105 protein-coding genes, 3 pseudogenes and 1 other annotated feature (1 of these 109 only partly in view) are annotated in these 115343 nt (G+C 38.4%); of the genes and pseudogenes, 80 read left to right on the plus strand and 28 right to left on the minus strand.

The features are described from left to right. Window positions 1–136: 136 nt before the first annotated feature. The 3 genes and pseudogenes from IGK01_RS01645 to IGK01_RS01655 form a co-directional block, all read left to right on the plus strand. On the plus strand, window positions 137–784 hold the full coding sequence (locus IGK01_RS01645; protein ID WP_224434919.1) for a P-loop NTPase fold protein: 648 nt from the start codon (window positions 137–139) through the stop codon (window positions 782–784). A gap of 301 nt (window positions 785–1085) precedes the next feature. Next, window positions 1086–1334, plus strand: coding sequence for a WxL domain-containing protein (locus IGK01_RS01650; protein ID WP_010736456.1), 249 nt, complete (start codon window positions 1086–1088; stop codon window positions 1332–1334). A gap of 255 nt (window positions 1335–1589) precedes the next feature. Next, window positions 1590–1760, plus strand: a pseudogene (locus IGK01_RS01655) (DUF7006 family protein); the annotation flags it as partial. A 292-nt stretch (window positions 1761–2052) separates the two neighbouring features. On the opposite strand, the gene IGK01_RS01660 reads toward IGK01_RS01655, so the two are convergent. Together IGK01_RS01660 and IGK01_RS01665 are read right to left on the minus strand one after the other, a co-directional pair. Continuing rightward, the gene (locus IGK01_RS01660) at window positions 2053–3060 is read right to left on the minus strand and encodes a PLP-dependent aminotransferase family protein (protein ID WP_438840453.1); all 1008 of its coding nucleotides are present in this window, start codon (window positions 3058–3060) and stop codon (window positions 2053–2055) included. Between the two features lie 127 nt (window positions 3061–3187). Further along, window positions 3188–3382, minus strand: a complete 195-nt coding sequence (locus IGK01_RS01665) for a GntR family transcriptional regulator (RefSeq protein WP_010736454.1) — start codon at window positions 3380–3382, stop codon at window positions 3188–3190. Window positions 3383–3792: 410 nt separating this feature from the next. Between IGK01_RS01665 and IGK01_RS01670 the strand changes: the two genes are divergently transcribed. The 8 genes from IGK01_RS01670 to IGK01_RS01705 all read left to right on the plus strand — a co-directional run bounded on the left by IGK01_RS01670 (window position 3793) and on the right by IGK01_RS01705 (window position 8939). Further along, window positions 3793–4386, plus strand: coding sequence for a hypothetical protein (locus tag IGK01_RS01670; RefSeq protein WP_228760898.1), 594 nt, complete (start codon window positions 3793–3795; stop codon window positions 4384–4386). A gap of 1058 nt (window positions 4387–5444) precedes the next feature. Beyond that, window positions 5445–5894 carry a JAB domain-containing protein gene (locus IGK01_RS01675; RefSeq protein ID WP_224434459.1) on the plus strand — a complete coding sequence of 150 codons (450 nt, stop codon included), beginning with the start codon at window positions 5445–5447 and terminating at the stop codon, window positions 5892–5894. A gap of 39 nt (window positions 5895–5933) precedes the next feature. Beyond that, on the plus strand, window positions 5934–6347 hold the full coding sequence (locus IGK01_RS01680; protein ID WP_438840454.1) for a Cas9 inhibitor AcrIIA9 family protein: 414 nt from the start codon (window positions 5934–5936) through the stop codon (window positions 6345–6347). After that, on the plus strand, window positions 6344–7663 hold the full coding sequence (locus tag IGK01_RS01685) for a PcfJ domain-containing protein (protein ID WP_438840455.1): 1320 nt from the start codon (window positions 6344–6346) through the stop codon (window positions 7661–7663). Before IGK01_RS01680 ends, IGK01_RS01685 begins: the two co-directional genes overlap by 4 nt. 139 nt (window positions 7664–7802) lie before the next feature. Beyond that, on the plus strand, window positions 7803–7967 hold the full coding sequence (locus IGK01_RS01690) for a hypothetical protein (RefSeq protein WP_194179664.1): 165 nt from the start codon (window positions 7803–7805) through the stop codon (window positions 7965–7967). Beyond that, complete coding sequence (locus IGK01_RS01695; protein WP_194179665.1) at window positions 7960–8217, plus strand: hypothetical protein; 258 nt, start codon at window positions 7960–7962, stop codon at window positions 8215–8217. Before IGK01_RS01690 ends, IGK01_RS01695 begins: the two co-directional genes overlap by 8 nt. 202 nt (window positions 8218–8419) lie before the next feature. Beyond that, window positions 8420–8674: a type II toxin-antitoxin system RelB/DinJ family antitoxin gene (locus IGK01_RS01700; protein ID WP_010736448.1), complete on the plus strand. Its 255-nt coding sequence runs from the start codon at window positions 8420–8422 to the stop codon at window positions 8672–8674. Next, window positions 8661–8939, plus strand: a complete 279-nt coding sequence (locus IGK01_RS01705) for a type II toxin-antitoxin system RelE/ParE family toxin (RefSeq protein ID WP_081308386.1) — start codon at window positions 8661–8663, stop codon at window positions 8937–8939. Before IGK01_RS01700 ends, IGK01_RS01705 begins: the two co-directional genes overlap by 14 nt. Before the next feature lie 244 nt (window positions 8940–9183). Here IGK01_RS01705 and IGK01_RS01710 read toward each other — a convergent pair whose 3' ends face one another. Next, window positions 9184–9399, minus strand: coding sequence for a DUF378 domain-containing protein (locus IGK01_RS01710; protein ID WP_066026593.1), 216 nt, complete (start codon window positions 9397–9399; stop codon window positions 9184–9186). A 316-nt stretch (window positions 9400–9715) separates the two neighbouring features. Here IGK01_RS01710 and IGK01_RS01715 point away from each other — a divergent pair, with 316 nt between their 5' ends. From IGK01_RS01715 to IGK01_RS01795, 17 genes are all read left to right on the plus strand, one after another. After that, a complete protein-coding gene (locus IGK01_RS01715) occupies window positions 9716–10825 on the plus strand; it encodes a pectate lyase family protein (protein WP_349521488.1) in 1110 nt (369 codons plus the stop codon). 487 nt (window positions 10826–11312) lie between these two features. Beyond that, window positions 11313–11669, plus strand: a complete 357-nt coding sequence (locus tag IGK01_RS01720; protein WP_153829932.1) for an LPXTG cell wall anchor domain-containing protein — start codon at window positions 11313–11315, stop codon at window positions 11667–11669. Continuing rightward, window positions 11670–12470, plus strand: a complete 801-nt coding sequence (locus IGK01_RS01725; RefSeq protein ID WP_224434465.1) for a WxL domain-containing protein — start codon at window positions 11670–11672, stop codon at window positions 12468–12470. 81 nt (window positions 12471–12551) lie between these two features. Continuing rightward, window positions 12552–13613, plus strand: a complete 1062-nt coding sequence (locus tag IGK01_RS01730) for a DUF916 and DUF3324 domain-containing protein (protein WP_438840456.1) — start codon at window positions 12552–12554, stop codon at window positions 13611–13613. Between the two features lie 15 nt (window positions 13614–13628). Further along, window positions 13629–18728: a WxL domain-containing protein gene (locus tag IGK01_RS01735; RefSeq protein ID WP_438840457.1), complete on the plus strand. Its 5100-nt coding sequence runs from the start codon at window positions 13629–13631 to the stop codon at window positions 18726–18728. Between the two features lie 73 nt (window positions 18729–18801). Beyond that, window positions 18802–19149 (plus strand): DUF7006 family protein, encoded by a 348-nt coding sequence (locus IGK01_RS01740; protein ID WP_224434467.1) that lies wholly within the window; start codon window positions 18802–18804, stop codon window positions 19147–19149. A gap of 840 nt (window positions 19150–19989) precedes the next feature. Then, the gene (locus IGK01_RS01745) at window positions 19990–20298 is read left to right on the plus strand and encodes an LPXTG cell wall anchor domain-containing protein (RefSeq protein WP_224434468.1); all 309 of its coding nucleotides are present in this window, start codon (window positions 19990–19992) and stop codon (window positions 20296–20298) included. Window positions 20299–20322: 24 nt separating this feature from the next. Next, a complete protein-coding gene (locus IGK01_RS01750; protein ID WP_224434469.1) occupies window positions 20323–21129 on the plus strand; it encodes a WxL domain-containing protein in 807 nt (268 codons plus the stop codon). Window positions 21130–21220: 91 nt separating this feature from the next. Next, window positions 21221–22261: a DUF916 and DUF3324 domain-containing protein gene (locus IGK01_RS01755; RefSeq protein WP_224434470.1), complete on the plus strand. Its 1041-nt coding sequence runs from the start codon at window positions 21221–21223 to the stop codon at window positions 22259–22261. Between the two features lie 44 nt (window positions 22262–22305). Further along, on the plus strand, window positions 22306–25314 hold the full coding sequence (locus IGK01_RS01760) for a WxL domain-containing protein (protein WP_438840458.1): 3009 nt from the start codon (window positions 22306–22308) through the stop codon (window positions 25312–25314). 62 nt (window positions 25315–25376) lie between these two features. Beyond that, the gene (locus IGK01_RS01765) at window positions 25377–26654 is read left to right on the plus strand and encodes a helix-turn-helix domain-containing protein (protein ID WP_438840459.1); all 1278 of its coding nucleotides are present in this window, start codon (window positions 25377–25379) and stop codon (window positions 26652–26654) included. A 55-nt stretch (window positions 26655–26709) separates the two neighbouring features. Then, window positions 26710–28188, plus strand: a complete 1479-nt coding sequence (locus IGK01_RS01770; RefSeq protein ID WP_438770519.1) for a helix-turn-helix domain-containing protein — start codon at window positions 26710–26712, stop codon at window positions 28186–28188. Between the two features lie 20 nt (window positions 28189–28208). Continuing rightward, window positions 28209–28346: a hypothetical protein gene (locus IGK01_RS01775; RefSeq protein ID WP_224434474.1), complete on the plus strand. Its 138-nt coding sequence runs from the start codon at window positions 28209–28211 to the stop codon at window positions 28344–28346. After that, on the plus strand, window positions 28347–28559 hold the full coding sequence (locus IGK01_RS01780) for a DUF7006 family protein (protein WP_375152654.1): 213 nt from the start codon (window positions 28347–28349) through the stop codon (window positions 28557–28559). It begins immediately after the preceding gene. Window positions 28560–28958: 399 nt separating this feature from the next. After that, window positions 28959–29696 (plus strand): trypsin-like serine peptidase, encoded by a 738-nt coding sequence (locus IGK01_RS01785; RefSeq protein ID WP_438840460.1) that lies wholly within the window; start codon window positions 28959–28961, stop codon window positions 29694–29696. 242 nt (window positions 29697–29938) lie between these two features. Next, a complete protein-coding gene (locus IGK01_RS01790) occupies window positions 29939–30139 on the plus strand; it encodes a cold-shock protein (protein WP_071868074.1) in 201 nt (66 codons plus the stop codon). A gap of 66 nt (window positions 30140–30205) precedes the next feature. Then, window positions 30206–30421 carry a DUF2187 family protein gene (locus IGK01_RS01795; protein ID WP_137071959.1) on the plus strand — a complete coding sequence of 72 codons (216 nt, stop codon included), beginning with the start codon at window positions 30206–30208 and terminating at the stop codon, window positions 30419–30421. Window positions 30422–30529: 108 nt separating this feature from the next. Here IGK01_RS01795 and IGK01_RS01800 read toward each other — a convergent pair whose 3' ends face one another. Continuing rightward, window positions 30530–31165, minus strand: coding sequence for a recombinase family protein (locus IGK01_RS01800; RefSeq protein WP_438840461.1), 636 nt, complete (start codon window positions 31163–31165; stop codon window positions 30530–30532). Between the two features lie 310 nt (window positions 31166–31475). On the opposite strand from IGK01_RS01800, the gene IGK01_RS01805 reads away from it, so the two are divergent. From IGK01_RS01805 to IGK01_RS01825, 5 genes are all read left to right on the plus strand, one after another. Further along, window positions 31476–33095, plus strand: coding sequence for a glycoside hydrolase family 13 protein (locus IGK01_RS01805; protein ID WP_010736433.1), 1620 nt, complete (start codon window positions 31476–31478; stop codon window positions 33093–33095). Window positions 33096–34144: 1049 nt separating this feature from the next. Further along, entirely contained in the window at window positions 34145–34579 is a 435-nt protein-coding gene (locus IGK01_RS01810; RefSeq protein ID WP_010736432.1) for a MarR family winged helix-turn-helix transcriptional regulator, read from the plus strand. Between the two features lie 96 nt (window positions 34580–34675). Next, complete coding sequence (locus IGK01_RS01815) at window positions 34676–35782, plus strand: NADH-dependent flavin oxidoreductase (RefSeq protein ID WP_065096976.1); 1107 nt, start codon at window positions 34676–34678, stop codon at window positions 35780–35782. Between the two features lie 16 nt (window positions 35783–35798). Further along, entirely contained in the window at window positions 35799–36476 is a 678-nt protein-coding gene (locus tag IGK01_RS01820; protein ID WP_224434477.1) for a type 1 glutamine amidotransferase domain-containing protein, read from the plus strand. A gap of 26 nt (window positions 36477–36502) precedes the next feature. Then, a complete protein-coding gene (locus IGK01_RS01825) occupies window positions 36503–37360 on the plus strand; it encodes an aldo/keto reductase (protein ID WP_224434921.1) in 858 nt (285 codons plus the stop codon). Window positions 37361–37631: 271 nt separating this feature from the next. On the opposite strand, the gene IGK01_RS01830 is transcribed toward IGK01_RS01825, so the two are convergent. Then, window positions 37632–37913 (minus strand): hypothetical protein, encoded by a 282-nt coding sequence (locus IGK01_RS01830; RefSeq protein ID WP_438840462.1) that lies wholly within the window; start codon window positions 37911–37913, stop codon window positions 37632–37634. A 470-nt stretch (window positions 37914–38383) separates the two neighbouring features. On the opposite strand from IGK01_RS01830, the gene IGK01_RS01835 reads away from it, so the two are divergent. From IGK01_RS01835 to IGK01_RS01855, 5 genes are all read left to right on the plus strand, one after another. Next, entirely contained in the window at window positions 38384–39682 is a 1299-nt protein-coding gene (locus IGK01_RS01835; protein ID WP_096081347.1) for an NAD(P)/FAD-dependent oxidoreductase, read from the plus strand. Further along, on the plus strand, window positions 39672–41132 hold the full coding sequence (locus tag IGK01_RS01840) for a helix-turn-helix domain-containing protein (protein ID WP_438840463.1): 1461 nt from the start codon (window positions 39672–39674) through the stop codon (window positions 41130–41132). The genes IGK01_RS01835 and IGK01_RS01840 overlap by 11 nt, the downstream gene beginning before the upstream one ends. Before the next feature lie 112 nt (window positions 41133–41244). Further along, window positions 41245–42741: a glycerol kinase GlpK gene (gene glpK / locus IGK01_RS01845; RefSeq protein WP_034690589.1), complete on the plus strand. Its 1497-nt coding sequence runs from the start codon at window positions 41245–41247 to the stop codon at window positions 42739–42741. A gap of 16 nt (window positions 42742–42757) precedes the next feature. After that, entirely contained in the window at window positions 42758–44581 is a 1824-nt protein-coding gene (gene glpO / locus IGK01_RS01850) for a type 1 glycerol-3-phosphate oxidase (protein WP_349520900.1), read from the plus strand. A 1-nt stretch (window position 44582) separates the two neighbouring features. After that, a complete protein-coding gene (locus IGK01_RS01855) occupies window positions 44583–45299 on the plus strand; it encodes an MIP/aquaporin family protein (protein WP_438747537.1) in 717 nt (238 codons plus the stop codon). A gap of 112 nt (window positions 45300–45411) precedes the next feature. Here the strand turns inward: IGK01_RS01855 and fucO are convergent, their stop codons facing one another. From fucO to IGK01_RS01885, 6 genes are all read right to left on the minus strand, one after another. Beyond that, window positions 45412–46563, minus strand: coding sequence for a lactaldehyde reductase (gene fucO / locus IGK01_RS01860; RefSeq protein ID WP_023519044.1), 1152 nt, complete (start codon window positions 46561–46563; stop codon window positions 45412–45414). Window positions 46564–46568: 5 nt separating this feature from the next. Beyond that, the gene (locus IGK01_RS01865) at window positions 46569–47210 is read right to left on the minus strand and encodes a sugar O-acetyltransferase (RefSeq protein ID WP_062805746.1); all 642 of its coding nucleotides are present in this window, start codon (window positions 47208–47210) and stop codon (window positions 46569–46571) included. 17 nt (window positions 47211–47227) lie between these two features. Further along, a complete protein-coding gene (gene rhaD / locus IGK01_RS01870; protein WP_349520904.1) occupies window positions 47228–48052 on the minus strand; it encodes a rhamnulose-1-phosphate aldolase in 825 nt (274 codons plus the stop codon). Window positions 48053–48425: 373 nt separating this feature from the next. After that, window positions 48426–49682: an L-rhamnose isomerase gene (gene rhaA, locus IGK01_RS01875; RefSeq protein ID WP_019722530.1), complete on the minus strand. Its 1257-nt coding sequence runs from the start codon at window positions 49680–49682 to the stop codon at window positions 48426–48428. A gap of 15 nt (window positions 49683–49697) precedes the next feature. Continuing rightward, entirely contained in the window at window positions 49698–51146 is a 1449-nt protein-coding gene (gene rhaB / locus IGK01_RS01880; protein ID WP_438840464.1) for a rhamnulokinase, read from the minus strand. Window positions 51147–51186: 40 nt separating this feature from the next. Next, the gene (locus tag IGK01_RS01885) at window positions 51187–52365 is read right to left on the minus strand and encodes an MFS transporter (protein ID WP_023519049.1); all 1179 of its coding nucleotides are present in this window, start codon (window positions 52363–52365) and stop codon (window positions 51187–51189) included. 122 nt (window positions 52366–52487) lie between these two features. On the opposite strand from IGK01_RS01885, the gene IGK01_RS01890 reads away from it, so the two are divergent. Beyond that, complete coding sequence (locus tag IGK01_RS01890) at window positions 52488–53468, plus strand: AraC family transcriptional regulator (RefSeq protein WP_224434482.1); 981 nt, start codon at window positions 52488–52490, stop codon at window positions 53466–53468. A 213-nt stretch (window positions 53469–53681) separates the two neighbouring features. Here IGK01_RS01890 and IGK01_RS01895 read toward each other — a convergent pair whose 3' ends face one another. Further along, complete coding sequence (locus tag IGK01_RS01895; protein WP_153829914.1) at window positions 53682–54059, minus strand: DUF1093 domain-containing protein; 378 nt, start codon at window positions 54057–54059, stop codon at window positions 53682–53684. Window positions 54060–54473: 414 nt separating this feature from the next. Here IGK01_RS01895 and IGK01_RS01900 point away from each other — a divergent pair, with 414 nt between their 5' ends. From IGK01_RS01900 to IGK01_RS01910, 3 genes are all read left to right on the plus strand, one after another. After that, entirely contained in the window at window positions 54474–56390 is a 1917-nt protein-coding gene (locus tag IGK01_RS01900; RefSeq protein WP_010736408.1) for an endonuclease MutS2, read from the plus strand. Window positions 56391–56513: 123 nt separating this feature from the next. Continuing rightward, window positions 56514–57065, plus strand: coding sequence for a CDP-alcohol phosphatidyltransferase family protein (locus IGK01_RS01905; RefSeq protein WP_438747549.1), 552 nt, complete (start codon window positions 56514–56516; stop codon window positions 57063–57065). Between the two features lie 374 nt (window positions 57066–57439). After that, on the plus strand, window positions 57440–57811 hold the full coding sequence (locus IGK01_RS01910; RefSeq protein WP_019723867.1) for a DUF7006 family protein: 372 nt from the start codon (window positions 57440–57442) through the stop codon (window positions 57809–57811). 266 nt (window positions 57812–58077) lie between these two features. Here the strand turns inward: IGK01_RS01910 and IGK01_RS01915 are convergent, their stop codons facing one another. Further along, complete coding sequence (locus IGK01_RS01915) at window positions 58078–59025, minus strand: LacI family DNA-binding transcriptional regulator (protein WP_438840835.1); 948 nt, start codon at window positions 59023–59025, stop codon at window positions 58078–58080. 73 nt (window positions 59026–59098) lie between these two features. On the opposite strand from IGK01_RS01915, the gene IGK01_RS01920 reads away from it, so the two are divergent. Next, entirely contained in the window at window positions 59099–59914 is an 816-nt protein-coding gene (locus IGK01_RS01920) for a Cof-type HAD-IIB family hydrolase (RefSeq protein WP_023519054.1), read from the plus strand. 166 nt (window positions 59915–60080) lie between these two features. Here IGK01_RS01920 and IGK01_RS01925 read toward each other — a convergent pair whose 3' ends face one another. Beyond that, window positions 60081–60341 (minus strand): metal-sensitive transcriptional regulator, encoded by a 261-nt coding sequence (locus tag IGK01_RS01925; RefSeq protein ID WP_224434484.1) that lies wholly within the window; start codon window positions 60339–60341, stop codon window positions 60081–60083. Window positions 60342–60512: 171 nt separating this feature from the next. On the opposite strand from IGK01_RS01925, the gene IGK01_RS01930 reads away from it, so the two are divergent. The 4 genes from IGK01_RS01930 (at window position 60513) to nagE (ending at window position 65769) form a co-directional block, all read left to right on the plus strand. Continuing rightward, window positions 60513–60824, plus strand: a complete 312-nt coding sequence (locus IGK01_RS01930; protein ID WP_010736402.1) for a rhodanese-like domain-containing protein — start codon at window positions 60513–60515, stop codon at window positions 60822–60824. Window positions 60825–60827: 3 nt separating this feature from the next. Continuing rightward, on the plus strand, window positions 60828–62483 hold the full coding sequence (locus IGK01_RS01935) for an FAD-dependent oxidoreductase (protein WP_438840465.1): 1656 nt from the start codon (window positions 60828–60830) through the stop codon (window positions 62481–62483). Window positions 62484–62721: 238 nt separating this feature from the next. Continuing rightward, window positions 62722–63504: a hypothetical protein gene (locus IGK01_RS01940; protein ID WP_224434486.1), complete on the plus strand. Its 783-nt coding sequence runs from the start codon at window positions 62722–62724 to the stop codon at window positions 63502–63504. Window positions 63505–63774: 270 nt separating this feature from the next. Then, window positions 63775–65769, plus strand: coding sequence for an N-acetylglucosamine-specific PTS transporter subunit IIBC (gene nagE, locus IGK01_RS01945; RefSeq protein ID WP_096081354.1), 1995 nt, complete (start codon window positions 63775–63777; stop codon window positions 65767–65769). A gap of 76 nt (window positions 65770–65845) precedes the next feature. Here nagE and IGK01_RS01950 read toward each other — a convergent pair whose 3' ends face one another. Beyond that, window positions 65846–66166 carry a heavy metal-binding domain-containing protein gene (locus tag IGK01_RS01950; protein ID WP_010736398.1) on the minus strand — a complete coding sequence of 107 codons (321 nt, stop codon included), beginning with the start codon at window positions 66164–66166 and terminating at the stop codon, window positions 65846–65848. A gap of 193 nt (window positions 66167–66359) precedes the next feature. On the opposite strand from IGK01_RS01950, the gene dhaM reads away from it, so the two are divergent. From dhaM to dhaL, 3 genes are read left to right on the plus strand one after another with little or no spacing between them, the layout of a single operon-like run. After that, entirely contained in the window at window positions 66360–66758 is a 399-nt protein-coding gene (dhaM, locus tag IGK01_RS01955) for a dihydroxyacetone kinase phosphoryl donor subunit DhaM (protein ID WP_438770528.1), read from the plus strand. 1 nt (window position 66759) lies between these two features. Beyond that, entirely contained in the window at window positions 66760–67743 is a 984-nt protein-coding gene (gene dhaK, locus IGK01_RS01960; protein ID WP_349520919.1) for a dihydroxyacetone kinase subunit DhaK, read from the plus strand. A gap of 14 nt (window positions 67744–67757) precedes the next feature. Next, window positions 67758–68363: a dihydroxyacetone kinase subunit DhaL gene (gene dhaL, locus IGK01_RS01965; protein ID WP_010736395.1), complete on the plus strand. Its 606-nt coding sequence runs from the start codon at window positions 67758–67760 to the stop codon at window positions 68361–68363. A 144-nt stretch (window positions 68364–68507) separates the two neighbouring features. Here the strand turns inward: dhaL and IGK01_RS01970 are convergent, their stop codons facing one another. Then, a complete protein-coding gene (locus IGK01_RS01970; protein WP_438770530.1) occupies window positions 68508–69662 on the minus strand; it encodes a hypothetical protein in 1155 nt (384 codons plus the stop codon). A gap of 294 nt (window positions 69663–69956) precedes the next feature. After that, window positions 69957–70160, plus strand: a binding site (T-box leader). Between the two features lie 96 nt (window positions 70161–70256). On the opposite strand from IGK01_RS01970, the gene tyrS reads away from it, so the two are divergent. From tyrS to tyrP, 3 genes are all read left to right on the plus strand, one after another. After that, entirely contained in the window at window positions 70257–71513 is a 1257-nt protein-coding gene (gene tyrS, locus IGK01_RS01975) for a tyrosine--tRNA ligase (protein ID WP_438840466.1), read from the plus strand. Window positions 71514–71803: 290 nt separating this feature from the next. Then, window positions 71804–73678: a tyrosine decarboxylase gene (tdc, locus tag IGK01_RS01980; protein ID WP_010736392.1), complete on the plus strand. Its 1875-nt coding sequence runs from the start codon at window positions 71804–71806 to the stop codon at window positions 73676–73678. A 244-nt stretch (window positions 73679–73922) separates the two neighbouring features. Then, window positions 73923–75341, plus strand: coding sequence for a tyrosine-tyramine antiporter (gene tyrP / locus IGK01_RS01985; protein ID WP_062805731.1), 1419 nt, complete (start codon window positions 73923–73925; stop codon window positions 75339–75341). Window positions 75342–75857: 516 nt separating this feature from the next. Here tyrP and IGK01_RS01990 read toward each other — a convergent pair. From IGK01_RS01990 to IGK01_RS02005, 4 genes are all read right to left on the minus strand, one after another. Beyond that, the gene (locus IGK01_RS01990; RefSeq protein WP_023519060.1) at window positions 75858–76874 is read right to left on the minus strand and encodes a LacI family DNA-binding transcriptional regulator; all 1017 of its coding nucleotides are present in this window, start codon (window positions 76872–76874) and stop codon (window positions 75858–75860) included. Window positions 76875–76938: 64 nt separating this feature from the next. Beyond that, window positions 76939–77949 carry an aldose epimerase family protein gene (locus tag IGK01_RS01995; RefSeq protein WP_224434492.1) on the minus strand — a complete coding sequence of 337 codons (1011 nt, stop codon included), beginning with the start codon at window positions 77947–77949 and terminating at the stop codon, window positions 76939–76941. Further along, window positions 77942–78607, minus strand: coding sequence for a beta-phosphoglucomutase (pgmB, locus tag IGK01_RS02000; RefSeq protein WP_224434493.1), 666 nt, complete (start codon window positions 78605–78607; stop codon window positions 77942–77944). Before pgmB ends, IGK01_RS01995 begins: the two co-directional genes overlap by 8 nt. Next, window positions 78600–80894: a glycoside hydrolase family 65 protein gene (locus tag IGK01_RS02005; protein ID WP_438840467.1), complete on the minus strand. Its 2295-nt coding sequence runs from the start codon at window positions 80892–80894 to the stop codon at window positions 78600–78602. Before IGK01_RS02005 ends, pgmB begins: the two co-directional genes overlap by 8 nt. A gap of 284 nt (window positions 80895–81178) precedes the next feature. Between IGK01_RS02005 and IGK01_RS02010 the strand changes: the two genes are divergently transcribed. Both IGK01_RS02010 and IGK01_RS02015 read left to right on the plus strand, forming a co-directional pair. Beyond that, window positions 81179–83341 (plus strand): PTS transporter subunit IIBC, encoded by a 2163-nt coding sequence (locus tag IGK01_RS02010; RefSeq protein ID WP_071866599.1) that lies wholly within the window; start codon window positions 81179–81181, stop codon window positions 83339–83341. Window positions 83342–83469: 128 nt separating this feature from the next. Then, window positions 83470–84300, plus strand: coding sequence for an endonuclease/exonuclease/phosphatase family protein (locus IGK01_RS02015; protein WP_010736384.1), 831 nt, complete (start codon window positions 83470–83472; stop codon window positions 84298–84300). A gap of 293 nt (window positions 84301–84593) precedes the next feature. Here IGK01_RS02015 and IGK01_RS02020 read toward each other — a convergent pair whose 3' ends face one another. Continuing rightward, window positions 84594–86273 (minus strand): hypothetical protein, encoded by a 1680-nt coding sequence (locus IGK01_RS02020; RefSeq protein WP_023519064.1) that lies wholly within the window; start codon window positions 86271–86273, stop codon window positions 84594–84596. A gap of 264 nt (window positions 86274–86537) precedes the next feature. After that, window positions 86538–87071 (minus strand): phenolic acid decarboxylase, encoded by a 534-nt coding sequence (locus IGK01_RS02025; protein WP_023519065.1) that lies wholly within the window; start codon window positions 87069–87071, stop codon window positions 86538–86540. Between the two features lie 103 nt (window positions 87072–87174). On the opposite strand from IGK01_RS02025, the gene IGK01_RS02030 reads away from it, so the two are divergent. Then, window positions 87175–87723 carry a PadR family transcriptional regulator gene (locus IGK01_RS02030; protein WP_010736381.1) on the plus strand — a complete coding sequence of 183 codons (549 nt, stop codon included), beginning with the start codon at window positions 87175–87177 and terminating at the stop codon, window positions 87721–87723. 188 nt (window positions 87724–87911) lie between these two features. On the opposite strand, the gene IGK01_RS02035 is transcribed toward IGK01_RS02030, so the two are convergent. Beyond that, window positions 87912–88379: a MerR family transcriptional regulator gene (locus IGK01_RS02035; RefSeq protein WP_010736380.1), complete on the minus strand. Its 468-nt coding sequence runs from the start codon at window positions 88377–88379 to the stop codon at window positions 87912–87914. A 134-nt stretch (window positions 88380–88513) separates the two neighbouring features. On the opposite strand from IGK01_RS02035, the gene IGK01_RS02040 reads away from it, so the two are divergent. The 4 genes and pseudogenes from IGK01_RS02040 (at window position 88514) to IGK01_RS02055 (ending at window position 91424) form a co-directional block, all read left to right on the plus strand. Continuing rightward, window positions 88514–89986, plus strand: coding sequence for an MDR family MFS transporter (locus tag IGK01_RS02040; protein WP_438840468.1), 1473 nt, complete (start codon window positions 88514–88516; stop codon window positions 89984–89986). Further along, entirely contained in the window at window positions 89983–90690 is a 708-nt protein-coding gene (locus tag IGK01_RS02045) for a DUF4811 domain-containing protein (RefSeq protein ID WP_438840469.1), read from the plus strand. The genes IGK01_RS02040 and IGK01_RS02045 overlap by 4 nt, the downstream gene beginning before the upstream one ends. Window positions 90691–90876: 186 nt before the next feature. Continuing rightward, window positions 90877–91069, plus strand: a pseudogene (mazE, locus tag IGK01_RS02050) (type II toxin-antitoxin system PemI/MazE family antitoxin). Then, window positions 91059–91424 carry a type II toxin-antitoxin system PemK/MazF family toxin gene (locus IGK01_RS02055; RefSeq protein WP_010736376.1) on the plus strand — a complete coding sequence of 122 codons (366 nt, stop codon included), beginning with the start codon at window positions 91059–91061 and terminating at the stop codon, window positions 91422–91424. Before mazE ends, IGK01_RS02055 begins: the two are co-directional and overlap by 11 nt. A 184-nt stretch (window positions 91425–91608) precedes the next feature. Here the strand turns inward: IGK01_RS02055 and IGK01_RS02060 are convergent, their stop codons facing one another. After that, window positions 91609–93945: an ABC transporter ATP-binding protein/permease gene (locus tag IGK01_RS02060; RefSeq protein ID WP_438840470.1), complete on the minus strand. Its 2337-nt coding sequence runs from the start codon at window positions 93943–93945 to the stop codon at window positions 91609–91611. A 145-nt stretch (window positions 93946–94090) separates the two neighbouring features. On the opposite strand from IGK01_RS02060, the gene IGK01_RS02065 reads away from it, so the two are divergent. The 12 genes from IGK01_RS02065 (at window position 94091) to IGK01_RS02120 (ending at window position 103629) form a co-directional block, all read left to right on the plus strand. Then, the gene (locus IGK01_RS02065) at window positions 94091–94759 is read left to right on the plus strand and encodes a response regulator transcription factor (RefSeq protein ID WP_010736374.1); all 669 of its coding nucleotides are present in this window, start codon (window positions 94091–94093) and stop codon (window positions 94757–94759) included. Next, window positions 94759–95823, plus strand: a complete 1065-nt coding sequence (locus IGK01_RS02070; RefSeq protein ID WP_010736373.1) for a HAMP domain-containing sensor histidine kinase — start codon at window positions 94759–94761, stop codon at window positions 95821–95823. Before IGK01_RS02065 ends, IGK01_RS02070 begins: the two co-directional genes overlap by 1 nt. 200 nt (window positions 95824–96023) lie before the next feature. After that, a complete protein-coding gene (locus IGK01_RS02075; protein WP_062805720.1) occupies window positions 96024–96350 on the plus strand; it encodes a hypothetical protein in 327 nt (108 codons plus the stop codon). Window positions 96351–96710: 360 nt separating this feature from the next. Beyond that, a complete protein-coding gene (locus IGK01_RS02080; protein WP_010736371.1) occupies window positions 96711–97028 on the plus strand; it encodes a PadR family transcriptional regulator in 318 nt (105 codons plus the stop codon). Then, entirely contained in the window at window positions 97021–97635 is a 615-nt protein-coding gene (locus tag IGK01_RS02085) for a DUF1700 domain-containing protein (protein WP_010736370.1), read from the plus strand. The genes IGK01_RS02080 and IGK01_RS02085 overlap by 8 nt, the downstream gene beginning before the upstream one ends. A gap of 3 nt (window positions 97636–97638) precedes the next feature. Then, window positions 97639–98502, plus strand: coding sequence for a DUF4097 family beta strand repeat-containing protein (locus IGK01_RS02090; RefSeq protein WP_023519070.1), 864 nt, complete (start codon window positions 97639–97641; stop codon window positions 98500–98502). A gap of 195 nt (window positions 98503–98697) precedes the next feature. After that, a complete protein-coding gene (locus tag IGK01_RS02095) occupies window positions 98698–99189 on the plus strand; it encodes a DUF5348 domain-containing protein (protein ID WP_010736368.1) in 492 nt (163 codons plus the stop codon). A gap of 25 nt (window positions 99190–99214) precedes the next feature. After that, window positions 99215–100084, plus strand: a complete 870-nt coding sequence (locus tag IGK01_RS02100; RefSeq protein WP_023519071.1) for an SPFH domain-containing protein — start codon at window positions 99215–99217, stop codon at window positions 100082–100084. Between the two features lie 213 nt (window positions 100085–100297). Further along, window positions 100298–100675 (plus strand): YxeA family protein, encoded by a 378-nt coding sequence (locus IGK01_RS02105; protein WP_019722992.1) that lies wholly within the window; start codon window positions 100298–100300, stop codon window positions 100673–100675. Continuing rightward, window positions 100668–101420: an ABC transporter ATP-binding protein gene (locus IGK01_RS02110; RefSeq protein ID WP_438747567.1), complete on the plus strand. Its 753-nt coding sequence runs from the start codon at window positions 100668–100670 to the stop codon at window positions 101418–101420. The genes IGK01_RS02105 and IGK01_RS02110 overlap by 8 nt, the downstream gene beginning before the upstream one ends. Window positions 101421–101434: 14 nt before the next feature. Next, a complete protein-coding gene (locus tag IGK01_RS02115) occupies window positions 101435–103249 on the plus strand; it encodes an FtsX-like permease family protein (protein WP_438747568.1) in 1815 nt (604 codons plus the stop codon). 209 nt (window positions 103250–103458) lie between these two features. Then, window positions 103459–103629, plus strand: coding sequence for a DUF2087 domain-containing protein (locus IGK01_RS02120; protein WP_349520945.1), 171 nt, complete (start codon window positions 103459–103461; stop codon window positions 103627–103629). Window positions 103630–103700: 71 nt separating this feature from the next. On the opposite strand, the gene IGK01_RS02125 is transcribed toward IGK01_RS02120, so the two are convergent. Together IGK01_RS02125 and IGK01_RS02130 are read right to left on the minus strand one after the other, a co-directional pair. Next, window positions 103701–104207: a MurR/RpiR family transcriptional regulator gene (locus IGK01_RS02125; protein ID WP_023519074.1), complete on the minus strand. Its 507-nt coding sequence runs from the start codon at window positions 104205–104207 to the stop codon at window positions 103701–103703. Window positions 104208–104255: 48 nt separating this feature from the next. Continuing rightward, window positions 104256–104468, minus strand: a pseudogene (locus IGK01_RS02130) (MurR/RpiR family transcriptional regulator); the annotation flags it as partial. A 657-nt stretch (window positions 104469–105125) separates the two neighbouring features. On the opposite strand from IGK01_RS02130, the gene IGK01_RS02135 reads away from it, so the two are divergent. The 6 genes from IGK01_RS02135 to IGK01_RS02160 all read left to right on the plus strand — a co-directional run bounded on the left by IGK01_RS02135 (window position 105126) and on the right by IGK01_RS02160 (window position 109909). Beyond that, window positions 105126–106715 (plus strand): alpha-glucoside-specific PTS transporter subunit IIBC, encoded by a 1590-nt coding sequence (locus IGK01_RS02135; RefSeq protein ID WP_349520947.1) that lies wholly within the window; start codon window positions 105126–105128, stop codon window positions 106713–106715. A 13-nt stretch (window positions 106716–106728) separates the two neighbouring features. Continuing rightward, entirely contained in the window at window positions 106729–108060 is a 1332-nt protein-coding gene (locus IGK01_RS02140) for a 6-phospho-alpha-glucosidase (protein WP_062805714.1), read from the plus strand. 68 nt (window positions 108061–108128) lie between these two features. Next, window positions 108129–109295, plus strand: coding sequence for an MFS transporter (locus IGK01_RS02145; protein ID WP_438840471.1), 1167 nt, complete (start codon window positions 108129–108131; stop codon window positions 109293–109295). A 79-nt stretch (window positions 109296–109374) separates the two neighbouring features. Next, entirely contained in the window at window positions 109375–109650 is a 276-nt protein-coding gene (locus IGK01_RS02150) for an AbrB/MazE/SpoVT family DNA-binding domain-containing protein (RefSeq protein ID WP_349520951.1), read from the plus strand. Then, window positions 109644–109772, plus strand: a complete 129-nt coding sequence (locus IGK01_RS02155; protein ID WP_010736358.1) for a hypothetical protein — start codon at window positions 109644–109646, stop codon at window positions 109770–109772. Before IGK01_RS02150 ends, IGK01_RS02155 begins: the two co-directional genes overlap by 7 nt. Then, a complete protein-coding gene (locus IGK01_RS02160) occupies window positions 109730–109909 on the plus strand; it encodes a hypothetical protein (RefSeq protein ID WP_438723958.1) in 180 nt (59 codons plus the stop codon). The genes IGK01_RS02155 and IGK01_RS02160 overlap by 43 nt, the downstream gene beginning before the upstream one ends. A gap of 206 nt (window positions 109910–110115) precedes the next feature. Here IGK01_RS02160 and IGK01_RS02165 read toward each other — a convergent pair whose 3' ends face one another. Then, complete coding sequence (locus IGK01_RS02165; RefSeq protein ID WP_438840472.1) at window positions 110116–112251, minus strand: glucosaminidase domain-containing protein; 2136 nt, start codon at window positions 112249–112251, stop codon at window positions 110116–110118. Between the two features lie 399 nt (window positions 112252–112650). After that, window positions 112651–113679 (minus strand): ribose utilization transcriptional repressor RbsR, encoded by a 1029-nt coding sequence (rbsR, locus tag IGK01_RS02170; protein WP_023519081.1) that lies wholly within the window; start codon window positions 113677–113679, stop codon window positions 112651–112653. A gap of 559 nt (window positions 113680–114238) precedes the next feature. Between rbsR and IGK01_RS02175 the strand changes: the two genes are divergently transcribed. Both IGK01_RS02175 and IGK01_RS02180 read left to right on the plus strand, forming a co-directional pair. Next, window positions 114239–114940 (plus strand): ABC transporter ATP-binding protein, encoded by a 702-nt coding sequence (locus tag IGK01_RS02175; RefSeq protein WP_010736355.1) that lies wholly within the window; start codon window positions 114239–114241, stop codon window positions 114938–114940. Between the two features lie 11 nt (window positions 114941–114951). Next, window positions 114952–115343, plus strand: the beginning of a protein-coding gene (locus tag IGK01_RS02180) for an ABC transporter permease (protein ID WP_010736354.1). Its footprint extends 2320 nt past the window's final position; only the first 392 of its 2712 coding nucleotides appear in the window; its start codon is at window positions 114952–114954; its stop codon lies beyond the right edge, outside the window.

Here is a 115343-nt window from a genome sequence, read left to right on the forward strand (position 1 = left end):
ACAAACTATGTTGGGCTATAGAAACTAAAGTATCAGTTAGAATTGCTGTTAATTTTGATAAAATGTTTGTTGGAATATAACATGAAAAGGAAGGGAGGTAAGGGACATAGAAAAAATCGAGTTAGAAACAATTGATATCACAGAATCAGCAAAGAAGTTTTCCAAATTAACTAAAGAGAAAAAAACATTATTTTTAAATGGACCATGGGGATCTGGAAAGACCGAATTTCTAAATAAAGTGGGAAGTGAAGCAACCGGAAAAAAATTTATATACTTGAATTTATGGGAGTTAAAGGATGAGAGAACGGTCATTCATATAGGATTTAGCCAATTATTTTCTGGTTGTTATATATTTACTAGATTTCTTTTTATACTGAGTGTAGCTATATCAATTTTAGCAACTCCAGCTATTAAATTAGGATTAGAAGAAGTATTCCTGGGCTTTATTATAAAAATAGCCGGAAGTATAGCTTTAGTAGTAGCAGTTGGCCAGTTCTTAAAAGTCAAATCAGATCAATTATTTTATTCCATATTAAAATTTCATAGAATAGATATATTTCTTCAAGATAAAGTATTAGTTGTAGATGATTTTGATCGTGTGTCTGTAGATACACAAAAAGAAACATATAAATTATTCAATATATTGCATAATCGATTGCCAATAATTTTTGTGGGTGATATTAATAAAATAGCTATGAATGGAGACAATTATTTGCAAAAAATTATTGATAAAAGAATCGATTTACCCTATGTATTACATTCTCGAGATATATGGGCCAATTAATTTGGTGGGATAGAAGAAAAATTTAATCTTAGTTTACCAGAGGGGTTAATAGAATTATTCGTTCACGAAAATAGAAACCTACGCGATAGGTTACAATTCAATGATTATCTAAATCAGGAGTTATTATTAAACGCTAAAAAAGATCGTGTGCAATGTGCCCAACAATTAGTGGTAATATACATGTATTTATTTCATTATAGCAAATACTCTTTGTTATTAAGGAATAGGCAGCTTTCGCCTAAAAAAGATTATCTCGAAAGAGTTTTTTAGTGAACTGCTACAAGATAATGATGACTCTCCCGTGTCATTTGCTAAAAGTAGAGAGATATATTTTATATCAGAACCTGTACAAAGAATCTTACCAAATACAAGAAAAATATTACTACAAGCAGAAGGAGAATCTGGGACAGGGACGTGGATCTATCGGTTTGGTGATGCAGAAACAGCAAAAGAAAGTGTAGCACTCAATGTACCAAAAGGAGCGAATCCAGAAGCAACTACTTATTCGACCAAGTTGACGTGGGAATTAAGTAGTGTGCCTGACAATTAGAAAAGCATTCCATTTTCTCTCCTCTTACTATAAATTTACACACTTTGATAAATCAAAAAATTGCTATCCAGAATGATGATCTAAATACTGCAGCTAGATCCATAAAAATAAAGACAAAGGGAAAGGAGAATGTAAGATGAAACCACTCTAACAAAGGATGAATATCTACGCCAGTTTCAAGAAAGAATGTCACATGATAAAAAAGAAAACGAAGAACTGAATACGTATTTAACACAATAGTTCGAGGAACTCAATCAATTGATAAGCACGATTTCACCAGACAATTTTTGGGAAAATCTCCCTAAAATTATAGGGATTGATGCGAAACTAACACTAATGGCAGAAATAATTTGTTACGACTATAGTAAATTGCCAATAAAAGAGATTCTGCGGCTTGTGGAAACGGACTACCGTACGTATTTTTAGGAACTTTGTGGCAATGATCTGAGTGCAAACAATAAATATTCGATGGTATTTAATATAGTATAAATTTCTAAGAAAAGGAAACACTTAAGAACTATTTAGGTGTTTCTTTTGTCTACAGTATGTGAAAAGATAATTTCTTATTTTTTAGTATAGATATTAATAAAGATTCTATAGTGTTTAATTAAAATTTATTTGTTACTAACCAAACTATAGTTTATAGAAACGAACACTAATTAAAGCATATTTTATTTTTGATTATAAACGATACCTTATTGTATATATAAGTTACCTGTTAAATATAGAATTTTTGTTTTTTTGTAGCTCTACTACTATTTTGCCCAGTTTTTTTTATACCATAATCTATGTCACTGAAGGTAACTTTTGAAATACTTAAGCGAATTAAATTAGTTTCTTGAAATTTTGGTATAAAGCAATTATCTAAACTATTAACTAAGATTTTATTTTGTTTCAGAACATCAGCCAGTTCTCTAGAGGAGATATTATCTGGTAATTTTAAAGAGAAATAAAAACCAGTATCTGGAATGTAGGGATACATATTAGGAGGAAAATACTTATAACAGCACCTTCTCACTTCTTTCATTTTTAAATAATATAATTTTTTCATTTTAGTTAGATGTTGTACTAATATCCCATCTTCAAACTGATTAGCAATGATTTCAAGAGATAAAGAGGGCGTAGAAAAATCTCTACAAAATTTATAGTATCGAAAATCTTTGATTAGATCCTTTGGCAAAATAACTGTAGCAACACGTAATCCAGGAAATAAAATTTTTGAAAAACTTTTTACGTAAATAATTTTTCCATGGGGATTAAAAGTAAATATTGGATCAGATTTACTGTTAAGATCTAAGTCACCAAGAAAGTCATCCTCTAAGATATAAACATCATATTTATCAGATAATTCTGCAATTTTTTGTTTTGTTTTATTAGAATAAGAATGTCCTAAAGGATTATGAAATCTAGACATAATATAGAATAATTTAATGTCATTATTCTTAAAGATATCTTCTAATTCATCTAGATCAATATTATAGTTTTTTACAGAAATACCAATAACATCACTATTTGAAAGTTTAGCGGAGCATAAGGCTCCATAGTAGGAAGGTTGTTCAACTAAAATTTTTGTTTTTTTGTTCGGAAAAGGCATATTGATCAAAATATCAATTGCTTGCTGTGATCCAGTCGTAAATATTAGCCGATCTTTAGTTGTGAAAACTTGATGGTTAGATAAATCATCTAATACATATCGTTTTAGTCTGTCTGTCGTATTCTTATTCACATATGAGGATAGATCAATTTCCTTTATAGAAAGATAAAATTTTTGGAAGATAATATAGAATTTTCTGGTTCTGCAGATAAAAAATCAATTATCTCTGTAGTATTTTTATATTTATTTGTTGGCTTAGCTAAAAAATATCCTTTTTTCGGAATTGAGTAGATAATTTCTTTTTTTCCAGTTCTTCTAGTACTTTGATAATTGTGTTTTTGCTACAAGAATAGAGAGAAGCTAAATTTCTAATAGAAAGTAGTTTTTCTCCAGGTTGCATATTATTTTGTTCTATGTTTATTTGTATTTTTTTTTCTAATTTTTTATATAGCATGGCTAATTCCTCCACTCTGTATGGGTACAGTTAATAAAAATAGGCATTTACCAAAAAAGAACACTGACATATTATTTGTACATAACGTAAAATAATTCAAATTTATAATAGGTTAGTTTAGTATTCAGTAAATTTAAATATTTAACAAATAAAAGAGAGAGGAGATCAAAATATTTTTTATTGTAGCATAATTTATGCTTTTTCTATTTGTAATACTAAATTATAGATTGCTTTATTTGCAATTTATAATTTAAGCTAAGGAATTTATATAAAGTTGATAATATTTACAGTTCATTAATTATTACAAAGATTATATGAGAAAATAATACCGTGAAACGAGAGGATTATGATCAAATTGTTACGAAACGGAAGCATAGCTGGAATTCTAGCTTATACTTTATGGGGAATACTTGGGGTATTTACGTTACTTTTTTCTGACAAAAAAGGGTCATAACTCGATAGGTGGAATTTATAGTTTTCCCAAAGTACCTGAATACAATTTGAACCACCATATTGAAGTTACTAACTATCTCATTGAATCCATGGACTTGGCAAAGAAAAAGTCAACGTTTATACTGGCTCAATCGGAACGTAGGCAGATGTATGAGAAGAAGGATATGTCTAAAGCAAAAAAAGGAACACTGTTTCATGTTTCAGATTATGTTTTACGATTCGAAAACCAGATGGCAGAAGTTAGTAACTGGCATTTTGAAATTGAGCTAACACTTAAATCACAGAATCGATATACGAAAGCAATTTTTCCAAAGTATCTTCGGTTGCTTACACAAAAAAGAAATGCCCAATTGATTTATGTCACACCAAGCAATATAATTTATAACTCCTTAGATATGTTTAAAGAATATTTTATGCTCAAGAAACAAGACGAAGAGCTGAAATCAATCGATGCTTCTGCTTTTGATCGTCTTCATATTGTATCGAGTAAAGAGTTCAATGGAGTATTGAAAAAAATGTTAGAAGAAAATGATTTTATAAATGAGCGTTAAACTAATTTAAAGGATAAGTTTTTTTGTTGCCCCGACACTCCGACCACCACCACCGTTTACGGGGCAACAAAAAAAGGAAAGCAAGCTTTCCGGTTTTGGCATTTATGTAGTTTTTTTAGCAGTATCATGGTATAATCAGTATGTAAAGAGGAGTTGCGCTAACAACTCCCCTTAGCAGCACCGTTTAAGACGGTGACCGATTTAAATATATTTCAAAGAAAAATAATCGTCTACCGGCTAAAGCGGACGGTTATTTTTTTTTGTCTTTGTTATTGCTGATCGTCAGAACTAATGTAGCGAATGCTAACGCAAACATTAGAGCTTCGTAAACAGACAAGCTTATTCCTTTCTAGGGATAAAGCCACAAATCAACATAGGCGTCACCCCATTTCTATTGGGACTAGCCACCGTCACAAACCTTACTGCATAAACTATTATACCATAAAAACCAGTCTAAATGCTTAATTCTAAGGCATTTGGATTGGTTTTTTGTTTGTCAATTGGACGTATTTCTTCCTTCGCTCTGTCTGTCGTCGCTACGGAAGAAGGCGTTTATTTTCGCTAGGAAGGCAAAAGAAGAAAGCGAAAGTTCAAAAGAAAAGAGAAGCGGAACCTCATTGCAAGCAATGATTTCCGCAAGAAGTAAGATTCCGCATGCGGAATCTTTTTTTTATTTTTAAAAATGTCAGGGCGATGGGCCTTTATTTCACCTTCTCGCTGTTGTTTTGTCTCATGTCGATCTGAAGCCGCTGCTATCGGATTGGCGAGAGTGCTTATACACCTTCCGCATTCAGAAAAAAAGGGGCGGAAAAACTTTTAAGAAGCCCACTTAAAACTTTTCCCTACAGCACTCCCTTTTTTTCTGCCTGCTACAGGTGTAGGGCATAAGCACGCCGAGGATAACAGTTGTGAAGAAATGGAACGAAGTTTAATCAAAGAAAGGAGCGAAATCTAACGATCTGAAAATTGAAATTTTTTAAAACCTTTTTGCCTCAGAAAAACGTTAAAAAAAAATGTATGTTGAAAACCCAAAACCTTAAAAGAAATGAGCTGAATTTATGGAAAAAGTCTACGAAATCGCCAAAATTAAGCAAGAATGTCGTGTTTATGAAGAATTTCCACCTTTAAAGATTACCTCGTCTTATTCAATTGCAAAGTGGTTACAAGATGAAATTGGCTATGACACACAAGAAAATTTAGTGCTGTTATGTTTAGATACCAAGAATAATATTAACAGTTACTCAATCGTCCATAAGGGAACGTTAAACTATACTACTTGTCACCCAAGAGATATCTTTCAACGTGCGTTACTATCGAATGCTTGTCGAATTTTAATCGCTCATAACCACCCCTCGAACAAGCCGAATCCAAGCAAGGAAGATGATATTGTGACTGAAAATATTGAATCGTGCGGAAAAATGTTAAATATCGAGCTTTTAGACCATATCATTGTTGGACAAAATACTTACTACTCGTATCGAGAAAATAATCGGATAGGTGCTTTCTAGTTTATGGAAAGCACCACACAATAAGAAAGGAGAATAGAAATGAATGAATTAATGGAAAAGGCACATGCCAAGATGATGGAAGAAATGAGTGAGGAACGACCAAGGTCGGAAGATATCCTACACAATTGGTTGTGCCAACAGGTACAAGTAGATAATGAGCTTTTAGAGGGGATTCTAAAGGAAGGGAAAAGTATTAGAAAGGCAATGCAGTACTGTTACTCGCATGCAATGAAGCAAGCAATTGGAGGGTGCGCACTAATTGTCCATGATGATGTTTTTCAATGGGTAACAGATTACTTTAAGAGTGAAGAAATTGAAATAAAGCAACCTAATATGAGCGTAACGAATCCATTAGTAACAGTAGGTAAGCAATGCGAAAACGTAAACCATGTTCAAAAAAATAAAACAAAATCAACGGAAGGAGAGCAATTAAGTTTGCTAGATTTTCTATGAAAAAAATGAAAAATGCGAATGACTATGCTAAAGATTGTTTGAAACAACCAAAGGCATTCTTTGAATGGTGTTATCAACAATTTACAACGTACGTATGGAAAAACAAACGAGAAACGATTATCGCTTCGACTAGAAAACATAGTAACACGTACGAGAAACGACTGGCGAAAAATTCAAGATTGACATTTTTTGATAAGTGCCAATATTTCATAATTATCTTGTCATCGACCAAAAGAATTGAGATACAAACCTATGAAGTTTACTCTTTTTTTGAAGAAGGGAAGCAAATGTTTAAATATCATCTTTTTAACTTAGAGAGATTAGCAGAGAACAAGCACTTGAAGGTATGCAGAGAATCAAACGAGCATTACTGTTTTGGTAAGAAAGCGGTCACTGGGATGTTTAACTATTATGTTCCAGAGGTTTATCCTAATGGTTGGATAGAGAAGCTAGGTAGAAGTTCAGAGCTAAAATATCTTGACTTGAGAGGCGTGCAACCAGAACAATTAACCCACATTTACAAATACAGAGAAAGAATTGAATTTGCTCAAAAAATAGGGGCAAAACAGCTTGCACAGGATATTATGAACAAAATATACCTGATAGATATGCGTGTAATGACAAAAAATTGGCTAAGAAAGTTCAAGAAGTTTTTTCAAAAATCTTCTCGTGGATATGCCGACTTCTTGTTAAAAAAAGAAACGGAAACACGAGGCATTCAAATGATTTTAGGTATTGAAAAATATGTATCCAGATATGACATCAATGATTTTTTTGAAAACAATCACTTAATGAAGTTACAAGCGTATTTATTAATGCAAGAGGTACGTTTTAGTATGTATCGAGATTATCTGAATATGTTGAACGACGAAGGAATCAAGGTGAATAATCAAAACAAGTATCCTGATGATTTTGAAGAAGCACATGATAAATTAGTAGATATTATAAATGCTAGAAAAACAGAAAATGAAAAAAAGAAGTTTGTAACACGAGCCCAAAATTTAGCTTATATGGAGCGACAAGTCGGCAATATCTTGTTCATACTACCTAAATCTGTAGAAGATATAAGACGAGAAGGAAAAGAGCTAAAGCATTGTGTAGCTAGTTACATTGACAGGCACGCAAAGGGAGAAACCACCATTTTATTTGCAAGAAAGATTGATAATCCAAGCAAACCATACTTTACATTAGAATTTAAGGACGGAAAAATTGTACAAGTTCAAAGTACTAGGAATAGAGTACCTGTTCCAGAAGAACTGAGGGAGGCAATAAGTATTTGGGAAAAAGAACTTAGAAAAAAGAAGTATGTAGCATAGAAACAAGGACTATCTTAAGTACGAATTAAGATAGTCCCATAACGTTTCTGATTTGCATAAGATAAGTATAACACTAAGATTATAGTTACTCAAGAACCAGCTTATGAAGCTTGAAGAAAACCGAAATGGAGGAGAATTAATGTATACGATCAAATCAGCAAAAGAAAAGTATCTTGTATTTAAAAATGAAAAGAAGATTGCGGAGTTTCTAACACGAAAAGAAGCGGAAAGTTATTTAGATACGTTGACTGCCTATTCTGAAAAAATTAGTTTTGAGTCAAAGGGAAATATTATTCATGACTAAAATTTTAGGTGAAATTCACTCAAACAAACCGAAATATTTATCTTTGAGTCAATTAGTCGATTTATTGGTAAAGCAACGCGTCTTAGATAAGGAAGTTGCTCGTGCATTGATGACTAATCATAGCTATCGATCAAATGCCTTGGAAGAAGAAGGATTACCTACCAGCTTATTATTTGATTTGGTAAAACTGACTGGACGAAAACTAAAAGTATATCCGAGTAAAGACAATACAATCTACTGGTTAGAGTAGATTTATATATATTCCGAAAAGTTATAAAATGATTATTACAATAATTTCTGTAATCTTCAGCAGAAAACGATTATTAGCCCCAACTGCTATTTAGCTAGATTAGTCGTTTATTAATATTTGAGATAATCAATCACAAAAACGCACATCGTGTGTACGTTGTACGTACAATGTGTTATAATAATAACTAAAGGAGGGGTTAAATATGTCCAGATTAAGTATAAGAATTGATGATGAGCTAAAAGAACAAGCAAAAGAAGTTTATGAAGAAATCGGTATGGACTTATCAACTGCAGTCATTGTTTTTTTGAAACAAAGTGTGCGTGAGCGTAAAATACCTTTTCAGCCTGGTAACGAACCTAGGGAAGATATAATAGCCCGATATGAAGCAGAAAACGGTATTACTACTAGAGCAGCTTCCATAGATGACATGATGGAGAAATTGCATGCTGACGATTGAATTTACACCAAGCTTTAAACGAGATTATAAAAGAATGATGAAAAAACATTATTCTGAAATAGAATATAAAAAAGTAATTGAATTGTTGGTTAACATGGAACAAGAGATACTGAGAACCAAATATAGAGACCATGCACTGCAAGGGAATTGGAAAGGCTATAGAGAACTGCATATACAGCCAGATTGGCTACTTGTTTACAAAGTAGATAATAAAAAACTAATACTTACATTGGTTAGAACAGGTAGCCATGATAAAATTTTATAAATAAATGAAGAAAAGGTCAGAAACTTAAAGTTTTTGACCTTTAATTATTGTTTCTATTTACTGGTACTTCAGTAACTCACCTAAATATATAAGTAACCTGCTGAAAGAACTATGAAATAAGCAAGTAAAAAGGATCAAAAACTTAAGATGTTTGATCCTTTTTTATATTTCAATATGTAAAACAGATGGTCACAAACGAAAAAAACTTCCCAGTAACGGGAAGGATCATGAAAATAACAGCTTTTTAATATGTTTCGTCAATTTTTTTAGTAATCATTGGGAAGAATTTCATACAGTAGATTGCACAAATGCCTACGACGATATAAATGATTTTTGCAAAGATAGTTGTTGAACCACCAGCAATCATAGCAACTAAATCAAGCTCGAACAAGCCGACTAACAGCCAGTTCAGCCCTCCCACAATCAATAAAGTTAATGCAATAGCATCTAAAGTTTTCATTAGAATTCTCCTTTCTTAATTTGTTATAATAATTATGTACTAAAAAAAGAAACATTGCTTATATAACGCTCAGTAATTTTAGTAAACTACGCAAAAAGATGAAAACAAGGAAATGTATCACAGATAATGTATTTAAAAATACTATCAAACTTATAAAACGTTAGATTACAAATTTTAAGAGTAAAATCAGCTGAAAATCTAAAAATATAATACAATGTGGTTTTTTAGATGATAGATTATCAATATAAAGCAATAACATGTATAATTGTAGTTAGAATATCGATTGAGTTCTAAAAAATAAAAATAGGAGAACAGTATGCGAAAACTAATTATATTGTGCTTGTTGTTTTTTGGTGGTATAGCTTCGAGTATTGAAGCAGCAGAAATCCCTACAAATAGCTTTGGGTTTGCTGGCTATAGTACAGGAACAGTAGGTGGACAAGATGGTCGTCAAATTTTTGTTGATACGGCACATGATTTTCGGGAAGCTGTACGCGGCAATCAACCAGCGACGATTTATGTGAAAAGCAAAATTGATTTAACAGATTTATTTGTCTCTTCTCCAGGAGTAATAGTGGATGTGGGTTCAAACAAATCAATTATTGGTACCAGCCATCATGCAGAAATTACTGGTGGTGGTTTAAGAGTTCGTGGGCAAGAGCAAGTGATTATTAGAAATTTGAAATTAACCAATGCGCTATCTTTTGATGAAGGTGAGTATCCGGATGGTAGTGGAGGTATACAAACAAACGTGCAAAGTCGTTTGAATCCTGGTGATTTTACTGAAATCGATGCAATTACTATTGAGAATAGTCAGTATATTTGGATTGATCATAATTATTTTTCAGATGAACCTTGGACTGCAACTGAGGTACCTACTGGGAGCAATAGACATGATGGATTAATCGACATCAAACGAGGTTCGAATTGGATCACCGTTTCAAATAATATTTTTACCAATCACAATAAAACGATTTTGGTGGGTCATTCTGATTCAAATGGAGCGCAAGATATGGATAAATTAAAAGTTACATTTGCTTATAATTGGTTCAAGGGAACTGAACAAAGAAATCCTCGGGTTCGTTTTGGGGAAGTTCACGTTCTAAATAACCTTTATACGGATATTTCCAGCTATGGAATCGGTGTTGGTGTCAGCGCACAAGTCATTGCTGAAGAGAACACCTTTATTAATACGCGCCGATCTTGGGGGCACCCAGATGGCCCTCCTTCACCAATGGGATACCTATTGAATAAAAATAATCTTTTGATCAATAGTAGTTATGATCAAGATCAAACTGGAAAATACCAAGAAGTACCTTCATATGGTATCAATTGGAATCCGTCCGACTACTATAGGCTATCCTCAATTCCTGTAAATGAAGTTGAAGTATATGTGAAGGAGAATGCTGGACAATATACTGAGTAAGTCATGTATAACATACCTTAAGATGTGTTATTATTTCGAGTTAGTTAAAAGTTCACATAATTAGTAAGATTTAGATGTTTAACAGTAGTCCAACAGGGTATAGCCTATAGAACTTCTAATAATCATCCAATGAGTCTAGTTGAATTTACTTTTGAATGTAAAATAGGCCTTTATCAAAAATATTATTTTGCGTTTTAACCATGATGGTAAAAAGGAAAAACAATTTTTTCGCTTCCCTATGAAAAAATTGTTTTTTTTAAAAATATATATTCTGTTATTATTACTGAAGTAAGAGATTTATAAAAACTTTAATCTTTGCGTATTAATTCTCGAAAACCTTCGTTTTTAAGAATGGTAATATGTTATTTATCTTCTTTAATATGAAACCTAATTTAATCACTTTTTCAAGACATCTGATGCAATCGGATGTCTTTTTTTTCGTCTCCTTAAAAACGAAGAGTTTCGAGAAAAATCAAGGAGGAGGGACATGATTAGGAAGAAACAACTCATTTTGACGGGCATACTGCTGTTCCTCTTTTTCTTTTCACTGCCTTCAGTGAGTGCGAAAGAAGTTCAACAAGTAGAAACCGAAGGATCAATTAGTTTTACTGGCACTTACGTGCCAATCGGGACACCAGATCCTACACCACCTGAAAGCATCAAAGAACCACCAATCACTGAAACTGCCAAACCAGAAAGCGCATTGCCCAAGACCAATACGACCACCAATCATTGGTTGATCGGGCTAGGATTCATAATTCTTAGTTTGGTTTTCTTTATCTGGAAAAAAAGAAACAATCATATACAGAAAATAAAACTAAAAAATGAAAGTAGGACTTATTAAATGAAATTAATCCGTTTAGCTACAATTGCTGTACTATCAACCACTGCATTAGCAGTAGGGGCTTCTACTGTTTTTGCCGATGAAGTTCAGAAAGTGACAACCGAAGGTCAGATCGAATTTCGCCCCGCTGGTGAAGAGGATGGGGACCTAGAAGTCATCAATCCTGAACCCGGTCCAGATGTCGAAATCGAACCAGAGGTACCAGGAACGACCGGCCCATTGTCCATTGTGAAAGCTGCGACAATGAATTTTGGGACACAAATTATTTCGAATCAAGATCAAACATACAGTATGGTGGCTGAAATGCAGAAACTAACAAATCCAGTCACAGATGGGCCAACACATGTTCCTTATGTCAGCTTCGCACAGGTCCAAGACTTACGAGGAAACAATGATGGCTGGGATCTAAAACTAAGTTTAAGTGCATTTGAATCCGGCACCCAAAATAAAACATTGACGGGAGCAGAAATCGAATTGGTAGGTTCACGTATTCAATACGAAGGGTCAAATGCTGCCAATGCTCCAGTGGCACATGCGGCCGGATTGAAACTGATCCCTAACGATGCGGCGCAATCTGTGATGACCGCAGAAAAAGGCAAAGGTGCGGGTGCTTCTTCCGTTGTTTGGGGAAATCAAGCGGAATTGAATGCTCAATTTTTGGATCCTACAAAAGAGGTAGTCGAAAACAACGCGATTCGCTTATCGATCCCAGGCTCAACTGCCAAAGATGCGACAACCTATAAGTCAACTCTGACATGGGAATTGACTATTACTCCAGAAAATCCACCAGTAGGTGTATAAGCCTTCTAACTAGATGAATTGACTCTCAACAGCGTTGCAGCTATTTGTAGCGCTGTTTTTTTAAAAGGAAGGAAGCATGCGATGAATAAACAAGTACGATTGAAGCTATTGAACAACGGGATTGGCTGGCTATTGATGCTCTTGGCACTAGTCATACTTTTCGTTCCCGTGATCGGCCATGCCGAAGAAGGTACATTAAATTTTTATGTGACGCCAGAATTTCCAGAGAGCCAGGTCGAGAGATCGAGTAGTTATTTTGACTTGAATCTGGCTGCTGGGGAAACCGAAAGGTTGTCATTAAAACTACAAAACGCCAGTAGCGAACCCATACAAGTTCAGATTACTCCCCACACAGCCTATACGAATGTCCATGGGGTGGTTGAATATGGCAAAGATGCAGAGGAACCTGATCCAACGTTATCTTACTCAGTGGATGCGTTGATTGAGACTTCTGAAGTGATTGACTTAGCAGGCAATGAGACTAAAACAGTTGAGGTGGCATTACGTATGCCGGCGGATTCTTTTGAGGGATTTCTAGCCGGCGGTCTACGCATCGCAGAAGTCAAAGATGAACAAGAAACAGCCACAAGTGAAGAAGAGGGTGTGGCGATCCAAAATGAGTTTGCTTACGTCGTGGGCCTCGTGGTCAGTAATACGCGCAATTCGGTTCAGCCGGATTTAGAATTGCATGATGTGTTTGCGGATCAATTGAACTATCGTAATGTGATCAGTGTGAACCTACAAAACTTTACACCTGCTTTTGTGAATCAACTGGCTGTCGAAGCGACGGTTCAACGTGCAGGAGAAGACGAGATTCTCTACACAGCGAATGAAGAAATGATGCAGATGGCACCAAACTCAAATTTTAATTTTCCAATCTCGTTAGAAGGGGATCGTTTCCAAGCCGGTGACTATGTGTTAAAACTAAAAGCCACTTCAGGAGAAGAAGAATGGTCGTGGGAACGGGAGTTTACGATTGAAGCTGATGAAGCCCGCAGATTTAACCGAGAAGACGTCACGATTGATACGAGCATCAACTGGTGGATGATTGGGACGATGATTCTAATTCTGCTTTTACTAGCCTTAGTTATTTATCTGATGGTTCAGAAGAAGAAGGTGCGTGAAAATGAATCAGAGAAGTAGAAAGGAGTGCGTTTGATGACGATGACCTGGAGAAAAACGAAGGTGCTTCTAAGTGTGACTTTAGTAGTTCTGCACGTACTCTTCTTGCCGGTAAGCATGATTTATGCAGAAACGGTTGAGGCACCCGCACATGAGACAGAAGAAGATCTTGAACCATTGGAACTTCCGAGAATAAAAAATTTTTTAGAAGAGGGAGAAATAAGGGAACCTCGCTTTTTCTTTACACAATCGCGTATGCAAGGAATGATAGAAGAACCAATCAAAGTGACTTTCTTTTCTGACCAAGAAGTGTCAGAAGCGCGAGTCACCTTACCTAATGAAGCGAAACTACTAAAAGAGAAGTTGCCAGCGGGGCTTACTGCAAAACAAGGAGCGCACTCTCATGAATGGATAATCCAGACCGGGCGTGTACGAAATGCCTTTGTCTTTCCAGTAGTATTTGACTCAATAGGAAACTATGAAGTCGCGGTGGAAAATGTGGCCGCGACTATTGAGGTGCAAGAACAAGAAGAGACGAGTGGGGAAGTCCCGGTCGAAGAAACAGAACCGTCCGATGAGAATTTTGTAGGACAAGAGGAGCTGAAAGAAGAAAATGGAATAGAAGGAGGGCAAGTTAATGAACAACCGACAGAAGAAGTTCGTGAGCCTGTGGTAGAAGCCCCGCAGGAGCAACAAATAGATGCGGAGTCAGAGGTGATTGAACCGACAGTCTTTGATGGAAAGACGGAAGAAGTCACTACGATGGCACAATTCAGAGCAGCCGTTGCCAATCCTGATATTGGGATCATTTCCGTTCAAGCCAATCTGACGGAAGCTACAGCAAATGTACTAACTGTGGATCGTCCGTTACTTATCCAAGGAAACGGCTATACCTTAACATTTGGCATAAATGGCTTTTATTTTCAACTAGCAGAAGTAGTGGAACCAAGTGCTTTTCGAATTGAAAATACAAGACTTACAAAAGTTGGTACAACACCATTGATCAACGCAACGGTAGAAAGCAGTAAAAATTGGACTGTTGAATTAGAAAATATTACCGAGGTGAATGCGAATACCATGCGATTAGCTTCTCTTCCTGAAGGAAATATTCATTTTACAGGTGGCGTATCAAACTTCACACGCACAACTTCTGCACAAACTTTCATCGTAGCAAAAGAAGTCTTAGCAACAAATCAAGCAGAGGTAACTATTAGTCGAGGGAATGCGACGGTCTTGTTTTCTTCTGCTACAGTAGCGGATCCAAAGATGACGGTAGAACAAGGTGCCACAGTTACGATCACAACTACTGCTGGGAATGCCAATACGATTGATCTAAGAGGAGAAAATCCAGAAATAGCCGTTCAAAATGGACATTTGTCAGTAGGTACAATAGGGCCAGCTACTGCAACTACACCAACAAATACAACTAATAATACGATCGTCCTTTCCGGTGTATCTCCTAAGTTTAATTTGGATCAAGAAAGTACATTCTCTCTTCGAACGACATTATCAAAAAGAGGAATATATCTTGCTGGAAACAATTCGCAACTTACGGTAAATAACTCGGAATTTTCTGTAACTTCTGCGACCGCAGAAGCAATTCGGTCAGAAGGGCAGAACGGGATTTTAACAATAGTAAACTCTAATATGAATTTAACGACAACAACTGGGAGAGCGATGAGAGTAAACGGAAAAATTAATATACTAAGGTCAAACCTTTCCACTAACTCTACAACAGGACTGCCTATATCTACGGATAATGCCAATGGAGAAATCGTTATTGATGAGAGTCAACTGAATTTAACCATGAGTAGTTCTAACAACGGTATCCTATTAAGCGGTACAGACTCATTATTAAAAATATCAAACAACAGTGAAGTGAAGTTAACCAGTGGAAGTGGAACAGCCCGAAATATATTATTTAATGGAGCACGTTCAAAGATGATTATTGAAAATCAATCCAAATTAATTTTGAACACAAGTGGACCGACAAGTGATGCAACTGATACAGCTAATAATGCCATCCAATTTATAGGAGAATCATCAGAACTAACAGTGAGCAATCAATCTATTTTAGATGTTAACGTAACGGCAGGGGCGAAGAGAGGTGTCTTCTTCCAAGCAAGTAATGGGTTATTTCAAGTGCTAGACAACTCTGAGCTAAATATTAAAGGTTTAACGGGACAAGCAGTACGTTTAAACGGTAGTAATTCAAATTATATATCCTCAGAATCAAAAAATACTATCGAGACAACAACAGCTCAAGCATTAAGGGTGTCCGGGAAAATTGAATTAATAAAAACCAATTTATCTTCAAACTCTACAACTGGGGTACCTCTATACACAGATAACGCTAACGGAGAAATCATTATTGATGAGAGCCAACTGAATTTAGCCATGAGTAGTTCTAATAATGGAATTCGATTAAATGCTGAAGATTCCCTATTAAATATAAAAAACAACAGTGAAGTGAAGTTAACCAGTGGAAGTGGAACAGCCCGAAATATATTATTTAATGGAGCACGTTCAAAGATGATTATTGAAAATCAATCCAAATTAATTTTGAACACAAGTGGACCGACAAGTGCTGCAACTGATACAGCTAATAATGCCATCCAATTCGTAGGAGAATCATCAGAACTAACAGTGAGGAATCAATCTATTTTAGATGTTAATGTGATAGCAGGTGCGAAGAGAGGAGTTTTCTTCCAAAATTCGAGTAATAAATTTAATATTGATGAGGAATCAGAGGCTAAAATTAATACAGAACAAGCAAATTCACTGCATATGCAGGGGGCTAATCAAAAAACAACTATTTCCGGTAAATCTTCGCTAATTCTAAAAAGTAATTGGAATGTTCATGGCAGCACTAGCGAGCATAGCCAAAGATCTAGTTTGTATGTAGGGATGAATGGAGTCAGTAACTCTATAATAGAAGTTGATGAGCAATCAAGCATATTAACAGAATCTAATCTGTCTAGTTCTATTGTCTTGGAAGGAAGAGTTAATAGCTTTTACGTTAAAAATAAAAGTGAAATTAATTTGTATTCTGGGTCTACTACTTCAATCAGTACAGGGGCATTTGCTACACTTAGATTTTTAAATTCAGGCGATAGCTTGTTCAAAATTGAAAACAGTATGTTTTCGATTTTGAAGAGTGGAGGTTCTGCCCCAGGAATTCGTATGCTAGGAGATAAAAATTCCATAGAGGTGGTTGATGGTGGTATTTTTCAGGTGAAAAATCCAGGTAATGGAACCCCTAGTGATGGAAATACACAAGGTGGAAATCAAGGAGTCCATTTAACATCTGGAAATGATACGTCTTTTTCAGTAACAGATCCGGGGTCACAAGTTACTATTTTAGCTGAAAATGGACCAGCTATAGATCTATCTGGAACGGGGAAAGTAAAAAATAGCAATGGTGGTTATTTTGAAGCAGTGGGCAGAACTGCGACTGCTTCTGGTGGAGTATTTAGAGCAGGTGTGCTAGATGTAGAATTTGACAATCCTTTATTTATGGACTTCAGAAATAATCGATCTGGAGGAGGAAATCTATTTAATGTCGCAAGCGGATCTAGTTTAAAGGCATCAAATAGTGATCTAGCAGTCTGGAAAAATGGGTCAAACTTAGACGGTGATCCAGATTTAAATTTTCCAACTTTAGATTTTTCTTTCTCTGGGACAAATTTCAATACTTTAGGAGCCACTAGTCAACCAGACGTATTAAATACTGGGACTTTTGGTACCACAGGATTGACAACATATTCTAGATTAAGTTCAAATAATGCCCGGTGGGCAATTGCAGATGAACTCAGGGTCCCAACAAATGCCGATAAAAAGATTCATGGACATATCAGCATTCCAGTTGGATTAGAAGAAAGCCGTTCTGCTTGGGAGGGGGAAGCTACAGTCATTGTAGAAGTTGAACGTGCTAATGGAACGAAAACAGAACATACTGCTAAAACTGTGGGACACTCAAATGAAGAACCAGGCATCAGTATCTATGGCGAAGAGCCACGTGCTGGATTATTTGAAGTAGAGTTAGAAGAGTACCTACAAAAAGGAGATAAGGTCAAAATTAAAGACGTTCGCTTGACTTCTGGAGAGTTAACACAAGGATATGAAAATATTATCTTAACAGATACAGTAGAAGTCTTTCCCATCATTCCGCCAACACCAGCCAAGTTTTCTTCTTCTGTGGTTTCAAATGATAGTACAGCGATTAAAGGATTCACGGAAAATAAAGAAGTAACGGTTACTGCTACCCATAATGGAGAACCAATAAATACAGAAAATGTGGTTGTTGAAAATGATGGTACCTTCACATTAGACTTGAGTGATCTGTCATTACGAGAAGACGATAAAATTCAAGTGTTCTTAAGGGACCGTGAGGGTTCTGCTGCAGCTGCAGGGGTTATGAATCCGCCACTAACGAATGATGAACAAGGGAATATCAATCCAACATCACCGCTTTCTTTTCGTGATAAATTGTTTGATGAAGCAACGGTTTTAATGGTCCAGGACCTGCGACCTGTTTCACCTGTGGATCCATTAGATCCAGAAACAGAAATCAATCCAGAAAACAAACCACAGCTTCCTGAAGATCAGGGAAGGTTAAGTATTGATTTTGTCTCACAGTTACAATTTGGTACGCAAGGCATTTCAGTAACTGATCAAACCTATTATGCGCAACCGCAGCGATTATTGAATGAAGATGGGACGGTCAATGAGACAGAAGAACGGCCAAACTATGTTCAAATCAGCGATCGGCGACCAGAAAATGATCGCAATGGCTGGCAGCTTGCTGTGACACAAAATAATCCATTTACCTCAACCAATAATCGAGAATTGAACGGGGCGCGTTTGCGCCTGACAAACCAGCAACTGGCGACCGCCCAAGGCGGCAGTGCACCGGAATTCCAACAAACCAATCCATTGGCACTGGTTCCAGGAAACCGACGGATTCTGTTAATGGCCCAAGGAACGGAAGGGACTGGTACCTGGATCTATCGGTTTGGCGATCAAGAAACGGCTAATAAAAGTGTGGCTTTAGATGTGCCAAAAGGCGCAAACCCTGAATCCACTCGCTATGAAACAACCTTGACGTGGGAACTTAGCGCCGTTCCTGACAATTAAAAATAGGAACAGAGCGTAAGATTTTTCCTCTTTTACACTTAGAACGGATGAAGACGAGAAAGGAGCGGGTAGCATGGAAATACCTCTAATGAAGGACGAATATATGCGTCAGTTTCAAGACACCGTGACACAAGCTAAAAGAGAGACCAGGGAACTGGAGGAGTATCTGGTGCAACAATTCGAACGACTGAATCAATTGACGAGTGAGGTCTCGCCAGACAACTTTTGGGAGACACTTCCTGAAGTCCTGGGTATCGATGCAAAACTAACACTCATTGCAGAACTGATTCGGTATGACGATTTTTCGACGCAAGAGATTCTGCGACTCGTTGAAACAGATTATCGCACGTACCTTAAAGAACTTTGTGGTAATGAGTTAAGTGCGGAGACCAATCACTCACTAGTATTTCATGTCGTATAGAGTGAGCCTAGCATTAGGTCATTGTAAAAAAGTGTTCAGAAAATTATTTTCTGGACACTCTTTTTTATAAGTTTTGTTTGGACGACTTCATTATGTTTTGTGTCAATGAATCATTGTTCTAATTAAATTGTTTTCTGGATAATCTTTTTGAATGCACATAATTAAAAAATTATTTTTTCTCGAAACTCATCAAAAAAGAAACTGTTCAGTTAAGCGACATATTCGCTGTTTTTCAAAATAATTCTTCTGAAGAGTCAGAAACTTAAAAGTTTTTGATCCTTTTTTGATTCCTCATTTCAAAGCTCTTCTAGTTGCTCAATTAATTAGGTCAAAAAGTTATTATCTTTTTGGGACAACAGAGTATACCCTGTTGGACTTTCTATTTCGCTTTTAAACACTTAAATTAGAAAATGACATCGAAGTTGAGCAAGAAAAATAAAAGATAAGAATCAAAAAACTTAAATATTTTTGATCCTTACCTTTTATTTTTTTTTTGAGCACTAATTATTTTCTCCCATTCATTCTGATGAATCAATGATTTCATTTGTTTTTTTGGGTTATTTTCTAGATATGCATAACGAGGTGAAAATTGTGATTTTCAACCTTATATAAATTGTTATAAGATAATGAATATAAGGAAGGCTAAAGGTTAAGCCTTGTTTATTCACTAAAACGTATTAGAAACCATCGTTTTTGGGTGTACAGCAAAATAGACATCTGAACTTGTCAGATGTCTAAAGTAATGTTGTTAAATTGGCGTTTCGATGACTTAGCATACATAAGTATTCGTTATTCTAAAAAACGATAGTTTTTGAGATAGATGTTAAAGGAGGAGGGAAGATGCGAAAAACTATTGGTCTTATGATTGGTCTAATGTCCCTAATAATAGCGATACAATTTCCCCTGCAGGTGTATGGTACACAGGTCCAATCCGTCGAGTCAGAAGGATCTATTGGGTTTACAGGAACTTATGAACCAATCGGTCCACCAGATCCACCTCCCAGCACCAGCACACAAAAGCCAGGAGGAACTTTGCCAAAAACCAATATGACCGGTAGCTCACTTGGGCTATGGATTGGAAGTTTCTTAGTGGCAGGTGTTTTATTAGTCGTAGGGAATAAAAAAAGAAAAGAAACACAAGAAAATTAATTAAAAGAAAGCAGGAATTTAAGTATGAAATTTATTCGTTTAGCAACTGTAGCCGCATTATCAACCACGATTTTCGCAGGAGGTGTACAGGCTTTCGCTGAAGAGGGAAACCAAGAGTCAAAAGAAGTACGTAAAACAACAACGACCGGTCAGGTCACCTTCACTCCAAATATTGAAGACACAGTAGTAGAACCTGATCCTGAAGGTCCAGATGTGACGATCCCACCAATTCCTGGTACGGGACCACTAACGATTGCAACAGTTCCAACAATGAACTTTGGAACGAAAGTTATCTCAACTGCTGATGAACATTACAACATGATTGCGGAAATGCAACAGAAAGCCGGAACAACAGGCGAGGAAAATATGATTCCTTATGTCAGTATGGCACAAGTTCAAGACACCCGCGGAACGAATGAAGGATGGGAACTGAGCGTGAGTTTAAGTGAATTTCAAGCAAAAACAGATACCCTAAATAGTGTGTTAAAAGGCGCCAAAATTACGTTATTCGATCCTTCCCTTCGTTACAGTGTGAATGATGCAAATCAGGAACCGACGATTCACACAAGTGGTTTAGAGTTGATTCCAAGTGAAGAGGCCGTGCCGGTCATGACAGCTGCTAACCAAAAGGGTGGCGGAACTTCTTCCGTTGTTTGGGGAGATCATGATGCGCTCGCAAAACAAGTAGAAGATGGGGTAGATGTCGTTGAAAATAAGGCGATCCAATTGTTTGTTCCTGGCTCGACTGCCAAAGATGCAGTAACGTATACCTCTACATTGACATGGGAATTAGAACTAACACCAGATAATGAGGAACCTAATGCGGTTTAAGAAGTAAAACATTCCTATTTCCATGTTCCATTAGTCACTGGCAGCGTTACAGATTTCTGTGACGCTGCTTTTTTAGAAAGGATTATGACAAATGATACACAAACAAACGATACAAAAAAGTCTATGGTTGCTTATAGCGCTCTTCTTTTTCTTGCCACGGGCGGTCCAGGCCGAAGAAGCGAGTTTAAATACGTATGTTACCCCTCTTTTTCCAGAGAGCCAAGTGGATGAAAGTAAAGGATACTATGAGTTATTACTCCCTCCTGGACAAAAAGAGACTTTGCGACTAGAAGTCGGAAATTCCAGTTCAGAACCAATCAACGTTCAGGTGACACCGCATACAGCTTATACTAATACTTTGGGGAATGTCGAGTATGGCAAAGATGTTGAAGAAGCGGATCCATCCTTAATCCACTCCTTGGATGAGCTGATGACTCCTTCGGAGGTCATTGCTTTAGCTGGAAATGAAACAAAGGTTATAGAAATTCCTCTGCAAATGCCTAAAGACGCCTTTGAAGGGTATTTAGCCGGCGGTTTAAGGATCACCGAAGTAAAAGAAGAGGAAGATAGCGATGCCCCAGGAGGAGAAGGCGTAGCTATCAAGAATGAGTTTGCCCATGTGGTTGGTGTGGTCGTTAGTAATACTCGAGACTCGGTGCAACCGGAGTTGGAACTATTAGATGTGTTTGCAGATCAATTGAACTACCGCAATGTGATCAGCGCCACGTTACAAAACTTTACGCCCACTTTTGTCAATCAATTGGCGGTGGAAGCGACCGTAAAACGAGTAGGGGAGAACGAGGTTCTCTATAAGGCGGAGAAAGAAATGATGCAGATGGCCCCAAATTCTAATTTCAACTTCCCGATTTCTTTAGAAGGCGACCGTTTTCGAGGTGGGAACTATGTCCTAGAATTAACAGCTACATCGGGAGAGAATGAATGGTCATGGACGCGTGAATTTACGATTGAAGCCGAAGAAGCCCGCAAGTTAAATCGAGAAGACGTAATGATTGATTCTGGTGTCAATTGGTGGATGATCGGTTCGATTATTTTGCTTATTTTAATGCTTGGACTTGTGCTTTACCTGATGTGGCAAAAGAAAAAAGCACGTGAAAGCGAAAAAGAAGTATAAGTATACAAATTTTCCTCGCATAGAGATAGAAAGGAAATATCGTAATGAAAAATAAACTCTGCTATCTTTTGAGTGTTATTAGTATAGGATTACTATTTATTCAAGTGCTCATTTTTCCAGTTGCATCCGTCAGTTTATCTTCAGTAAATGCAATCGATATTCAAGAAAATCAACCCGAACTAGATGGCTTTAGTGAAGAAGTTCTACCTAATATTCCCAAGTTGAAGGAAATTGAAGATTTACCTCTTTCTTTTTCAACTATTGATTCAACTATTGTAGGCAAAGCTGGAGAAAATATCATTCTCTCATTTCATGCAAATAAAAAAATAAATGAAGCAACCGTAAAATTGCCTGAAGAAGCTAGGATTGTTGAAGAAGATATGCCAGTAGGCGTTACGATCGAAGAATCCAAGGAAGCAAATTACTGGGTGATTCATTCTGAAAAAATGCAAGAAACATTCACTTTTCCGGTGGTATTCGAAGAAGAAGGAAGTTATGAAGCCGCAATCGATGAAGCAAAAGTACAAATTTATATACAGTCGATGGAAACAATATCACCGGATGAACAAGGAGAAACTAATGTAGATAAAGATGAATCAACTGAAGCCGAAGAAAGTAAAGAAAATAAAGACACAGCTACAGGTGATCAAGTTGAAATTGACAAGGCTGTTTCCTATATTTCTCCTGAAGAAGGAGTAGCTGAGGTAACTAACTGGACAGACTTTGGACAGGCTTTAGGTACGCCTTCTATCACGACAATAGAAGTGACAAAAGACTTTGAAGTTCCAACAAACTCCACTGTACCGGGTTTTATTACTGGCGTAGGTTCTAATCCATCAGGAGGTGCACAATTTGTTTATTTAACACCTGCAAATAGTTCGAGAAAATTAGTAGTGAATGGGAATGGACATCATATAGATTTTGGCTCAGTGTCACTTGTTCCGATGGGGGCTACCCATAATGCACAATCACCTTGGGATATCACTTTTAACGATGCGACTATTTACTCAGGTAACTGGTGGGGATTTTGGTCAGTTCAACAGGGACTCTCGTTGGCTCAGCAACAGATCTCCAGAATAGCGTTGAAAGATGTGTCTGTTGTGGGAAATCAAATGCTTGCACCGTATTATACCCATGTAGATCTGTATGGTAAAATTGATAACCATGTAGTAGCAAGCTATAGTTCACCTTTTAGAACGAACTTTGCTGTGAATACTCCCAATTCTATAAATATTGAGTCACGCAGTTTAACAATTAAAGAAGATGCTGTTGTCAATTTTTCTACTTTAAACTCTGGTAATGTCGTAATTGGCGTAGGTAACCAGTCAGGTAGTCTTACACTTGAAAAAAATGCTACCTTCAACCTAGAATCAAACGGTACATTAGCCAGTGCGAATGCGAATGCGCAGACTGGATCCAGCATTGATATTGCAAATGGAAATTTGATAATGGATGAAGGATCAACAATCAATATTGATACGACTCGGAATTTTGCAGCACTAACTTTGCGTAGCACTACCTCTACTTTAGAGGTTAATGATGGGGCAAAATTCAATATTGAATCTACGAATCACAGTTTCACAGGTAATGGATTTAATCGCAACTTAGTTTCTATGAATGCGGGAAGTTCGCTTTTAGTGGGATCAGATGCTGAACTTAATATAAATGCTGAAGGTCGAGGAAGTGCATCTTCTAGCATCATTTATGTCGCAGGTGCTGCTAACTTTAAAATTGCTAAAGATGGATCTATGGACATAAAAAGTGACAGTAATTCAATCAATCAAAATTTACTATTTTTTGCTTCGGCAAATTCAATATTTGAATTTTCTGATGCAAAAAAGGTTAATTTAGAACGGACAAACCAGATCTCAGGTTCTGTAACTAATGGACTGATTAATATCACAGGAAGTACAGGGCAATTGGATATTGATGTCCAGTCTGTCAAACAATGGAATAGAGATAATTTTACAGAAGAGCCAGATTATTTTTGGACTCCCATCTTTAATTTAATTCTTCGTTACAATACGATAAATCCAACAATCACGAATGTTTCTTCTATCTTTCAAGAGACGATGACTAGCTTCAATGAAGGTTTCACTACACGTAACGTTCAGAGAATACTCTTTGAAAAAATACCCGATGTTGAAGTAAACATAGATCCTTTGACAGAGGATCCGATGGAAGTAAATTCTTATACTATTACCGGCAAGGCTTCTCCGCACAGTGTAATACGGTTCTCTGGTGACCCAGCAATACCAGATGGTGAAATTCAATCACCAAATTTTTCAGAAACCGATAAATATCATGTGACTGCTGATGAAAATGGAGACTATTTATATGAGTTACCTAAAGATTCACTATTCACTGAAGGAAACGAAGTGACGGCTTATGCCTATCTAAACGGAAAATCTGCTACCGCAAGTACGGTTGTTGAAAAATCGAGAAGACCACCTAATCCTAAGGATCCGATGAATCCAGAAATAGAAGTCGATCCAGAGAATAAACCTGAGCTCGAAGAAGACCAAGGCTTGTTAAGCATAGATTTTGCTTCTCGATTCACATTTGGCCAACAAGCAATCTCTACGCGAACGAAGCGGTATTATGCGCAACCGCAACGCTTGTTAAATCCGGATGGAACCGTCAATGAGGCTGAAGAGCGACCAAACTATATCCAGATCAGTGATCGACGGCCAGAAGAGGAACGTCACGGCTGGCAATTAGCAGTTACGCAAAACAGTCAATTTACGGATCTACAGGAAAATGAACTAAGAGGGGCACGTTTGTCTTTCACTAACCAACAATTGGAGTCTATTCACGGAAGTGATGAACCGATGTTGTATAATCAAGACGGTGTTACCTTAATTCCAGGAGAAAAGACTAAACTTCTGACCGCGCTCAATGGCCAAGGAGCAGGTACCTGGATCTATCGGTTTGGTGACGGTGAAAGTGCAAGCGAAAGCGTGGCACTTGAAGTCCCTCCAACCGCGAATCCAAGAGCAAGCACCTATGAAACAACACTCACCTGGGAACTAAGTGTAGTTCCCGATAATTAGTCACAAGAAAGAAAAGGGCTGCGGCTCTTTTCTTTTTCTTCATAGAAAGGACAGAAAAAAATATGCACATTTTATTTGATCATTTAGTCATGGCAGATAAGACTAAACGTTGGCTGCTCTTATTGGCGACGTTAGAAGAAGAGGAACATGTTACCGCACAAACCTTAGCTAAACAGACTGGGTTTGGGCGACGGACGATTATTGAGGATATAAAGGCGATCAAGGACTATTTTGGTGAGCGGATCCATTTGATCGGCGATGAGAAGGGCTATCACTTTTCCTTTCTGAACCCTAAAGAGTATTATGAGAAGAAACAAGCGTTACTAAATGAAGAGAAACTTTTTCTCTTTGTGGATCAGTTGGCTGCGGGAAAGTGTTTAGACAATCAACAGTGGATGGCGTATCTTGATGTGTCGAGTGCAAGCTTCCAACGGATGAAACGGCAGCTTCAAACGTTATTAACGACCTATTATGGGATAAAAATTGAATCTAAAACCAATCAATTATGGGGAGAAGAAGCGGGGATTCGCCAATTCCTTTATGATTTTTATTTCACCTTACCATTGTATCCTAGGTTTCTTTCAGAGCATATTCAGGACCTACATCAGGAGAAAGTGGCGATTCAAGACGGACCTTGGTACCTAGATCAAACCTTGTTTAATCAATGGCTGAAACTAGCTAAGCAACGAGTCGACCAAGGACATTGCTTACAAGAGCAAGTGGCACATAAACAAGCCCAAACAACTCTAATCCAGGCTTTGGATCAACAGGTGAGTGTGGTTCTGCCAGGACCAGAAAAAGCTGCGTTGTTTCTTCTCACGTTAGATGAGAGTCAATTTTTGAACCCTTTGACACAACAGGCATTTACCCGCACATTTTCACCTGCGAGTGAGTATGAGTTACCGATGCATAAGACCGAAGGACTGACTTATGGTTTTTTCGAAACACTCCTTTTTTTAATGGAGGCCTTTTTCCAGCTACCTACACTTGAAGCACCAGAACAAGTGCCATATGCAAACAGTGAGAAACCGTCTCCTTTAGAAGTACTCATGAAACGTTTTTTAGCTGAGCAGAAAAAATATAGCCAGACGATTTATGTTTCCTATCAGCTAGTAGGACCACGTGCTTTGACACGATGGATCAAACAGGAAGTTGAAACGATTTTAAAAAAATCTGGCTTACAGGTGGTGGAAGCTGCCCAAATGAATCCACTTGGACTAGTACGTCATGTACAAATCGTGAATCAACCACAAGCTAGAAACGCTCGTGAAACGATTGAACTTCCCTATGTACCTAGCAAGGAGAAAATCGATGAAGTGCTCTCTGCATTTTCTGAGTAAAGATGAGTGAACGAGCATAAGAGGGAAATATTTGAAAAAGTGAGGGGGAAAAAAATTGCGTGAGTTTCAGATGGCGTTTATTACAAGCGCAGAGGTCAAGCGATGGATGCAGGTGTTAAGTGTGATGGAACAAGAACGGCGTTTTACGATTGGAGAGCTGAGTGAACGACTGGCTATTTCACAACGTACCTTGATAAAAGATATTCAAGCATTCAAAAACCATTTTGGCACAAGCATCGAATTACGTTCGAATTATAGTGGGTATTATTTTGAAGAACGAAATCGTAGGGACTACCAAGAGAAAAAAGAACAACTGTTGGAAAACGAAGTGTTATTTGAAATCGTGGGAAATGTTTTTTGGGGAAAAGATTTTACAGTGGCTGACTTGGCTCACCAGCACAGTTATGCAGAGAGTACTTTACGAAGGTTTTTATCAAGAATCCGACCGGTATTAGCTGAGTATGAGTTAACGTTGGCTTTTAACCCAGTCAATTTTTTAGGGGAAGAAGCCAATATCCGAAAGTTCTTTTTTGATTTTTATTATAGCAGTGAACAAACTCCGTATACAATCCGTCCGCCAGAAGACTTACATACGTTGGTCTTGAACGAACTGTCTGGCAAATTGGGAAAGTATGAATTGGGTACGGGAATCACGATTTCAGCCTTTTATTACCAGCTTTATATCGCAATGGTCCGAGTTCATCAAAACCATTTTATGTCCTTACCTGAATGGGTAAAAGTAAGCATTTATCAGGAAAAAGATTTTCAGTTGCTTTATTCTTTACAAGAAAGAATCAAAGATGAATACGAGATCTATCTATCAAAGGAAGAATTCGCTTGGATCCATTTATCGATTATTTCCAAACGGACGATCCATCGTGTGGACCAAGAACAAACTTTTAACCAACGATTCAACCGCTGGAAGGATCTTCAGTTCATCGTGTCAGATTATCTTTCTGATCCTTTCTTTGAACAATGGGATACGGATACTTTAGAACCGTTTATGACCTCTTTTTTCATTTCGCGCTTGATGAATGAAGCAGTGAGTCCAGTGTTGAACAAAGAGCTAGAAGAAATCCATTGGATAGTAAAGAAAAGCGATAAACAGATTTATGAAGCCCATAAACAATTTCTCTTAAAACATGCCCGAGTACTCAGTTTTTCTGCCCGATATTTTGAAGATATCGTGGTGAGTTTTACGGCATATATGAACTTATTGTTCCACTATTACCAACCGGTCAAAAAAGTTTTATTTTTATTAGAAGGTGACTATTTAGTGGTTCAATCCATCCGAATGCAGGCACGTGTACTATTAGGGGAATATCATAAGCTATTGTTTATGCCGCTTCAGGAATTGACGCCGGAACATTTAAATGATGCACACGTTGATTTGATTGTAACGAACTATCGACCGTACCTTTTGGATTACGCTCTTGACACGGATTATGTTCTTATGGGCAGTATTCCTACGGCGCAAGATTGGGCAAGAGTCAAGCATCAATTGAATCCACTGATCGATCATGAAACATTTTAAAAGAAGGAAGGAAAAAAACAATGCCTACATTTTTTACAAAAGAAGCGTATTTGGAGGGCTTTCAAAGTACCTTTGAAGAGGCAGAAAAACGAGCAAGTGAAGACCTAAAGGTCTATTTAAACACCCAGATCCAACGATTGGAGACCTTAGTAAGTTAGATCTGTCAGGAGAATTTTTGGGAACTATTGCCGGAGATCTTAGGAATCGATGCCAAGATGAGTCTAGTAGCAGATCTGATCGACTTTGATCACTGTTCAGATGTGGAAATCCTTCGAATCGTCGAAAGTGACTATCTCATCTACTTCAAAGAACTATGTGGGTACAAACGCAGTATGGACCCCAAACATTCCATGATTTTCAATGTGGTATGATGGATTGATTGCTTGTGGATTATATTCAAGAACTGGAAAAGCTGACTTAGATGAGGGTGAAGTGAATGGTTGTTTCTTCAAGACTCGTTTTTCAAATTTTTTTAATTTTGTAATATCAGTACCTAATATTTTCCTTTTGTTGAAAAATATAAAGCATTCTCAATGGCTATATTGATTATCGAAAACTATACGAAATCCTTACACAAAAAAATAGACGAAATATTACTCTATTTTATGTACTTTATTTCACAATATGTTATATATAAAATATAGGAGGATATTATTAGTTAAAAGTTGAAGCCTATATTATTTAAGGGAGATAAAAACTAAAACAGTTGCTTAGTATATTTGATCGGAAAAGATAGTAATTATAAAATATTTTTAAAGGAGAAAGTAGTTATGCAGAATAGAAAGTTTAGAATGTGGAACCTTTTGTTAATCCTATTTTTTATAAACTTTATCAGTTTAAGTCCTATTGTAAGAGCAGACGAAACCAATTTGCATATAAAAGCGATACTACCTAATAATGATAGAACCCAAATAACAGATACTTCAGTGGAACCTTATCAGTCAGTATGTTTTATTTATGTGAATAATGCTACTCAAGGATCTGGTGTGGTAGTAGGGAAAAATGCTATCCTGACTAACAGACACGTTGCAAATGCTGCAAATAATGGAGATCCCACTAATATAAAAGTAAATGCAGCTCGAGTTTCTAATACTGAGTATAAAGGAACATTCTATGGAGAAGAAATCAAATATAGTCCAGATGGACAAGATTTAGCTATCGTTTATTTAAAACCTAATACAGAGGGACAGAATATCGGTGACGTTGTAACTCCAGCTAAATATATAAATAATCCCACTACTACAGTTGGAACACCTATCAGAGTTATTGGTTATCCAGGAGATAAACCATGGGCTACCATGTGGGAGAGCAAAGGCGTATCTACGACTGAAACAACGAATCGAATTTATTACAATGCTAGTACTTTTAGCGGGAATTCAGGATCACCAGTGTTCAATAATCAAAATGAAGTAATCGGAATTCATTTTGGTGCTGTTAGTGGTGAAAATATGGCCGTTCGCTTTAAACCAAGTATTTATGAATTCATTAGAGAAAATGTTGAACCTTAAAAAAATGTGATAAAAATATTTATTTACAAGATATTTTTTAAAGAGCCTATTCATTTTTTATTTCCAGAGCGTACAGAAAATGACCAAATTTTTATAAAATTAGTATACCACCCAGTTGTATGGTATACTGAATATAGTGATATACTTTGAAACGTATTAAGAGTGCTATGCTTCCATTTATACTTTATCAAATATTTATTGCAACAAAACGCATACGTAGTGATGCACAAGGAGGAAATAGTATGAATAATGGTACAGTAAAATGGTTTAATGCAGATAAAGGTTTTGGTTTTATCACCGGAGAGAATGGCCAAGATGTCTTTGCTCATTTTTCTGCGATTCAAGCAGATGGCTACAAGTCTCTTGATGAAGGTCAAGCAGTCACCTTTGATACTGAAGAAGGTCAACGTGGCATGCAAGCCGTTAACATTTGCACAGCATAAATGATTTGTTCAACCGTCTCAATTGCTTGAGACGGTTTTTTTAATACTTAAAAAGGGGAGATTATTATGAGTTTTGGAAAGTGGAAACCAATAGAATCATCTATCGAAGGCTTGGCTTTTAAAGAAAATCAACAGGTGTCATTTAAACATAACAAGAAACAAGTCATCGGAACCATCGTAACTCTGCTAAATAATTCGGCAGTTGTCACTTTAAGCATGGACAAAGTAACCGCTACTTCAGAAAAAACGGTGATCAATTACAAAAATTTAGTAGCTATCTGAATTAAGTGCTACCCGTTAAAAAAGGTACTATTAAATTCACCACAGCACTTCCTGATTTGAATAACTTAAATGCGTAGGCTCTTACTTTGGTAAGAGTTTTTTAATTGGTCAATGATTATTTATCTTTATATAGGCATTCTTATTGTTGATTTCATTTTTAATTCTATAAACTGTTTGTCTAGTAATATTGTAGTCTTTTGCAATCTTAGAAATAGCAACGCCATTCTCAAGATCCTCAACGATGCTTTTATAAACAAGGCGACGTTGGGGATCTTTTGTATCTGCGCTATATAACTTAGGACGTCCTTTGTAAACACCATTCGCTTTTGCAATCTTAATTCCTTGTGCCTGGCGTCGTTTGGATTCTTTACGTTCCTGTTCGGCAATCATGGCCAATATTTGAATGATTAAGTCTTTAATGAATTTATCCAGGAGTGGATCTCCAATTGCTTGCGCCATGATAGGTAGACTAGTAATGATCAGTCGGATGTTATTATTTTTTAGGTAATTAACTGAAGCAATAATTTCATCATAATCTCTCCCTAATCGATCAATTGCTTCTACAATAAAAGTATCTTGTTCACGTACAAAATCTAAAGCCTTTTGAAAAATTGGCCGTTCTGAAATTGTGGCTCCAGATTGTTTTTCAATAAAAATTTTTTCCGCTCCGAATTGTTTCATTTCTTCCATTTGCCGTTGTTCATTTTGATCAAGAGAAGAGACTCTAATATATGCAACTTTCAATTTTTTACCTACTTTCTCGAATTATTTAAAATACACCCTAATCATACATTGGAAATTGAGATTTTTCAATAATCGGCTAGTGTCTATTTAGGGTACACTCTAAACGGACATGTTGATAGCAAATTCTACTTATTTCAATCGATGGTTTCTGTTTTCAGGCATACTCCATGAATTGAAACTTTCCCCACGCTCTTTTTTATTTCTAAACCCCAGATTTTAATGTTATCGGTAACATGTTTGTACCTGTTTACTCTTGTTTTTGTAAGCGTTACAATTCTTTAAGAATAGGACAAAACAAATGGAGGATCATATGGAGAAAAAATGGTGGCACCAATCAGTGGTATATCAAGTGTATCCACGTAGTTTTCAAGATACGAATGGAGATGGAATCGGTGATTTAAGAGGGATTATTTCAAGATTAGATTATTTAACCTATCTAGGAATCGATACGATCTGGCTTTCCCCAGTCTATGAATCCCCAAATGATGATAATGGTTATGACATCAGCGATTATGAAGCAATCATGGCTGAGTTTGGGACGATGGCTGAAATGGGCGAACTGATTGAGGAAGCGAAGAAATCAGGCATCAAAATCATTTTGGATTTAGTCGTCAATCACACTTCTGATGAACATCCATGGTTTATCGAATCACGAAAAAGCAAAGACAATCCATATCGAGATTATTATATCTGGCGTGATCCAGTAAATGGTGATGTGCCTAATACATTACGTTCGATTTTTAGTGGACCTGCTTGGGAATTTGATGATGCGACTGGTCAATATTATTTGCATCTATACAGCAAGAAACAACCCGATTTGAATTGGGAGAATGAGCTAGTCAGACAAGAAGTCTATGACATGATGAATTTTTGGATCGATAAAGGAATTGGCGGGTTCCGCATGGATGTCATCGATACGATCGGCAAACTACCCGATCAAGAAATCACCAATAATGGACCTCGGCTTCACGAATACCTACAAGAAATGAATCAAGCAACCTTTGGCGACAAAGATTTGATGACGGTAGGTGAAACTTGGGGCGCAACGACAGAAATCGCGAAGCTTTATTCAGACCCTAAAAGAAATGAACTATCCATGATCTTCCAATTTGAACATATGAGTTTGGACCAACAAGAAGGTAAGGATAAATGGGATCTAAAAGCTTTAGATGTTTCTGAACTGAAAAAAGTTTTGTCAAAATGGCAGACAGCGTTAGGTGATGAAGGTTGGAACAGTTTGTTTTGGAATAATCATGATTTACCGAGAATTGTTTCACGTTGGGGGAATGATCAGGAATATCGTGTAGAAAGTGCAAAAATGTTTGCTATTTTACTACACATGATGAAAGGGACTCCTTATATTTATCAAGGGGAAGAACTAGGCATGACAAATGCGCCAATCCGGGACATCTCAGAAGCAAAAGATATCGAAACGATCAATATGTATCACGAACGACTTGCAGCTGGCTATCATAAAGAAGATATCTTGCAGTCTATCAATGCCAAAGGACGTGACAATGCACGTACACCAATGCAGTGGGATGAAACAGCACATGGTGGATTTACGACAGGAATGCCCTGGCTATCCGTCAATCCAAACTACAAAACCATCAACGCGGAACAAGCAGTCGCAGATTCCTCTTCGATTTTCTATACGTACAAACGCTTGATCGAGTTACGCAAACACAATGAGATCATCGTTTGGGGAGAATATGAATTGTTGACAGAAACGCCAGTTGAGGTCTTTGCTTATTATCGTACACTAAATGAAGAACGTTGGTTGATCGTCTGTAACTTATCCGAGCAAACACATGAATGGACTATTCCGCAAGAAGCAACGGAACTAATCATTGCCAACTATGATCGAGAAGTACCTGTAGGAGAAATCGAATTACGTCCTTATGAAGCATTTGTAGTGAAAATTGGGTGATGAGTGATAGAATTGCTCAGCTCCGAGAAATAAGTGTGAAGTATCGGAAATTTTTCTTTTCATTTTTTATATTTCACACTTATTTCTGGAACACCGTTCATTTGGTTTTAGGTGTGCAAGCTACCTAATGTCTCGAGCCTAGTGTTGTATTTTTTTTAGGCTTGGAGATATTGAATAAAAAGCTATGTTCTCTTCTTTATGATCAGTCAATGAAATCAAATGATAAAGCCTATGTTAACAAGAGATATAAGATGAAATTTATCAGGTTTATGATTATTGGTGCACGCTTGTATGTACGTTATACTTAGCAATAAAGAAGGGCGTGAATAGAGATGGAAACGAAGGCTCGTAATCATTTATATAGCTTGATTAGGCATGCTGTGGCAGACAATTAACCGGTTGAAATCATCCATTCTAAAAGTGAAGAGGAAAGTGTAGTAATCATAAGTAAATCAGATTGGAATGCAATTCAGGAAACGCTCTATTTACAAAATACAGGGGTGCTCAATCAGATTAAGCAATACGAAGAGGAAGAAACGGAAGAGTTAGATGAGATTGATTGGGATACATTATAGAAATTAAAAAAATTACGAAAAAGATCTTACTAAACTTAAAGGAGCTGAGTTACATAAGCAGTTTGATGAATGACTCAAGGTCATTCGAAAGAATCCTTTTCAGTCACTGGCACCGTATGAAAAAACTAGTAGGAATTCGTATTACTCAATAAGAATCAACATTAAGCATAGACTAGTTTATAGTGTGGATATTTTGAGGGAAATAGTAACCATCCTTTCCGTCTGATCTCATTATGAGCGTGGGTTGTTTTTAAATGCGTGAACTGAATTGCTCATTGCATGCTATATGAATGTTTAGATACGACAATGGGGATTTGTCCTTAGTTGTTTTACACCTTCTAAAAACGAATAGATGCTTCTACATATCATTGTATTTTTATAGATGATCATTTGAACTACATATGAATGCTATTCTCCTCTTTGACAAATCAACTAAATCATACTATGATATGTACGCTAACAGGAGGTGTAAAAATGGGGAAATCAATTGAACGTTCGTTAGAAGAATGTCTTTTTTTTAGTGTGAAGAAGCTCGATCGAGTATTGAATAAATTAGCTGATGAAGCTTTCAAGAAAACGGGACTTGCACCTACTTATGGATTTATCTTACTGATTTTGAAAGAAAAAAACGGTATTCCTCAAAAAGATATCGCGCAGATGTTGTATTCAGCGCCTTCAACGATTGCACGTTTTGTAGAAAAGTTAGAATATAAAGGCTATGTCAAAACGGTTACAGAAGGACGGTTATCTTTGGTATTTTTAACTGATGAAGGTCGTGAATTTGTCAAAGAGATCGACAGTAGTTGGGATGAGTTGCACCACGCATATAAAGTTGTTTTAGGTGCTGCCGAGAGCGAGCGGCTTTCTCAAGAGCTGAATGAAGCGACCAATAAATTACAAAAAAAATAAAATTTTTTAAACATAACAGTTGCATGTACAACTAATCGTATGGTTAAATAAATACGAGAAAAAATAAGTGACATTCGTCATATTGGAGGAAGAAGAATGGCAAAATTCAATGAATCAATCACATTTCCATCAGGTAGTGAGCTGAAAAATCGGTTGATGCTATCACCAATGACTACAGAACTTAGCTTTTTTAATGGGGTAATCACAAAAGACGAGATCGAATACTATGCACAACGCTCAAAAGGATTAGGAGCTGTGATAACTGGTGCAGCAAATGTGCAAGACATCGGTAAAGGTTGGCCAGGGGAATTGAGTATCGCCCATGATGAAATGCTTCCTCGTCTAAGCGAGTTAGCACAAGCCATTCAAGGCGAAGGCGCCAAGGCAATCGTGCAGATCTTCCATGGCGGTCGTATGACAAGCCGTGCGACATTATCAGGAGAACAAACAGTATCTGCTAGTGCGATTCCGGCAGAACGTCCAGATGCCGAAACACCTCGGGCATTAAGTGATGAAGAAGTTAGTGAAACGATCCAAGCATTTGGAGAAGCAACACGCAGAGCCATTGAAGCAGGATTTGACGGAGTAGAATTACATGGTGCGAATACTTACTTGATCCAACAATTCTTTTCTCCTCATTCGAACCGTAGAGAAGACCAATGGGGTGGTTCTTTAGAGAAACGTTATCATTTTATTGAAGAATTATTGAAATCTGTCTTCCAAGCAGTTGAAACACACGCAACCAAACCATTTATTGTTGGCTATCGTTTTTCACCAGAAGAATTTGAAACACCAGGTATCCGTTTTGAAGAAACGATTTGGTTGATGGAACAATTACGTGAAACGAAATTAGACTATCTGCATGTTTCATTGAACACATATGATCGTGTGGCTCGTTCTGAGACCTACAACGAAAAATCAATTCTTGAATATGTCCACGAAGCGATTCAAGGGAAAATCCCGTTAGTAGGTGTCGGGAATGTCCGTAACCGCAAAGATGTCGAGTCTGTGTTAGCTCATGCGGAACTTGTAGCAGTAGGTCAACAAATGTTGGTAGATCCTGAATGGGCAGTCAAATTATTAGAAGGTCGAGATGCTGAATTTGTGACGAAACCTTTTTCTGAAGCATACAAAGACTTGTATTTACCAAGTCCGTTGTATAATTTTCTTGATCAACGCTATGGATCAACCATCAATATCTAAGAGAGAAGCTGAAAAAATGAAAGTTTTGATTGTTTTGACAAATGTAGAAAAATACGACAATATCGAGCGTCCAACAGGTTTATGGTTAAGTGAATTGACTCATTTTTATGATGTATTAGTCAAAAACAAGATCGAAGCTGATTTTGTTAGCCCGAATGGCGGATACGTACCATTGGAACCAAAAAGTATATTAGATATGGACCAAGTGGATTGGACCTATTACCAAGATGAAGACTTTCGTAATCGTGCGTTAGGGCAAACGTTACGTCCGGATGAAGTGGACCCAACAGAGTATACAGCGATTTATTATGCCGGTGGACATGGAACGATGTGGGATTTCCCCGGATCAGAAAGATTAGCAGAGATTGGTTCTGCGATCTACAAAAATAATGGGATCGTATCAGCGGTTTGTCATGGTGTCGTAGGCTTATTACCTGTCGTTGATGAAAACGGACAGTCCATTTTAGCTGGACGTAAAGTGACTGGCTTTAGTAATGAAGAAGAGGAATTAAATGGAACAACGAATAACGTACCATTCCTAACCGAAGATTCATTGAAGGAAAAAGGGGCCGATTATCAGGCAGGGAAAGCTTTTACTGAAGTTGTTCATGCAGATGGGCGTTTATTAACAGGACAAAACCCACAGTCTGCACATTTATTAGGAGAAAAAGTCGTTGCTGAATTGACGAAATAACGTGGAGTTTGGAGAGGAAATCAATGATGGAAACACGGACCTTGAACAACGGATTGACAATTCCTGTACTTGGATTTGGTGTCTTTCAAATCTGGGATCAAGAAGAATGTGAGCAAGTCGTTTTAGAAGCGCTGAATGCTGGCTATCGCCTGATTGATACTGCGGCTGTTTATTACAATGAAGAAGCCGTTGGTCGGGCAATCAAAAAAAGTGGGATTCCAAGAGAAGAGATCACTATTACAACCAAGTTATGGGTCACTGATGCTTCTTACGAGGGCGCATACAAAGCGTACGAACGTTCTTTACAAAAATTAGGGGTAGACTATATTGATATTTTCTTGATCCATCAGCCTTACAATGATTATTATGGCGCATGGCGTGTCATGGAAGAACTCTATGATGCAGGAAAAGTAAAGGCAATCGGAGTCTCTAATTTTTCAACCGGTCGTTTGACTGATTTGATTTTGAATCATCGGATCAAGCCAGTGATCAACCAAATCGAACAACATCCATACCGTCAACAAAAACAACAAAGAGAAACAGCCACTCATTTTGACGTCGTGACTGAAGCGTGGAGTCCCTTCAACCAAGGAAAAGATGGGATTTTTGATGAACCAGTTTTAAAGGAATTAGCTGAAAAATACCAAAAAACTGTCCCACAAATCATCCTACGTTGGCAAACACAACTAGGGATTATCACAATTCCTAAGTCTGTCCATGTGGATCGTATAAAGCAAAATATCGCCATTTTTGATTTCCGATTATCAGAAGAAGAATTGACTTTGATCGAACAGCTCGATCAAGCACCAGAGTCAACCGGACCTCGTGAACATCGAACATTAGTTGAAAACCTGCATAATATCTCCATCAATCAAGCGAATTAATAATCGATGTGCTGATGTGTAAAAAAAGAGAGCATAGAAGCTTGTAGTGTTTCTAAAAAGTAGTTCTTTAATATTTAGTGCTAGTAGAAAACAGTCTTGTTTTCTACTAGCACTTTTTTTGTTGAAAAACTTAGACAATTGGGATCATATCATTCTCCAAACAATTGGATAGGATCGAAGTATCAATCAAGATAGATTGGTGTGTGATTTTAAAGTATAAGGGTGGTACATTTAGTTTTTTCTTTTCTAATCAACCAGCTTTTCTAGCTATCTAATTGATTTGCATGATGATGACTTTGGTGGCAATAAAGGTATCGCCAACTTGTTGACCATAAAGATTGACGGATTTTTCAAGCTGTAAGTCTGCTCTTGAGACTTCAACGATTCGAGAGTTTTGAGTTTGTGCATCATAAATAACGAATGTAATCTCAATCTCACTGGTAATAGTAAAGCTTAATTTTTCGTCAGAGGAAACGGCCATGTCATAGGATTCTTCATCTTCATTTTTTTTATAAAATTTTGTGATCTCTAGTTCAAATTGATCACCATTCATAGACACAAGAATCCCAGGCTCATCTGCTTGATCAAGTAAATCATTGGCACAATCAAAATCTGTTTACTCGTTGTTGTTTTGCTCATCATCGCCACTTTGACTCGTTTCGATTTGTTTTTGTGGGGGAGTGATTTGTGCATTGTGGAGGGCGTTGTCATTGTTCACCTCTGTTTGGGGCATTGGCTATAAAATTTAAAGCTAAGATCAGAAAGCGTGGCATAAGTCAGGCAGTGTATACGCACAAAAACACAAGGGACATTCGAAAACCAACAAATTTCGAGTGCTCCTTGTGTTTTTATCTTCGATGTTTCAACTAATTTTTTCGTTCTTCTAGTTCAATAGCGTGGCTTAGTGAAAGGGATTATCTGATTATTTCCAGCGAGCGTCCACCACGATACCCTTTACTGATTGAAACGTTTTCTAAGAAATGATACTCTAAGGATAATAGATGAAAAAGAGGAGAATAACATATGAGGATCGTAATCGTCGGTGGCTCATTTGCGGGCATTCAGACAGCTATTTCTTTGCGCAACGACTGTCCAGAAAGTGAGATAATCATTATTGAGAAGCAAGCGCGGATAGGTTTTATCCCGAATAGTGTCAATTTGATTTTAAAAGGGGAATTTCATGAAGAAGCCCATCATTATTGGATCAATAAAGAGCAATTGACTCAAGAACATCAGATAGCAGTACGGGTAGAAACAGAAGTGACTGCGCTAAACAACGATAAAAACCAAATCCAATTAAATGATGGGGAAATATTGTCTTTCGATTTTCTTGTGATTGCGACAGGCTCACAACAACGCTTCCGTTTTAGTACACAAGAAAACGACACGATTTGGACAATCAAAGATCCTAAAACTTCGCAACAATTCCAACAACGTATTGGAAATGCAAAAAAAATCGCAGTGGTCGGTGCAGGGCAAGTTGGCTTGGAACTCATCGAAGGATTAGCGAACCTGGGAAAAGAACTTCATCTGTACGAAAGCCAATCGACAGTTTTATTCCGATATTTTGATCCAGAGATGATCAAGCCGTTGTATCGCGAGCTGAACAATCGAGGTATTCGATATTTCTTAAATGAACAAGTACAAGAAATCATTGAAGCAGAACAAACAAAGATCTTCACGGAAAAAAGAAGTGAGACGTATGATTTAGTCTTGTTAGCAAATTACACCCGACCAGATAATCAATTATGGGAAGAATCCTTGCGATTGAATGATGATGGGACGATCTGGGTAAATGACTACCTGCAAACATCCCAGGAAAATATTTATGCTATTGGCGATGCCATCCAAGTAACCTATCGACCAACGCAAGAAAAGATGTACGTGTCTTTAGTCAACAATGCGATTCGAACGGCGAAGATCGCCAGTAAAAATATCAGTGGGCAACAAAAGAAGGATTTAGGTACGTATCGTCCAATCGGTAATCACTGGTTCGGACATTATTTTGGGAGTGTCGGTTTAACAGAAAGCGAAAGTATCTTTTATGCTGGGGAAATCAACACACAATATTTAACCACCAGAGCTTCTGCTGCGAATCAGGAGTTGATCCAAATAAAAGTGCTATTGACGGAAGAAGGAAAACTGATTGGCGCGCAATGTCATAGCCAAGCAGTTATTTTCTATCTTTTAGACCGACTGACTTTAGCAGTTGAGGAAGGATGGACACTCGCAGACCTGGAAGCGCGCGAATTCTTCTTTCAACCAGAGTATCGAGCGCCAACAGCTCTTGTAAAGGTGGTTGATTCTTTCGATGAAGATTGAAGAATTTTTAGAAAAAAAAGAGCAAATCCAAATTGAGATTTTACGAATGCTTGTATTAGAAGGTGGTTCCGCTTCAATCAATGAGTTGCGCTCCTCTGTGAAATTATCAAAATCTGCCTTCGACCAATATATCGAAGACCTTGAATTGATCGGTCGTATGATGAAAACAAAGATTTCTGTCCGAAAAAATGAATTTCAAGTCGTCCTTGAATTAGATGAGCATACGAGTTTAGAAAAAATCATGCTTTTTTTGGTACAACAAAGCGTGAAATATCAGATCTTGACGTATCTTCTTGAACACCAACAAGCTTCAAGTGTTCGTTTGGCAACAGCTTTTACGATCAGTGAATCCTCTGTCTTTAGAAAAACCAAAGAATTGAATCAGCTATTGAAAGAGTTCTCTCTACAGATAAAGAATGGACAAATCCAAGGAGAAGAGCTCCAGATCCGTTATTTTTATTATTCCTTATTTCAATTTTTCCCAGAGTCACAAAGACCACAGTATTTACAAGATACTCCAGATAAGCGTCCGTTGATAGTAGGATTGGCGCATGTGTTGAATACAACTTTTCCCCCACAATCATCGACAAAAATTGCGACATGGATCGGTATTACACGGAAAAGGTTACTGTCAGATAAGATGAAGTTTTCTAGTACAAAAGAGAAAAAAGAAATATACCAAGAGGATCAACTGTACCAGACCATCCATCCGGTGATTTCCTTATATCTTAGTCGAACAGCAGCTGATGTTACGGCGTATGAGTCGATGATGTTTTATAGTTTTCTCGTTACTTTCTCGGTACTGGAGGAAGAGACATTTTATCAATACGAGTTGACTCGTAGCAAAAAGTTACCTACAGCGGTGTTGGATACGTATATTCGAGAAACCATGCTGTGGCATTATCGACCAAGGCGTCTAAAAATCAAGGAAGAGAAAACAATTGGGTATCACTTGGCACAAATCAATAATGAGTTATACTTTTTTTCTGGCTATTTAACCATCTATGATCCGCCACACTTACTCATCCAACAACAACGGATGTTGGGTGATTCGTTGACTCAATTACTTGAACGATTGAAAAAAACGACAGTCGAACAGCTTCCTATGAAAAAATTGACCAATCAAGTTTTGGATAATCTGATGAGTCAATACGCGAATATTTTGATGATGATCGATTTCTATATTGAAAAATCTGTGGTTATTGGCATTGATCTACAATCATTACCGATCTATCGGGTTGCTTTCCAACAGTTCTTGATTCGAGAGTTAAAGGGGATCAGCGGGATCGTGATCGAAGAAGTCCAACCAGAAAAAAGTTATGATTTTGTGATCACCTTCAATCAGGATAAAAAAGGTCAAGAGTACTATTATCTATCGGAGTTTGCTTCAAGTTATGATATTTTAAGGTTAAAGCAAAAAATCGAGCAAGAAAAAAAAGCCAAAAATTAAAAAACTGTCAAAAAAAAAGTGAATTGCTATTTTTTTGGCAGTTTCTACTCCTTAAATAGGTGTACCATAAAAGTAGTTAAAGAAAGCGTTTGCAAAAATGGAGGAGATTATAATGACAGAATCAACGTATATCATGGCGATTGACCAAGGGACAACAAGCTCACGAGCGATTATCTTTGATAAAAAAGGAAGACACATCGGTAGTTCGCAAAAGGAATTCACACAATATTTTCCCCGGGAAAGCTGGGTAGAACATGATGCGAATGAAATCTGGAACTCTGTACAATCAGTTATCGCAGGTGCGTTTATTGAATCTGGTATCAAGCCAACACAAATCGCCGGTATTGGTATCACGAATCAACGTGAAACAACAGTGATTTGGGAAAAAGATACAGGACGTCCGATTTATCATGCTGTAGTTTGGCAATCGCGTCAATCAGCTGGTATTGCTAACAAATTAAAAGAAGACGGACACCAAGAGTTTTTCCATGAAAAAACTGGTTTAGTCATTGATGCGTATTTCTCTGCTACTAAGATTCGCTGGATCTTAGACCATGTAGAAGGTGCACAAGAGCGAGCAGAAAAAGGCGAGTTGATGTTTGGAACGATCGATTCTTGGCTTGTTTGGAAATTGACAGATGGGCAAGCACATGTAACCGATTACTCGAATGCGAGTCGTACAATGTTGTTCAATATCCATGAATTGGATTGGGATCAAGAAATCTTAGATCTACTGAATATTCCACGAGTGATGTTACCGAAAGTAACCTCAAATTCAGAGGTTTACGGTTATACACAAGGGTACCACTTCTATGGTAGTGAAGCACCGATTTCTGGGATGGCAGGAGACCAACAAGCGGCCTTATTCGGTCAAATGGCTTTTGAGCCAGGAATGGTCAAAAATACGTATGGTACAGGTTCATTTATTGTGATGAACACAGGTGAAAAACCACAATTATCTAAAAACAATCTGTTGACGACGATTGGTTACGGAATAAATGGAAAGGTTTACTATGCGCTAGAAGGGAGTATCTTCGTTGCCGGTTCTTCCATCCAATGGTTGCGTGACGGTCTGCAAATGCTACAAAAAGCGAGTGATTCAGAAGATGCAGCGAAACGTTCAACTAGTGATGACGAAGTTTACGTTGTACCTGCTTTTGTTGGACTTGGCGCTCCTTACTGGGATCAAGCAGCACGTGGTTCTATGTTTGGTCTTACTCGAGGAACAACGAAAGAGGATATCATCAAGGCGACATTACAATCCATTGCCTACCAAGTTCGAGATATCATCGATACGATGCAAGATGATACCGGCATCCAGATTCCTGTGTTAAAAGTTGATGGAGGTGCAGCCAATAATGAATACTTGATGCAGTTCCAAACAGATATCTTGAATGTACCGATCCAACGTGCCGGTAACTTGGAGACCACTGCATTAGGTGCTGCCTTTCTTGCAGGATTAGCAGTTGGTTACTGGAAAGATACGGATGAAATTCGTGAGTTTTATGAAGCTGGTAAAATCTTCGAGGCGGAAATGCCAGAAGAGCGTAGAGAAAAACTTTACACTGGTTGGAAAAAAGCAGTGAAAGCAACTCAAGCATTTGAGTAAAGGGAGGGAACACAAGATGTTTTCAAAAAAAACAAGACAAGATAACATTGACCACATGAAACAAGAAGAATTAGATCTTTTGATTATTGGGGGCGGAATCACTGGTGCAGGTGTAGCAATCCAAGCAGCTGCTTCAGGTATTAAAACCGGTTTGATCGAAATGCAGGATTTTGCAGAAGGAACTTCTTCACGCTCAACCAAGTTAGTTCATGGGGGGATTCGTTACCTAAAAACGTTTGACGTTGAAGTGGTCGCAGATACAGTAGGCGAACGTGCAGTGGTACAACAAGTGGCACCGCATATCCCTAAACCAGATCCGATGTTATTGCCGATTTATGAAGGAGAAGGCGCAACGACATTCAATATGTTTTCTGTAAAAGTAGCGATGGATCTTTATGATAAATTAGCAAAAGTAACTGGAACGAAGTATGAAAACTATACGTTGACACCTGAAGAAGTTCTTGAACGTGAGCCGTTTCTTAAAAAAGATGGCTTAACAGGTGCCGGTGTTTACTTGGATTTCCGGAATAATGATTCCCGTTTAGTGATCGATAATATCAAAAAAGCGGCAGAAGACGGAGCATATCTGGTCAGCAAAATGAAAGCTACCGGTTTTATCTATGAAGGTGACCAGATCATCGGAGTCAAAGCGCGTGATTTGTTAAGTGATGAAGTCATTGAGATCCGAGCAAAAGTAGTGATCAACACAAGTGGACCATGGGTGGACAAGATCCGTAACCTGAACTTCAAGCGTGCGATCTCACCAAAAATGCGTCCGACAAAAGGCGTCCATTTAGTAGTAGACGCGAAGAAACTGCCTGTGCCACAGCCTACTTATTTCGATACAGGAAAACAAGATGGTCGGATGGTCTTTGCGATTCCTCGTGAAAACAAAACGTATTTTGGGACAACAGATACCGATTACCAAGGCGATTTTACAGACCCTCAAGTAACACAGGAAGATGTGGATTACTTACTAGACGTGATCAATCATCGTTATCCAGAAGCAAATATCACTTTGGCTGATATCGAATCAAGTTGGGCAGGATTACGTCCGTTATTGATCGGCAATGCTGGTTCTGACTACAACGGTGGTGATAACGGTTCGATCTCTGATAAAAGTTTCCGTAAAGTCGTTGATACGGTGACGGATTACAAAGAAAGCAAGGTATCACGAGTAGAAGTCGAAGATGTGTTGAATCATTTAGAAAGTAGTCGTGATGAAAAAGCACCATCCACTGTTTCTCGCGGTAGTTCATTAGAACGTGAACCAGATGGACTAGTTACTTTATCTGGTGGTAAAATCACCGATTATCGCAAAATGGCAGAAGGCGCGATGAAATTGATCCGTCAACTGTTACAAGAAGAGTATGGTGTAACTATAAAAGAGATTGATTCCAAGACTTATTCGATCTCAGGCGGCGATTTTGATCCGACGAAACAAGAAGAAATGGTCGAAGAATATACAAAAATCGGTGTGGAAGCAGGTCTTGATGAAAAAGATGCTGCATATATCGCAGATTTCTATGGAACAAATGCGAAACACATCTTTGAATTAGCAAAAGAAATGAATCCTTATCCAGGATTGACTTTGGCAGAATCTGCGCGTCTGCGTTACGGATTAGAAAACGAAATGGTCTTAGTTCCAGGTGACTATTTGATTCGCCGTACCAACCATCTACTTTTTGAAAGAGATCAGTTAGATGCCATCAAACAACCGATCATTGATGCGATTGCTGCATACTTTGAATGGACAGACGAAGAAAAAGAACGTGAAACACAACATTTAGAGCAACTGATCGCTGAGTCAGACTTACGTGACCTGAAAGGAGAAAAATAAAATGAATGCAGACATGACCCAAATCATGGGGGAATTTATTGGAACGATGATTTTGATCCTTTTAGGGGACGGCGTATGTGCAGCAGTGAATTTAAACAAAAGTAAAGCGCAAGCCTCCGGTTGGATCGTCATTGCATTTGGTTGGGCAATGGCTGTTACGATGGCAGTATTTATTTCAGGATTCATGGGACCCGCTCATTTAAATCCTGCGGTGACACTTGGGATGGCAATGACAGGGGCAATCGGTTGGAATTTGGTTTTCCCATTCATCATCGCGCAATTACTAGGTGCAATCGTCGGTGCGGTACTTGTTTGGTTATCTTATTTGCCACATTGGTCAGCAACAAAGGATCAAGGGGCAATCTTAGGAACCTTTGCGACTGGACCAGCCATCCGCAACTATCCTGCTAACTTTATTACAGAGTTGATCGGTACGTTCGTTTTAGTCTTAGGACTATTGGCATTTGGCCAAACAGAATTTGCGGGTGGAATAAATGTCTTTGCTGTTGGAGGATTGATTTTAGCTATCGGGTTATCACTAGGTGGTTCAACAGGATATGCGATCAATCCAGCTCGTGATCTAGGTCCACGTATCGCTCATGCGATTTTACCAATCGCTAATAAAGGTGGTTCTGACTGGGGTTATTCATGGGTACCGATTGCAGGACCAATGGTTGGTGCAATCGTCGCAGTAGGTATGTACACGTTGATGGTTTAATGAAATAAATTTTCTATATTAAAATAAATGGTTCTCTTGGTCGTTATTCACAAACCAAGAGAACCATTTTTAATTGATCAGTCAAGTCGTAACAACAAGAGAGTCGATAAACTTACATCAAGCTTTGATAGATGTCAATGATCTCTGACACGTTCGTTTCTCTTGGATTTCCTGGGGTACAGACATCATTGAACGCATCTTCAGCAATTTTTGCAATATCCGCTTCTTTGACACCTAGTTCGGAGATCGTCGCAGGGATGCCAACTTTCTTCGATAAAGCGTCAATCGCTTCACAAGCGGCATCACGAATATCTTGGATGGAACGAGATTCTGCGTCTTTGATGTTCAGTGCCTTCGCGATTTCTCGATATTTATTGCCTGTAAACTCTTTATTGTATTTCATGACCGTTGGTAATAAGGCAGCGCAAGCGACACCGTGGGGGATGTCATACCATGCGGATAATGGATGAGCCATTCCATGCACAAGACCTAAACCAACATTTGAAAAACCCATTCCTGCAAGGTACTGTCCTAAAGCCATATCTTCTCGACCTTTTGGATCACCATTCACGGAATCGGCTAAACTACGACCGATGATCTCAATGGCTTTGAGATGGAACATATCACTCATTTCCCATGAACCTTTCGTGATCAATCCCTCGATAGCATGAGTCATCGCATCCATCCCAGTTGCCGCACACAAGGCTTTCGGCATGCCCATCATCAAATCACTGTCAACAAAGGCAACGATTGGAATATCATGAGGATCAACACATACAAATTTACGAGAACGCTCTTTGTCAGTGATCACATAGTTGATCGTGACTTCAGCGGCCGTACCAGAAGTCGTCGGAACAGCTAAGATCGGCAAGCTTGGATGTTTTGTATCTGCCACACCTTCTAGACTACGGACATCAGAAAACTCTGGATTCGTTACGATGATTCCAATGGCTTTGGCTGTGTCGATCGGCGAACCTCCGCCAATTGCCAGGATCACATCCGCTTTTGCTTCTTGAACGAAAGTCACGCCCTCTTTGACATTCTCGATCGTTGGATTAGGTACGATACCGTCGTAGATTTCATAAGCAATCTCTGCCTCATCTAATAAGGTGGTGACTTTTGCTACGACACCGATTTTATGCAGCTCTTTATCGGTGATCACCACTGCTTTTTTGAAATTTCTGGCATGAAATTCCGTTGGGATAGCTGCAATAGCCCCTTTTCCATGATAGGATGTTTCATTTAAAATCATTCGATTTGCCATTTGGTTTACTCTCCTTTAGGTAGGTCGGTTTCAGAAATTATATATTCTGATGGATAACGCAGTTTTTTGAAATAATAGGTGCGATCCTTTTTATTGAATGTTCGCACCACATGACAAGGATTTCCTACTGCTAAAGAATTAGCTGGGATATCCTTCGTGACGACACTTCCAGCTCCAATCACTACATGATCACCGATTGTCACCCCGGGCAGTATGGATGTATTTGCACCGATCCAGACGTTGTCGCCGATCGTAACAGGCGCCCCAAATTCTGCTTGGTACTCTTGACGTAAAACAGGATCTAAGGCATGGCCGGCTGTGTAGATCCCCACATTTGGAGCAAGTAAGACATCCTTACCAATCGTGATCGGAGCAACATCAAGTAACGTGCAATTATTATTGGCTAAAAAGTTTTCTCCAACGGTGATGTTGATTCCATAGTCGCAATGAAAGGGTTGTTCAACAAAGAGTTTGTCCCCAGTTTGCTTGAACATTTTTTTGATCAATTGCTGACGCTCAGATAATTTTCGAGGATGGATATGATTGAATTCATAAAGGAGATCTCTCGTGACCAAACGAAGCTGCAATAATTCTTCATCTTGACGATAGACCTCACCAGCAATCATTTTTTCGACATTGGATTTCATTTTGCACCTCACGATTGTTAATCGTTCAAATAGCCAGCACGTGGGACAACCCTAAACGCATCAGCCAGTAATTTCAAATTGTCATCTTCTAACGTTTGTTTGATGCCACCTTGGGACATGACGATCGTATAGACTTGGGCAGCTTTTTCAGCTGTTTCGATCAAACCAAATGTTTCATCCATATCTTTTCCAGAACCATAGATTCCATGTTGTGGCCAAACGACTAAACGGGTTTCTTTCATTTTTGCAGCAGTTGCTTCGCCGATTTCATTCGAACCGGGAACTAACCATGGAATGACCGAGATGCCTTCTGGGAAGACAACTAAGCACTCTGTACACATTTGCCATAATGTACGAGTCAATTCGCGTTCAGAAAGTGGATGGCTAAAAGTCATGGCTAACAAGTGTGTTGCGTGACAATGCATGACGATGCGGTTATCTGGATCGACACTTAATCGAGCGATATGGCTCATGAAATGACTTGGTAACTCAGAAGTCGGAACAGCATCAGGGCTTAATCCCCATAAAATGTCGATCGCATGACCATCTCCGGTCACACGGATCAATCCAAGATTTTCTTCTGGCTCTGCCTGTACATTTTTAAAATATTTTCCAGACCCTGTCACTAAGAAATACCTTCCGGCTAATTGTTGGGCATCAAATGGCAACGGCAGTGTTCGTAAAACTTTCGTAGGATCGATAAAAGGTAAGACTTGTGCTTCTTCTAATAAGTAGGTGATATTCCCACCATTACGTTCATCCCATCCTAGGCGGTACATATTGGTTGTTGCTTGAATCATCTCTTGTACAAATGGAGCAGTGAGCATCGCTGATTTTTTCACGAGTGAGACCTCTTTTCTTTTTCTGATGAATAGAAAGAACATGTAGTATGTGGTTATTTTGTAAATCAACAGAAAGAACCTCAAAATCAGTTAGACGGATTCTCGAAGGCTTCTGTTGATAGGTGAAGGGCTTTTTTTACAACTTGATAGTTAGTGTTCATGAAGCAACACTTCGGTCATAAGCCAGAAAAATCAAAAATGAACCAGCCATTTTCGATTTTCTATCTTACTGCTCAGGCCAGAACGCTTCTTTCACAACCTGTGATAAACGGTGTTCGAAAGCCAGCTCCTTCAATATTAAGTCAAAAATCGAAAAAATATGAGGAACTATTTTCTCGATTTCCGTCTTAATACTCGGAGCTAAACGGCTTTCTCACAACCTCTTACTTTGTACGTCTTTTTCGTATTGTAGGACTTCTTGGTACCAGTCCATGCCTACTGGGACGTTGTTGATTTCACAGAAGTAATTCCAAACGTCGGCGTATGGGAAGTCTTTTAATTCTTCAGTGAAGGCTAAGCGTTTGGTGAAGTCGAAGTTTAGTTCGGCTTCTTTTAATTCTTCGATTGGTTCAAGCATGGCTTTTAACAATGCCTTTTGCGTATTTCTTGTGCCGATTGCCCATGCGGCGATCCGGTTGATGGTTGCGTCAAAGAAATCGAGTCCGATCGCTGTTTTTTCAAGTAAATGATTGCGGACTAATTCTTTGCCGATTTCTTGTAATTCATCATCCATGATCACAACATGGTCTGAATCCCAACGCACAGGACGAGAGACGTGGAGCATGATCCCTTTTGAGAATAAGGCTAAAGACGAAAGTTTATTGGAGATGACTTCAGTTGGATGGAAGTGTCCTGCGTCTAGGCAGATCAATTTGTTACGTGTCAATCCATAGCCCATATAAAATTCGTGTGAACCTACTGTGTAAGCTTCGGCACCAAGTCCAAATAGTTTGGATTCTACGGCATCTTGTGTATATTCTTCGTTGAGTTCTTCTGAGAAAATCTCATCTAAAGATTCCATCAACCGTTGGCGTGGAGATAGGCGGTCGATTGGATTGTCTTTCATTCCATCAGGCATCCAAAAATTATCGATACATGTTTGTCCGATTTCTTTTCCCATATACTCGGCGATTTTACGAGCACGTTTCCCATGTTCGATCCAGTAATCCCGTACTTCTTTGTCTGGATGAGCAAGTGTCAAGCCATCTTTCATCATTGGGTGAGAGAAGAAGGTTGGGTTGAAATCAAGACCGATGCCTTGTTCTTTTGCCCATGCGACCCATTTCTCGAAATGTTTTGGTTCGATCTCATTTAAATCGACCGGTTCGTCTGTATCTAGATACATGGCATGTAAATTCAACTTATGATTCCCAGGAATCAATGAGAAAGCTTTTTCTAAATCTTGGCGTAATTGGTCCGGCGTATGTGCGGCTCCAGGATAGTTTCCTGTAGCCATGATGCCACCTGTTAATTCTCCATCTGGTGTCAAGAAACCTTTGACATCATCGCCTTGCCAACAGTGCATCGAAATCTTCACTTCTGCGAGTTTCTGCAAGACCTCCTCAGTATCGACACCGATACTCGCATATTTTGCTTTGGCTTCTTCATAACGTTCTTTGACATTCATCATATTGAATCTCTCCTTTTATATTAAAAATTCTTTATATCTAGCAAGTGCTTGTGTCATTTCCTCGGTATGTCGAGGGTGAAAAGTGGCTAATGAAACAGAATCTCTGATCGCTTCACGCGCCAGTTGCAACGTACCGTAGCCGTTCGTTGCAATCATTTGGACCATTAGATTGCCAATAGCGGTCGCTTCATCTGGTCCTGCTTCGACTTCGATATTGCAAATATCGGCTGTCAGCTGATTAAGGAAGGTATTATTTGAACCTCCACCGACGATGTGTAAATGATGAAATTCTATTCCGGTGATCCGTGCTAAGTTCTCTAGTTCGACAGCGTAGCATAGAGCTAAATTGTCATAGATACAGCGAGCCAGCTGACTAGGGGTTTGAGGGATAGATTGGTTTGTTTCTTTACAATAATCTTGTAATTCTTGAATCATATTTTGGGGATTCAAGAAACGTGGGTCGTTGACATTGATCAATTGTTGGAAAGGCGCTTCCTGTTCTGCCAGTTCTGCCAATTCAGCAAAACTATAGGCACCATCTTGCAAACGAGCAACTTCTTGGATCAACCACATACCCATGATATTTTTTAAGAAGCGAATGGTTCCTTGCACACCCCATTCATTTGTAAAGTTAGCTTCAAATGCTTCTTTTGTTGAAATGCCTTCAGGAATCTCTACACCCATCAACGACCAAGTGCCTGAACTGATGTATGCCCAATCTTTGCCAGTCGCGGGTGTGCCGACAACTGCTGAAGCAGTGTCGTGAGAAGCAATCGTGATAAAGGTCGCTTTTGGCAGATCATAGGTCGGAAATTGGGCAGTTTGTAATTCGCCTAGAATCTGTCCAGGCTCGGTGATTCGTGGGAAAAGCGAAGCGTCGATGCCTAGAACAGCTAAAATATCTGAGTCCCATTTCCGAGTTTCTAAGTTCAGAAGCTGCATAGTAGACGCATTAGTCTTTTCGGTGACTGCTTCTCCAGTGAAGAGGTAACCGAGTAGATCAGGCATCAATAACAAACGATGGGCATTTATTAACGTTTCTTTTTCTTCAACAAGTAATTGAAACACCGTGTTGAATGGTTGCATTTGGATACCTGTTTTTTGGTAAAGTTCATCTAGTGGCATGTTTTGTTCAAATTGTGGGATGGCTTCTTTCGTTCGCTCATCACGATAGCTCGTCGGGGCGTCGATCAAATGACCATCAACATCAAGCAAGCTATAATCGACACCCCAAGTATCGATGCCGACATAACATTCTGCGATACCTTGTTGCTTGGCTTTTTCCAAACCTTTTAAGATTTCAGTGACTAGATGTGTGAGCGGCCACTTTGCGACACCATCGATTTTTTCAAATCCATTTTTGAAGCGATGGACTTCCTGTAAGTCAAAACGGCCTAATTCATTAAGATTGGCATGGATCAAACGACCACTTGAAGCGCCAATATCGATAGCAAGATAATTCATCAAAATTCCTCCAATTTGTTTTTACTTGAATCAATGAAAACTAGACTTCATTTGGGAGTGGCTTCTTTTTAAAAGTAAGGAGAAGAAAAAGAATACCTAAAACGGTCATCAAAATGCAGCCATTGATAAAAATATTTTGTAAAGCATCAGAACCGATACCGAATCTTTCTAAAAGTCGATGTCCATAGGGTGAAACAAAGTTACCGATATTTGCTAGAACGAGAATAAAGGAAGTGGTGCTTGCTTTTGCTACTTGCGGAACTGAACGAGTAGCATCATTGAAGATGTAAGGAACGAACAGAGCAAAGGCGATACCGTTCAGTGCAGCCCCAACACCGATCATAAATAAATGATTGGCTGTCAAGATGAGGAATAAGCTTGCTGCCATGATGAAAAAAGAAATAGGCAACGTCCATCGTTTCAATCCTTTGTAAATCAACCCGAATAAGAAACCAGCAACCATGTTAGCAATCTGCATAAAAGAAAGAAGCGTTCCGGCATCTGATTCTGTTCCTAGATTTTCAGTCACGATGAAGGTCGAAAGCTTAACGACAACGATCATGTAGAAAATACAGAGAAAGAAGATCAAAATGCCATACATGAGAGTAGTCGGACGGAGTGTTCCTTTTTGTGCTGTTTCTTTTTTAAAGGTGGAGTTTTGTTTTTTCTTTGGCGGTTCAGGGACGAAAGCCATAAATAAGAAAATGATCGGAATGGTGATCAAGTAAACTAAGAATGCTTTTTGCCAGCCAAAAGTGAGGAGACGTCCGGCAGTGAAGGTCATGACTGCAGCTCCTAAACCTTGAAAGGCGGATTGGAAGCCAATCAAGGTGGCAGCTTCTTCGCCTTCAAAAAATTCGCTGATCATACTGACTGCCAACGAGTTGAAGAGACCAAAGCCCGCACCTAATGCTGCGCGGGAGATCATCAATAAATAGAAGTTGGCAGTGAAGACAGGTAACACGCCAGCAACTCCAGCAAGCAACAACCCAAGTAAGACAGTTTGTTTCTGTCCGATGGCTTTGGCAATCAAACTACTCAAAGCAATAAAAATCACAACAGTTAGTTGAGGAATGGTCATCAGTAGTTCGACGGATGAAGCCGATTGATCATTGAAGTAGCCTAACATCATCGGTAAAGCGGATGCGATAGCAGTATTTGACGTTAAAACTAAGGAAATGGATAACAGCGACAGTTTCATCAACCAAGTCTTTCTCATAGCTTGTTCCTCCAGATGAAGATGTATTTGTTGCACTCATCATATCTTGTAACCCTTTTCACAACAATGTCAGTATGTTACTATATTGGTGTCAAATTTACATATCAAGGGGGAGTAAAACGATGAATCCGTTTGTACAAAAGATCTTTCTGCCGTATACACCCGAAGAGTTAGAACAGCGAAAGACGGGGCAATGGATCAAGGAATTTGAAGGAGAAAACTTAGACGAACAAGACCAGCAATTCAAATTAGACGATCACCATCTTTTTCAAGAAAATAATATTTTGATTCGCCAACATCGACGCTTCGCTCATTATCCACTACATTCCCACCATTTTTTAGAATTCAATTATATGTATTGCGGTACTTCAGAACAGATCGTCAACGGTCTGCCAATCACTTTGAAAGAAGGACAATTATTACTTTTAGATACAAATAGTCGCCATGAACTGATGCCTTTGGGTGAACATGATATTTTGCTGAATTTCTTATTCAAAACGAATGATATCAATATCAATCTTCTGAAAAAAATCGATCATCGCAGTGGGGGATTGACCTATAATTTTTTAATGAACGCCATTTTAGAACCTGGCTATAATGAGACCCATCTTTTGTTACACTTATCAAAAGAACCAGAGATCCAAGTCACCTTGGATCAAATGATCCTCGAATATTTTTCAAAAAAACATCTAGGAAATGAAATCATGAATGCTTTTTCACAAGTGTTATTTTTACAGCTTTCTAGAGTCTATCACTCCCAATTAGCAAAAATATACAAAAAAGATGGACAAAGCAACTTAATGATCAAAATTCTGCAACGGATCGAAAGTGACTATCGAACATTGAACCTAAAAACATTGGCAGATGAGTTAGGGTATAATCCAAATTATCTGTCTAATTTGATCAAACAACAGACTGGGAAATCCTTCAAACAATTGATTACGAACCAACGCTTACATGAAGCACAGGATCTAATTTTAGCTACCCGCTTCTCGATTGAGGAGATTGCGGCCAATGTAGGTTTTTCCAATAAGACACATTTTTACAAAAAATATCGAGAATATTTTGGGGATACGCCAATCGCCATTCGCAAACAACGTTGAGGACGTGGGCGATACATAAAAAAAACAACTGCGAAGGGAGTGAGACATTAGTTCTCCCCCCACCTATAACCGAATAAACGGCGGGAACAGAAGTAACCTCTTCGAAAAATAAGGCGCCATCCACAAAAATTTGAAAAACAATTTTCGTGGATGGCGCCTTATTTCTCGAGGCTGAACACTTCTGTCCCGACCTCAGATCGCAGTTGTTTTTTGTTAATTCAAAGCAGTTAGAACATTATTTGGTACTTGATTTTCATTGATCGTCGTTGGTCCAGAGGTTACTCGTTTTTGGCTGACCTCTGCTTTGACATAACTATTAGGTTCTAACGGTGTTGGATTTTCTGAGGCGATCGTATAAGGTAATTTGATCGTTTTGCCATCCTTAGTAACAAAGGATAATTCATAGTCATACGCTTTCCAATCCCACATTTTTTCTCCGCTATCATTTCGTGCATCTGTCAAAGGTGGAACCTTTTCCGGTACTTTTGCGTAGGCAACTTGGCTATTGTAGGTTTGATCATAATATTGATAACCTTTGTAGCCACCAAACAATAACAATAAGAGAGCAATTGCTCCAATCAATTTTTTCATCATATCCATCCTTTTATGTTTCTTGATATATCCAATTATCGCCGATTGATACAGTGTTTGAAAATCGAAAAACGTGACAATTTTGAAATATTATTAAAATAATACCATTCAGACTCGTTCAGTATCTGTTTGACATTCTGGCAACCGCTTGCTATAGTAAAAAAGAAAAATAAATAAAACCTAGATGAACGAGGTATTTTGATGAGTGTAGTAGGTATCTAATCGAGTAAGTTGAATAACCAATAAAGCAGTAGGCTTATTTGGTGTGCTTATAGATGGTACCTGTCTGAAACATTTCTTGTAATCAAATCAAGGGGAGGACATGTCTTATTTTAGCTGTGTCCTGCCCTTTTATTCTATTTTAGGTCTTTATTTATTTTGGGGACAGGTATCTCTTCAAGAAAAGGAGAGAATATGAATCATACAATCAAACAATTACAATTTGAACAAATCAGAAAAGAAGTGATTGCCCGAGCAATCGGAGATCACACGAAAGAACGTCTGGCAGAAATGTCAATCCCGACAAATCTTCAGACCGTAGAAACAAGACAAACAGAAACGAAAGAAGCCCGTACGATTTTAGAAAGTAGCCAGCACGTGCCCTTTATGGGGCTAACACGAATTGTGGCATTAACTGACCAAGTGAAAAAAGGCTTGATCTTAACCCCCGCTGAATTGATTGAATACGCTGATTTTTTGAGAAGCAGTCGAATGATCACTCGCTTCTTTGAAAAAAACCAATATCAAACGCCATTACTGTATGCGTACAGTAAAAATCTACCGGATCTTCAAGCGGTGGAGGACTTAGTTTATGAACAAATCAAGAACCAACAAGTCGCAGATGAAGCATCAAAAAATCTACGTAAAGTACGAAAACAAATCCAAACGGTAGAAAAAGAAATCCAAGATCGTTTGCTAAAATTCTTGCGTCATCCTGGGAATAAAGAAATGATCCAAGAAGCGATGATCGTTCAAAAAGGGGAACACGCAACGATCCCTATCAAAGCGAGTTATAAAAATAAAGTAGCCGGAACGATCATTGAACAGTCGAATAAAGGTACGACGGTATTCATCGAACCAACAGCAGTCGCTAAAGCAAGCGCACAACATCAATTATTGAAAGCAGAGGAAATTGCTGAAGAATATCAGATTCTAGCAAGTTTGACTGGGGCATTAGCTGAAAATGAACAGGCAATCGATCAAATCATCGAAACGGTCACCGTTTTCGATATTATTTTCGCACGTGGGAAATACAGTAGAGAGATCAATGGCATCACACCTATCATCAATAAATCAGAACGCATCCATCTGAAACAAGCGAGACATCCACTGTTATCAGAAAAAGCTGTGCCCTTAGATTTTGATTTGGGTGCAGAATATCGTGGATTAGTGATCACAGGTGCAAATGCTGGTGGGAAAACAGTTGTTTTGAAAACAGTCGGATTGCTGACGTTGATGGCAATGTTTGGTCTGCAAGTACCAGCAAAAGATGGGACAGAGCTTGCCGTGTTCGACGAAGTTTTTGTCGATGTCGGCGATCAACAAGATTTAGCGAATGCATTGAGTACTTTTTCTGGGCATATGCAAAATATCGCACAGATTTTGAATAAAGTGGGTAGAAATACCCTAGTTTTACTTGATGAGATCGGTAGTGGAACAGAACCAACGGAAGGGGCAGCTTTAGCAATCGCCATCATGTCTGCAATGTATGAGAAAGGTGCGCTGATGGTTGCAACGACCCATTACGGCGAAATCAAAGAGTTTGCGGAACGACATGAAGATTTTGTGCCGGCAGCAATGGCTTTTGACCGAGAAGCCTTGCAACCAAAGTATCAATTACAGGTAGGAAAAACAGGGGAAAGCCAAGCATTGTGGATCGCTAAAAAAATGCAAATGTCAGAGGACTTGATCCAACAAGCTCAGCAGTATCTTTCTACGAAAGACTATTCAAGTGAAAAACGCTTATTCAAACAACAAGTGAAGACGCAAGAAGTCAAGAACGAAGAAAAGGTTTTATTTTCAAAAGGGGATCGGGTATATGCCACCCAATACAAAAAAGAAGCATTAGTCTTTGAAGACACTGGCGAAGAGACGATCGTGATTTTTGTCGATAACCAAAAAGAAACGGTCCTTCGACAGCGTGTCCTTTTAAAAATGAGAGCAGAAGAACTTTATCCTGTAGGCTATGAGATCGATCAGCTATTTACAGATTTTAAAACGAGAAAATGGGAACGAGATATTGAACGAGGTTCAAAAAAAGCCCACAAAAAATTATTAAAAGAAACCCGTCAGCGTCAGGCTGCACGAAATGGAAACTCCGAAAAAACATAATAACAGATTCACAATGGCATACGAAGGATTGGAAGAGCTCGCAATAAAAAACCGACAATTAATTGGTTCCACGTGGAAAGTACGGTAAAATAGATGAAATGACATTTTGGGAGTTGTTAAGTAATGAATGGAGCATCTGATTGGCGAAAAGAAATTCGCACGATTCCGAATCTACTATCGATTATAAGAATTCTTTTATTGCCTTTTTATTTGTATTTTATGAGTAAGCAAGCTTTCTATCTGGCTGGATCGATCATCCTCTTTTCAGGAGTCACAGACTTTTTAGATGGATACATCGCCCGAAGATTCAATCAGATCACAGAACTTGGAAAAGTTCTTGATCCAATCGGTGATAAGTTGACCCAATTGGTCTTAATCATCTCCATGGCATGGGAACGTCCGTATATCTGGCTCGTTTTAGCTTTATTTATTGTGAAAGAAGCATTTATGCTGATTGCTGGGATCGTTGCTTTGCGTAAACAGGTCAAATTAGATGGAGCAAAGTGGTATGGTAAATGGGCGACAGCTGTGATTTATGTAGGGATGCTCCTGTTATTGCTTTTCCCAACGATTCCTGAAGGATGGGTCATGGTGATATTTGCAATCATTACCTACAGTTTGGCTCAGTCCTTTGTTTTATATGCTTTGGAGTATCGTAAACTACTGAAGCGCTAGGTAGTTTGGTGTATCTTATTGTTGTAACAGCGAATGAGAAGAGTACCGTTGCAATTTAAGTGAAGAATTTATCGAAAATCAATCGAAGTCAAAACTGGCTGAGATTGATTTTTTTTTAGTTTAAGATAAAAAAAATCAACTGAATGCAAAAAAATAGCTGGTAATATGCCGAAGCATAGACGTAGCAATGATTCAAGAGTAAATATTTCAAGGAGTTAGGCAATATGTGAAGTTGAAATTACACAGAGAAGACTATATGATTTTATTATAATCTATTCGAGAAACAGGTAGTTCACAAAAAATAAGGTCGATTCAATCAGTCATATGTACATATTTTAGGTTTTACTATCAATCATCAGAAGGAGAGGTAATTTATGAATTTATCGAATATTCAATCTAGTGAAGAATACTTAAAACATTATAGAGAATTTATGGAAAACTGTTTTTCCATCAACTATCCACTTTTAGCTTCTTTTTACAAAGAACTTCATCATCGTTTTTTAGAGGTCGTCTCTCAAAAGGACGGACCTGTGTTTGAACAATTACAAGAGCTGTTGGGGATCGATGCACAGCTACAGATACTTTACGAAATGGCGGAATGTATCGAATCGTTGAAATTAGAAATGAATGAAGAGAAAATCATTGAAATGATCAAGAGAGATAGCTTTTCTTTTTATAGAGAACGGATAGGGTTAACGAAGAAAGATCCTATTCCGCGCGGATTGATCTATCTGAGTGAAAAATAGCCAGTCAATCTTACAGCTATTTCTCTATCAAGGGAAAAGATTCGACATAGTTTTTAATACACATAATCAGCGACTGTTTGTTTAGTAGAACATCTCTTTTGTCCTATTCTTGTGATAATTATCATGTATTCTAGTATGGATTGGATTTTAATATACAGAAAAGCTGTGACCTAAGTGTTCAGCCCTGAGAAATAAGCGTGAAACCCAGAAAATTCCTCTTGGAATTTTTGAGGTCTCACGCTTATTTCTGAAGGAGCTACTTCACATTATCGCCAAATAATTACTGGATCTTCTGCTTGCACGATCCTGTCACTCTGGGATAAGAGAAAATCTACTGCGGAGGCGCCGATTTTTTTAGGGGAGAAATCAATAGTTGAAAAGGCTAATATCTCACTATATGGTAGATTTCCTTCACCTATGACAGTGAAATCTTTTTTATGAATGAATCCTGCCTGTTTCATTCCTGAAATTACACCGGCTGCTGTATCATCGCCATTGACATAGATTACCTCTGGAATAGAGGCGTGAGTTGTGATCTCTATTGCGAACGCATAGCCATCTGCATAGGTTTCTATACCAGTGAAATAGTTTTTTCCTTCAATCGCTTTTCCAAAATACATTTCATAAGCAGTCAATTTGTTTTTTGTGGTCTGGCTTTGTGAGGCACTGCGTTTAGTAGTAAAGATGACCCTGGAAATACCACGGGTATGCAGGGTAAGAAACAATTGATCATACACTTTTTTTCGATCTGGATAAATCATGGCAAGGTCGTCATTGTCCATCTTTTCAGTTGAGACGATTTTTCCTTTGAAGCGAAGAGGTTCAAGTAGTTCATCAATTTTTGTTCGTGACGTCAGAATAAGACCGTCGATCATTTTTTGCTCTAGTAATGTGTAATAGTGACTCTCCGTCTCCTTTTCATAATAAGTAGGAAGTAATAATACTTGATACCCTTTACTTTTTGCCTGATACAAGATACTGTCCACCAACTGATTATAACAAGAACTGTTGTTAGGCAAGGTAACACCTAAAGTATAGGTTTCTCCTTTACTCAATTTTACAGCATTGCCGTTCACCACATAGTTCGTCTCTTCAATAACGGATTGGACTTTTTTTCGTAAATCATCGGATACGTAACGGTCATTATTTATCACTCTGGAAACGGTAGATTTGGATACTCCTGACATTTTTGCGATCTCTCGAATCGTAACGATGGGATTTTCCTCCTTTTCTCTTGACTTGGGACGCGTCCCAGTAGGTATACTTTTTCTGAAAGGTGGTAATGGAATGACAATCAAAATGATCGCTGTAGATATGGATGGTACATTTTTGAATGATCAAAAGAAATACAATGAAGAACGCTTTAAGAAACTTTTTGACTTACTACAGGAAAAAGAAATAAAGTTTGTTGTAGCAAGTGGAAATCAATATTTCCAGTTGCGTTCATTCTTCCCTGATCTTTATAAAAGTATAGCATTCGTAGCAGAAAATGGGGCAAATATTTTAATTGGTGAAGACCATGTGTACAATGCAGAATTACGTCCTGAAAAAATCGTTCAGACATTAGATGTATTGGAAGAGTTAGCGCCCATGAACTTGATCTTATGTGGGAAACAGAGTGCCTATCTCTCTAATACGGTTTCTAAGGAATTGTTTGAACGTGCAAGTTTTTACTACCCGAAGCTTGAAAAGGTAGAAGACCTGTATACGTTAGCTAAGGGAGAAGAAACGATTTTCAAGTTTGCTTTATCCTTCAATGAGCAAGAAGTGGCAGAAAAACTAACTGCCTTAAAGCATTCTTTAGGAGAGGGATTGATACCGGTCTCTAGTGGTCATGGAGATATCGATTTGATCATCCCTGGTGTCCACAAACTAAACGGGTTACGCTTGTTAGGCAAAAAATGGGGAATCAACGAGGATGAGATTGCTACGTTTGGCGATAGCGGGAATGACTTTGAAATGATCCAACAGATCAAGCACAGTTTTGCTATGGAAAATGGACAGCCCAAGATCAAAGAAGCAGCTACGACGATTATCGGATCAAATAATACAGAGGCTGTACTCGATACGATCCAAGCAATTGTAGAAGGGAAATATACGTAACTTAGTGGTGGCAAATTACCGAAACATTGAGCTATAAGAAATAAGGCATCATCCACGAAAATTGTTTTTCAAATTTTTGTGGATGATGCCTTATTTTTCAAAGAGGTTCCATTTGTTTCCGCCGTTTATTCGGTTTTAAGTAGTGCGAGATAGAAACTTGCTGCGTTTATTTTTTGATGATCATATTGATGGCTTGTTCCATTTTTTTTGCTTGTTCCTCCACACTGTTTTCTGGATGCTCCAAGCAGTTTTTTAAATTTTCGGCAACGATCATCCCCATGACACGATCAATACTCGAACGAACAGCGCTTAATTGTGTAATGATATCCATGCACTCTTTTTCCTCGTTAATCATTTTTTGGATACCACGAATTTGTCCTTCTGTACGTCTCAAGCGATTTAGAATTGTTTTGTTGTCAATAGTCATCATAGAACCTCCCACTCTTTTTTTGTAAATAATACCCTATATAGGTATTATTTGCAAATGAAAACTGCAACTTTTTGAAATTAAAAGTTTTAATGGTTGACATAATCACATTTATCGTGTTGAATATACCCCAGTAGGTATATTTTTCTAAAAAAAGAGGAGAGAATGAAAATGGGATTATTTCAACTTAGTCAATCAATAACAGTAAAGGATTTGCAAGATAAATTAAAAGAAAACATCCAATTGATCGATGTTAGAACACCGTCTGAATACCGAGGTGGGCATATTAAGCAAGCGGAAAATATTCCTTTACACCGTATTAGTACGTATAATGGGGATAAACAAGCACCAGTATACGTTATTTGTCAGTCAGGAATGCGTAGTAAGCAAGCGACGAAAGAATTAAAAAATCTTGGTTATCAGGCAATCAATATTCGTGGCGGGATGAATCAATGGTTTGGGGAAAAGATTGGAGGAAGATAAAAAATGAAATTTGTGATAATTGGCGGTGTTGCTGGAGGGATGTCTGCGGCCACTCGTTTAAGACGACTGCAAGAAGATGCAGAAATCGTTGTTTTTGAAAAAGGGCCCAATGTTTCTTTTGCTAATTGTGGCCTTCCTTACTATCTTTCTGGTGAAATCGATGAAAGAGAAAAGCTCTTGATCCAAACACCTGAAAGTTTAGCTGCACGCTTTCGTCTGGACGTTCGAGTGGAGCATGAAGTCACAGCGATTTTTCCAGAAACAAAAGAAGTGGAAGTTTCTCATGGAGAGGAATCCCGCAAAGAAACGTATGATGCCCTTTTGCTTTCTCCAGGAGCTAAACCCTTTATACCTGAGATCACAGGCTTGTCTGAGGCAAAAAATGTATTTACTTTGAGAAATGTTCCAGATGTTGATGCTATCATGGAAAAATTAGAGGAACAACCTCGTAAAGCGGTAGTTATTGGCGCCGGTTTTATTGGGATCGAAGTAGCAGAAAATCTAAAAAAGCGTGGATTGGATGTAACGATCGTCGAACGGACTCCGCAAGTCGTACCGACGTTGGATGAAGAGATGGCTTCTTTTGTACAAAAAGAATTAGAAAATAATGATGTTCAAGTTTTAACAAATTGTGTTGTTACTAGTTTTGAAGAACAAGGAAACATGCTTCGTCTAGAAAATGGCGAAATGTTAGAGTCAGATTTGACGATTCTTTCGGTGGGAGTCCAACCAGATAGTCGCTTAGCTGAGATGGCAGGTTTAACGTTGGGATTACGTGGCGGTATCGTTGTGGATGAGCATTATCAAACAAGTGATTCGGCAATCTTTGCAGTAGGAGATGCGATTGTCGTGAAACATCAAATCACGAAGGAACCTGCATTGATTTCTTTAGCTTCGCCTGCGAATCGACAAGGACGACAAGCTGCTGATAACATGGCTGGGCGGCCACGCCTGAATCAAGGCAGCCTTGGAACGGCTATTGTTCGAGCATTTGGTCAGACAGCTGCCTCCACAGGTATCACTGAACGACAAGCAAAAAAAGCAGGTTTATCTTTTCAAGTCCTCCATGCTTCAGGTAAAGATCATGCTGGCTATTACCCTGGTGCAACGGACTTGTTGTTGAAATTGATCTTCCATCCGGAAACTGGGGAAATCTATGGAGCTCAAGGAATCGGTCAAAAAGGGATAGATAAACGAATCGATATTCTTGCGACAGCCATTAAAGGGCATTTGACAGTCTTCGACCTGCCAGAGTTAGAACTGACTTATGCACCGCCTTTTGGTTCAGCGAAAGATCCAGTAAATATGCTAGGCTATATTGCGATGAATGTCATCGAAGGATTGAGTGAGATGATACAGTGGCATGAATTGCCAGAAGAATTAGCACATGGGAAACAATTGCTTGATGTTCGGAATAAAGAAGAGTGGCAGAATGGTTATTTCCCAGAGGCCATTCATATTCCTTTATCTGAATTACGTCAACGATTGGACGAATTGGATAAAGAGCAAGAATATATCGTCAGTTGTCATAGTGGATTACGTAGCTACTTAGCAGAAAGAATCTTGAAACAAGCGGGATTCACTGTGAAAAATTTAGATGGCGCTTTTTCTCTGTACCAAGCCGTCAGACCAGATGAATTATGCTATCCTCGAGGGTAGAACTTGAGGGTGTGACCGACGAGCTTTGTAAGGGAAGTAGTAAGCTTGGATGATCGTTTTTCTATTTTTAGAACTTGGCGCTTTTTTAGGCTATTTTTTTGAAGGATAGGAGCTGACGAATGACAAAACTCCAACCTTTCATCGATACAACTAGACAGAATACGTCAATTGTTTATAGGCGATTCCTCAGTTTTTTTCTATAATGAACAACTAGTGAAAATGAAAGGGGATGGCAGAGATGCACAAAATGAAAAAAGTACTTTTTGCTGCACTGATCGCCAGCAGTTTCTTTCTTTGTCAGACAGTCAGGGCAGATTCAAGTCAGCCACCATCAGAAACCAGTGAGTCACAGATCCAGGAGAGTCAGGAGCCACTAGACTCGTCACATACACCTCCTAACGAAGCTGATCCATCAGATTCGACTCGCTGGGAGAAGTTGGAGCAACAACGTAAAGAATTGGAAGATACGTTGGAACAAGCGAAACAACAACTTATCGAAAAACAAAAGGAAATCGATCAAACAGTGAACGATTTAGCAAATCAAGCAGTGAGTGATCGCGATGAGTTAGCTGAGAAAATAGCTGAAGAGCGAGAAAAAGCCGAATTAGCAAAACAAAAAATAGCATCTGCGACCCAACGGGCAACCGAAGTACAAACGGAATTGCAAGATTTAGCAACGTCTACGGTTGCGTCAGTGGATCAGACACAAGCGGATATTCAAGCAGCTCGTACGGAAATCCATGAAAAAGCAGCAGAAGCTCAAGCGACAATGGCCGATTTCGAAGTAAGAAAAGCGGATTTGTCTGCCAGTATCGAAAGAATCAAGGCGACCTTACATTCCGCCGGAAAACGGTCGGTAGAAGCGGGGACAGTTACTAAAACAGAAACAAAAGTAGTGGAAGAACAACCCGCGAAGACATTACCAAAAACGGACGATCGCCGGTCAATTTATTTGTCAGTGATCGGTAGCTTGTGCTTGCTGGTTGTTTTTGTCGGTGCTGTGTATCAAAAAAGAGTTTGAGTGTGATATCTCAAACTCTTTTTTTGTTGTTTGAAAATAACGGATTGATTATTGGTATATATTTATTTTAAAAAATAAATGGTCGGATAATAGATTTTTCCGTTCGTTTTCGTTGCTTTTACTGGTTTTTTAAATGTATTCAATCAATGCTTCCTATTTTTTTGGATAAATGGTATACTCGTTTTATTGTTTTTAGATATTTTCTAGAAAATTTACAAAAATAACGATAAACGCTCTTTCACGAGCGGAGAGAAAATAGGAGTGGAAAGAATGAAAGCATATATGCAACGAATGGGTCGCTCATTGATGTTGCCAGTAGCAGTCTTACCAGCGGCTTCTTTACTGGTTGGTCTTGCGAATTGGTTCGTAGGAGTAGGCATCAGTAATGCGGGAACGACCTTCTTAATGAATGCGGGGCTAGCGATTCTTAACCATCTTGCCTTATTGTTTGCGGTGGGTTTGGCATTGGGAATGTCAAAAGACAAAGATGGATCAGCTGCTTTGGCAGGATTGGTCGCTTACTTGATCCCTCAAACCGTTTTATCTGCGGATTCAGTACAAGGATTATTGCATCTGGGAGATCTCACTGAAGTCAATCCGGCTTTCAATACAATGGATAACAATGTATTTGTTGGAATCGTGGCAGGATTAGTCGCTGCTGCGATGTATAATCGGTTTAGCCAAGTGAAATTACCTATGGCCTTATCATTTTTTAGTGGGAAACGCTTAGTTCCGATCATGTCTGCCTTGAGCATGTTGGTTATTTCTGCGATATTATTATTTATTTGGCCAACTGTTTATGATGTACTGGTTTCCTTTGGGAAGGGGATTTCTCAATTAGGGTTTGTCGGTGCAGGACTATACGGTTTCTTCAATCGTTTATTGATTCCAACAGGCTTACATCATGCACTGAATTCTGTTTTTTGGTTCGATGTGGCAGGTATCAATGATATTGGAAACTTTTTAGCTGGACAACAAGCGTTAGATAGTGGAAAAGCAATAATTGGACAAACCGGTATGTATCAAGCTGGGTTTTTCCCAGTCATGATGTTCGGTTTACCTGCTGGGGCCTTTGCTATTTATCAAAGTGCACGTCCAGAAAAGAAAAAACAAGTCGCTTCTTTGATGCTAGCAGCCGGTTTTGCTGCGTTCTTTACAGGTGTGACTGAACCATTAGAATTTTCATTTATGTTTGTGGCGTGGCCGTTGTATGTTATCCATGCCATTTTTACAGGAATTTCATTAGCAATCAGTGCCTTTTTCCATTGGACAGCTGGTTTTGCTTTTAGCGCTGGTTTTGTGGATTACTTTTTGTCGTTGCAGAATCCAGTCGCCAATCAACCATTGATGTTGCTCGTTCAAGGAGTATTTTTTGCAGCTATCTATTATTTTGGCTTCCGCTTTGCCATCAACAAGTTCAATTTGATGACACCAGGAAGAGAAACAGAAATTGGCGAAGAGACACCTGATATTGCTACGGGAACTAATGAATTTAGCCAACTAGCTGCGGTGATCTATGATGCACTAGGTGGAAAAGAAAATGTAAAAGCAATCGATAATTGTACGACACGCTTGCGTCTACAGGTAAAAGACACAGCAAAAGTAAATCAAGAAGCGATTAAACAAACTGGTGTCCCAGGGGTAAAAGTAATTGATCAAACAAATATTCAAGTCATTGTAGGCACACAGGTCCAATTTGTAGCAGACGAAATGACGAAACTCCAACAAGGTAGTAAGGTAGCGCAAGAGACCGCTCAATCAATTTCTCACCAAGATGTGCCGGTTTCTGCTTCAAAGACAAGTAAGGAAACATTTGAACTCTATGCACCGGCGCTCGGTAAAATCATTCCGATCACTGAAGTCGGCGATCCTGTTTTTGCAGAAAAAATGATGGGTGATGGCTATGCAGTCCTGCCGGAAGCAAAAGAAATATTTGCACCAATCAGTGGAACGATCACTAGTATATTTCCAACGAAACATGCACTGGGGATCGAAACAGATAATGGGCTTGAAGTGTTGGTGCATATGGGAATCAACACGGTTGATTTACAAGGAGAACCCTTCACTCTTTATGTCAAACAAGCACAACGAGTAGAACGAGGTCAATTATTGGCAGTTGTTGACTTAGCGATGCTAGAAAAAGCAGGCAAACAAACAGATATGATCGTTGTATTTACAAATAGTGAGAAAGTTGAAAGTCTAACCATTGAAAAAAGACCGCTGGTTGAGGCGAATGAGGTGATTGGACAAGTCCAGTCATTGTGAAGCGTGTGTGAGTAAAAAACGAGTGGAGGCCCTAGAAATTTGGCGGGTCTTCACTCGTTTATTTGTTTTGATTTTATTAAACCAATCGAACAGCCGTCCCGCTACAAGTGACCATCAACATCCCATTATCTGAACCTAAGACTTCATAATCCATCTTCATCCCGATGATCGCATTTGCGCCAAGTGCTTCTGCGCGTTGCGCCATTTCAGCTAATGCTTCTTCTCTTGCTGTCAATAATTCCCCTTCATAACTTTTTGAGCGTCCGCCAAAAACGTTACGAATCCCTGCACCTAAATCTTTTAAGACGTTGATTCCCGTAATGACTTCACCAAAAACAATTCCCTCATAAGACTCAATGACTTGATGTTCTACGCTATTTGTTGTTGTAATGATCATTTTGATCACTCCTTTCTTTAAGGAAAGTATAGCAAATATCTCTTTTTAGTCCTATCTTTATCTTCACATAAATAAAAAAACTATCGTTCATTATATCGCATTATTTCCATTACCCATAGGAGTTGATATATACTTAATACAGTATAAAGAAAACCCTTACAAAAAGGGTGCTAAACTGAAGGAGGGGAATTCGTTGAAGAAAAGTATCTTATTGCTTTCTCATAGTAAGAAGGTCACAGACGGCATCAAAGAGATGATTGAACAAATGCAACAAACCGATGACGTAGAAGTATTATCACTTGGCGGAATCGAAGAGGGAGAACTCGGTTCTGATCCGATGAAGATCGTTGATGCCGTCAATCAATCAGCCGATTCAGCTGCTTATTTTGTCTTTGCTGATCTTGGTAGCGCAGTGATGAATTCAGAATTGGCAAAAGATTTATTGGAGGAAGCCCAACAAAAAAACTACTACTTGGTGGATGCCCCCTTAGTAGAAGGAGCCTTTGCAGCTACTATTACAGCAGGGACAACCGACAATATCGAACAAATCATAGAAGAAGCACGACAAGCAGGGAAGAAAGGGTGGATGTAAATTGAAAAAAATCATGAACGAACCTGGGGATATCGTAGAAGAAATGCTAGAAGGGATCGTAAAGAGTTATCCAGAGCTAGTACATCGTGTAGAAGATTCTCGTGTAATTGCGAAAAATCAGTTGAACGAACAAGTCGGGTTAGTTTCTGGAGGTGGTAGTGGACATGAACCAGCTCACGCAGGTTTTGTTGGAGATGGTATGTTAAGTGCAGCAGTTTTGGGGGATGTTTTTACCTCACCGACACCTGATCAAATCCAACTAGCGATCAAAGAAGCGGACCAAGGACAAGGTGTGTTATTGATCATCAAAAACTATACTGGAGATCTATTGAATTTTGAAATGGCAAAAGAGTTAGCTGCTATGGATGAAATTGACGTCGAAGAAGTAGTGGTCGATGATGACATCGCGGTAGAAAACAGCACGTATACGGCAGGGAAGCGTGGCGTAGCGGGGACTATTCTTGTCCATAAGATTTTAGGAGATGCTGCCAAAAATGGCGCGAGCTTGACTCAACTGAAGGAATTAGGAGAGCGAGTGGTTGCTGCGACCAAAACAATTGGTGTCGCATTACGGGCTGCGACTGTCCCAGAAGTAGGGAAGCCTGGCTTTGACCTAAATGAAGACGAAATCGAATACGGTGTAGGGATTCATGGCGAACCAGGTTATCGTCGAGAAAAACTGCAACCCTCTAAATTGTTAGCGAAAGAGTTAGTCACGAAAATTTTGAGTGAATATACTGAAAAACCAAAAGAAGTCGGTGTCTTAGTGAATGGGATGGGTGGTACACCATTGATGGAACAATTTGTATTCATGAATGATGTGTTGACGTTGTTGAATGAAGAACAGGTGGATGTTACTTTCCATAAAGTCGGTGATTTGATGACTTCATTGGATATGCAGGGACTATCATTAACAATGGTTGACTTAACAGAAACCACTTGGAAAGAAGCTTTAACAAGTCACGTAGAAACGATTGCATGGTAAAGGATGATGAAAAAATGAAGTTGACGGTAAAAGAGATCCAAGCTTGGCTTAACCGCTTTGCTGAAGAGATCAAAGAGAAAAAAGCGTACCTAAGTGATTTAGATACCCCCATTGGCGATGGGGATCATGGGAATAATATGGGAAGAGGTGTGACAGCCTATGAAGCAGCTTTTCAACAGGAGGCACCTGACACTATCAGTGATACCTTCAAGATGTTTTCTATGGCAATGATTTCCAAAGTAGGAGGCGCCTCGGGTCCTCTTTACGGTTCTGCGTTTATGAATTTGATGAAAGCAACAAAAGGAGTAGAGCAGATCGATTCACAAGAACAATTAGGTGAGTTCATCCGTGAAGGAGCGAACGGCATCCAAGCAAGAGGAAAAGCGGAACAAGAAGATAAAACCATGTTAGATGTTTGGTTCCCTGTAGCTGAAGCACTAACCGCAGGGAATCTTACGAAAGAAGTAATTGAGCAGGCAAAAGAACACACAGCAGGATTAGTCGCGAAAAAAGGACGTGCTTCTTATTTAGGTGAACGTTCAATCGGACATATTGATCCTGGTGCGGCATCTAGTGCCATCTTGTTTACTACGTTATTAGAAATAATCGACGAAATATAAAAAAAGTTGGATAGAAGGATCTAACCTCGATAAATCAGGCGCCATCCACAGTGGTTTTAACCTTATGTGGATGACGCCTTTTTTAAAACCATTATTTTTTGGTCCGTCCTTTATCCTGTTTAAGGTGAGACAAGTGGTTGTTTGTTAGATATTCCCAATGCCACCGCCCAATTCTGGACGATTGATTTCATCAACCACTGAGACTGTTACCGTTTTTTCGACTCTTGGATCTTCTGTTACGCCAAATGTCACGGCAAATTCGCCAGTTTTGTTTGCTTCAATCGAGGAATGCTTCACGTAAACATTTGCCTTTTGCCCAAGGAGAGTCACGGCATTTGCGCCGGTTGCTTGGATCAGTGAGAGGTCATCCGTTTGACCTAACTGGACAGTTGCATCGAATGCTTGCAAAAAGAATCTGGAAGGAACGTAGTTATCCGAAGTGACGGTAAGATTGACAGTTTTAGTAAATAAACTTGAGTCTCCTTTGAGACCGAATGTAACAGTGTAATTTCCTGGCTCAAACTTGATTGTGGAGTGTTTGATTTCTACAGGCAAGGAATGTCCTAAAATATCAGTTGACTTGGCATCAGTCATGATGATCAACGTTTGTTCGTCCAATTGGTCGATCGAGACAGTAGCATCCGATGCGTCGACAAAGTAAAGATTTTCTTGCTCGTTCCCTGCGTCATTAGTAACTGTGACTTGGACTGTCTTACGGATCTTTGGTTCTTCTTTGATCCCTAAAACGATTTGATACGTACCAGGGGTATCATTCACTACATTTGATTTCTTGATCACAACATCTACTGGAGAGCCGCCAGAAGTCAGCGCTTGCGCATTTGTTGCTTGAAGGGTAGCTGCTTCATCTACTTGCCCCACCGGAACCGTTGCATCCTCAGCAGTTAATTGATAAATACCATAAGTCGGACAGTCTTCAAGTTTATCGACGACAGTGACTGTGATCTCTTTTTCTACTGAAGACATGATGGTCGTGCCGATCGTTGCTTGATAGATGCCTGGAGTGTCTTGTACATTGGCTGACTTGATGATCGGAGGGACTTCTACGCCAATTGAATTTGTGATGCGGGCATGAGAGGCTGTTAAAATATTCTCGTTAGACGTTTCGCCAACTTCCAATACAACATTTGACCCACTAATGGCAAAGGCGCCAATGAAGTCAGTTTCGCCAGCTGTTGGATGTATTTCCTCAGCGCCGACAGGTTGAGAGACATTCAAGCATGAGACTGCACATAAAATCGCACTAGCAGATAAAGCAATTTTCAAAATCATCGATTTCATTTTTTATTCCTTCTTTCTAAAATAATTTTTAATACCTATAACAATATAACAGCTGTTTGAGTTATTAACGTAACGACAATTATGTAATTAAAGAAAAAATGGTGCGTGCAATAAGAAGAACATTTTTCAACAGATTGAGCAATGGAATCAATAAAGGCTTCTTCAATTCAATCGATTTCCGCTTAGTTCAAGATTAAAAAACGATGTTATTTTTTGTCGTTCGAATGATCAAGAAAAATTTTTTTGTTGACAAAAAAAACAGTGCGTTCTAAGATAGGAGATAGATGAATAAGGAATTAGACGATGAATAAAACGAAGTAGTGGATAAAGCCAATGTTTCAGAAAGCTAGTGGTTGCTGTGAACTAGTACATGCTTTAGCGCGAATTACATTTTAGGAGTCTATGGCATGAAGCCACGCGACAGCGTTAAATGTTAGAGAGATATGTTTGGAAAACAAACATATAATTTGGGTGGTACCGCGAATTTTCGTCCCTTGACTTGATTGTCAAGGGATTTTTTTGTTGTCTGCCCGGTAATAAATGACATGCTGGCAGGGACCTGCTTTCATAAAAAAAGATATGGAGGGAAATGTTATGAATATTATTGATGAATTAACTTGGCGTGATGCCATTAACCAACAAACCAACGAAGAAAGACTTCGCGAGCTTGTTGAAGAAAAGAGTATCTCGCTTTACTGTGGTGTCGATCCAACAGGAGATTCGATGCATATTGGGCATTTGATCCCGTTCATGATGATGAAAAGATTCCAATTAGCAGGGCATCATCCATACATCCTGATTGGTGGAGGAACTGGAACGATCGGTGATCCAAGTGGACGGACAAGCGAACGTGTTTTACAAACGATGGAACAAGTCCAACATAATGTGGATGCATTATCGAACCAAATGCGCAAACTTTTTGGGAAAGATGCCAATATTACATTTGTGAACAACTATGACTGGTTATCAAATATTTCTTTATTAGAATTTTTAAGAGACTACGGAAAAAACTTCAACATCAATACGATGTTAGCGAAAGATATCGTGGCAAGTCGTTTGGAAGTCGGAATTTCATTTACCGAATTTACTTACCAAATCTTGCAATCGATCGACTTCTTGCACTTACACAGAACATACGATGTGCAATTACAGATCGGTGGAGCTGACCAATGGGGAAACATCACTGCTGGTTTAGATCTGATCCGTAAATTGGAAGGACCAGAAGCGGAAGCCTTTGGGTTGACGATCCCATTAATGCTAAAAGCAGATGGAACAAAGTTCGGAAAAACTGCCGGTGGTGCAATCTGGCTAGACCCTGAAAAAACATCCCCTTACGAATTCTACCAATTCTGGTTGAATCAAGATGATCGGGATGTTGTGAAATACTTGAAATTCTTTACTTTCTTATCACAAGAAGAAATCAATGAATTAGCGAAAAAAGTGGAGACAGAACCTGAAAAACGTGAAGCACAACGCCGTTTGGCAGAAGAAGTGACACGTTTTGTCCACAGCGAAGAAGACTTACAAGAAGCGCAAAAAATCACAGCTGCATTGTTCTCTGGAAATATCAAAGAACTAAATGCGTCAGAAATCGAACAAGGCTTTGGAAACATGCCGAATGTAGAGATTTCAAGTATCCCTGAAAATATCGTGGAACTACTTGTTTCCACAAAAATCGAGTCATCAAAACGTCAAGCGCGTGAAGATGTGTCGAACGGAGCTATAAGTATTAACGGTGATCGCGTAACCGATTTAAATTTTGTCATTGATCCAGCTACAGAATTTGATGGTAAATTCGTAGTGATCAGAAAAGGGAAAAAACGCTACTTTTTGGCCAAAGTAGTTGATTAGAATTTAGTAATTTTTTACCTTGTAAAAGGTCTATTCCATTACAAAATTCCAATTTTTGAAACTTATCCTAATAGTTACGCCGGTTGTCGTTAATACAATCATGAGGAGAGAATTTACATTTGTAAATTCCCTCCTTTTTTTAATTTTTATCAATTGTACCAACAATTCAAACAATTAAAAACATTAAAATGAAATGAGAAAAATAGGAAAAGTGATATTTACAGAAATAAAAAACAGGTGTAATCTAAGCCTCGACAAAATTTAAAAAATTATTTTAGGAGGGTTTCTAAATGGAATCAAAGGTAAATGATTTAAATTTGAATGCACTATTCATTGGAGACAAAGCAGAGAATGGCCAAATCTATAAAGCTTTGTTAAATGAATTAGTGGACGAGCACTTAGGATGGCGTCAAAATTATATGCCACAAGATATGCCGATCATTACGCCGGAAGAAAAAAGCAGTGAAAGCTTCGCGCACACGATCAATAAAACAAAAGACGTGTTAGCTGAAATCTCTACGCGGATGCGTACACACTCTGTCCCATGGCATAATGCAGGTCGTTATTGGGGTCATATGAACTCTGAAACATTGATGCCATCATTATTAGCCTATAATTTTGCGATGCTATGGAATGGAAATAACGTCGCATATGAATCTTCTCCAGCAACAAGTCAAATGGAAGAAGAAGTCGGAATGGAATTTGCTACATTGATGGGGTACAAAAATGGCTGGGGCCATATCGTTGCAGATGGCTCATTAGCAAATTTAGAAGGTCTTTGGTATGCGCGCAACATCAAATCATTGCCACTTGCAATGAAAGAAGTGGCACCTGAATTGGTTTCAGGTCAAACAGATTGGGAATTGATGAATCTTTCAACTCGGGAAATCATTGATCTGTTAGATCAAGTGCCAGAAAAAATCGATGAGATCAAAGCACATTCTGCACGCAGTGGAAAACATCTTCAACAATTAGGTAAATGGTTAGTCCCACAAACAAAACACTATTCATGGTTGAAAGCAGCAGACATCATTGGTGTCGGACTAGATCAAGTGATTCCAGTGCCTGTGGATCACAACTACCGCATGGACATCAAGGAACTTGAAACAATCATTCGTGAATTGGCTGCTGAACAAACACCGGTTTTAGGTGTCGTTGGTGTCGTTGGTTCTACTGAAGAAGGGGCAATCGATGAAATCGATAAAATCGTTGAATTACGTCGCAAGCTAGAAAAAGAAGGCATTTATTTCTACCTACACGTAGATGCAGCTTATGGTGGTTACGGACGTGCGATCTTCCTTGATGAGAACAATGAATTCATCCCATTTGATCAATTAAAAGAAGTACACGCAAAACATCATGTCTTCACAGAAAATAAAGATTACCTTTTAGAAGAAGTACACCGTGCATATCAAGCAATTGAAGAAGCAGAATCAGTGACGATTGATCCACATAAAATGGGCTATGTTCCTTACTCTGCTGGAGGTATCGTGATCCAAGACATTCGTATGCGTGATGTGATCTCTTACTTTGCAACCTATGTATTTGAAAAAGGAGCAGATATCCCAGCATTGCTTGGTGCCTATATTTTGGAAGGATCAAAAGCCGGAGCAACTGCCGCAAGTGTTTGGGCAGCGCATCACGTACTACCGCTTAATGTGACTGGTTATGGTAAATTGATGGGAGCATCGATTGAAGGCGCACATCGTTTCTTCCACTTCTTGAACAATTTAACCTTCAAAGTGGGCGATAAAGAAATCGAAGTTCATCCATTGACTTATCCAGATTTCAATATGGTTGATTATGTATTCAAAGAAAAAGGGAATGACGATCTGGTAGCGATGAATCAGTTGAACCATGATGTGTATGACTATTCTTCTTATGTCAAAGGAAGCATCTATGGCAATGAATTCTTGACATCTCATACAGACTTTGCAATTCCAGATTATGGCAATAGCCCACTTCAATTTGTAAAACAATTAGGATTTACAGAGGAAGAATGGGAACGTGCTGGAAAAGTCACAGTCTTACGTGCCAGTGTCATGACGCCGTATATGAATAAAGCAGAACATTTTGAAGAATATGCAGAAAAAATCAAAGCAGCGCTTCAAAGTAAATTAGAAAAAATCTATGCAGATCAGTTAGTGGCAAACGAAACAAAATAAACGTAAATATTATGATGAGTGAAGAGAAAGCAAGTAGAATGAGCGCTCATTTCTCGTTCGAAACGAATAAAGAATGAGCCTCCTTTCTCTTATCAAATCTTTCATGTTGGAGTGCCTTTGAAGCTTGATGATCCAAGCAAAAAATACTCAAAGCACAAGTTGACCATACGTTTGCTTTTATTTGCTGTTAATGAAAAGTTTCAAAGACACGCCTATTTATTTCTTAATAAGGAGAGTGTCAAAATTGAGTAAAGCTCAAGTAAGTAAAATGGGGCTAGGGACATTCATTGGTTTGACCATGGCGCTATGTGCCACTGTTCGTAGTATCCCAACATTGTCAGCTGTTGGTTGGACATTGATTTTTTACACGATTTTTGCCGTCTTGTTTTTTGCTGGACCCATTTCAATGATTTCTGGTGAATTATCAACGATGCTGCCGCAAGAAGGAGGCCCGCAACTTTGGGTCAAAACAGCTCTAGGTAGTAAATGGGGATTTGTCGTTGCATGGTTGCTTTGGGTGCAAATGTTCCCAGGAATGGTCATGGTCGCTTCTACCTTAGGTCCATTGTTAGGGAATACGTTTGGGAACGCCGCTCTTGGCAACAATCACTACTTCGTTTTAGGGTGTATCTTGGTCATTTACTGGATCATCACCTTGCTCAACTTGAAGTTTGACATGGCGAAAGTTGGTGGGAATATTGGTGTTTGGTTGGGTGTTTATATTCCTGTGGTGATCATGTTTGTTTTGGGGATATTAGCGTTTTTCAAAGTGGGACTTGTTTCAAACGGCTATTTGGGGGATTTTTCATGGTCGAAAGCATTGCCTGATCTACAACACAGTGATTCATTGAAATATTTGGCAGGGATCACATTTATTTTTGTGGGAATCGAAATGAGCTCAGTGTATATGCCTCGTTTGAAAGATGCAACGAAGAACTATACTAAAGGGGTCTTTATTGCATTGATCGGACTAGTTTTATTGAATGTCATCAACGCCTTGTTTGTTGCAAATGTCGTACCAGAAGGAAGAATGGAATTGGCAAACATCACACAACCAGTATTGATCTATTGTGATATTTTAGGATTGCCAACGATCATCGGTAATATCTTCAGCTTTATGGTCTTTATTGGTGTGTTATTACAATTGTCTGCTTGGGTAACTGGACCTTCTAAAACGATCATCCAAGTAGCACGTGAAGGATTCTTGCCACCAAAATTTGGCTTCCATAAAGAAAATGAATATGGTGTTTCAAGAAATGTGGTATTGACGCAATCAGTAGTTATTTCCCTCTTTGCGTTACTTTATGGCGTCATGGATGATGTAAGTGCGGTCTTTCTTACATTGACGAATGCAACAACAGTGATTTATTGCATCGTATATCTCTTGATCGCCATATCTTTAGTGAAAATGAGAAATAGCCATCCAGAATTGCCTCGTCCTTATCGAATCGGTAAAAAAGGAAATGGCTTTGCGTGGCTGGTTAGCTGTATGCTGATGTTGGCAATTATCGCCGTTGTTGTTTCAACGTTAGGAACTTCAACATTAGCGGATGCATTGCTTGTTGCGGTCATCGCAATCGTGATGTTCGTTATTCCGCTGATCATCAATCGCGTGAAGAAAGCAACTTGGTTGACTGAAGTTGAAGCAGACTTAAAAGAATAGTGGGGGGACTCCCTCTTAGAGAATATAAAACAACGAGGTTGTGACAGAAGTGTTCAGCTCCGAGAAATAAGCGTGAAACCCCGAAAATTGTTCTTCAAATTTTTGGGGTTTCACGCTTATTTCTGAAGGAGTTACTTCTGGAACACCGTTTATTCGGTTCTAGGGGATGCAAGATAACTCATATCCTGGGCTCGTTGTTTTTCTTAAAAAATCAAGAGCAAAAAATAGAGCCGTCTCAACTTTTGGCGAAGTAGACGTGCTCTAATGCTCTATCGATGCTATCTGCTTTGAACGGACTACATGGGGCATGTTAATGCATGCCTCTTTAACCACATTTTAAGAGATTTTTAGAAAGAATAGAAGAGATTTCTTTTTTTGCTTATTTCTAGTTAAATACAAATGTGGACTTATCGTTAGTGGATCAGTTGATTACTAGTAAAATAAATAGCAAAGTATCTTTTGTCCGAAGACAAGATGCTTTGCTATTTTTGTTTGATTTGCCTAGGAATGGATGCCCTATTCTTCTTTCAATGGAACGACCGTTTCGCGTTTGATCAAACGATGGGGGATCACTAAACGTACACCATTGCTAACTTCTTCATGGATCAGTTCTTGTAATTTTTGCATCGCGACTCGACCTAACTCAGAGATATCGATGTCGATACTTGTTAAGTAAGGATGCATCAATGTAGAAAAAATCGAGTTATTGAAGCTGATCATCGAAAGGGTTTCCGGGATGATATAGCCATACATTTGGGCGAGTTGCATCGTGCGTAAAGCAAAAATATCATCGATAACAACTAGCGCTGTCGCTTCAGCTTTTTTTAAGATCGTGTCAAAATCCAAGTAATCTTCAGCCTGTTCCAAGGTCACACTTGGATGGGCGTTCAGTCCTGCTAACATCATCGCTTTTTGATAACCGAAATAGCGTTCAAAGTATAAACTTTCATGTGTTGTATTGGTCACGAAAAGAATATTTTTATGGCCATTATCGATCAAAAATTCGGTGGCTTGCTTTCCTAACAGTTGATTGTCGTTATCAATGTAGATGATTTCGTTCTCATGATGGTATGGTTGTCCGATCAGTGTGAACGGAATCTGTTGTTCATAAAGATAATCGATGACTGGATCGTCACTATCGGAGTAGACTAGGATAAAACCATCAACTTGTTTTTGTAAATGCATCCGCTGAACGTTCTCTAATAAGACGTCGAAACTTTTTGCGGTAGCAATAGCTGTTGTCACACCGTGATGTCGTGCTTCTTCGTTGATTGCTTCCATGATTTCTAAATAAAACGGGTTGCCAAGACGCTCTTTGGAATCGAGTGGTGGAAGAATGACACCTACAGCGCTTGATACACGTTTACCAAGATTTCTCGCTGTGATATTGGGGACATATCCTAGTTCATCCATGATTTTTCGTACTTTCTTTTTCGTTGTTTCGGAAATACTTGGATGGTCGTTGATCACGCGAGAAACAGTAGATGTCGCTACGCCTGCTTTTTTTGCAACATCTTTCACTGTAATTGCCATAAGTTAAATCACCTTTCTTTTTCATCGTCCATCGTCTTGTTGAAACCAAGTTAAATAAAACTGGTTAAGTGAATGTACTAAATTCATAAGTTGTTTGGCTGACACGTTCTTGTCCAGGGCGTAGCGTAATCGAGCCAAACTCCGGGAAATGAACGATATCTGGTATTTCTTGTGGTTCGATCGCTAAGCCAAAATGAGAATGCATGTTTTGACCGTTGATCTGTAAATCTGCATCGAACCCAGTTGTAGAAAATAATACCATACTTTTGTTCGTAGTTGCTATATTCATTTGGCGACCGGAAGCTTCTTCTGATAAAGTTAAGCTATTTTTGGTGAGTTTAGGCGTATTTAATAAAAAAACGTCATCAAGACCTGAAGGATACTTGGATAAAATCTCTGTCAGTGTATTTGGTTCTTGAAAATTGATGGGTAAGTCCGCTTTGTCTAGTGTTTCCCCTGTAGGTAATTTGTCATGATTCAAAAGTAACAAGCTATCTAATTGAATCTGGAGTTGATGGGAATCAATATCACGTTTTCCATTTCCAGATAGATTGAAATAGGCATGGTTTGTCGGGTTGCAAATCGTTTCTACTACACTGTTAGCTTTAGTGATCATCACTAGTCTATTTCCTTCTAATTGATAGGTCACAGTCGCGGTGATTGGTCCAGGATAACCTGAAAATGTATCTTTTAAATAAAAGACGACACCCACTGCTTGAGGTGATTTGAATACTTCTACCTCCCAAAACTGAAAGGACCAGCCGTTTGTTCCGCCGTGGATATGATGGTTGCCATTATTTTTTTCTAGTTGGTGAGGGCCCCATTCACCATTTCTGATCCTACCTGCCACTGGACCAACCGTTGCACCGAAAAAACTATAATCAGATAAAACATCTTGAAGATTGTCGTAAGAGAGTAAGATATTTTCCATTTGTCCAAATCTATCTGCTGTGAATATTTGATGCAAGCGAGCGCCATAATTGAGAAGAACGACTTCTAGCTCGTCGTTCTTCAATGTGATTTTTTTTAGATTTGTTTGTTTGATGGGGAGGACAGAGATGCTTGGTTCAGACATCTTTGCGCCAAACGTGTTGTAGATAGTCGAGTGTTAACGAAGACGTATCAGCGACGATCGGAATGTCCTCCCCAAGATCTTCCTTGCGTCCAACTCCTACAGGATAAGCACCACTTGCGATGATCGCTTGGATGCCTGCTTTTGCATCTTCAATACCTAAACAATCAGTCGCCTCGAATCCGATTTCTTTGGCTGCTAATAAAAAGATATCAGGGGCGGGTTTGCCACTTGCTACTTTGCTAGGATCAGCAATCGCATCAAAGTAATCTGTTAGTTGCATTTTATCTAGTAATAATGGTCCGTTTTTACTAGCAGAAGCCAAGGCGATCTTGATGCCAGCTTTCTTTAATTCTGTTAATAAAGGAACAATACCCGGAAATACGTCTGTTGGCGTGATTTCTTGGATCATTTCTAGATAATACTCATTTTTACGTTTAGCTAAAGCAGCGAATTCTTCGTTTGAAAAGACATTTTCTTTCTTGCCATAAGCAAGAAGCAATGTTAATGAATCTTCTCGGTTGACTCCTTTTAATTGTTCGTTGAAATTTCGGTCGATTGAAATCCCGATTTCTTCACCAAGTTTTTTCCAGGCGCGATAATGGAATTCTGCTGTGTCGGTGATGACACCGTCTAAATCAAATAGGACACCTTTAAACATGTGCATCGTCCTTTCTTAATGGAATCGTCAATTGATCTGTTAGCTCTTGTGCTTGTCCATACACAGTCAATTCCAGTGCCTCACCATTCAGTAATGTAAAGGTGACTTGTTCATCAGAAACAGCGATGAAAATCAAGCGACCCCGGTAATTGATATGGAAAGAATAGGCATTCCATGTGTTTGGTAAAAATGGTGCAAAAGATAATTCGCCATGGGCGGTTTTCATTTGTGCAAAACCTTGAACGATCGCTAGCCAACTACCTGTCATTGACGTGATGTGCAAACCATCTTCCGTATCATTGTTATAGTTATCCAAATCTAAGCGAGCAGTACGTTGGTACATTTCGACCGCTTTTTCTTCCAAGCCAAGTTCAGCAGCTAAAATCGCGTGGATACTTGGAGAAAGAGAAGATTCGTGAACGGTCATCGGCTCATAGAAATCAAAGTTCCGCTGTTTTTCTTCTTTGGTAAATTCTTCATTGAAGAAATAGATGCCTTGTAACACATCCGCTTGTTTAATGAAGCAAGAACGCAAGATCTTATCCCAAGACCATTTTTGGTTCAATGGCAATTCGCTAAGTGGTAAATCCGAAACTGGCATCAAATCTTTGTCTAGGAATGTATCATGTTGGACAAAAATTCCTTGTTCCTCATCGATCGGGTAGTACATGTTTTCGACAATATCTGCCCATTTTGCTAATTCTTCTTCGCTGATTTCAATTGTTGTTTCTTCTTTGAACGCTAAATAATTTTCACGAGTATAACGAAGGACCCAAGCAGCAATCGTGTTCGTGTACCAATTGTTATTGATATTGTTTTCGTATTCATTTGGACCAGTCACGCCGTGGATCATATACTTGTTTTGACGTTTGGAGTAATGGACACGATCCGCCCAGAAACGAGCAATCTCAGCCAATACTTCAAGTCCTTCATTTTTCAGATAAGAGGTATCGCCGGTATAATTTGTATAATTGTAGATCGCGTAAGCAATCGCACCGTTACGATGGATCTCTTCAAAGGTGATTTCCCACTCATTGTGGCACTCGACACCTGTAAAGGTCACCATTGGATAAAGCGCGCCTTTCAATCCTTGTTGTTGGGCATTGTGGATGGCTTGTGGTAACTGATTGTGACGGTATTTCAATAAATTTTTTGTGACTTCTGGGTCAGCTAATGCTAGATATAATGGCACGGCGTAAGCTTCTGTGTCCCAGTATGTCGCACCACCGTATTTTTCGCCAGTGAAGCCTTTTGGTCCAATGTTCAACCGTTCGTCTTCTCCGTAATAAGTAGAGAACAATTGGAAAAGATTGAAACGGATGCCTTGTTGCGCTTCATCGTCGCCTTCGATCACTACGTCAGCCAATTCCCAACGTTTTGCCCAAGCAGTCGTTTGTTCTTTTTTGGCTTCATCATAATGAGTAGTTAACTGATCAAATTCATCCATAAGTGTTGCCACTTGTTGTGCTTCAGGGATATCACGACTTGTCAAAACCAAGACTTCTTTATCCACGACCACAGGATCATTTGGTGTTAGATCATACGAGAATACACCTTGTAACGCTAATGTTTGTTCTTCAAATATAGGTGTTGTTTCTTTGCCGTTGATAAAATGACGCATGCCTGCAGTGACGGTGAATTGCTCAATGTCAAATGCATTAGGAATGGTCTTCGTTGTCAAATAACCGATCGAGTCTTTTGTGCCACGGTCGGTCTGATTCCAGAAATGCTCATCGTAGTTACTATCTTCATTTTGGACATTTCCATCCAGTTTCGAAACAAATTTTACAGTGGCAGAGCCGGCTATCAATTCAACCTTTACACGAATATAAGCCGCTTCGCTTTTAACAATACTCAAGAAACGTTCAAATGAGAAACGGACTTTATTGGTAGCTGTCGTAATCGTAAACTGACGAGACAAGACCCCGTTTCTCATATCTAATTCCCAAGAGAAATTTTCTGGATCTAGTGAAGCTAAGTCAATCAATTGGTCGTTGATGTAAATATCCATTGCAATAAAGTTGACTGCATTGATGACTTTTCCAAAGTATTCAGGATAGCCGTTTTTCCACCAACCTACACGAGTTTTGTCAGGGTACCAGATACCGGCTAAATAAGTGCCTTGGTGATGATCGCCAGAGTACGTTTCTTCGAAGTTTCCACGCATTCCCATGTAGCCGTTCCCAATACTTGTCAATGACTCTTGTAAACGTAAGTTTTCTTTATCTAATGTTGTCGTGCTGATTTTCCAAGGGTCGATCTGGAATAAGCGTTTGATTTGTTTCATGATTCTCCTCCTAAATGTTTCATTTCTTAGGTTTATAATAAACGCAACCGGTTGCGTCAGTCAATAGTAAACTGATAAATACTCAATCTTTTTTATTGGCGAACACTTCGCAAGAGGATAGAAAGCATCATTGCCCTAATATTTCTTTATAGTTCTTATTATATTAGCTGTATCATACTTTTGGATAAAAAAATAAATAAAATAAAAATAAAGCATTTACAAAAAAAGGAATTACCTCTATAATACGGATTAACGAAACCGATTGCGTAAAGGAGAGATAGAAATTGAAGAAAATGTTTAGTTTTGATTTTTGGCAGAAATTTGGAAAGGCTTTAATGGTCGTTGTAGCAGTTATGCCAGCTGCTGGTTTAATGATCAGTATCGGGAAATCGATCCCATTGATCAACCCGAACATGGCAGCACTTGTCACTACGGGTGGCGTTCTTGAAAGTATTGGTTGGGCAATTATTGGGAACTTGCATTTATTATTTGCATTAGCGATAGGTGGTAGTTGGGCAAAAGAACGAGCAGGTGGTGCATTCGCTGCCGGAATCTCGTTTGTTTTGATCAATCGGATCACAGGAGCAATCTTCGGGGTCACAACAGAGATGTTAGCAAACGAAGACGCCTTCACACATACGTTGTTCGGTACACGAATCATGGTGAAAGGATTCTTTACGAGTGTCTTAGAAGCTCCTGCATTGAACATGGGGGTATTCGTAGGGATCATCGCTGGGTTCGTCGGTGCGATGGCTTATAACAAATACTATAACTACCGTAAATTACCAGATGCACTTTCTTTCTTTAATGGGAAACGATTTGTTCCTTTTGTAGTGATTCTTTGGTCAACGATCGTAGCTCTTATTTTGGCAGCAGTTTGGCCAGCTATTCAAGCAGGAATCAACAACTTTGGTTTATGGATTGCACAATCGCAAGATAGCGCACCAATTTTAGCACCATTTTTATATGGAACATTAGAACGGTTATTACTACCTTTTGGTTTACACCACATGTTGACGATTCCAATCAACTATACGCAATTAGGTGGAACATATGAGATTTTATCTGGCGCACAAGCCGGTACACAAGTATTTGGTCAAGATCCACTATGGTTAGCTTGGGCAACTGACTTAGTGAACCTGCGAGGTGCAGGAGACATGGCACAGTATGAATTCGTCTTGAACAATTGGACACCGGCACGTTTCAAAGTCGGTCAAATGATTGGTTCTTCTGGTATTTTGATGGGGATGGCGCTTGCGATGTATCGCAATGTCGATCCAGACAAAAAAGCAAAATACAAATCCATGTATTTCTCAGCTGCTTTAGCTGTCTTTTTAACAGGGGTAACAGAACCACTAGAATTTATGTTTATGTTTGCGGCAGTTCCACTGTATGCAATCTATGCAGTGATCCAAGGAGCAGCTTTTGCGATGGCGGATATCTTACCGTTGCGTGTCCACTCCTTCGGGAATATCGAATTATTGACGCGAACACCATTAGGGATCAAAGCAGGACTTGGCGGCGATTTGATCAACTTCGTCATCTGTGTCATTCTCTTTGGCGTAGTCACTTATTTCTTAGCAAACTTCTTGATCAAGAAATTCAACTTTGCGACACCAGGACGTAACGGGAACTATGATAGTGACAGTGAAGAAACAACCACTGGCACGACAACAGGAGCGGCGGATCAACAAATTATCCAAATCATCCATTTATTAGGTGGAAAAGAAAATATCAAAGACGTGGATGCTTGTATGACGCGTTTACGTGTAACAGTGGCAGATCGAGGTAGAGTTGGTTCAGAAGACGCGTGGAAACGTGCTGGCGCAATGGGCTTGATCGTCAAAGACAATGGTGTCCAAGCAGTTTATGGGCCAAAAGCAGATGTGTTAAAATCAGATATTGAAGATTTGTTGCAATCAGGCGCAGATATTCCTGAACCACAAATCAAAGAAGTCGTGATGGAAAAAGAAACAGCGACAGCAGCATTAGGGATCGAAAAAGAATTGTACGCAGTAGCCAAAGGAGAAGTGATTGCTTTAGCAGCGGTCAATGATCCAGTATTCTCACAAAAAATGATGGGTGACGGTTTTGCAGTCATTCCTGAAACAGATACGATCACTGCTCCAGTAGCGGGTAAAATCGTTAGCGTATTCCCAACGAAACACGCCATCGGGATGGAAACAGCTGAAGGCGCAGAAGTACTGATCCACATGGGAATCGATACTGTCCAAATGGCGCAACCCGCATTTGAAGTATCTGTGAAAGAAGGACAAGAAGTCACACCAGGCATGCCGATTGCACGCATGGATCTTGCAAAAGTCAAAGAACAAGGAAAAGATACAACGATCATGGTTGTTTTCACGGATGATAAAGTGAAAGAAATTGCGATCACTACACTTGGTTCTGTTGAAATGGGTACAGAAATCGGAAAAATCAAGCTATAATAAATAAAAGAAGTGATCAGAGATTGTGACGAAAAAGCGAGACGATTGAGGAGAGATTTCTTCAATAATCAGCGCTGACGTAACAGTCTCTGATTTTTATGTAAAAATAGAAAAGAGGTTCCAAAAAAATGAAAATAATGACGTTGAATACACATAGTTGGTTGGAAGAAGAACCAGTAACTAAACTACAAGACCTTGCAGACAAGATTTTAACTGAGCGCTATGATGTCATTGCTTTGCAAGAGGTCAATCAACTGATTGAAACAAAGATCGTAAATGAACAAGAGCTAGTCGGTTTTTGTCCAGTAACGAATCAGACCCCAATCCACAAAGATAATTTCGCTTATTGCTTGATCCGACGACTGGCAGAAGCAGGAGAATCCTATTTTTGGAGTTGGGAAATGAGTCATATTGGTTATGACAAGTATGAAGAAGGAAACGCTATTTTATCAAAGGCTCCTTTGGATAGTCGGGCATACATAGTGTCTGAAACAAAAGAAAAAGAAAACTACCGTACCCGCATGGTCCTTGTTGCCAAAACAGTTATTGACAATCAACCAATCGTTGTCGCAAGCTGTCATTTCTCTTGGTGGTCAGATATAGAAACGGGCTTTGCCTACGAGTGGCAATTCTTACAGAAAGAACTCCTAACTTATCAAATACCTTGCTTGTTGATGGGTGATTTTAATAATCCAGTAGGTGAGGAAGGGTATCGCTTAGTTAATGAAGATAACCAATTGAACATCAAAGATTCATATGTTTTAGCCGAACAAAAATCTGAAGAAGCCACGATCGAGAAAAAAATCGATGGCTGGGAAAACAATACAGAAGCACTGCGAATCGACTATATTTTCGTTCCGACTGAGAGTAAAGTCAGTACGTATACGCGCGTCTTTGATGGGACGAATGGCCCGGTCGTTAGTGATCATTTTGGAGTGTCTGTAGAAATGGATCTATAAGATAGGTGCTTTTTGCCGTAGTTGGATTCACTCAAATAAGTTTGATGAGGAGAAAGATTGGATTGATCAAGATAAAGCGAACGAATAAGAGCTGACAAGTCATAGGATTTTTCATACCCACTTACTTACGTTTCATATAACGATTAACCAAGAGAATGTCTGCTGAGAAAGGATAAATTATCTACTCTCAAATTTTTAAGAATAAGCGAGGCTATGACAGTCAATCTGTCATAGCCTCGCTTATTCTTATACATATATGATAGATGTTACGTATAATCTAAAAAAATGATAGCCTAGCTGATTTTCACATTTTTTTCTTTTCTAAAATTAAACTTTTGTGAAAGATAGATGCCTAAAAAGGATAGCCAACCGGCAATAGTCGCAGCAACAACGAAGTAGAAATAGACGGGAAGGTCGTAATAGAGAATGATCTCGTTGATGCCATTATGCTGTTTGACGATCGGTGTACCGATATCGGTCAATTCAAAATCCGTCAATTTCTGTCCATTTTGCATCAAGACGGTTCGATCATACACGATAACTGGCACATGAACAGTCGGTTCACCGGTATTTTTCCATTTGATACTCAACCGACCATCAGGATGTGATTTGATGAATGTTGTTTCATTTTCCAGGATTTCTTCATTGTATCGATCGTATTTATTTGCCTTTGTTTGTTTATAGATCGGCAAATAATCTGGCGTAGTTTTCTGGAAAACAAATAAACTTTTGGACATATCACGACTGTAGAAAGTTTTTCTTGCTTCATCAGGTGTATCGAACAAATACGTATGACGACTGACGAAGGTTTCATCTTCCCATTTATTGAGGTGACGGTATAAGTTTTGGATGGTCTGAACAGAACTGATCAGGATCAGTAAGGTCGCAGCTATCCGTAACCAGGTTTTGTTTTCCCAACGATTGGCGACGATTGCAAAGTAAAGTAAGAAAAGCAAGGTAAATGGGACAAAGAAACGAAATGGAAACTGAATCAAGCTAATAAATGGCACTTCGTTTTCAACTAATGTATTCCAAGGGATCAGGCTGGTTGAAAGTAAGAAGAACACAACACTTGTGCGTAACAAAAGTTTTGGAAACAGTTCTTCTCTTTTTCGGAACAATAAGAAACATAAAAATCCAGCAAATAAAACGACAGGTAGGATTTTCGGATAATTCAACCAGTAACTTCCCTCAAGATTGATTGATTTCTCTGTCATGCGTCGATTGACGAAAGGTGGAAGAATCTCATTCCCACTGTAAACCATCGCCATACCTACCCAGATGTTTGCCGTTAGGATAAAGTAAAGCAAAATTGATTTCCCTAATTGTAAAAGAGCTTTTCCCTTGTTGGTTTGTGTGAAGAAATAATACCCATAAAAAGGAATATACATCAATACTAGCATCACAGAAGATAGCAGATGGATCTGCGTCATCAATGCAATCGCTGCAGTTACTTTAAGTACAGGGAATTTTTTATGCACGATGAAATCAACGAGCGGGATCATACATAAAGGATAAAATACTGTTCCCCAGCTCGTAAAACCTTGATTAACAGCCCAATATTGGATCGAATAGGTCGTCATGAACAGGACTGAAACCGGTACACTTACCCATTCACGTACTTTTACATAACGCAACAAAGTCAACATGGACCAACCTGCGATAAGGAAGAGGATAAAATTCGATAAAATCTGGTAATGATACCAACTTCTAGCAACGAGTACGATCAACCCTTGAAAGTATGAGAATAAGGGACCGTAGATTGCATTGACGATCCGACCGCTTTGTTGAAAGCCATACATCGATGGGAAGTAGTGTAAGTCTCCGTGAATAATTTGTTGGGCTGCATCATAAAAACGATTGTAATGAAATGGCGCATCAGCCCCGATGATCAATTTGTGTGATAATATATTTGGCAATACGAAAATAATTGCGAAAATAAAAATCAAAAAATATGGTCTATATTTTTTCAACTGTTTGGCTCCTTTTCATATAATAACTAAACTTATCATAAAGGTTAATGAAAAGAGAGGCAAGGAATTAGAAAAAAATTGAAAATAACATGAAATTATTTATGTAAATCATAAAGAAATCAATTGGAAAAGTTAAATGACCACATTTATTTACAATAAAATAAAGGGTAGAAACAAAAGCCTCCGTTTATAATGATCAAAAAGCCACTGGTCTTCATCAATTGAAGGAGTGGCTTTTGATTTTATACGAGTGAGGTAGAGTGATTATTTATTGATACGACGGTAGTTTTCATCGAAGTAACGACCTTCACGAATGTCTTTTGGCATTCCTTCATAAGGTTCTTCGCTAATTACATCTTCATTATCAACACCCGCATCACCCATATAAGTAATTGTCGCAAATTCTGGAACGACTAGTTTTGGATATGTTTCATATTTTTCACGAGCAGCTTCCATTTCCGCAATATGTTCGTTTTGGAAAGTGACAGTGATCTCTGGATGTTCTTCGACCCATTTAGGGAAGAAAATCGTGCCATGGAGTTTTTTCTCATTTGGCATAAAGTCTAAAGCAACGTCTGTACCAGTTGGTTCAGTCCAAGTGATTTTAAAAACACCATCTGTTAATTTTACAATATCTGCTTCTTGATCTTTGACCCAACGCCCTTTGACCATTCCGCCATGAATACGATAGTCAACGGTGTGGTCATTTTTTGCATACCATTCATATTCCCAACCATTATCATACGTATAGATAAAGTGAGTTCCAATAAAATCTTCTAAGTTTTTGAATTGTTTCATGTAAAACATCTCCCTTTAAATTAAAACATGTAATAATTTACATGTTTTTGATTACGTGATTATGATAGAATGATTTTGAGAGAATGTCAAGGAGGAAATTTTGATGGCTAGAAAAAATACATTACGCTATATATTACTGGGATTACTGAGCAAAAAAAATCAAACGGGGTATGAATTGAATCAAGCATTCAAAAATGAAATCGGTGAATTCTGGCAGGCAAAGCATAGTCAGATCTATCCTGAACTGGCCAAAATGGAAGAACTAGGAATCATCAAACATGAAGTAGGAATCACTGGAGTCAAGCTAGAAAAGAAAATTTATCAGCTGACTGAAGAAGGGCGTGTTTTGTTAAACGAATGGATCCATACCTCGCCAAATGAACTTCCAGTCAATCGAGACGAATTTGTCTTGAAACTTTATTTTGTGAAAGATATCAATGATCCAACATGGATTGAGATTCTTGAACAGCAAAAGGAGCTTCATGAAGAAAAAAGACAGCATTTATTCGCCCGACAACAAGTGATTTTCCCGACAGAAAAAGACCAACATGAAAATTATGGCCATTATCTGATCTTGTCTCACGCAATCAATCGAGAAACCGAATATATCAATTGGTTGACACAAGTATTGGAACAAGAAATAAGAAAATAAATGGAAAGTTTATGACAAACAACTTAAAAAGGCGACAACCACAAAAATTTGAAAAACAATTTTCGTGGATGGCGCCTTATTTCTCGAGGCTGAACACTTCTGTCTAGACCTCGTGGTGGCTTTTTTATTTAACTGTAGCAAGTCGGCTACAAGTTCTAATGGAGTAAAAAAAAAACTGCGATCTTTTCTTATTTTTCCAGTACTTTTTTAGGATCGATCGTTTCATCTGCTGGAAGGATCTTATAAGATAGTTCATCCGTTTCTTCGTCATGAATAATACATAGCTGTTCCAGATCATTGAAGTCGCCAATTAAAAGGAGTGTATAACGTTCATCAATCAATTGGATGTCTTTGATGGACTTTGAGAAAACTTTTCGGACATGGTGCATTTTGTTTAAACGTTCCTGAGCTTTTTCAGCGGCTTTGGTCAACGTGTACCCTTCATCTAAAAATTTCTTGATGATCTCAACTTTGACCACTGTCGGTAATCGGTATTTTCTTGAACAATTCGCGTCAGCAGTAACGGATTGGATAAAGCCTTTTTGTTCCCAGTATCTCAATTGTCGTGGTGAAACTCCGACGATCTCACTCAATTCACTAATGCCTACTAATAAATGGTCATTTTCCAATAATTGTTTAAGTGAAGCTCCCACCATTCGTCACACTCCTTTGTTGGTCGTTCCCTTAATTATACTTTTGTTGACTATCATGTCAAGTAGGTTGACAAAAGTTAAAAATAGGAATAAAGTATCTTAGTGGTTTCAGAAAACATTCAGAAAGAAGGAGAAATATGAGTAAGAATCAACCCGTAGATATTTACGGAAAACCATATAATCGTACACTATTAGTTGTCGTGTTATTGATTGGGACATTTTGTACGGTCTTGAATCAGACCTTATTGACAACTGCTTTTCCAGCATTGATGAAAGCTTTTGATATTTCAGCTTCTGATGTGCAATGGTTGACAACAGGCTTTTTACTAGTGAACGGGATCATGATTCCGATTACTGCTTGGTTGATCAATAAATTTAGTTCTAGAAAATTATATCTGTCAGCTATGACGATTTTTTTGATTGGAACGATTACCTGTTTTACTGCTCCTAACTTTAGTACGCTACTGATTGGACGTTTGATCCAAGCGTGTGGTGTAGGGGTATCTATGCCATTATTGCAAAATATCATGCTATCGATCTTCCCACCAGAAAAAAGAGGTTCTGCTATGGGAATGTCTGGGATCGTTATCGGATTAGCCCCAGCATTAGGCCCAACACTATCTGGTTATATCATTGATAACTATCATTGGCGCGATTTATTTGGAATGGTTATTCCCATCGTCGTTCTTGTTTTAGTACTTGCGTTCTTTTTGATGAAGAGTGTGATTCCTTTATCCAATCCAAGTATCGATATTTTCTCTGCCATTCTTTCAACAATTGGATTTGGTAGTTTGCTATACGGATTTTCAAGCGTAGGAGACGCCGGTTGGGGAAGTACGAAAGTAATCAGCTTCTTGATCGTTGGTGTGATTTTCATCGCCGCATTTGCTTGGCGTCAATTACATTTAGAACATCCATTCTTAGAGTTGCGCGTTTTTAAATCACCAACCTTTACGATTGCAGCGATTTTAGCTGGCGTAACGAATATGGCGATGGTCGGTGCGGAAATGGTTGTGCCATTGTATATTCAAAATATTCGTGGAGAATCGGCATTCCACTCTGGCTTGATGTTGCTTCCTGGTGCATTGATCATGGGTGCCATGATGCCGATCACTGGTGCGATTTTTGATAAACACGGGGCAAAACGTCTTGCGATTGTTGGGATGTTCATCCTAACAGCAGCTACAGCACCTTTTGCCTTCTTGACTGAAACGACACCTGTTTTGTATATCGTCATTCTTTATGCGATCCGAATGTTTGGGATCTCGATGGTCATGATGCCGGTGACAACATCAGGAATGAATGCTTTACCTAACAACTTGATCAGCCACGGAACAGCAGTGAACAATACCTTCCGCCAAATTGCAAGTTCAATCGGAACTGCGATTTTGATCAGTGTGTTGACAAATGTTACGAAAGACAATCTACCAACGGATGCTGTGTTGAAAAGTACACCTTTAGCCTATAAAGATCAAGCAATCAACGCGACTTTATCTGGTTACCATGCAGCCTTCTTTGTCGCAATCATATTCGGCTTGATCGGCTTTGCGATTGCTTTCTTCTTAAAAAGAAAAGAACCAGTAGTGATGGAAGTGGGGGATAACGCATGATTATTTTCGTATTGATTGCCAGTGTCATTGCCTTTGCTTTGACGAATGTGTTTGCCAAAAAAATGTGGCAAACATTTCTTTCACTCGTCTTTGGCTTACTGTTTGTTCTCTCGTTAGGACTGATCGTAGGAAATATCACGAATCATTTTGGGATGGAAGAAGTGACAGAAACAAAAACGACTCCGCTCGTTTCCAGTGCGGATCAGTCAGATGTAAATATGTTGCTTTATCAGTCACTAGGAGATGGGACAGAAAAAGTCTACTTATATCGAACAGATGACAAGCAAAAAGAACCAAAAGCTACTGGCACAAAAAATGAAACAAATAAGGTTCAACAAACGGATGGCAAAGCAGAAAAAGTCAGTGAAACAACTTATTGGGTTTATAAAAATGACCAATACAAATTCTGGTTCAACTTAGCGGATAATAACCATGAATATGAACGCCGGGTCAATACGTTCAAACTTCCGAATGATTGGATCGAATTAAGTACTGACCAAGCTTCTGAGTTGGCAAAACGTGTCGAAGAACAAAAAAGCACGATGGAAGCCGATGCACAAAAATTTGTCAAAGAAGGCTTGATGAAAGCCATTGCCCAAAATCCAGCGATGTCTCAAGAAGAACAACAACAAGTATCAAAAGACTTAGCGACAGCTTATCAAAAACAAGCATTGGCAAAATTAATCGCAGAAGTGAAGAAGTAAATAGTTTAATAATATGATAAAAATAGTGGATGAAGTATTCGACAACATACTTTATCCACTATTTTTTTATGTAAGTAGGAATGAAGAAAAATTAGATTTTTACGTATTTAGAGAGTAGAGGATAGAAAGTTCGTAAAAGAAAGGAGGAATGACTTATGATTTCAACAAAAACAAGGGAATTCCCTTGTGATTACACTTCCTGCAAAGTTAGGCATTAAAGAAGGTGAAGAATTTAATATTATAAAAAAAGAAAATGGCACGGTTGCTTTAATTCCAAAAGTTGAAGATTTTTTTTGAATCTGCTAAAGAAGGCGAATTTTATTTACCAGAATTAGGGGTTGATTATATGCCACATGGAGGAGAACTAGATGAGCTATAAGCCACGTCAACGAGATATCGTTCTTTTTTACTTTGAACCGTCAAAAGGTTATGAAGTTAAGAAGAGACGACCGGCTTTAATTATGAGTAAGGATGCGTACAATTTAGCAACGAATTTAATTATCGTATGCCCAATTACTACAAGTGATAAAAATAGACCATTTCTTGTGCCTATTCAAAGCGATAAGTTCAAGCTAGATGAAGTAAAGAGAAGCAAAGTAAATACGCTTCAAGTATTCTCTCTTGACTATACCGAAAAAGCTAAAAGAAATGTTAAATACATTGATACATTAGAGGAAGAAGCTTTTTTTGATATTGCACAAAGATTTCTTAAAAATTTTTCTTTCCCTATTTAGAGATCGGGTGGTTGAGAATCAATTTATCTTAGGAAGAATCAACTTATTTCATTTGATATGTAGATATATAGGCCATTTTTAGAAACCGCGAGCTACATAGTACGAACAAAAGAATAAAGCAAAAACACAGTTGGTTTTGACAAGTGATATCAAAACCAACTGTGTTTTTTTCTATTATATTTTACTATTCTGCTCTTAAAGCAATCGCTGCATCTTTCTTCGCTGCCATACGAGCTGGGATGTGTCCGCCTAACATCGTTAAGATCGTTGATACAACAATCAAAATCAAGGCGTGTACAGGATTTAGTTGAGCAACATTTTCTAAATCAGTCATATTGTACAAGAGACTATTGATTGGGAAAGTCGCTAGCCAAGCAATCAAGACCCCTAGTAAACCAGAAGAAATCCCTAAGATACAAGTCTCTGCATCGAATACCCGCGTGATATCTTTCTTACGCGCACCTAATGCTTTCAAGACACCGATTTCCTTCGTCCGTTCGATCACAGAAGTATAAGTGATGATGCTGATCATGATCATACTTGTTACAAGTGAAATACCAGCAAAAGCAATCAGGACATACGTGATGGCATCCATCAATCCACCAGTCAATTCGGTCATTGTTCCAGCTAAATCAGAATAGATGATTTTATCTTCATCTGATTTTCCTTTGTTGAATTCATCTAAATAGTTTAGAATCTCTTCTTTATCGCCAAAATTATTTGGATAGATCATGATGCTTGAAGGTAAGCTGTCTCCACCTAAATAGCTGATCAGCGTTTGTTTTGCTGAGTCATCTACTTTTTCGGTCGTCAATACGTTCATATCGCTGTCTTTTTGCGCTTGAACGATTTCAGAATTTTTGTTTTCACTGACGATTTCTGTTGTCAATTGGTCGCTGTAAGCAATACCCGGAGATAACAGATTCATCGTAGAAGAAGATTTGACCCGTAGAATACCAGAAATCTTAACCTCTCTGGAGGCATCTTCGTACATCGCTTGGTAATCTGTATTAGGAATGAAGTTTCCTGTCGGTAATTTTGTATAGTACGTATCATTGTTCACTAATTTGAAAGTTGTTCCGACGATCTTGTCAAAATCAAGCGTTTCGCCGTCTTTCACATCAAAGCCTAAATTTTTCAACGCATTGATGTTGGTATTGTTATTACCATCCACGATCAATACGACATCATTTGCAGAGGTCGGATAACTACCAGAAAGTAATGAGTAATTTGATTCTAAGAAATTGTCTTTTTGGTCGTCTAGTTGTGTTGGGAAACTAGAAACACCTACGCCAGTCATGGAAGACATCGCACTTGAGAAGGACAGTGATTCAGTATCTGGGTTTTGATTCGAAAAGCTAACAGGCTGTACTTTGCCGTCAACATCTCTTAATAAATTGATACCAGTCGTGCGGGTAAAACCAATATTATTACTTAAATCAGGATCGATACTCGTTACATAATCAACATATTCTTGGTCAATATTATTCGTATGTTGTGCACGGTCTTCATCGCTGATTTTTGCGGTAACAGTTTTTGTATCTGGATATTCGGCTGTGTTGGAACTCAAGCCATCCGATTCAGAAGGAGGACTAGTGGTGACTTTGGAAATCGTAATTGGAAAACGAGCCATCGTTTCTGACTGTGTTTGATCAATTTGTTTTTGGAATCCTGTAGATAGGGCTAATACGATCGCAATCCCAATAATCCCGATACTTGAAGCAAAGGAAGTCAAAAATGTCCGGCCTTTTTTTGTGCGAATATTATTGAAAGATAATTTTAATGCGGTCCAAAAGCTCATCTTTGTCCGACGTAGATTAAATTGATCATCTTTTGGACGTTCGATATGTGGATTAGAATCAGAAACGATTTTTCCATCTGAGAACTCAATGATCCGATCGGCATATTCATGTGCCAACTCAGGGTTATGTGTGACCATGATCACTAGTTTCTCATTGGATAGTTCTTCAATCAACTTCATGATTTGGACACTTGTTTCTGTGTCTAAAGCACCGGTTGGCTCATCACATAAAAGGATGTCAGGGTCATTGGCTAAAGCACGTGCAATTGCGACACGTTGCATTTGTCCACCAGATAATTGATTGGGTTTTTTGTGCATGTGGTCGGTCAATCCAACACGACGCAATGATTCCTCCGCTTTTTTCCGTTTTTCATCTTTAGAGACACCACTTAATGTCATGCCAAGTTCAACATTTTCAATGATTCCTAAATGCCCGATCAAGTTATAACTTTGGAAAACAAAACCGATGGAATTATTACGATAAGCATCCCAATCGCTGTCTTTAAAATCTTTTGTGGACTTCCCGTTGATGACCATATCGCCAGAGTCATAATTATCCAAGCCGCCGATCACGTTCAACATGGTTGTTTTACCAGATCCACTTGGGCCTAAAATGGCTACAAATTCTTTTTTTCTAAAAGCGACGGATACGCCGTCTAATGCTTTTGTCGTTGTTTCACCAACTTTATAATATTTCTTTATCTCTTTTAATTGTAACATTGTCACCCTTCTTTCCGTTTGAAATATTCGTTATACTAATAAGTATAACAGAACAACGAACGTAGTATAATGAATGAATGTTAACTGAATATGAACAATCAGAAAAAAAACTGAAATTTTTCAAATAATTACATGAGGAGAAATGATGAATCGAATATTACTAGTAGAAGATGATGAGCGTTTGCAACAACTTTATCAATCCGTTTTAGAACGCGCTGGTTTTTTGGTTTTCGCAGTCGCAAATGGGACCGAAGCTTTGAAGCAATTAGAGAGTACTCAAGTGGATGTGATCATCACAGATATTATGATGCCTGTGATGGATGGGTATGAACTGTTGGAAACTTTACGAAGCAGTCGCGTAGAAACACCTGTGTTGATCATCACAGCGAAAGCAGATTTTGAAGATAAAAAGAAGGGGTTTCAACTGGGAACGGATGACTATATGACGAAACCAGTAGATGTCAATGAAATGGTGTTGCGGGTAGAGGCCTTGTTACGGCGAGCGAAAATCAATCATAGCCATCAATTGAACATTGGACAAACTAGCTTGAACCAAGAAACATATGAAGTGATCAAGCAGGATCAAGCCATCTTACTTCCACAAAAAGAATTTCAATTATTGTACAAACTACTTTCTTATCCAAATAAGATTTTTACACGACAACAATTAATGGATGATATATGGGGGTTGGATACCAATACGGAAGAACGGACGATTGATGTGCATATCAAACGATTACGCACGCGTTTTATTGAAAATGATGATTTTCAGATCATAACAGTTCGTGGCTTAGGCTATAAGGCGGTGATTTGATGCGTAAAAAAATCTTTTCACAATTATGGATTTATTTTGCTTGCATTGTGTTTATTTCCATTTTAGTTACTTTGTTGTGTTTCTTAGGTTTTATTTTCTTGCTGTCACACAAAACAGTCCCTGCTTCAGAGCAACAAGCGACATGGTTTCCTTTAGTCGTTTTTGCAGGATTTAGTATGATGGTGGGCACAGGGATCTCGATCTTTGTCGGTCGGCGGATCTTGCTGCCGATCAGTGATTTACGAACCAATATGAGCAAAGTAGCAACTGGCGATTTTTCGATTCGGATGGATGAGCAACAAAAAGTCGAAGAGGTGCAGCAACTATATAAAGATTTCAACGTGATGGTCCAAGAATTGAGTAGTATCGAAACGTTACGAAATGACTTTGTTTCCAATGTTTCTCATGAATTTAAGACGCCTCTTGCCACGATCCAAGGATACGTCCAGTTATTGCAGGCGCCTAACATTTCAGAAGAAGAAAAGCAGGTTTTCTTGCAACGGATCATTGAGAGCATCACTCAGCTTTCGCAATTGACAGAGAACACACTGAAATTGAATAAATTAGAAAATCAGCGAATCAAATTAGAAAAGCGCCCTTTTCGTTTAGATGAACAGATTCGTGAAGTGATTGTTTTTTTACAACCTAAATGGGAGCAAGAACACCTTCAACTGGAGATCGATCTGGAAAGTGTCAACTTTGTCGGTAATGAAGAATTTCTATATCAAGTCTGGCTGAATCTCATGGACAATGCCATCAAGTACAATCAACCACAAGGGAAAATCAAGATTCGCCTAACACAAAATGCCACTCAAGTAATCGTTGAAGTGACAGATTCTGGCGTGGGAATGGATCAAGAAACACAAGCACGACTCTTTGAGAAATTTTATCAAGGGGAATCCAGCCGTCAATTTTCTGGGAACGGGCTGGGCTTATCACTAGTCAAAAAAATCGTTGAGTTGCATCATGGAAAAATCAGTTATAACAGTATCTCAAAAGTAGGTACGACTGTCATCATTCAATTAGACAAAGAAAACACGTCGCTAACTTATCCGGTGGAATAAGATCCAGGGAAATGAACAGTTAATGATCTATAGGAGCAATAAACCAACAAAAACAAAGAAAAAAACGCCACTTCTGATTTAATCGTTCTAAGGTGTATTTTTCAAGTAATATAAAGATGGAAAAGTGTACGAAGTCATGTCGTACATAAGAGAGTATTCGTATATTTTTCTAATAACCGTTATTGGAGGAATGATAGAAAATGAAAAAACAAGTAGTTTTATTGCTCGGACTTTTGACGTTAAGTGTTGGACTGAGCGGAGCCAATCCCATAGCCATTGCAGAGGAAACAACTCATTCTCATGGTACTCCCACAGTATTATTGAAACAGGATTCGGTCTTAAGTACACTTGTGGCAAGTTCAAGTGCAGAGGATGAAAAACAAACCGATCGTGGTATCGGTTATTATTGGAAATGCCATACATGCGGGTATAATAGTGAGTGGCATCTATTTGCTAGTACAGCTGTTTCTGCTGCCAATAAACATGCACAGCAATACAATCATGTCACCTCTGTTTATCCAAATTAGCAACTGACTATTTTAGAATGGAGTGGAACAAAAGATGAATGAAACGTGGTTGAGTAGGAATAAAAAAGAAGTGATCCGTTTCTCTCTTGCCGTTTTTCTAGGTTTTGTATTAAGTTTTATCGTGTTTACTTTGTTGTAGGTAAGAGGATAATAAGAAAGTATTCAAAAGGAACAAAGACCAGAAATCATTACGGTCTTTGTTCCTTTTTTGTAAGCAGAATTTTTATGATACTTAGCGTTGTTTTCGCGAATATTGAAGTAATTAGTGGGTATGATTGTGAATTTTACTTGCAAACAATATTATACGTGATATAATATTGGTAAATATAAAATATTGCAAACTATAAAGAAGGTGAAGTAATGCATATCCAAGTCCCAACAGTTTTACTCGATGGTACGGTTTTAGCAGCTTTAAGCAGAGAAGACATGTACGGTTACGCATTAACGAAGATCGTCCAAGAAAGTTTATCTGTCAGTGAATCAACGATGTATCCTGTTTTACGCAGATTAAAAAAAGAAGAATACTTAGAAACATACGACGAACCATTCGAAGGTAGAAATCGCCGATATTACCGCTTAACTCCGAAAGGACGTCAACATTTAGAAGAAATCATTGATAAATGGATCGTGTTTCGAGATTCCTTAAACCGATTACTGGAGGAGAATACGAATGAATGAATATTTAGATGATGTGTTGGACGAACTTCAAGAAATACCTGAAGATGATCGCTTTGATATTATTCAGTATTATGAAGAATACTTCTTGGATTCTGGCAAAACAGTAGAAGAAGTCGTGGATGAATATGGCTCACCAAAGCAATTTGCCCTGAAACTGAAAATCAATTATTACTCGGAACAAGACGACGATGAATCAGAATACAGCCAAAGTCCTAAACGGAAAATCCGTTTGATTTGGATGATCGTCATTGGGTTGTGTGCATCACCTTTATTGATTCCTTTAGCATTAGCGTTTATTCTAGCGATTTTTGGTATTCTGCTTGGCTTAATTGGCGTGATCATTGGAATCTATGTCGTATGTATCAGTATTTTAGGAGCAGGTTTATTTTCGATCATTTCAGGTGTTGCTGTCTTGCAACAATCGATTGCTAGTGGGCTGTTCTTTGTAGGACTAGGGTTACTTGCCACAGGAGGTGCTGTCTTCTTTGCACCATTACTGTTAAAAGGAACTAAATGGTTATTCCAAATGATGATGAACTTTGTCAAGTGGGTAGGACGCCGGTTTATTACGAAACGAGCGATCCATACGACGAATAGTGGGGTGTAAAAAATGAAATTAAAATATATCTTGGGGATAGGTTTAGGACTGATGATCATCGGTGGCTTGACGGCAGGATTAAGTTATGCCTCTGGTGCCCAAACGAGTCTGACTTGGGAAGGTGGTCCAAGAATAATAGAAATGACTCGTGAAACAAAAGATTTTTCGTCTGAAAAAATTGAAAAAATCGTTGTACGAGCAGATCACCAAAATATCATGATCCAACGAGGCGTGAACTTTGAGGTTGAAACGTCTCATGACAAAACGCAAAAACCAAAAATCAATCTGGAAGATCACACATTGGATATTTCAGCTGATGGTCAAACACCGGCAGTGATGATCAATATGACAGACACACGTTCGATGTTGAAGATCACGATCCCTAAAACCATTTTCTTAAAAGAATTAGTGATTGAAGGGAAAAACAATGAATTGTTTTTAGATGAATTCAGTAGTAAGAAAATCAACTTGAATTTAGCAAATACTTGGACGTCGATCAATGAAGTAAGTGGGGAACTTCTTACTGTTGAAAATCAAATGGGCTCACTAGATTTACAGGAGTTTTCGATAGATAAAGTCAAATTAGCTACAAGTGATGGCAGTATCATTTTTAACGATAACGAAAAATCAATCAAAGGCGAAGTCACACTTCATAATAGTAGTATTGATTTTTATAACAACCAAGAGCAAGGATTAGCTGTGACATTAGAAGGGGATTCTTATATCAACAAAAATTATGAATCTTTGACAACCAAGACGTACAATCAAGGAAACAAAGATCTCAAAGTAACTGCTCATAATAGTCAAGTGAACTTGACGAATGAAGATTATGACGAGCCTCCGATGGATGATGAAGATTACGGCGAGTATGATTAATCGTTGAACAGTCAAGACTGTCTTTTTCTAAATAACGAATAAATAGTTGAAGAAGCGTATAATTCTTTATGGAATAAGGAATTATACGCTTTTTTATTTATTTTACATGAAATATCATCGCCTATCATTCAATAATATAGTAGAATAAGGAAAGGGAAAAACGTACATATATGGGGAAAATAGGGTGAATATTGAATGAAAACAGAGGAAATCAAGCGGGAAGAATTGAAAAGTGAATTAGGGAAATTGCATCATTTTTTAACAGAACTGAGTACCAAGTATTATGATACAGACAAAGAAAGGGTAACGATCCAATATCCAAATAATTCCGAAGGTCGACAACTTGAACAAGTGTACAACGAAATGTTCAAACATCTACTGAAAGTGAAAAAAGAATTAGATTATTATTCACTGCCAATCATCGATACGGGTATTTTAAAATACGATCAAACAAGTGAGCGATTTGTCTTCAAGTCGGTTCGTGAGAATCTTGAATTATCCGCCGGTATGGACCTAGAGATCTTAGTAGAAGACTATTTTACTGAAACAAAACAGTGGGTCCGTACACGATTAGAATATTTGCCAGAAGCATCAGGTGGCGTACACGAAAACGGTTGGTATATCACGGAAGACAAAGAATTGGAACTAGAAGGAGCCATGGCAAGGATTCGTAAAAAAACAGAATAGAACCAAGAAAATTAGGAGTGAGTAAATGAAAGAAAAAAAGGCTTTCACTATCAATGGCTATATAGGGCTATTTATTATTCTTCTAATGTTTGTCGTAGGAATCTTATTATTTTTCATAGGGGTTGCTCGATTTTTAGTTGGATTTTCAATTGTTGGGATTTTCTTGTGGTTGCTCGTTTTCTTAGCAATCAGCGGACTGACAGTAGTCAGCCCCAACCAAGCAAAGGCAATCGTCTTTTTTGGGCAATACATCGGAACGATTCGTGAGAGCGGTTTTTTCTTAACGATTCCTTTTGCACAAAAAATCAACTTGTCGTTAAAAGTTCGAAACTTCAATAGTTCGCTGTTGAAGGTCAATGACTTAGATGGAAATCCAATCGAGATTTCCGCTGTCGTCGTTTTTAAAGTAGTAGATACAGCTAAGGCGCTTTTTGATGTAGCAAACTATCATCAATTTGTTGAAATCCAAAGTGAAACCGCCATTCGTCATATCGCCAGTCAATATCCATATGATACATTCAACGAGGATGATCTTACTTTACGTGGAAATACCACTGCGATTTCAGATGAATTGGCAAAGGAATTACAAGAACGTTTATCGGTGGCGGGGGTCGAAGTTTTAGAGACGAGATTGAATCACTTGGCTTATGCAACAGAAATTGCCAGCGCGATGTTACAACGGCAACAAGCCAAAGCCATTTTATCTGCCCGTCAAACCATTGTTGAAGGCGCAGTGACGATGACACAAATGGCTCTGGAACAAATCGAAGCAGGTCAGGATATCACCTTTACCGATGATCGAAAGATCCAGTTGATCAACAATCTACTTGTATCGATCATTACTGATAAAGGCACACAACCAGTGATCAATACAGGTAATAACAAAGAAAAATAGCTGAATGAGGAAAGCATTCGTCAGTGGAATGCTTTCTCCAACGAATATCGGTTTGAATCAATAAAAAGGAATTTGGAGTGGCTTACACCTCCAGATTCTTTTTTTTTATGGGACATATGACAATAATGAAAGAGTTTTGATAGTAAAAAGAAAGGAATTTTCACGGATACTTGACTATACTTAATTTATCAGAACAGGAAAGAAGGAGTCACAATGAAAAAATTATTGATTGGGTTGGGAGCATTTATCATCATCGCTTTTGGTGGCTACCGTTTAGCAGATCATTTGATCATGGGTGGTGAAAGCTACTATGTTCAAATCACAACGGATGGTGAGAAACAGGTGGATCACGCTGACGGTGGACAAGAAATCATCAGTTATCGTTATGAACTACCTGGGTTTAATAAAGAAGGTAAAGAAAAAACAATGGACTTCAATGGTTTTCAAGAACGACCATTAAGAAAAGATGCATTTTTGAAAGTGACTTGGAATAAAAATAAAGGCGTGACGTCTTATGAGGAAGTACAGGCAAAAGACATTCCATCAGCAGCACAAGAAAAATTAAGTAAAGGAACGGTCAATAATGGATAAAATCGTAGAAATCAAGAACGTAACAAAAGTTTACGGAAAAAGTAATGAGAAACAGACACAAGCATTGAACGGTATCAGTTTTAGTGTGGAAAAAGGCGAATTCATTGGTATCATGGGGGCTTCTGGATCAGGTAAATCAACCTTATTGAATATCTTATCAACATTAGATAAACCAACAAGTGGCACGATCCATATCAACCAAGCAGATGTCACGAAGTTGAAAGGAAATCAGTTAGCCGATTTTCGAGCAAAAGAAATCGGCTTTATCTTCCAAGATTTCAATCTTTTAGAGAACTTGACTGCACAAGAAAATATTGCAGTTCCGCTTTCTTTACAAGGCGTGAAACCAAAAGAAATCAAGAAAAAAGTCAATGCGGTGGCTGAACGTTTGTCAATCACTCATATCTTGGACAGCTATCCAGCGAAAATCTCAGGTGGACAAAAACAACGGGTAGCAGCAGCCCGGGCACTAGTTACGCAACCAACGATTCTATTAGGGGATGAACCAACTGGTGCGTTGGATTCAAAAAGTGCGAAAGACCTATTAGATACGATGGAAGAATTGAATACAAATGATAAGGTTTCGATTCTGTTGGTGACACATGATGCTTTTTCAGCAAGTTACTGTCAACGAATCTTATTTATTAAAGATGGCGTGATCCATCAGGAAGTTAAACGCGGAGAACAAAGTCGTTCAGACTTTTATCGTCAAATATTAACGATTCTAGGTAATCTAGAACAGTAAGGGGGAAACTGAACATGCTTTGGAAATTATCACTTACTGGGATCAAGAGTCGGTTAAGAGACTATATTGTTCTATTTTCCGGTTTAGTCATGGCTTCAGCCATCTTTTATATGTTCGAGTCAATGGCCAGCAACACCGATTTTTTGAACAATAATTCCACTTTAGCGATGACAGTCTTTATCTTTCGCTTTGGGTCGGTATTATTGGGGATCATCACATTTGTTTACATTCTTTATGCCAACTCATTTTTGATGACGATGCGACAAAAAGATTATGCGATGTTTATGATGCTAGGAGCAAAAGGCCGGAAAATTGCCCAAATGATTTTCTCTGAGACCTTGATAGTAGGAACAGTTGCTACTTTGGTTGGTTCAGCGCTAGGTATTGGTTTAACAAGCGTCGTCCATCGACTATTGGTTGCCCAGTTAAATATTAAAATTACTCATTTTACACCGTTCAATATGAATGGATTATTGATTACTTTGCTGTTTTTCATCGTACTATTCTTATTAGCAGCGTTTGTCAATGCATTCTCGATTGTCAAAAAACCAATTTTGACTTTACTACGTGCGGATCAAACACCTGCGCAGATGAAACAACATAAATTCTTGTTTTTCCTTGAAGTAGTTTTAGGAATCATTTTTATCGGTGTCGGTTATTATATGATGGCAAATATCGGAACCTATCAGTTGATGGGAATCGCCGTCGCGTTAGTTACAATCGTTTTAGGAACGTACTTTATTTTCCATTCGGTCATCATTTTCTTCCTTAAACTATTGAAGAAAACAGAAAATCTTTCGATGAAAAAACTGAACAACTTTACGTTATCACAGTTAAGCTTCCGTATTCGTGAATACACACAAATGCTTTCAATGGTTGCGATGTTACTCGCATTAGCTTTAGGTGCATTAACAGTCGGTCTAGGCTTTAAAAACCAGATCACTCAGTTGACGAATGAAGTATCGAATTATGATCTAGTATTGAATCAATCAGAATTGATCGATCAATCTAAAGTGGCGAAACTTTCACCAACGATCAACGCGGTCTATCAACAAAAAGAAGACGAAAAAACAGTGTACTATAACTATAGTGAGTTTGAACAAAATCCATTTTTGATCATGGAAAATCAAACACCTAACACTGGGGAAAGAAACGTCAAAACGAAAAAAGTAACCGCAGAAGAATTAGCGACAAACTTAAACTATCAAGATGAGTTGCGCTATTACGAATTGCCAGAACAACGAGAAAAAGAAATCAAATTACTGCCAGCAGAAGAATTTGCTCAATTAAATCTTCCACAAACCAGTATGCAACTGATCCAAGCAAAAGATTTCCATGAGAGTATTGAACAAATTGGTGATCTGGTAGCAGAAAACAATAAAAATAATGAATCATTAAAAGATGGAATGTTTAGTTTCACGCAAAAATATGATGCGTACCAAATGATCAATGGTATGTTCTCAGGATTTGAATTCATGGGCTTCTTTTTAGGGATCGCCTTCTTGACAATGTTAGCAAGTTGCTTGATGTTCAAGATCCTCTCAGGTAGCAAGAGTGATGTCGTTCGTTACGAGATGCTCGGTAAGATCGGTGCTCGTCAAGCATTGTTAAAACAATCGATTCGTCGAGAAATCGGTATTCTCTTCTTAGCACCAGGGATTCTAGGAGCCATCCATGTATTATTTGGACTTCAAATGTTTACTGTTTTGATGAATGATCCATATCACAACTTATGGATACCATTTACAATATTCTTTGTTCTCTACTTTATCTACTATGTTGTAACTACTTGGCTGTACACAGGCATCGTTTTGAACAAAAAAGAATAAGTTGAGCTTGATAAAGAGCGAGAAGATGGTTTGTAGAAAAAACTCCTTCTCGCTTTTTCTGTTGCCTTCGATAAAATTTGCTTGAAGCATGATCAAATAGAGAAAAGATTACTGGATACGATGGAAGGATATCGGTTATGAGTGAACTGGCTAGATTTTTCAAAGATGGGCAACTGCAATAAACCCCTAGAAAAGAAAAAAATAAACGTTTGATCTTTGATCATCTTTATTCAAAGTTTGAATTTGATAAAGATTACTTAGAGAGGGAAGTCAACGCTATTCTAAAAAGTATTTATCTGGATCATGCGATATTACGGCCCTACCTCGGCGATTACCGTTACCTTGATCGAGTAAAGGACGGTTCGATCAAAAGGCAGTGAGAGAGACAGAACCCAATACATAAAAAGCGCATCTCTTTAAAAGCCAAATTGGCACGAAAGAGATGCGTCTTTTAGGAACTTTTATTTGTTTGTTTTTGCCAAGCATCATATTTCAACAAAAAATATTCGATCACGAAAAAAAGTGTTGAAGTTGTTTCAAAAGGTGTAAGGATATCTTCTTGATCTTGTAGTTCTGGATTCAAGAAGAAAATCGTTTCATCACAAAGTTTTGAGACAGTTGAGTTCCTAAGTTTTGTGATACCAATTGTCTGGATATTTCGTTGCTTCAGTTGCTTCGCTAATTTGACGACTTCAGGAGACTCACCATTTAGCGTGATCAACAGAACTAAGTCTTCTGGCTGAATGATTTGGTAAAACTGTTTGTTGATCGAAACGGCACCGAAGTCATAGAGTATCAATCCGTTGTGTACGAAAAGCAATTTCATATAACTTGAAACTAGCGTTTGTATATCACCTGATCCATAGATGAAAATCCGATTCGCATTAGCCATCATTGTACATAGATCAGTGAAATCTTTTTTCTTGAGGTTCTCAATTGTTTGGATATGATTTTCCAAGATTTCCTCCTCAAACTCGGATAGACGCACATTTTCCTGTGTAAGTTCATTTTTTAGATGATATTTGAATTCTGAGAAACCATCAAACCCTAATTTTTGGCAAAACCGCATGATTGTTGTGCGAGAAACGTTGCATTGTTTCGCCAGTTCGTTAATAGACATTGTTAAAGAATTTTTTTTGTGATTTGTGATATAGGACCAGATAAGAAAATCATTTTCAGTCAACCTTGACTGAAACGTCGTAATTCGGTCTTGTAACATCTGTTTTCATCATTGCCAAAAATCTATAAATCGTTAGAACTCATCATTAAAGTTTTCAGAACCATGTTTCTACTACGCTTGTTTGGTCATCTGTGAATATGGATCTGACGAATAGTGGTTATTTTTTTGATGGATCGATTGAATGTTCGATTCTAATTTATAGATATTACAGGTTTTGACAAATCAGTTTCCCCCTTTTTCATTTGATATTTTTGAGAGAGTTCACGCTGTAATCGACGGAAACGTTTCTCAATCTTGTTAGTTTTATTGCTATTTTCATAGACCTTGCAAGGTGATACAACTGCTAAATCTTTGTTACCTAACTCAATAACCAATTCTTTATCAGTCAATTGTTGTTTGGTAGACTGCCTTCACTCACCCTTTGGTTTACTTGGAGGATTTTCCAATTACGTGTGTCCTTCTTGTTCTCACCTCACTATTAAGATACGCCTTCATGTACCGTTTATTTGATTAACTACTACCGGACCTCTGGTTTTATTCTCGAAGATAGGATGTGACGATTCACAAATTTTGTGACAAAAACCTTTTTCCTGTGAGGAGTTTTTAAATCATCTTAAAGTGTTTCAGGAATCCATTTTAATAGTAAACTAAGAATCGGTAAAGCGCTTACTAAAAAATATGAAGGACTAAAAAACTATGATGAAAAAAATTCAAAGATTTGGTGGAGCAATGTTAGCACCTGTCATGCTATTTTCTTTTTTTGGTATCGTTATTGGTTTTTCTTTACTTCTTTCCAATCAAACGATCATGGGAGATATTGCTGCGCCTGATACACTCTGGTATAAGTTCTGGAATGTTGTAGCAGCCGGTGGCTGGACACCATTTTTTCAATTACCGCTTTTATTTGTGGTCGGATTACCAATCAGTTTAGCTAAAAAATATGCAGCTCGAGCAACGATGGAAGCATTAGTGACCTATATTGCTTTCAATTATTTCGTCAATGCAATTTTAACGTTATGGCCAAATACTTTCGCCGTGGATCTATCTCAAGGAACAGCCGTTGGTTCTGGGTTAACATCGATTGCTGGAATCATTACTTTAGATACGGGCATGATCGGAGCATTGTTGATCTCAGGTATCGTGGTTTATTTGCATAATCGCTTTTATGAAAAAGAATTACCAGAGATGTTGACGATTTTTAGTGGTTCTGTTTTCGTTACGATGATCGCTTTTTTTGTCATGATTCCTCTAGCACTTTTGATGTGTGTCGTATGGCCTATCATCCAAGAAGGAATGAGAAGCATGCAAGGATTTTTTATCAATTCAGGAAATTTTGGTGTATTCTTCTATCAATTTTTACAGAAAATCCTTATTCCAACTGGCTTACATCATTTTGTGTACGCCCCATTTGCTTATGATAGTGCGGTAGTTGAAGGGGGGATGGCTGCTTATTGGGCATCAAATATCGGCGAATTCCAAACAAGTGCACTTTCGCTTAAAGAACTTTATCCTTTTGGGGGTTTTTCTTTATCGGGTATGTCAAAAGTATTTGGAACAGCCGGCTTAAGCTTAGCCATTATTCAAGCCGCTCATCCAGAGAAAAAGAAGAAAGTTATTGCATTGATCGCCCCAGCTGCATTAACTGCGATTTTGACGGGAATCACTGAACCTATTGAGTTTACGTTCTTATTTGTTGCTCCAGCTTTATGGGGTGTCCATGCGCTATTAGATGCGTCCATTGCTACGGTTTCTTACGCTTTCGGCGTCGTTGGTGATTTTGGTGGTGGATTGATCAATTGGTTAGGATTAAATTGGTTGCCTCTTTGGAATTTTCATGGTTCGACCTACCTCACCCAAATCATGATCGGACTTACATTTACTGCGATCTGGTTCTTAGTATTTACCTTCATGATCAAAAAATTCAATTTAAAAACTCCAGGACGTGAAGAGGATGTATCAGAGATACAACTTTATTCAAAAGCTGATTACGAAAACAAAAAGAAGACACAACAAGATGAACAAGAGAAAAACCTACCTAAACATGCTAGACAAGCACAAGCCTATCTAGTGTTAGTAGGTGGAAAAGAGAATGTACTGGATGTGACGAATTGTGCCACACGGTTACGACTTACCGTGAAAGATACAAGTAAAGTAGCCAGTCCTATTGATTTTCAGGAAGCTGGGGCTTCAGGACTTGTCAATCCTGGAAATGGTGGTATCCAAATCATTGTTGGGTTAACTGTTCCAAGAGTGAGAGAATCATTTGAAGAATTGATCGTAAAATAAGAGGAGGATAATTATGAATAAGAAAAAAAGTTCAATCTTGATCGCCGGTGGAGGGAGCACATATACACCTTCATTAGTGATGATGTTAATAGAAGACCGAGAACGATTTCCAGTCAGAAAAATTAAATTTTATGATAATGATGAACAAAGGCAAGCAGTTATAGCAAAAGCATGCGCGATCATCCTCGCAGAACGAGCGCCAGAAATCGAATTTGATTATTCAACAGATCCTAAAGAGGCTTTTACAGATGTTGATATCGTCATGGCACAACTAAGAGTTGGAAAATATGCCATGAGGGAACAAGATGAAAAAATTCCATTTAAGCATAATGTTGTAGGTCAAGAAACATGCGGACCAGGGGGACTTGCTTATGGGTTGCGCTCGATCGGGCCAGTCTTAGAACTAGTCGACTATATGGAAAAGTATTCACCGGATGCTTGGTTATTGAATTATTCTAATCCAGCAGCAGTGGTCGCAGAAGCAACAAGAAGGTTTCGCCCCAATTCAAAAATCATCAATATTTGTGACATGCCCGTTTGTTTAGAAGATATCATGGCTCGAGTGATTGGGCTACGGGATCGAAAAGATTTTGAAACGTCTTATTTTGGCTTGAATCACTTTGGGTGGTGGACAAGCATCAAAGACCATGACGGTAATGACTTGCTGCCGAAAATAAGCACCCATGTAAAAAAATATGGCTATACAGAACAAACACAACAAGGCCAACACAAAGAAACAAGCTGGTTGGAAACCATGTTAGCAGCCAAAGAGTTACATGAAATTGAGCCGACCTTTTTATCCAATACGTATTTAAAATATTATTTGATGGCTGATGAAACGGTTGCTCATGCCGATAAACAGTATACAAGAGCGAATGAAATCATTGATGGACGGGAGAAAATCGTTTTTGAAGAATGCCAGCGGATTATTAATAACCAAACAGCTAAAGACACGCTTTTTGTCTCTAATGAGCATGCCTCATTTATTACAGATCTAGCTTGCGCGTTGACATTCAATACAAAAGAGCGCATGATTCTGATCGTTGAGAATAATGGTGCCATCTCTAATTTCAATCACGATGCGATGGTCGAATTGCCTTGTATCGTAGGGAAAGACGGTTATGAAGTACTATCGATTGGTGAGATCCCTACTTTCCAAAAAGGTTTAATGGAACAGCAAATTGCATCTGAGAAGTTAGCAGTCGATGCTTGGGAACAAAAATCATATCAAAAATTATGGCAAGCCTTCATCATGAACAAAACGATACCTAGTGCAAAAGTAGCGAAGGAGATCCTTGATGAAATGCTTGAAGTCAATGCTCCTTATTGGCCGGAGCTTCACTAGGTATCACTTATAAAAATGAAAGGGGTCGGCTGGAGGAGATTCTTCAGCCGATCATTTTGAAAGTAGATATGGCAGTAAAGAATAAATTTCAACTCGTCTATTTTTTTCAGTATGCGTTGATGGCTACTTTGATGACACAGATCGTGCCGTTTTTGACCGAACAAGGCTATGATGCGGTCCAGAGAGGCTGGTTTTTGGCTTCTTACAGTGTGACCACGATGATCTTCCAAATCTTTATTGGCTATTATTCTGACCGAAGCAAGCAGATAAAAAAAGTTGCCATGGTAGTTTCTGTACTATTCGTATGCTTTGCAATCACTTTTTATATGTTAGGAAAAGATATCTTGCTAATGCATCTGATCGTACTGGCTATTGCAGGAGGGCTATCCAATACAGGAGCAACCGTCCTAGATAATTGGGTGTTATCAGAGTCAGAGATGCGAAACAGCCTTGCGTCGATCAAAGCAATAGGTTCTTTAGGTTGGAGTGTGATGAGTGTATGTATTCCGGTATTCATTTTTAATAATAATTATCAGTGGCTGCTCGTTCCTTTTCTCTTTTTTCTAATCAGTTATTTGTACATCGCAAAAACAGTGCCTCAAACACCTCACGATACAAAGGAACCTAAAGAACAAAAAAACGAGGGATTTAATCTTTCGGATATGTATCAGCTGTGCAAGAATGGGGAGTTTTTATGTTATACGTTCCTATTTTTTCTTTTATATTTAACGATCGTCGCCAATAATACGATCGTGATTGACAAGTTACTCTTAATGGATAGTGGAAATACGTTCGTGGGATTAAAGTGGGCGATTCAAGCTTTCTGTGAAATCCCGGCGTATCTTTTATTGAATCATTCGGTGACAAAATGGAAAAATGAGCGATTGATTTTTATTTCTGGTTTCTTTTTGGTCCTGCAATTTTTGATTTATGCAACTTCACGAACGCCGTTAGTATTGCTTGCTGCCAGTTTCTTGCAGTTTTTTACTGTTCCAGCTTTTACTATCGGTAGTCGAATGATTATCAGTGAGATTACCCCTAAAAATATCTTTTCTTCAGGGCAACTTCTATCTATAAGTGTTTATATGGGGTTTTCTTCCTTCATTTCTCCCTTACTGGGAGGTGTCTTGGCGCAACAGTTATCATTGAACCAAGCACTTTATTTTTTTAGTCTGCTGCCAATCTTCGCTTTTATTTGTTATTACTGTTACAGGAAGTATCAAAGAAATAAATGAAAAATCTGAACAGATGTGTACAAAAAAAGTGGGGGATGCCATACTTTTTTTGTATATCAAATAAAGGAGAGGAATACTTATGGATAAAAAAGTGCAAGTCTCAGCTAAAATGACATCTAAAAAACAAATCACTGTCCCTAAGAGTGTGCGTCAAACATTAGGCTTGAAAGAGAATCAGAAAGTTATTTTTGAATTCACGCCTGAAGATGAACTTAAAGGGACTAGTGAAAAAACAATTATGGCTTATGAAGACTTTTGGAACAATGAGTTGGTTGTGATGGAAGAACATGCGAGTGATGATACAGAAATCGTTGATTTTGGAGAGGATGTAGGCGAGGAGAAAATCGAATGGTAAAACAAGGGGATATTATTTTTATAGATTTGGTTCCAACAAAAGAGAACGGACTAGCAAAAAAAAACGACCGTGTGTCATCATTAGCAATGACAACTATAACAAGATTTTCAATGCCGTTTTAGCCATGCCAATCAGTAGTGCAACAAAATATTTACAGGAAAAATATCAACGCTCAGGTGCATTTCAAACAATTTTTGATACAGCGATGTATACAATCAAAGGAACGATATTATGTCAAGATATCCGAAGCATCGATTGATCTTAACGCAGTAATCTTCAAATGGCTGATCAAATTGATCCTCAAAAGAAAGAAAGGTTATCAGAGATTGCCAAATATTTTTTCTAACCAATAATGTAACTTTCCAGCGCCCATTTAGGTGGAGTAAGATACATAAAAAGAACCAGAACTCAGAAGTATTCCATCAACTTCTGAGTTTTGGTTCTTTGATAGAGTGTCCATTTTTGCTATCTCAAGAATTGTTTCATCCGAAAGACACGATCAAGGTTCAAGCGACTAGCAAGTGGCTGATCGGTTTCTCTGACCGTTACAGAAAGTTTCTGTGGGATCTCTCTCACTGAAAAATGATGCCATAGGTCCCAGAAAGAAGCAAATCTTAATTCTGAAAGATATAGAAGTGAAGGGGTTCTTTGATTGAATAACGAAATGGTCATTCTAGATGAAGTAGACGAAGAATTTCGCCAACGAGTAGGAACGACAAAGGAATCCATTCGCTCATTTGTTTCAGAATCCTGTTTTTCTTGTTCTTTTGGTTCGTCGTATTGCGTCAAGTCATAGGCTTCAATGATGGCATTCAATTTCCTAGAATATTGTCGATCTGTCGCATAGCGCCCTTCTAAATACTTCGTTGCTTCTCGGTAATCTTTAGTCTCAGATTTCCACGTTGGTTTATAAAAATCAGCATTATGAGATAAGCCGTTTTTGATCAAATCTGCGTAGTCTTTTAAGCTTTCTTTGTAAGAGGGGTATTTACGAAATGCTGCACGGATTTGATAGTTTTGCCCAGCTGCCGTTTGTTCCAATGTGTTGAAGGAAATACTACTCCCTTTATAAGCGCCCTTGATCCCAAAAAGATTATAGTTCGGTGAACGAGAAAGCAAGCTGTTGCCAGAACCACTTTCTAGAATAGCTTGTGCCATCATAACAGAAGCATAAATATTTTCTTCTTGCCCAATTTCTCGAGCATCTTCAGCGATTTTTTCAACAAACTGATCTGTTATTTGATTTTGTGCGAAATGGAATGAATCGTTGATCCCATCTAAAATCGGTGAACTAGCTAACGAATTTGTCGCTCGTGGTAAACCAGCTATATTGACACGTAAGGCAAAGTCGGGTCTGTAATCCTTGATGGAAGTGATCCGCACATGGTCACCCGGTTGAGGGGCATGGATGTAATTCCCATTACCAATATAAATACCTACATGATGGGTAGTACCCGAAGCAGGTCCCCAAAAAACTAGATCGCCTGGTTGAGCATTCTCGACAGGGATTTGTGTACCCGCATATTGTTGTTCCCCTGTCCAACCTCCAATCGAATGGCCAGTTACTTTTTTATAAATGTAATAAGTCAAACCAGAACAATCGAAAGTCGTAGGACCTTTGGCACCCCAAACATATGGTTTTCCCAGCTGGCGATATGCTTCTTTTACAAGTGCTTGTTGGGTGCTTGTTGTGTTGGCCGGTAAAATTGCTTCGATTGGTGTTTTTACAACAAAATCAGATGATTCTGAAGCTGGGTTTTCAATTCGATCGGGCGTCTGAGGCCGATTAGTGTTTGTTGTCTGGTTTGAAGATGAGCCATTATTGTTTGTTGATCCTGTAGAACCACTTGTATTCCCATTATTATTTGAAGAACTTGGTGGTCGTGAAGGATTTGTCGTATTTCCTGTAGTTGAATTTCCGTTGTTGTTGCCATTATTTCCCGAATTGCCAGTATTGCCATTATTACCACTATCCGGAATATCTGGAGTAACTGGCGTTGGCTCAGAAGAATCCGCCGTTTCTTCTTCTGGAGAGGTTGGTTCAGAAGGGGAAGTTGACGACTCAAATTTTGCGGAGATCGTTAAATCAGTCACGCCGACTGTAAAAATTTGTTTGGTATAGTCGATTTCTTGCGCACCTTCGATTTTGACAGAAACTAATTGTTCATTCGTTTCAGGTGTGATCATATATGTAACTTTGGTTCCTTCTTTTAAGTCTTTGACTTTGCCAGACTTAGAAATCTCTAGAAAATCTTCTTCTGTGTACTCTCTTGTTTTGATCTCAGATTTTTCTTTCTCTTCATCAACGATCTTCAATTTGATTTTTTCACGTAAATTCCGAGCAATCGATAGCGTCCGAGTGGCTGTTTCGGTCGATTCTTCCGTTGATTCCTCTGGATTATCGGAAGAATCTGTTGAAGAACTTGATAGCGTGGAATCATTAGTACTTGAATCGGTCGTAGCTGAAGGTGACTCCGCAACGATCGTGCTTTCGGATGTCTGTGTTCGCCTGATTGTAGCAAATGCAGGCTGTGTAGATAACAAAGTTGGAGCAATCAGCCAAGATGCTGCAAGTAGGCGTATTGCTGTTTTTTTCTTCATAACGAAATACTCCTTTTCTTTTTCCACAGTTGCACTAATAAAGTTACATCTGTTCTGTCAGTTGCTTGATTTCGTGAATATATTCAATCATGATTCACGAATAAAAAACAAATAAACATTGGACAAAAGTATTAAGTAGCTATTCATTTCGTTTGAACATTCATTGTTTGATGTACCCTATTTCATTTGTGGGGGCACAAATTTTGGGGGAAATGAGTACACTTACTATAAGTTTACCAAAGATTTATCAATTCTTCAAAACATTTTGTTAAATAACGAACGTAAAAAAGCCTTGGTTGCTGGCTTTTTATGGAAGAAATAAAAATATAAAATAACGCATTATTTAAAAAACCAATGATAACAGGTTCAGTCATCATTGATTCGCAACAAATATTCGTGTTATTGAGGGGCGGAGAGATCGATCGATTGAGTTGAGGAACGTTGGATCAACTCTACGGGCAATAAAAGTTCTTCCCATGATTTATCAGGGTGTTGGATGCGTTCTAAGAGTAAACGAGCAGTCGCTTTACCTAACTCTAAAATGGGTTGAGCAATGGTCGTTAATTTAGGCTTCATGTATTCACACATATCAATATTATCATAGCCAATGATGCTATAATCTTCGGGAATGAGTTTATCATGCTCCGCTAATCCGCGATATACACCAAAAGCTAGTTCGTCATTCAATGCGAAAATCGCTGTAGTAGCAGAGGAAAGTAAATCAGGAACGATTTCATAGCCCCCTTTTTTTGAAAAGTGAGTAGGGAACCAATGAATCTGTTTCTCAGAATGATCCACATGTTTACACGCTGCTAAGAAACCATCTATCCGATTTTGGACATTTTGAGGTGTCTGTTGTGGATAGACTAAAGCAACTTCCTGATGACCTAAGCCTAGTAGATGCTCACCGGCTAAGTACCCACCTTGATAATCATCTGTTAAGACCGCATCACTAGAACCTTCTGCTTTTTTCTGATCTAATACGATAAATGGTTTCCCTTGTTTCTTCAAAGAAACTTGAAGGGCTTTCGTTGAGACAGCCGAAGAGGCAATAATAAACCCGTCGACACCACGTTGCGTCAACTCAAGTAAATAATCCGTTTCTTTTTGATGATCAAAATCTGCATTGCATAGAATCGTGACAAAATTTTGTTGGTAAAGATAGTCTTCGATCCCTTGCATCAACGTATTGAAAAAAGGATTGGTGATATCAGGGACAAGAACACCGATGGTTTTTGTTTTCTTTGTGATCATTTGACGTGCAATGTAATCGGGTTGGTAACCTAATTCGTCTCTTGCTTTTACTACTTTTTTGACCGTATCTGGATGGAATTTTGCTTCATTGCCATTCAAGATCAGTGAGACAGTTGCGATGGATACGCCTGAATGTTTCGCAACGTCTTTGATCGTCACTTTTTTCTTTGCCATTGCTATACTCCTATCTCTTTCTTAGTGTCATTTTCCCATGAATACGTAAAGAAGTAAATGATGATTCTGTGATATTCGTCATCTTGCACACCCTAGAACCGAATAAAAGGTATTCCAGAAGTAAAACTTCAATAATAAAATAAGCCAAAAAAATCAAAAAATGAAAAAGCCATTTTAGCTTTTCCACTCTTATTACTCAGTACTAATCGCTTCTCTCACGACCTCTTGTAAACGGTGTTCAAGGCGCAACACTTCGGACATAAGACAAAAAATAAAAAATGAAAGAACCATTTTCTATTTTTCTTTCTTATACCACTGTGCTGAACGTGCCTTTCACGACCTCTTGTAAACGGTGTTCAAGGAACAACACTTCGGACATAAGACAAAAAATGAAAAATGAAAGAACCATTTTCTATTTTTCTTTCTTATGCCACTGTGCTGAACGTGCCTTTCACGACCTCTTTTGAAAAGGTTTTTTTCACAACCTTTCATTTCAGTGTTAAAATATAAGAGATTTACCAAATAGATAAATAAACGGGAGAATGAAGGTGGAAGTTTTATGAAATATGTAGAAGTAAAAAATGAATTTAAGCGTTACCAGATGGGCGAAACAACGATTACAGCGAATGACGATATTTCATTCTCCATTGAAAAAGGAGAATTAGTGATTATTCTTGGGCCTAGTGGAGCAGGGAAATCAACGGTATTGAATATTTTAGGTGGGATGGATACACCGGATGAGGGACAGATCATTATTGATGAAACAGATATTGCTCAATTCAATGACAAACAATTAACGGCTTATCGCCGGACAGATGTTGGCTTTGTTTTTCAATTTTATAATCTTGTTCCTAACTTAACTGCAAAAGAAAATGTTGAATTGGCAACAGAAGTTTCGCCAAATGCGTTAGATCCTGTAGAAGTTTTGACACAAGTTGGGCTTGCGCACCGGTTAAATAATTTCCCATCACAATTATCAGGGGGCGAACAACAACGTGTGTCGATTGCACGAGCGCTTGCGAAAAACCCAAAATTATTACTTTGTGATGAACCAACTGGCGCATTGGATTTTGAAACAGGAAAACAAGTATTGAAATTGTTGCAAAATGCTAGTCGTGAACATGGCAATACCGTTTTGATCATTACACATAACTCGGCTTTAGCACCAATCGCTGACCGAGTAATCCATATCAACGATGCAAAAGTCCGTGCAGTCGAATTGAATGAACAGCCTTCATCTATCGATGAACTTGTTTGGTAAGGAGGTTTGCCATGAAAAATAGAACTTACCTCAAAGCAGGATTTCGTGAAATACGCCAATCAAAAGGCCGCTTTATCGCGATTATATTGATCATTTTACTCGGCACGCTCTTATATGTAGGCGTCAAGACAGCTGGTCCTGTGATGCAAAAAACGATGGATGAATATGTCAGGGCAGGTAAACTCTCTGATCTACAGATCGTTTCGACAGCAGGATTGACGAAAGAAGATGTTGCAGAAGCAGAAAAACTCTCAGATGTAACCGTTGAAACGGGCAAACAACTATATTACGCGAATGCCAATAAAAATGAAGTTGTCCAAGTATTCTCTTACGCTCCAGATATGAAACAAAATCAGTTGACGGTGATCGATGGTCGCTTGCCACAATCGGATGATGAACTTGT

This window comes from Enterococcus sp. AZ080, from assembly GCF_051714945.1.
GTDB classification, from domain to species: Bacteria; Bacillota; Bacilli; order Lactobacillales; family Enterococcaceae; genus Enterococcus_B; species Enterococcus_B pernyi.

What these genes read in the sequence shown, in the direction of transcription:
- IGK01_RS01665 (WP_010736454.1), bottom strand. Translation starts at nt 3,382, where the DNA reads ATGCTATATAAAAAATTAGAAAAAAAAATACAAATAAACATAGAACAA.
- IGK01_RS01675 (WP_224434459.1), top strand. Translation starts at nt 5,445, where the DNA reads ATGGAAAAAGTCTACGAAATCGCCAAAATTAAGCAAGAATGTCGTGTT.
- IGK01_RS01680 (WP_438840454.1), top strand. Translation starts at nt 5,934, where the DNA reads ATGAATGAATTAATGGAAAAGGCACATGCCAAGATGATGGAAGAAATG.
- IGK01_RS01685 (WP_438840455.1), top strand. Translation starts at nt 6,344, where the DNA reads ATGAAAAAAATGAAAAATGCGAATGACTATGCTAAAGATTGTTTGAAA.
- IGK01_RS01690 (WP_194179664.1), top strand. Translation starts at nt 7,803, where the DNA reads ATGTATACGATCAAATCAGCAAAAGAAAAGTATCTTGTATTTAAAAAT.
- IGK01_RS01695 (WP_194179665.1), top strand. Translation starts at nt 7,960, where the DNA reads ATGACTAAAATTTTAGGTGAAATTCACTCAAACAAACCGAAATATTTA.
- IGK01_RS01700 (WP_010736448.1), top strand. Translation starts at nt 8,420, where the DNA reads ATGTCCAGATTAAGTATAAGAATTGATGATGAGCTAAAAGAACAAGCA.
- IGK01_RS01705 (WP_081308386.1), top strand. Translation starts at nt 8,661, where the DNA reads ATGCTGACGATTGAATTTACACCAAGCTTTAAACGAGATTATAAAAGA.
- IGK01_RS01710 (WP_066026593.1), bottom strand. Translation starts at nt 9,399, where the DNA reads ATGAAAACTTTAGATGCTATTGCATTAACTTTATTGATTGTGGGAGGG.
- IGK01_RS01715 (WP_349521488.1), top strand. Translation starts at nt 9,716, where the DNA reads ATGCGAAAACTAATTATATTGTGCTTGTTGTTTTTTGGTGGTATAGCT.
- IGK01_RS01720 (WP_153829932.1), top strand. Translation starts at nt 11,313, where the DNA reads ATGATTAGGAAGAAACAACTCATTTTGACGGGCATACTGCTGTTCCTC.
- IGK01_RS01725 (WP_224434465.1), top strand. Translation starts at nt 11,670, where the DNA reads ATGAAATTAATCCGTTTAGCTACAATTGCTGTACTATCAACCACTGCA.
- IGK01_RS01730 (WP_438840456.1), top strand. Translation starts at nt 12,552, where the DNA reads ATGAATAAACAAGTACGATTGAAGCTATTGAACAACGGGATTGGCTGG.
- IGK01_RS01735 (WP_438840457.1), top strand. Translation starts at nt 13,629, where the DNA reads ATGACGATGACCTGGAGAAAAACGAAGGTGCTTCTAAGTGTGACTTTA.
- IGK01_RS01740 (WP_224434467.1), top strand. Translation starts at nt 18,802, where the DNA reads ATGGAAATACCTCTAATGAAGGACGAATATATGCGTCAGTTTCAAGAC.
- IGK01_RS01745 (WP_224434468.1), top strand. Translation starts at nt 19,990, where the DNA reads ATGCGAAAAACTATTGGTCTTATGATTGGTCTAATGTCCCTAATAATA.
- IGK01_RS01750 (WP_224434469.1), top strand. Translation starts at nt 20,323, where the DNA reads ATGAAATTTATTCGTTTAGCAACTGTAGCCGCATTATCAACCACGATT.
- IGK01_RS01755 (WP_224434470.1), top strand. Translation starts at nt 21,221, where the DNA reads ATGATACACAAACAAACGATACAAAAAAGTCTATGGTTGCTTATAGCG.
- IGK01_RS01760 (WP_438840458.1), top strand. Translation starts at nt 22,306, where the DNA reads ATGAAAAATAAACTCTGCTATCTTTTGAGTGTTATTAGTATAGGATTA.
- IGK01_RS01765 (WP_438840459.1), top strand. Translation starts at nt 25,377, where the DNA reads ATGCACATTTTATTTGATCATTTAGTCATGGCAGATAAGACTAAACGT.
- IGK01_RS01775 (WP_224434474.1), top strand. Translation starts at nt 28,209, where the DNA reads ATGCCTACATTTTTTACAAAAGAAGCGTATTTGGAGGGCTTTCAAAGT.
- IGK01_RS01785 (WP_438840460.1), top strand. Translation starts at nt 28,959, where the DNA reads ATGCAGAATAGAAAGTTTAGAATGTGGAACCTTTTGTTAATCCTATTT.
- IGK01_RS01790 (WP_071868074.1), top strand. Translation starts at nt 29,939, where the DNA reads ATGAATAATGGTACAGTAAAATGGTTTAATGCAGATAAAGGTTTTGGT.
- IGK01_RS01795 (WP_137071959.1), top strand. Translation starts at nt 30,206, where the DNA reads ATGAGTTTTGGAAAGTGGAAACCAATAGAATCATCTATCGAAGGCTTG.
- IGK01_RS01805 (WP_010736433.1), top strand. Translation starts at nt 31,476, where the DNA reads ATGGAGAAAAAATGGTGGCACCAATCAGTGGTATATCAAGTGTATCCA.
- IGK01_RS01810 (WP_010736432.1), top strand. Translation starts at nt 34,145, where the DNA reads ATGGGGAAATCAATTGAACGTTCGTTAGAAGAATGTCTTTTTTTTAGT.
- IGK01_RS01815 (WP_065096976.1), top strand. Translation starts at nt 34,676, where the DNA reads ATGGCAAAATTCAATGAATCAATCACATTTCCATCAGGTAGTGAGCTG.
- IGK01_RS01820 (WP_224434477.1), top strand. Translation starts at nt 35,799, where the DNA reads ATGAAAGTTTTGATTGTTTTGACAAATGTAGAAAAATACGACAATATC.
- IGK01_RS01825 (WP_224434921.1), top strand. Translation starts at nt 36,503, where the DNA reads ATGGAAACACGGACCTTGAACAACGGATTGACAATTCCTGTACTTGGA.
- IGK01_RS01830 (WP_438840462.1), bottom strand. Translation starts at nt 37,913, where the DNA reads ATGAATGGTGATCAATTTGAACTAGAGATCACAAAATTTTATAAAAAA.
- IGK01_RS01835 (WP_096081347.1), top strand. Translation starts at nt 38,384, where the DNA reads ATGAGGATCGTAATCGTCGGTGGCTCATTTGCGGGCATTCAGACAGCT.
- IGK01_RS01840 (WP_438840463.1), top strand. Translation starts at nt 39,672, where the DNA reads ATGAAGATTGAAGAATTTTTAGAAAAAAAAGAGCAAATCCAAATTGAG.
- glpK (WP_034690589.1), top strand. Translation starts at nt 41,245, where the DNA reads ATGACAGAATCAACGTATATCATGGCGATTGACCAAGGGACAACAAGC.
- glpO (WP_349520900.1), top strand. Translation starts at nt 42,758, where the DNA reads ATGTTTTCAAAAAAAACAAGACAAGATAACATTGACCACATGAAACAA.
- IGK01_RS01855 (WP_438747537.1), top strand. Translation starts at nt 44,583, where the DNA reads ATGAATGCAGACATGACCCAAATCATGGGGGAATTTATTGGAACGATG.
- fucO (WP_023519044.1), bottom strand. Translation starts at nt 46,563, where the DNA reads ATGGCAAATCGAATGATTTTAAATGAAACATCCTATCATGGAAAAGGG.
- IGK01_RS01865 (WP_062805746.1), bottom strand. Translation starts at nt 47,210, where the DNA reads ATGAAATCCAATGTCGAAAAAATGATTGCTGGTGAGGTCTATCGTCAA.
- rhaA (WP_019722530.1), bottom strand. Translation starts at nt 49,682, where the DNA reads ATGATGAATGTCAAAGAACGTTATGAAGAAGCCAAAGCAAAATATGCG.
- rhaB (WP_438840464.1), bottom strand. Translation starts at nt 51,146, where the DNA reads ATGAATTATCTTGCTATCGATATTGGCGCTTCAAGTGGTCGTTTGATC.
- IGK01_RS01885 (WP_023519049.1), bottom strand. Translation starts at nt 52,365, where the DNA reads ATGAGAAAGACTTGGTTGATGAAACTGTCGCTGTTATCCATTTCCTTA.
- IGK01_RS01890 (WP_224434482.1), top strand. Translation starts at nt 52,488, where the DNA reads ATGAATCCGTTTGTACAAAAGATCTTTCTGCCGTATACACCCGAAGAG.
- IGK01_RS01895 (WP_153829914.1), bottom strand. Translation starts at nt 54,059, where the DNA reads ATGAAAAAATTGATTGGAGCAATTGCTCTCTTATTGTTATTGTTTGGT.
- IGK01_RS01900 (WP_010736408.1), top strand. Translation starts at nt 54,474, where the DNA reads ATGAATCATACAATCAAACAATTACAATTTGAACAAATCAGAAAAGAA.
- IGK01_RS01905 (WP_438747549.1), top strand. Translation starts at nt 56,514, where the DNA reads ATGAATGGAGCATCTGATTGGCGAAAAGAAATTCGCACGATTCCGAAT.
- IGK01_RS01910 (WP_019723867.1), top strand. Translation starts at nt 57,440, where the DNA reads ATGAATTTATCGAATATTCAATCTAGTGAAGAATACTTAAAACATTAT.
- IGK01_RS01920 (WP_023519054.1), top strand. Translation starts at nt 59,099, where the DNA reads ATGACAATCAAAATGATCGCTGTAGATATGGATGGTACATTTTTGAAT.
- IGK01_RS01925 (WP_224434484.1), bottom strand. Translation starts at nt 60,341, where the DNA reads ATGACTATTGACAACAAAACAATTCTAAATCGCTTGAGACGTACAGAA.
- IGK01_RS01930 (WP_010736402.1), top strand. Translation starts at nt 60,513, where the DNA reads ATGGGATTATTTCAACTTAGTCAATCAATAACAGTAAAGGATTTGCAA.
- IGK01_RS01935 (WP_438840465.1), top strand. Translation starts at nt 60,828, where the DNA reads ATGAAATTTGTGATAATTGGCGGTGTTGCTGGAGGGATGTCTGCGGCC.
- IGK01_RS01940 (WP_224434486.1), top strand. Translation starts at nt 62,722, where the DNA reads ATGCACAAAATGAAAAAAGTACTTTTTGCTGCACTGATCGCCAGCAGT.
- nagE (WP_096081354.1), top strand. Translation starts at nt 63,775, where the DNA reads ATGAAAGCATATATGCAACGAATGGGTCGCTCATTGATGTTGCCAGTA.
- IGK01_RS01950 (WP_010736398.1), bottom strand. Translation starts at nt 66,166, where the DNA reads ATGATCATTACAACAACAAATAGCGTAGAACATCAAGTCATTGAGTCT.
- dhaL (WP_010736395.1), top strand. Translation starts at nt 67,758, where the DNA reads ATGAAGTTGACGGTAAAAGAGATCCAAGCTTGGCTTAACCGCTTTGCT.
- IGK01_RS01970 (WP_438770530.1), bottom strand. Translation starts at nt 69,662, where the DNA reads ATGAAATCGATGATTTTGAAAATTGCTTTATCTGCTAGTGCGATTTTA.
- tyrS (WP_438840466.1), top strand. Translation starts at nt 70,257, where the DNA reads ATGAATATTATTGATGAATTAACTTGGCGTGATGCCATTAACCAACAA.
- tdc (WP_010736392.1), top strand. Translation starts at nt 71,804, where the DNA reads ATGGAATCAAAGGTAAATGATTTAAATTTGAATGCACTATTCATTGGA.
- IGK01_RS01990 (WP_023519060.1), bottom strand. Translation starts at nt 76,874, where the DNA reads ATGGCAATTACAGTGAAAGATGTTGCAAAAAAAGCAGGCGTAGCGACA.
- IGK01_RS01995 (WP_224434492.1), bottom strand. Translation starts at nt 77,949, where the DNA reads ATGTCTGAACCAAGCATCTCTGTCCTCCCCATCAAACAAACAAATCTA.
- pgmB (WP_224434493.1), bottom strand. Translation starts at nt 78,607, where the DNA reads ATGTTTAAAGGTGTCCTATTTGATTTAGACGGTGTCATCACCGACACA.
- IGK01_RS02005 (WP_438840467.1), bottom strand. Translation starts at nt 80,894, where the DNA reads ATGAAACAAATCAAACGCTTATTCCAGATCGACCCTTGGAAAATCAGC.
- IGK01_RS02015 (WP_010736384.1), top strand. Translation starts at nt 83,470, where the DNA reads ATGAAAATAATGACGTTGAATACACATAGTTGGTTGGAAGAAGAACCA.
- IGK01_RS02025 (WP_023519065.1), bottom strand. Translation starts at nt 87,071, where the DNA reads ATGAAACAATTCAAAAACTTAGAAGATTTTATTGGAACTCACTTTATC.
- IGK01_RS02030 (WP_010736381.1), top strand. Translation starts at nt 87,175, where the DNA reads ATGGCTAGAAAAAATACATTACGCTATATATTACTGGGATTACTGAGC.
- IGK01_RS02035 (WP_010736380.1), bottom strand. Translation starts at nt 88,379, where the DNA reads ATGGTGGGAGCTTCACTTAAACAATTATTGGAAAATGACCATTTATTA.
- IGK01_RS02040 (WP_438840468.1), top strand. Translation starts at nt 88,514, where the DNA reads ATGAGTAAGAATCAACCCGTAGATATTTACGGAAAACCATATAATCGT.
- IGK01_RS02045 (WP_438840469.1), top strand. Translation starts at nt 89,983, where the DNA reads ATGATTATTTTCGTATTGATTGCCAGTGTCATTGCCTTTGCTTTGACG.
- IGK01_RS02055 (WP_010736376.1), top strand. Translation starts at nt 91,059, where the DNA reads ATGAGCTATAAGCCACGTCAACGAGATATCGTTCTTTTTTACTTTGAA.
- IGK01_RS02060 (WP_438840470.1), bottom strand. Translation starts at nt 93,945, where the DNA reads ATGTTACAATTAAAAGAGATAAAGAAATATTATAAAGTTGGTGAAACA.
- IGK01_RS02065 (WP_010736374.1), top strand. Translation starts at nt 94,091, where the DNA reads ATGAATCGAATATTACTAGTAGAAGATGATGAGCGTTTGCAACAACTT.
- IGK01_RS02070 (WP_010736373.1), top strand. Translation starts at nt 94,759, where the DNA reads ATGCGTAAAAAAATCTTTTCACAATTATGGATTTATTTTGCTTGCATT.
- IGK01_RS02075 (WP_062805720.1), top strand. Translation starts at nt 96,024, where the DNA reads ATGAAAAAACAAGTAGTTTTATTGCTCGGACTTTTGACGTTAAGTGTT.
- IGK01_RS02080 (WP_010736371.1), top strand. Translation starts at nt 96,711, where the DNA reads ATGCATATCCAAGTCCCAACAGTTTTACTCGATGGTACGGTTTTAGCA.
- IGK01_RS02085 (WP_010736370.1), top strand. Translation starts at nt 97,021, where the DNA reads ATGAATGAATATTTAGATGATGTGTTGGACGAACTTCAAGAAATACCT.
- IGK01_RS02090 (WP_023519070.1), top strand. Translation starts at nt 97,639, where the DNA reads ATGAAATTAAAATATATCTTGGGGATAGGTTTAGGACTGATGATCATC.
- IGK01_RS02095 (WP_010736368.1), top strand. Translation starts at nt 98,698, where the DNA reads ATGAAAACAGAGGAAATCAAGCGGGAAGAATTGAAAAGTGAATTAGGG.
- IGK01_RS02100 (WP_023519071.1), top strand. Translation starts at nt 99,215, where the DNA reads ATGAAAGAAAAAAAGGCTTTCACTATCAATGGCTATATAGGGCTATTT.
- IGK01_RS02105 (WP_019722992.1), top strand. Translation starts at nt 100,298, where the DNA reads ATGAAAAAATTATTGATTGGGTTGGGAGCATTTATCATCATCGCTTTT.
- IGK01_RS02110 (WP_438747567.1), top strand. Translation starts at nt 100,668, where the DNA reads ATGGATAAAATCGTAGAAATCAAGAACGTAACAAAAGTTTACGGAAAA.
- IGK01_RS02115 (WP_438747568.1), top strand. Translation starts at nt 101,435, where the DNA reads ATGCTTTGGAAATTATCACTTACTGGGATCAAGAGTCGGTTAAGAGAC.
- IGK01_RS02135 (WP_349520947.1), top strand. Translation starts at nt 105,126, where the DNA reads ATGATGAAAAAAATTCAAAGATTTGGTGGAGCAATGTTAGCACCTGTC.
- IGK01_RS02140 (WP_062805714.1), top strand. Translation starts at nt 106,729, where the DNA reads ATGAATAAGAAAAAAAGTTCAATCTTGATCGCCGGTGGAGGGAGCACA.
- IGK01_RS02145 (WP_438840471.1), top strand. Translation starts at nt 108,129, where the DNA reads ATGGCAGTAAAGAATAAATTTCAACTCGTCTATTTTTTTCAGTATGCG.
- IGK01_RS02150 (WP_349520951.1), top strand. Translation starts at nt 109,375, where the DNA reads ATGGATAAAAAAGTGCAAGTCTCAGCTAAAATGACATCTAAAAAACAA.
- IGK01_RS02155 (WP_010736358.1), top strand. Translation starts at nt 109,644, where the DNA reads ATGGTAAAACAAGGGGATATTATTTTTATAGATTTGGTTCCAACAAAA.
- IGK01_RS02165 (WP_438840472.1), bottom strand. Translation starts at nt 112,251, where the DNA reads ATGAAGAAAAAAACAGCAATACGCCTACTTGCAGCATCTTGGCTGATT.
- rbsR (WP_023519081.1), bottom strand. Translation starts at nt 113,679, where the DNA reads ATGGCAAAGAAAAAAGTGACGATCAAAGACGTTGCGAAACATTCAGGC.
- IGK01_RS02175 (WP_010736355.1), top strand. Translation starts at nt 114,239, where the DNA reads ATGAAATATGTAGAAGTAAAAAATGAATTTAAGCGTTACCAGATGGGC.